Raw genomic sequence first — 115343 nt, forward strand, 5'->3', positions numbered from 1 at the left:
GTATCTTTCTTGTTTTTAACTGGGTGTTCTTATTTAAAGCGTTTGAGGTTATGTCGATTACAATCGCTATCTCTGTATATCATCTTGCTCCCATTATTGTATTAATAATGGGAAGTCTCGTATTTAAGGAGAAATTAACGATATTCGCGATTATTTCCATTGTTATGTGTTTTGTTGGAACTGTATTTGTTGCGGGAGTAGACGGGAGTATTTCGATGGAGAAACTCATGTCATCCGGAATGGTCTGGGCTCTTCTAGCAGCTTTATTTTACGCATTTACAACCCTTTTAGGAAAGGGAATTTCACAGACGAGTGCATACGCAATGACATTTCTGCAAACCTTTTTAGGAATCTTTCTTTTGTTACCATTTGTCGATTTTCATGCATTTCAAGGACTGACAGAAAAGAATTGGTTGTATATAACAGCAACAGGCCTTATACATACAGGGTTTGTATATTATCTGTTTTTTGATAGTTTAAGAGACTTGCCAACAAGACTCATTTCTGTATTAGTATTTTTAGATCCAGGTGTGGCGATTTTATTAGATACGGTACTTACAGGCTTTAGACCAACAATGATGCAAGTAATCGGGATTATTTTCATTTTTGCTGGAATGGCATTTACGTTTCGAAAATCAGAAGTAGAAACAGCGCTTGAGGAAGAGCATGCGTATTCAAAGTGATAAAAAGTTAGAAATAGAAAGAAGTCTGTCCAAAACGTATAAGTTTCGGACGGGCTTTTTTATCCCGCTATTTGAGGGCAGTAAGACTCCCACCTCAAGATGCAGAGAGAAGCAAGGAAGATAGGTGGGAGTAGGGCTGCCCGTAACAGCCCGATTGGTGAAGGCTAATAATCAGTGGGGGATGAAGAAAACCCCCACTGATTAAAGTTTCACTTTATTTTTTCATAGCGGTAAAGTGCGGGATTTGTCGTTTGATCGATATCGTATAATTTTGCGTTTTTTGTCTATATCATGAACTTTTCATAAGAGAAGGATAGGGATGAAATGGTGTAGAATATATATTATATAACATCCTTGTAAGAGGTTTCATTAGTCCTTTTTAAAAAGAAGGAGGAATAAAAATAGAAGCAAAAAAGCAAGGATGACGATTCTTCAAAACAATTTGTACCCGATTTACATTTTTAATATGAATTGCTCCTCTTATAATCGTAAAATCCACAATAATGGATATTAAAGCATGTTTGATTTGTTCATATGATTTGTCAATGAAGCATATGTAGTTATGAATAATCGAATGCAATCTATTCTTTTCTTATTGTGTATCAATAGAGATAAAGGAGAGAGGAAAATGAAGAAAAAAGTATGCCGTGTGATGACTACAGCAGCTATTGTTGGTGGGTTATTGATAAGTGCCGGTACGGCTCCAATTAGAGCGGAAGAGTACCCTGAGATGATCGTGTTTGCGGATGTTCCAGTAGGGCATTGGGCATATGATGATATTATGGATTTAGTTTATCATAAATTTCTTGAAGGGTATGGAAATGGGAAATTTGGTGTAGGAGATTATGTAACACGTGAACAAGTGGCAGCAGTTATATATCGTACACTTCAACTTGAACATAAAGGACCGTTAAAAAACCCCTATCATGATATTTCCGAACGATCTACAATGTTTCCAAAAGAGATTTTAGCCTTGACAGAGCGCGGTATTTTTAAGGGGAATGAAAATGGAAACTTTAGACCGACAGCACCGTTAACACGTGCGGAAATGGCACAGATTCTTACAAGAACATTCGAATTTGAAGTAAAGCGTCAACATACGTTTCACGATGTGCCCGATAATCATTGGGCAAAAGATGCAATAAGTGCTTTACAATCAAACAAAGTTGTAATTGGAACTGGAAATGGAAAATTCGAACCAAGCGCATTTGTAACACGTGAGCAATATGCGAAGTTTTTAAATCAAGCTATTATTCGTTATCATATAAAAGATGAAGTAGATGCATAATGAACTCTTGCATGATTAGGAAAAAGTGCAATGATTTTTTAATTGCACTTTTTGTTGTATGTATTTATTATGCATAATGTAATAAATACAAATATGGATATTAAAGATGATAGAAAGAAATATAGTAAAGAACCCTTGATATAAAAGTATTTTCACTTAAAATCATGATATTGTATTAGATTGATTATCAAGTTGATAAATAAAAAATCATATGTAATATAGTTCATAAATTTGTCACGAAGGTGGCAGTTTTGTGTCTTGTCTCTCCTGTATCAATTATTTATATTAAAACAAAATACATATATACAGGAGAGACTGTAGTGAATAAGAAATTTTTGAAAGTAGTCGCATCATTAACGATCATGGGAAGCGCTTTATTTAGTGCAGAGAGTTTGACTGTAAAAGCTGAAAGTACGCCGGTTGTATTTCATGATGTACCACAAGATCATTGGGCTTTTGATGCAATCTATGATTTAGGAAACGCGGGAATTATTGCGGGATATGGTCATGGTATTTTTGGACTAGGGGATCATGTAACACGTGAACAAGTCGCGGCATTAATTTATCGTAGTATGGAAGGTATGGAAGAGCAAGGGGAATATGAAAATCCATACGGTGATCTTGATGAGTATGGATCAACATTATTCTTGAAAGAAATTTTAGCTTTAACGGAAATGGGCATTTTCCAAGGGGATGAGCAAGGGAATTTTAGACCGAAAGATACGCTAACACGTGCAGAAATGGCCCAAGTTATTGCGACTGTTTTTGATTTAGAGGTGAAAGCTCCGCATAGTTTCAACGATGTTCCAGCAAATTCATGGGCAAAAGACGCAATTAGTGCTGTACAATCCAATCAGATTGCAGCAGGAATTGGACAAGGGAAATTTGCTCCAGAGATGAAGGTAACGCGTGAGCAGTATGCTCAATTTTTATACAATGCAATTATGAATGAACATGCTGAATAATAAATAAGGAATGGAGAGAAAAGAACCTGTGCCAAAAAGGTGTAAAAAACCTTTTTAGATGCAGGTTTTTTTCTTTTTATCCCGCACTGATTGGTGAGGGCTCATAATCAGTGCGGGATGAAGAAAACCCCACTGATTAAAGTTTCGCTATAAAAAAATTTAAATTTTTAAAAAATTACTTCCTTTTCTGGAGATTTGTTATATAATATAAAACATAAAAATAAATCTGTTATAAAACAGTTTTGAAAAAGGGGATGCTAATATGTCAACGCAAACTTCACGAGTGACACTCGCTGGAGAATTATTACCATCGTACAACGAAATTTTGACACCAGAAGCGCTTACTTTTTTGAAAGAGTTGCATGAGAATTTCAATGAACGCCGTATTCAGTTATTGAAAAAACGAGAAGAAAAACAGAAAAGAATCGATGCGGGAGAGTTTCCGAAATTTTTACCAGAAACAGCACATATACGTGCGAGCGATTGGACAATTGCGCCGCTTCCGCGCGATTTAGAAGATCGACGCGTAGAGATTACGGGACCAGTAGATCGAAAGATGATTATTAATGCTTTAAACTCTGGAGCACATCTTTTTATGGCAGATTTTGAAGACTCGAGCTCACCAACATGGAAAAACATAATAGAAGGTCAAATAAACTTAAGAGATGCGGCTAAAGGAACAATTTTCTATAAGAGCCCAAGCGGGAAAGAATACCGCCTTGGCGATCAAACAGCTGTACTTATTGTACGTCCGCGCGGTTGGCATTTAGAAGAAAAACATATGCAAGTTGACGGGAAACGTATGTCTGGAAGTCTTGTAGACTTTGGGCTGTACTTTTTCCATAATGCGAAAACTCTAATTGAAAAAGGAAGCGGTCCATATTTTTACTTACCAAAGATGGAGAGTTATTTAGAAGCTCGTTTGTGGAATGATGTATTTGTATTTGCGCAGAAGTATATCGGTATTCCAAATGGCACAATTAAAGCGACGGCACTGCTTGAGACGATCCATGCTGCATTTGAAATGGACGAAATTTTATATGAATTACGCGATCACTCCGCTGGATTAAATTGTGGGCGATGGGATTATATCTTTAGCTTTTTAAAATGTTTCCGCAATCATAAAGCATTTTTGCTTCCAGACAGAGCGCAAGTTACGATGACAGCACCGTTTATGCGCGCGTATTCTTTGAAAGTCATTCAAACATGTCATCGCCGAAATGCACCAGCGATGGGAGGGATGGCAGCCCAAATTCCAATTAAAAATAATCCGAAAGCAAATGAGACTGCCTTTGAAAAAGTGCGGGCCGATAAAGAGCGCGAAGCTTTAGATGGGCATGATGGAACTTGGGTTGCTCACCCAGGACTCGTACCGGTTGCGATGGAAGTATTCGATTATATTATGAAAACACCAAATCAAATATTTAGAAAACGGGAAGAACTGCATGTAACAGAAAAGGATTTATTAGAAGTACCTATGGGAACGATTACAGAAGAAGGGCTACGTATGAATATTAGTGTCGGCATTCAATATATTGCGTCATGGCTAAGTGGACGCGGGGCAGCGCCTATTTATAACTTAATGGAAGATGCGGCGACAGCGGAAATATCAAGAGCGCAAGTGTGGCAGTGGATTCGTCATGAGGAGGGGAAACTGAATGACGGTCGTAACGTTACGTTTGCTTTAGTAGAACAATTGAAGGCGGAAGAACTAGCAAAAATAGAGAAGGAGATTGGGAAAGAATCATTTGAGAAAGGTAGATTTGTAGAAGCGACAAAGTTATTTACTGATTTAGTGCGTAAGGATGAGTTTGAACCATTTTTAACATTACCTGGCTATGAAATTTTATAAAAGAAAAGGGGATGGAAGAAATGAAAAACGAAAGAATTCAGAAGCTGCAAGAGAATTGGGAGTTAGATGCACGCTGGAAGGGGATTACGCGTCCTTATTCTGCTGAAGATGTCATTCGTCTTCGCGGGTCAATTGATATTGAACATACATTAGCGCGCCGTGGTGCGGAGAAACTTTGGAACATGCTTCATACAGAAGATTACATTCATGCGCTTGGAGCGTTAACAGGTAACCAAGCGATGCAACAAGTAAAAGCGGGATTAAAAGCAATTTACTTAAGTGGTTGGCAAGTGGCAGCGGATGCGAATTTATCTGGTCATATGTATCCGGATCAAAGTTTATATCCGGCGAACAGTGTACCAGCTGTTGTCAAACGGATGAATCAAACGCTTCAGCGTGCAGATCAAATTCAGCATATGGAAGAGAGCGGGAATATCGACTACTTCGTGCCGATTGTTGCTGATGCGGAGGCTGGATTTGGCGGACAATTAAATGTATTTGAATTAATGAAAGGCATGATTGAAGCAGGAGCAGCAGGTGTTCACTTCGAAGATCAATTATCTTCGGAAAAGAAATGCGGACATTTAGGCGGAAAGGTGTTATTGCCAACACAAACAGCCGTGCGTAATTTAATTTCAGCACGGCTAGCGGCAGATGTAATGGGCGTACCGACAATCATTGTTGCAAGAACAGATGCGGATGCAGCAGATTTAATTACGAGTGATATCGATCCGGTTGATCGAAAGTTTATTACAGGAGAAAGAACGCCAGAAGGTTTTTACCGTACAAAAGCGGGGCTTGACCAAGCGATTGCGCGCGGCTTAGCATATGCACCATATGCAGACCTTGTTTGGTGTGAAACATCTGAGCCAAATATAGAAGATGCAAAGCGCTTTGCTGAAGCAATTCATGAGAAATATCCAGGGAAATTACTAGCGTATAACTGTTCGCCATCCTTTAACTGGAAACAAAAATTAGATGAAAAAACAATTGCCAACTTCCAAAAAGAAATTGCATCATACGGTTATAAATTCCAATTCGTAACGCTCGCTGGATTCCATTCTTTAAACTACGGCATGTTTGAATTAGCGCGCGGTTATAAAGAGCGCGGCATGGCAGCATATTCTGAATTGCAACAAGCAGAATTTGCTGCTGAACAATACGGCTACTCCGCAACGCGTCATCAGCGCGAAGTAGGAACAGGTTACTTTGATGAAGTCGCGCAAGTGATTACAGGTGGTACATCTTCGACAACGGCGCTGAAAGGTTCTACGGAAGAGGCGCAGTTTACAAAATAAGTGAAGGGACAGGTGTCGATACTAGGCACCTGTTTTCTATTGAAAAGATCCTTTTTGTATATCTGTTTTGTTTTTGAGGGCATAAAATTCTTACATGTAACGCTATTTTATAGGGCATACAAAAAATTGGAAGATTTATTTTTGAAAAAAAGTGTACATCTTATTTTTATTATGTTATACTAATCTCAGTTGAATAATTAAATTAAGCAATCCATATATTATCAAGTGCTGAAAACGAACGAGAAAAGGTATGTGAGAACTGTTTTATGTTTCGTATTTGATAATGTGTGGATTCTTTTTTTACATGAAAAACTAAAAAAATGTATTTTCTTAGGAGGAAATAAGAATGACAGTAACAGGACAAGTAAAATGGTTTAACAATGAAAAAGGATTTGGCTTCATCGAAGTTCCAGGTGGAAGCGATGTATTCGTACATTTCTCTGCAATCACAACTGAAGGTTTCAAATCTTTAGAAGAAGGCGAAAAAGTTAGCTTCGAAATCGAAGATGGTAACCGTGGACCTCAAGCGAAAAACGTTGTAAAACTATAATTTTATAGTGTGTGATAAAAAGGATGGCTTTGGCCATCTTTTTTGTTATACATTTTTAACGATATACATATGGTGTAAGGATTCCTTTTTTAAGCATGGAAAATCGATTTTAATTTGAAATCATATCTCTATTTGAACGAACGATATCCATTTTTAACACGGGGTATTTTTATGGAAAGAAATAATATCATTTTAAAGTTTGATAAAAGAATGTAAAATAATTGAAAATTTTAATTATTTTGTAAGGGACATGATACAATTATTTGTGCAGCTGCTAATATAAATGAAATTTATAGAAGGAGTGAACACAACATGGATGGTAGAGCTGAGCGCTATGTTGAAAACTATATAGTAAATAAAAAAACGATGGCTTTACTGCCCGTTATTTTAGGGGAAAAAAGTGTAATAACGAGAGTAATTGAAGTGGAAGACTCTTTTTTCATGTTCCAAAAGCCGCTTGATATTGTAGAACGAAGCTGTCGTAAGCATGGATCAAGTTTTTTAGGGAGGAAAGAAGGGACAAAAGAGTTAACACGTATTACTCATAAAGCTCCCATCGCAATCAGTCCCACAGATCAACTCTATTTCTTTCCCACCTATTCCTATTCAAGAAAGGAATGTGCATGGCTCTCTCATTTTCATATTGCAAGCAATAAAGAGTTAACAGACGGCAATCTTATTATTCGATTTATTAATGGGTTTGCAGTGAAATTAGAGATGTCAAAGAGTAGTTTTGAGAATCAACAAAACCGTACAGCAAAGCTGAGAACAGAATATGAAGATCGGAAAGATAAACAAGGAAACTTGCAGTTTAAGCCAGTTGCAAAAGAAGCGATATCAACGTTAAGACCAGCGTATGAAAAAGTGTACCTTGTAAAGGAAGAAGATATAGAAGGAGAATGACTAATAGATCAGGCAAGATGTTCATATAATAAAATGAAAAGAAACCAGATATGATGAAGTACCTGGTTTCTTTTTGTTACATGGAAACGTGAAAGGTGTAACATCCTGTCAAATCATAATAGATAATCATATGACAATCAGGAAGGAGTTTTACATCGTCGTATGGAACTTTAATACATACATCTCCATATGTCATATCTACCATTTCCTCTTTATACGAAGCAATGATAAAGTAGGGATAGTGAATATAATAAAGGGGTAAATTGTAGAATGGATTTTCAAACAATCAAAGAATACTTTTCAGCAGAAAATATGGACCAACTTGTCGAGAGTTACCGGGCGTTTGGTCCGCTCCTTGGCATTGGCTTGCCGATGGCAGAAGCGCTTATTCCTGTACTTCCACTGATCGTATTTGTTATGGCAAATGCGGTTGCTTTTGGTCTATGGCTTGGATTTTTCTATTCTTGGCTCGGTTCGGTGCTAGGTGCATTTCTTGTTTTTCTTGTCATTCGTAAGTTTGGGCGAAGTCGCTTTTTTTCTTATATCAATAAACATCCGAAAGTGCGAAGTGCAATGGGATGGATTGAACGAAAAGGATTCGCACCTATTTTTGTATTGTATTGTTTTCCATTTACGCCATCTGCATTGATTAATGTAGTCGCGGGATTATCGCGCATTAGTGTAAGGCAGTTTGGATTAGCTTTAATACTTGGAAAACTTGTTATGATTTTCATGTTAAGCTATATCGGTCATGATTTAACTTCTTTTATTCATAATCCTTTAAAAACAATTATTGTGATAGGGGTTATTTTTATTCTTTGGTATGTTGGTAAGAAAATTGAAGTGAAATTAGAACTGCATTGAGAAGAGAAGTCCGCACTGTGCATACAGCGTCATTGTAGAAAAGGGTGAGGGGAGAGGCTGATGAAGCAAACTTTGAAAAAAGAAAGCGTAGAGTGGATGAGAACGATTCTTATCGGGATACTGCTAGCTCTTTTTTTTCGAACGTTTTTCTTCTCGACTTATGTTGTAGAGGGAAAGTCGATGATGCCAACGCTTCAAGATGGTAATATGCTTGTTGTGAATAAAGTGAGTTATCAAGTTGGAGAGTTACATCGATTTGATGTTGTTGTGTTCCATGCGAATAAAAAAGAGGACTATGTAAAACGAATCATTGGTTTACCTGGAGATCATATTGAATATAAGCAGGATCAATTATATATTAATGGTCAATTTGTTAAGGAACCGTATTTAGAAACATATAAGGAACAAGTGAAAGGACGCCAGTTGACAGGAGATTTTAAGTTGGAAGAGTTAACGAAAAAAAAGGTTGTGCCAAAAGGGTATATTTTTGTGCTTGGCGATAACCGTCTTGGGAGCTGGGATAGCCGACATTTTGGCTTTATAAAAGCAGATGCGGTTGTTGGAAAAGTCGATTTACGTTATTGGCCGATTAACGAAATGCAAATGAACTTTTCAAAAGGTGAATAGAATGTTTTATAATATAGAAAAGAGGAAAAAAGGCAAGCAGTCTCTGTTTGTCTTTTTTCGTGTCCTATCATACAATGATGACAGAAACGAATGTTCGTTATATAGGTGAAAGGTGGGGTTACATGACACTTCGATTTGTGATTGGAAGAGCAGGAAGTGGGAAAAGTACACTTTGTTTACGAGAAGTGCAAGAAGAGTTAAAAGAGCGCCCAAGAGGGAAAACGATTTTATACCTTGTTCCTGAACAAATGACATTTCAGACGCAGCAGGCGTTAATAGGAAGTGAAGAAGTAAGGGCTTCTATTCGTGCACAAGTGTTTAGTTTTTCACGGTTAGCTTGGAAAGTGTTGCAAGAAGTAGGAGGGGCAAGTCGTCTTCATATTGATGAAGCGGGTGTGCATATGTTACTTCGCAAAATTATTGAATCGCGCAAAGAAGGATTATATGTGTTCCAAAAAGCCGCTGAACAAAATGGGTTCTTTGAACATCTTGGCGGTATGATTGCAGAGTTTAAACGTTACAATATAACGCCATCTCATGTATATGAAATGTGGCAACAGTTAGACGCGCATAGCAGTAGCGCCGAACAAAAGTTGCTGGCAAATAAAATATATGATTTGCAGCTATTATATGATGATTTTGAACGAGCTTTAATTGGAAAGTATTTAGATTCGGAAGATTATTTACAGCTTCTTATTGAGAAACTGCCGTTTTCCGAGTATGTAAAGGATGCCGAAATTTATATCGATGGATTTCATTCGTTCTCTCCGCAAGAACTTGAAATTATAAGGCAGTTAATGAGATGCGGAGCAAGGATGACAATTACATTAACGGTGGATGAAAAGTCGTTAGCCCAGCCAGTCAATGAACTGGATTTGTTTTATGAAACAGTGCTGACGTATGAAAAAGTAAAACAAGTAGCACGGGAAGAAAAAGTTGTAATGGAAAAAACGATACCGCTTGTAGAACAGCCGCGGTTTCATTCTCCAGCGTTAGCGCATTTAGAAGCTTACTATGAATCGCGTCCGAACGAAAAATTTTACGGAGGGGCGAGCATTGCCATCCATACAGCTGCGAATTTACGGGCAGAAGTAGAAGGAGTAGCGCGAGAAATTCGTAGACTTGTCGCAGAAGAGAAGTATCGTTACCGCGATATTGCCGTACTTCTTCGAAACGGAGAAAGCTATTATGATGTGTTAAGAACATTATTTGCAGATTATGATATTCCGCATTTCATTGATGAAAAGCGCCCGATGTCTCATCATCCGCTAGTAGAATGCATTCGTTCTGCTTTAGAAATGATTAGTGGGAATTGGCGTTATGATGCTGTTTTTCGCTGCGTGAAAACAGAACTTTTATATCCGCTAGATGTAAAAAAAGAAGTGATGCGTGAAGAAATGGATGAATTTGAAAACTACTGTTTGGCATACGGTGTCCAAGGTAAGAAATGGACCGCTGATGAGCCGTGGACGTATCGTCGTTATCGCTCTCTTGATGGAGTGAAAGAAGTGATAACAGATAGTGAACGCCAAATGGAAGAGAAAATGAACCGTCTTCGCGAGATTGTAAGAACGCCGGTCATTCGCCTGCAAAAAAGATTGAAACGTGCAAGTACCGTTATGCAAATGTGCGAAGCTGTATATTTATTTTTAGAGGAGCTAGATGTTCCGAAGAAATTAGAACAATTACGCGTACGTGCTGAAGAAAGCGGAGATTTCTTATTTGCGACAGACCATGATCAAGTGTGGGAAGAAGTGATGAATCTTCTTGATACATTTGTTGAGATGCTTGGAGAAGAAAGTATGTCTCTATCGGTGTTTATTGATGTGATGACGACAGGGCTTGAGGCACTTCAATTTGCCAATATCCCGCCATCGTTAGACCAAGTATTAATTGCAAATATCGATCGCTCTCGACTTTCAAATATTCGGGCAACATTTGTCATTGGTGCAAATGAAGGCGTGATGCCAGCTACGCCGACAGATGAAGGGATGCTTTCTGATGAAGAAAGAGACGTTCTTGCAGCAGCGGGCGTGGAATTAGCACCAACGACAAGACAAACGTTATTAGAAGAACAGTTTGTGATGTATCAAATGGTGACAAGAGCATCTGAGAAACTATATATTTCTTGTCCGCTTGCAGATGAAGAAGGAAAGACATTACTCGCTTCTAGTTTTATGAAGAAAATAAAGAGAATGTTTCCTGATGTGAAAGAGACGTTTATAACAAATGATGTAAACGACTTAGCGCGCGCAGCACAAATTTCATATGTAACGACGCCAGAAGTAACATTGTCATATGTGATGCAACAACTGCAAACGTGGAAACGATACGGGTTTGAAGGCGATTTAGATTTTTGGTGGGATGTATATAATTTCTACGTTACTTCCGATGAATGGAAGCAAAAAAGCAATCGCGTCTTATCCAGTTTGTTTTATCGAAATCGTGCGAAGAAACTAAGTGCAGCTGTAAGTCGAATTTTATACGGAGAGAAAATAAAAGGAAGTGTCTCTCGTATGGAATTATTTAATCGCTGTGCGTACGCTCATTTTGCGCAGCACGGTTTATCATTGAGAGAGCGCGATATATTTAAATTAGATGCACCAGATATTGGAGAGTTATTCCATGCAGCGCTAAAGAAAATTGCGGACAAGCTCTTGCGTGAAAACCGGACTTGGGCGGATTTATCCGTAAAAGAATGTGAGCATCTTTCCATATTAGTAATAGAAGAAATTGCTCCATTATTACAAAGACAAATTTTATTAAGCTCAAATCGCCATGCTTACTTGAAACAAAAATTACAGCAAATCATTTTTAGAACATCGCTTGTGCTAAGGGAACATGCCAAGGCGAGCGGATTTGTTCCAGTTGATTTAGAAGTTCCGTTTGGCATGGGAGGCAATGGTTCATTACCACCGATGGAATTTACATTATCAAACGGTGTGAAAATGGAAGTTGTCGGCCGCATTGATCGGGTTGATAAAGCGGAAGATGAGAGCGGTACGTTCCTTCGCATTATTGATTATAAATCGAGCTCGAAAGCGCTGGATTTAACAGAAGTATATTACGGATTAGCATTGCAAATGTTGACGTATTTGGATGTCGTCATTTCTAATGCTGGTACGTGGATGAAACAGGGCGAAGTCGCATCACCAGCAGGCGTGTTATACTTCCATATTCATAATCCACTTGTTGAGGTGAAAGGTGACGCTTCTGAAGACGAGATTGAGAAAGAAATTTTAAAGAAATTTAAAATGAAAGGACTCGTACTTGGAGATGCTGATGTTGTTCGTTTAATGGATAACAAACTAGCAACAGGAAGCTCTGATATTATTTCAGCCGGGTTGAAAAAAGACGGAAGCTTCAGCGCACGCTCTAGCATTGCAAGTGAACAAGAATTTTCTGTGCTGCAAAAATATGTACACCATACGTTTGAAACAATCGGAAATGACATTACAGAAGGTGTCATTGATATTGCTCCCTATAAAATGGGGAATAAAGCAGCGTGTACATTTTGTAACTTCCGCTCTGTCTGCCAGTTCGATGAATCGCTGGAAGACAATCAGTTCCGTACATTAAAAGATATGAAAGATAGTGAAGCAATGGAGAAAATTCGAGAGGAGGTTGGCGAATGATGGCAGAAAATTGGCCAGCAAAACCAGAAGGTAGTCAATGGACAGATGATCAATGGAAAGCTGTTGTGGCGCATGGACGCGATATTTTAGTTGCAGCAGCAGCAGGGTCCGGGAAAACAGCAGTACTCGTTGAACGTATCATTAAAAAGATTATTAATGAGGAGAATCCAGTCGATGTCGATCGCTTACTCGTCGTAACATTTACGAACGCAGCCGCGCAAGAGATGAAAAATCGAATTGGAGAAGCGTTAGAGAAAGTGTTAATGGATGAACCGAGTTCACAGCATATACGGAAGCAGCTGAGCTTATTAAATAAAGCTTCCATTTCAACAATTCACTCTTTTTGCTTACAAGTCATTCGTTCCTATTATTACATGCTTGATATCGATCCTCGTTTTCGCATCGCGAATCAAACGGAAAATGAGTTATTAAAAGAAGAAGTGTTAGATGACATATTAGAAGAAGAGTATGGAATAGAAGAGAATCAACTATTCTTTGAACTTGTCGATCGCTATACGAGCGACCGTAATGATGATGATTTACAGCGAATGATTTTGGCACTTCATACAGCAGCAGGAGCGCATCCAAATCCAGAAAAGTGGCTTGATACATTAGTAGGAGCGTATGACGTGGAAGGAAAAACAATTGAAGATTTAATGTATGCTTCTTATTTATTAGAAGATGTGAAATTCCAGCTTGAAACAGCAGAGGAACATATTCGAAAAGCGATGGAATTAGCGATGCTTCCTGATGGTCCTGCTCCGCGTCTGGAGACATTACAAGCGGATCTCGTTTTACTAGAAACGCTATCTCATGCGGCGCAGAAGTCGTGGACAAGTGTATATGAAGCAATGCAACACGTATCGTGGCAAACGTTAAAGCGTATTAAGAAAAGCGATTATAACGAAGATATTGTGAAACAGGTCGATTCGCTTCGCAATCAAGCAAAAGATGAAGTGAAGAAATTACAAGAAGAACTGTTTAGTCGTAAACCAGAAAGCTTTTTACATGATTTTCAAGAGATGCATCCTGTATTAGGAAAACTCGTGCAGCTTGTTAAAGAGTTCTCGAGTCGATTCCAAGCGGTAAAACGTGATAAAGGAATGGTTGATTTTACAGATTTAGAACATTTTTGTTTGCAAATTTTAAGCGAGCAAGGTGAAGATGGGGAACTGCGCCCATCGCCAGTTGCACTTCAATACCGCAATACATTTGCGGAAGTTCTCGTCGATGAATATCAAGATACAAACTTCGTTCAAGAATCCATTATTAAACTCGTAACGAAAGATTCGGAACAAGAAGGTAATTTGTTTATGGTCGGTGACGTAAAGCAGTCTATCGTGCGCCCATAAGGGTGTTGCATATTTCACCAGTAGGCGGTGAATTAACTACAGAAACGGTTAAAATACCAACCGACTTATCTCTGCGGGAAACCAAAGGGGGAGTGTAGCATGTCGGGAAAGCCATAAGTTAACCTAAACGGAAAGGTTACGACTGAGTGGCGAGGTATAAAAGATGAGTATGAGGAAGAAGGCTAAACTGCTTGAAGAACAGTCTGAGCGGGGCAATGTTTCCCGTCTAGGAAACCGTTTGAAACCTAGAATCTATCCTGCTTTACGTCATAAATGGAGACGTTAAAGCATGGGGAAGCGTACTAGATCGATGCGCTGACCTAGTTTCTGAATGAATAGGATGGACGCACCCATAGATATGGGAAAAGGATGAACGTTCCTTCCGACAACTGATCGAGCCTGTATGCAACATACTAAATGGGGATTACCTAAGTTGGAACGCCACTACAGGCTATGTACAAAGGTACTGAATATCCAATATGGTAACGGAGTTCTCGTAGTAGTCCGAGATGGGGAAAGCCCATTACATGGCGAAGGGGGACAGCTTACAAAGTATAAACAATGATGAAAGGAGCGAAATGCTCTATGCAAAATTCGGAAGTTGTATTATACAATCTATCCAAGCAAGCTAGTAAAGAAAATTATCGTTATGACAGGTTGTACAGAAACATGTACAACAAAGAGTTCTATATTAAAGCCTATACAAAGATATACAAAAATAAAGGTAGCGCAACAAAAGGAATAGAGGAAGAAACGGCAGATGGTTTTGGAGATGAAAAGATAGAATCTATTATCTCTTCATTAAAGGATGAAACGTACCAACCAAAACCAGTAAGAAGAGTAAATATCCCAAAGAGTAATGGGGAAACAAGACCACTTGGTATCCCAACTTTCACCGACAGAATCGTTCAAGAAGTATGCAGGATGATACTAGAGGCAATATACGAACCAACATTTTCAGAGTTCTCTCATGGCTTCAGAGAAAAACATAGTTGTCACTCGGCTCTCATGCAAATCAAAAATACGTTTACTGCGGTTAACTGGTTTATCGAAGGGGACATAAAAGGGTTCTTCGATAACATAAACCATCATGTACTCATCCATATACTTCGCAAGAGGATAAGCGATGAACGCTTTATCCGGCTCATATGGAAATTCCTAAGAGCGGGGTATCTCGAAGATTGGAGATACAACAACACATATAGCGGAACGCCGCAGGGTGGAATTGTGAGTCCGATCTTAGCAAACATATATTTGAATGAGCTTGATTATTTTGTGATAACTGAACTAAAACAAAAGTTTGATCAAGGAAAGCCAAAGAGTCGTAAACGAAATACGGAATATCGTAAATATGATATGAGAAATCAAAGGCTTAAGAAAAAAATTGATATGATACGTGATCAAGCAATGAGAGAAACGATGATACAGGAATATAAGGAGAACAAGAAGAAGCTTCTAAACCTGCCCTACTATGAACCGAATCATGAGGAGTATAAAAGTCTTAAATATGTAAGATATGCAGATGACTTCCTCATAGGGGTAAATGGGAGCAAGGAAGATTGCCAACACATAAAAAGCGTGATTAGCAAGTTCCTAAGTGAGAAACTTGAACTAGAAATGTCGGAAGAAAAGACTCTTATTACACATAGTACAAAATCCGCAAAATTTTTAGGATACGACATTCGTATAAGTCGTGATGTAGCGGTAGCAAAAGATAAGAACAATGTGGCAAAAAGAAAATACCGTGGTTACGTACAACTACGAATACCAAAAGGAACGATAGAAAGAGTCATTGTGGATAGAAAGATGGTCAAAGATATCGATGCGAAGCAATGGGATATGCTTCACAGACCGAGACTTCTAGGTCTATCAGATTTAGAAATAGTGGAAACATACAATGCCGAGTTAAGAGGTTTATATCATTACTATTCCTTAGCTGAAAATGTATCAAAGAAAATGTGGCAGTTGAAATACGTCATGGAATATAGCTGTTTGAAAACACTTGCTAATAAATACAAATCCACAGTCACCAAGATGAAAACAAAATACAAACAAGGCAAGTACTGGGGGATAAAGTATCAAACGAAACATGGAGAAAGAATAGCTTATTTCTATAAAGACGGTTTTACTAAACGAAAAGTTAGCCACAAAAAAGATATTGATACAAAACCTAACCTTTATGTATATCAAGGGAAAACAGATTGAGAACAAAGATTGAATGCAAAAGAATGTGAACGCTGTGGAGACAATCACCCTGATACGAAATTTGAAGTTCATCATGTCAATAAGGTGAAAAATTTAAAAGGTAAAACGTATTGGGAAATGATGATGATCGCAAAGCAGAGAAAAACATTCGTTGTATGTAAAAAATGTCATAACGAAATTCATAAAACGAGAGGATAGATATTTGTAAGTGGAGAGCCGTATACTCTGAGAGGAGTACGTACGGTTCGGGGGGGAGTGTCTGGAAACCTACTGTAGAGATACAGCAAGGCGTTGGATGCTTACCCTACTATCGATTTCGATTAGCAGAACCCGGCTTGTTTTTAGGAAAATATAAACGCTTTACACAAGAAGGATTAGAAGGCGGAATGAAAATTGATTTGGCGAGAAACTTCCGCAGCCGTCATGAAGTATTATCTGGTACAAACTTTATCTTCAAACAAATTATGGGCGAAGAAGTTGGTGAAATTGAGTATGATGCGGATGCTGAATTAAAGTTAGGTGCGAGTTATCCAGACGGAGAAGATGTAGCGGCAGAGCTATTATGCATTCACCAATCTGAAGAAGAAGTGCTAGATGGAGAAGAGGGAGAAGAAGTAGAAAAAGCGCAGCTGGAAGCGCGTCTCATTGCGCAGCGCATAAAAGCGATGGTTGACTCAGGATATACAGTATATGACCGGAAAACGAATGAAATGCGCAATGTCCAATATCGTGATTTTGTTATTTTACTGCGCTCGATGCCGTGGGCGCCGCAAATTATGGAAGAGTTAAAACTGCAAGGAATTCCAGTATACGCAGAACTTGCAACGGGCTATTTTGAAGCGACAGAAGTAAATATTATGATGAATGTTTTCCGCGTTATTGATAATCCAGTGCAAGATATTCCGCTAGCAGCTGTACTTCGTTCGCCAATTGTTGGGCTAAATGATGAGGAACTTGCGATGCTGCGTGCACATGCAAAGAAAGGCTCTTTTTATGAAGTGATGCGCTCGTTCTTACGAGGAGCACCGCTTGAAGAAGAGAAGGAGCTGCATGAAAAGCTAGAATGGTTTTATCACTTACTGCAAGAATGGCGTGAGTTCGCGCGTCAACAACCTCTTTCCGACTTAATTTGGAAAGTGTACCGCGAAACGGGATATTATGACTTTGTCGGTGGATTACCTGGCGGAAAACAACGCCAAGCAAACTTGCGTGTTTTATACGATCGCGCAAGGCAGTATGAGGCGACATCATTTAGAGGATTATTCCGCTTTTTACGCTTTATTGAGCGCATTTTAGAACGCGGTGATGATATGGGAACTGCAAGAGCTCTTGGAGAACAAGAAGATGTCGTTCGTATTATGACCATTCATAAAAGTAAAGGATTAGAATTCCCGGTTGTGTTTGTGGCAGGGCTTGGCCGTCGTTTTAATACGCAAGATTTAATGCAGCGTTTCTTATTGCATAAAGATTTCGGATTTGGTTCACAATTCATTGACCCGCGCAAGCGAATTAAATATACAACATTATCGCAACTAGCGATTAAACGAAAAATGAAACGCGAGTTAATCGCGGAAGAAATGCGTGTATTATATGTTGCGTTAACGCGTGCAAAAGAGAAGTTAATTTTAATTGGAACGGTGAAAGATAAGGAAAAAGAAATGGAAAAATGGCTTGATACGCGGGAGCATACAGAATGGTTACTACCAGATTATGTGCGCGCGAGTGCATCATGTTATTTAGATTGGATTGCTCCTTCCTTATACCGACATCGAGATAGTGAAATGCTCCTTGAATTAGGACAAGGTAATATTCCAAATGAAATTTATGAATATGATACAAGCTGGAAAGTAGAATTCGTTGATGGCAAAACGTTACTTGCACCAGAGCCAGCTCAAGAAGAAAAGCAAGAGTTGTTAGAAGCGCTGCGTGAGAAAAAGGCTGTTCCGTTAGAGAGTGAACGAAAAGATGAAGTATATGACCGATTAATGTGGAAATACGAATACGAGGATGCAACGCTTCAACGTGCGAAGCAATCTGTTACGGAAATTAAAAGAAATTATCAATCGGAAGATGGAAGTGATACGGCCTTTATTCAAAAGTTGCGCGCGCCAATTCGAACACGACCGCATTTTATGGAGAAAAAAGGCTTAACATATGCAGAGCGCGGAACAGCCGTTCATGCCGTTATGCAGCATGTTGATTTGAAGAAGCCTGTTACAATTGAATCTATTCAAGAACAAATCGCAAAAATGGTGAATAAAGAGATTTTAACGCTTGAACAAGCAGAAGAAATCAGTGTCGAAAGAATAGTGGCATTTTTTGAGAGTCATATTGGAAAACGAGTATTAGAAGCGAAAAGTGTTGAGCGAGAAGTACCGTTTACGATGATGCTTTCAGCAGAAGAAGCATATCAAAATTGGCAAGGTAAGAGCGAAGAGGCGATACTCGTACAAGGGGTAATCGACTGTATGATCGAAGAAGATGATGGTATTACGTTAATCGACTTCAAAACAGATACGATTGAAGGGAAATTTCCAGGCGGATTCGATCAGGCGAAACCAATTTTAGAAGAGCGCTATAAAGTACAGCTTTCCTTATATGCAAAAGCACTAGAAAAAACGTTACAACACCCTATAAAAGAAAAATGTTTATACTTCTTTGATGGAAATCATGTAATTACGATTGAGGAATAGAAATGGCGTGAGAAAAAAGCGGTGTAACATGACGGCTTGGAAATAAAGAATGGCATGTGAAAAAGTAGGAGAATCGTCTCCTACTTTTTTTATCCCGCTATTTTAGGGCAGTAAGACTCCCACTTCAAGATTCAGAGAGAAGCAAGGAAGATAGGTGGGAGTAGGGCTGCCCGTAACAGCCCGGTTGGTGAGGGCTAATAATCCGTGGGGGATGAAGAAAACCCCCACGGATTAAAGTTTCACTTTATGCTGTCACGATTTGGTCTTGGTCTGCTACATCAGGGTCAAATGTATTTGTTGCGCTTACACCGTTAAATGTGTTGATAACAAAAGCGACATTTGAAGCACCTGAGCCATTGTAGGCTTTCGTATTTTCTTTTGGAGAAACATTATAAAAATCACCTAAGTTAAAAGAGCCATTACTGTTTTGCACGATAAGGTTTCCGACAACAGATGGCATAAGATTCCCCCACTTCATTCGTCTTCTTCTCAACATTATATGGGTGATGTTTCAAAAGGTTCATTCATATATTGACGGATTTGCATAATCCGAGAGTTGCTAAATACATAGTCAACAGAGCCGATTTGAAAACAAGCTGAGTTTAATAGTGTGAGTAAGTTGACATCGTTTACTTCGATAAAAGGACATTCGTTTGTAATATTCAGTTTGACATCAGTTGAACGTTTTGGGATTGTAATATATTTATCAGTAAACAGTTTAAAAGCATCAAGTCGACCTTCACCTTTTAAATAAAAAGGGATTTCTCGATGCACCGCAAGTGCTCTACTTTTTAATGCCATTTGATTTGCATCTCCGACTTGGAAGACGGCACTAATCCCCATCGATACGACGGAAGCATTTTGTACTACCGAGACATGTCGAAACATAGGAGTTCTTCTCCTTAACCTGGAGTAGAAGGAACATCTGTAACAAGTGGTACAAACGGTCCTTCTGTCACAGATTCAAACGGCGTATCAAGAATAGAGGAGAGAATAAGGAGATTTGCGTCTCCAATTAAAAAAAGGGAGGAAGAAGATACCCCATTTGTTTTAATTTGCCCTACTTTCATTTCACGGTTGATCACATGTAAGTTCATATACTTACTCCTTTCGGAAGTTACCTGGTATATGTTGAATAAACGAAAGAAAAGCTTTATCAATATCCTGCTTCATCGCTTGAATGATGACAGCATGCAACTGTTCTGGATTCGAGGTGATATCGTCATATGGCTGCACTTGGGATAAGTAGTAAGGAAGGCGATGTTCCATTTGTTTTTTTATATCATCTATCATCATTTGACGATGCATTTCATCAAGAGGTGTTCCTTCCTCTCTTTCGAAATGAAGAATTCTATTATATGCTTCTTCATCTAAATAACGATGCATTTCTTGAATAATCCCTTGATAAAAGTCTGGATGAATATCTTGTTCTGTTTCAGGGTTTACTTTCAATGTTTCTGTATCTACTTGAAAGTCTTCAATTTGTTGTCCGGTCTTAGCAAAAGGATTTAAGCCGATATTTAATGTCCCATTTAAATTTTCTACTTTTAACTGATCGAATTTGTATTCCACTTTTCCTATGGAAGAGGAGGGACGACTTTTTAATTCTTCAAGTTCTTCTTGTAGTGCATACACTTGTTGTTCTAAGGCATGAATGGTGTTTTGTTGTTGTTGAAGAATTTGTTGAAATTGCTGTAAATAAATATATACATCTTGATTCATGAAATATAATCTCCTTTTCAATAGGGAGGGTGTATGCTATATATTTATGATGCAACTCGTTTAAGAAGAACTAGTTGTTGGGTTAATCGAAATAATTTGTCCTTTTGCTTTGAGCGGACGGACGGGTGCTGTAAAACCTCCTGTATTTGAAAATTTGGAGAGGGATTTAATACTTCCAGCTGTCCCAATTTGAAAAATAGAAGACGTTGTAATGCTATCTATTTGAATTTTGTTAATGATAATACTCTGCTGCACATAGAAGTTCAATTTGTTATCGCCTCCTTTTAATTCGTCCCTACAATCGCTTGGTCAACGACATCGGTATCATTAACAGTCGTTGTATTTTGATAGTTATATACAGACACGTTATCTCCAACATTAAAAGAACCAGCTCCTGCGAAGGCACGAGAGTAACTAATAGGCCGAATTGCAAATACATCTCCGATATGAAAAATTCCGCTTGATCCAATATTGACAATGCGAATCTGTCCAACCATTGCTGGCATAGCAAACACCTTTCATCAATAAAATTTTTAGTTTGTTATTATGTATGACTCAAAAAGTATATATATGTTTCAGAAAACGGCAGTCTTTCTTTTCTTTCTACTTAGGAAAAATAAAAGACATACATCTTAATGAGTATGTCTATTTATCGTATGAATGGCGGGAGTGTTTGTTTGTATAAGAGAAATAATATTTAAGAGCCTGTCCAATTCTTGACTACAATTTACTGTTTTTTGAGAGGTAATTCCATAACGTTCAGCAAAATAGATCAGTTTTTTCCGCTTTTTTTCAATTACTTGCTCAAACATACAATCGGCTCCACTCTATATAGATTTTTAGATATATATGTAGTACATATTATACAAAATTTCCATAAAAAAGAAATAACTTCGATAAAAAAAGTAAAAATTCTACATTTTATTCGAAAAAGCAAGTAAGAACCAATTGTAAAATAAAGAATATTGTAAAAAATAAGGGAGGATAGAAGGGTTTTTTCTAAGGAATGCGAATACAATTATAGTGTATGAGTTTTAGGATGGAGAGTGGAAATCTTGCGCTTTGTGACGGTGAAGAAAGATGAGAAAGTGTTTATTGGTGTTGTAGACGAAGAGGAAAAGAAAGTACTGCATTTAAGAGAAGCACAAAAACAAAAGGGTGAAAAGGTTACGCTTCCAATTACCATGTTAGAATATATTGAAAGAGGAAGCGAATGTATGGAAAAGGTGCGTGAAATTGTAAATTGGGCAAACGAAAATAAACTAGCAGCTTACTATTCCTTACAAGAAGTGAAACTATTAGCTCCTATACCGAGACCGCGGAAAAATATTCTTTGCGTTGGGAAAAATTATCGTGAACATGCGATCGAAATGGGAGGAGAGGAATCTATCCCAAACAATATAATGATTTTTACGAAGGCACCTACGACTGTAATAGGGAATGGTGAAAAAATTAATAGCCATTCGCACGCGACGAGTGAATTGGATTATGAAGGTGAACTCGCGATTGTCATTGGAAAGCGAGGCAAACAAATTCCAAAAGATAAAGCAATGGAATATATATTTGGTTATACGATTGTCAATGATATAACAGCGCGGGATATTCAAAGAAAGCATAAACAATTTTTCTTAGGGAAAAGTTTTGATACATTTTGTCCGATGGGACCGTATTTAGTGCATAAATCAGGGATTCAGTCTCCCAGTCAATTACACATTGAAACAAAGGTAAACGGGGAAGTTAGACAAAGTTCTAATACGGAAAATATGATATTTCCGATAGAAGAAATTGTGTCCACTGTGAGTAAAGGAATGACGCTTGAGCCTGGAGATATTATTGCAACCGGGACACCCGCGGGCGTTGGAAAAGGCTTTAATCCGCCAAAATTTTTGCGTCCTGGTGATGAAGTGATCGTAACAGTTGAGGGCATTGGAACATTAAAAAATATCGTAAAATAAAAGACTACCTTTTTGGAAAGAGGTAGTCTTTCTTTCGATCTTTTAGTTCAAATTTCATTTCAAATCGTAAGAGAGGCTGTCCGAAAAAAGAGGATAGCCTCTTTTATATTAAGATAATACAGCCTTAATTTTTTGGAAAGCCCACTCTAAATCGTCTTCAGAAATAACAAGAGGTGGCGCGATGCGAATGACATTCTCATGAGTTTCTTTACATAGTAAGCCTTCTTTTTTTAATTTCTCGCAATATGGACGAGCAGGCTCATTTAATTCGATTCCGATAAATAATCCTTTACCACGAACTTCTTTAATCATAGGATTCTTAATTTCTTTTAATTGGTCGATTAATTTTTCTCCTAGTTGAAGAGAGCGCTCTGTTAATCTTTCATCTTGTAATACATCGAGAGCAGCGATCGAAACGGCACATGCAAGTGGGTTACCACCGAATGTAGAACCGTGAGAACCTGGTTCAAATACGCCTAGAATATCGCGATTTGCTGCAACGCAAGAAATTGGGAATACGCCGCCGCCTAGTGCTTTACCAAGGATATACATATCAGGAATGACCTCGTCCCAATCGCATGCAAATAGCTTACCAGTACGGCCTAGTCCTGTTTGAATTTCATCTGCAACAAATAGGACATTCTCTTTCTTACATACATCATATGCTTCTTTTAAGAATCCAGCTGGTGGAATGTTGATGCCAGCTTCACCTTGAATTGGTTCTAAAATAAATGCTGCTGTATTTGGTGTAATAGCCGCTTTTAATGCTTCTAAATCGCCGTAAGGGATTACGATAATACCAGGAAGCATTGGGCCAAATCCGCGTTTATATTCATCGTTAGACGACATAGAAACGGCACCCATTGTACGTCCATGGAAGTTATCTTCACAAACGATAATTTCAGCTCTATTTTCTTCTACTTTTTTCACATCATATGCCCAGCGGCGTGCTGTTTTGATTGCGGTTTCAACAGCTTCCGCGCCTGTATTCATTGGAAGAATCATATCTTTATGAGTGAGTTGCGCTACTTTTTCATACCAAGGGCCTAATTGGTCGCTATGGAAAGCACGTGAAGTAAGCGTAACGCGATTTGCTTGTTCAATTAAAGCGTTGATAATCTTTGGGTGACGATGTCCTTGGTTTACCGCAGAATATGCACTAAGTAGGTCCATATAGCGATTTCCTTCAGGATCTTCTACCCAGACACCTTCTGCTTTTGCGATTACGATTGGAAGTGGGTGGTAGTTGTTAGCTCCGTATGTGTCTGTAAGTTCAATAATATCCTTTGTTTGAATCATGATTGTTCCCCCTTTTGTTATTACAAGAAGTTTGTAAATACTCTAAATATTATATCATTTAAATGTAAAAAAGCGAAACATTTCCTAAAAAAGAAATAGACATGTTATCATATAGGGTGAATAAGTGTGAAAAAGAGGAGGTTGGGGATTGTGACAACACATTTGCATATTACAGCATGGGTATTAGGGCTTCTTTTATTCTTTGTGGCGTATTCTATGTATACGGCAGGAAGAAAAGGAAAAGGTGTACATATGGGATTGCGTCTTATGTATATTATTATTATTGTAACGGGCTTTCTGTTATATCAAAGCATTATGAAAACAGCTACAGGAAACATGCATATGTGGTATGGCATCAAAATGCTAGTAGGCATTTGGGTTATTGCTGCAATGGAAATGATTCTTGTGAAAACAAGTAAACAAAAACAAGCAGGAGCATTTTGGGTTCAATTTATTATTGCGTTTGTTGTTGTACTATACATTGGATTACGATTGCCAATGGGATTTGCGCCATTTGCGTAAAACAAAACCATCTTATTTTTCCGTATGGAAGTATAAGATGGTTTTTTATTATATCTCGTTTATTGTGCATCTATATGCAATACGTCTCCATTTGCCTTTGTAAATTGAAACAGATCTTTCGCACATGAGGAATAGCGGACATAATGATGATGAAGAGCACATATCATGTCTTCGTTATCAAATAAAAGAATATTGACGCCTTCACACGGTTGTTCTTTCGGCTGCAAGGATAAGAAGTTATGACAATACATACAATCGTATAAAGAATAATGAAGTGTTTGCAAAGTATCGGTTAATAGAGAGAATGCATTGTCAGATAGTTCCTCTATCCATTCGTTGTAACTGAAAAGCAATTTTTTTCGAATTCGTATCATTTCACCATTTTGCAAAGGGTGATGTTCATCGGCAATTTGCAATATATTTTTTTCGTAAAAGCGAGCTGGCAACCAATTGTTGTTATATAAAACTTCAAATCCATCTTCAATGATATCTTCTAATAAAAAAGCTTCCTCATTCTCATCATCAAAAAAAATCCATTCATCATTTATATATTCCACGTTCCCAATTGTATGAGCGCGCGGTTGATTATACAAAATATGTTTACGTCGTTTCATTTGTTATATCTCCTTTTATAAAACTTGTTATTTCTGTTATGGACAGTTCAAGAACGCTTTATAAGTATGGAACACCTAAATTGTATTGGGCATAGAATAAACACACGCTTTAAGTAAGAAATGCTTCATCATGAGAACCAATCAGGCTTTTTGGTTCTATTCGGCTTTTGAACGGAGTAAAGTTATACGGATATAGGATAGGAAGGATGATTTGTATGTGCGGGATTACGGGATGGATTGACTATAAGCGGTCGTTAGAAGGAGAAAGAGAGACCGTTATGAAAATGACAGAAACGCTTGCAAAACGCGGGCCAGATGATACGAATATTTGGATAAACAAACATATTGCTTTTGGGCATAAACGATTAATTGTAGTAGATCCAGAAGGCGGAAAACAGCCGATGACTTGTCGAAAGGAAGAAGAAAACTATACAATTTGTTACAATGGCGAGCTATATAATACAGAAGATATTCGAAAAGAATTATTACGAAGAGGTTACACATTTACAGGACATTCCGATACCGAGGTGCTGTTAGCCTCTTATATAGAGTGGAAAGAAGAGTGCGTCAATCATTTAAACGGTATATATGCTTTTGCAGTATGGGATGAGAAAAAAGAGCATATTTTTATTGCGAGAGATCGTTTAGGGGTAAAGCCGTTATTTTATAAATATGATAGCGGAAGATTACTGTTCGGTTCAGAACTGAAAGTTATATTAGCGCATCCTAATGTCAAGACGGAGGTAACGACAGAAGGGTTGGCGGAAATATTTGGGCTTGGCCCGTCCAGAACGCCTGGGCATGGTATATACGCTAGTATTCAAGAATTGCGGCCAGGGCACGCACTTACATTTTCAAAAGATGGTTTATGTGTATGGAGATATTGGAATGTAGAGAGTAAGAGACATGAAGATTCATTTGAAGAAACGGTCGAGAAAACAAAGTTTTTATTACAAGATGCGATTACGAGACAATTGGTTTCAGATGTACCGCTATGCACATTTTTGTCGGGCGGAGTCGACTCAAGTGCAATAACGGCAATTGCGGCAAAAGAATATGAGCGATCTGGAAAAGGACCGTTACACACATATTCTATCGATTATGAAGATAACGAAAAATATTTTAAAGCAAACATCTTTCAACCAAATTCAGATGCACCATTCATTGACCTCATGACGGAAACGTTCCGCACGATCCATCATCGCTGCGTCATTTCCAATGAAAGGTTAGCAGAATATTTAACAGAGGCTGTCCTTGTTCGTGATTTACCAGGTATGGCAGATATTGATTCCTCTTTATTATGGTTTTGCCGAGAAATAAAACAAAAGTTTGTCGTGGGGTTATCAGGGGAGTGTGCAGATGAGATATTTGGTGGTTATCCATGGTTTTATAGGGAAGATGATGTACAATCTAGCGCATTTCCGTGGATGAGATCAACAAAGGCGCGGGAACAACTTTTAAAGGAGGAATGGCGCCGAAAATTAAAGTTGCAAGAGTATGTGCAGCAGCGTTATGAGGAGTCAGTACAAGAAGTACCCGTTTTAGACGGGGAAAGCACAGTGGAAGCGAAACGACGACAATTATTTTATTTCAATATGATTTGGTTTATGACAACATTATTAGACAGGAAAGATCGCATGAGTATGGGAGCGAGCTTAGAAGTGCGCGTGCCATTTGCAGATCATCGCCTTGTCGAATATGCATGGAATATTCCTTGGGAAATGAAAATGTATAAAAACCGCGAAAAAGGTCTACTGCGAAAAGCGTTAGAAGGTATATTGCCCCATGATATTTTATATAGAAAGAAAAGCCCATATCCAAAGACGCATAATCCCCATTATACGAAAGTGGTAACAGGGTGGTTACAAGAGCTATTAGAAGATAAAGGATCGATTTTACATGAACTATTTGATAGAAATCAACTACAAGGATTAATTGAGTCAGGGGGAAGCGCGTTTCAAACGCCGTGGTTTGGTCAATTAATGACCGGGCCACAACTTTTGGCACATTTAGCGCAAATTCATGTTTGGTTTACAGAATACGGAGTAAATATTAAAGAATAGCAAAAAATGGCTCACGCGTGTCGTGAGCCGTTTTTATTTTCAACAATTGGGCCGTTCATGTAGGAGAAAATGTCAAATAAAATTCATAATTATATTATAAAAAATATTTATTTAGAATTATTATTTTGACATATTTATTATTGATTGATACACTTAGAAACAGATGTTCTTGAAAAAGATTCTCATTTATGAAATTGGGGTGTAAACAGATGATGAAAAAGAAAATAGGTTTACTTGTAATGGCATATGGAACACCGGAATCATTGGAGGATGTAGAAGCGTATTATACGCATATTCGGCACGGGCGTAAACCATCTGCGGAAGCGCTTGAAGATTTAATGATGCGCTATAAAGCAATTGGTGGTATTTCACCGCTTGCAAAAATTACAAACGAACAAGCTCGGCAGTTAACTGCTTCATTGAATGAAAAATTTACAGATTATGAATTTGTTTGTTACTTAGGATTGAAGCACGTTGCTCCTTTTATTGAAGATGCAGTAGCAGATATGAAGCGTGAGGGGATCGAAAAGGCAATTAGTATCGTATTAGCACCCCATTATTCAACATTTAGCATTCAAGCATATAATGACCGTGCAATTCGCGCTTCAAGAGAAATAGACGGTCCTGTCATTGAGCCGATTGAACAGTGGTATGACGAGCCGAAGTTTATTGCATATTGGGCAAAGCAAATAAAAGAAACATTTACGAAAATTGAACATAAAGAAAAAGCGGTTGTCATTTTTTCAGCGCATAGTTTACCAGAAAAAATTATTGCTGCTGGTGACCCTTACGTAGAACAGCTCCAACATACTGCCGATTTAATTGCAGCAGAAGTTGGTATTCCGCATTATACAATTGGCTGGCAAAGTGCGGGGAATACAGGGGAGCCGTGGATTGGACCAGATGTGCAAGATTTAACGAGAGATTTGTATAAACAGCATGGTTATGAATCTTTTATATATTGTCCAGTAGGGTTTGTGGCAGAGCATTTAGAGGTTCTATATGACAATGATTATGAATGTAAAGTTGTGACGGATGAATTACGTGTTGCATACTTTAGACCAGCTATGCCAAACACGCAAGATGTATTTATTGATTGCTTAACTGAAATTGTTTCCAAAAAGGTAAACAAAATGATTGACAAAGAATTAATTTTGAATAATAATTAAATTATAATCATTTTAAATAAATAATTGTTCTTAAGAAGAAAGAGGAGGCTCTCTTGATGAATTCAAATAATCGCTTAACAACAAACCAAGGTGCTCCAGTTGGAGATAACCAAAATTCTCGTACAGCAGGTCGTCGTGGTCCGGTCGTATTAGAGGACTATCATTTAATAGAAAAACTTGCTCATTTTGATCGTGAACGTATTCCAGAGCGTGTTGTTCATGCGCGTGGTGCAGGTGCTCACGGTGTATTCGTAACGAAGCATAGTATGAAAGAATATACAAAAGCAGCATTTTTACAAAAAGAAGGAACAGAAACGCCTGTATTCGTTCGTTTCTCAACAGTTATTCACGGCCAAGGTTCTCCAGAAACAGCACGTGATCCACGCGGTTTCGCTGTTAAATTTTACACAGAAGAAGGAAACTATGATCTCGTAGGGAACCATATACCTGTTTTCTTCATTCGTGATGCGATTAAATTCCCTGATATGATTCATGCTTTAAAACCAGCACCTGATACAAATATTCAGTCACCAGATCGCTATTGGGACTTTATGACATTATCTCCAGAGTCCACTCATATGATGACATGGGTATTCTCTGATTACGGAACACCTGCAAACTATCGTCACATGGAAGGTTTCGGGGTGCATGCATTTAAATGGATTAACGCAGAGGGTAAAATTGTATATATTAAATATCATTGGAAACCACAGCAAGGTGTGCGTAACTTAAATGCGAAGGAAGCTGTAGAAGTACAAGGAAAAGATTTCAACCATGCAACTCGTGATTTATTTCATGCGATTGAAAGCGGAAATTATCCAAAATGGGATCTTTACGTACAAGTGATGCAAATAGATGAGATGGATTCTTTAAGCTTTGATCCATTAGATACAACAAAAGTATGGCCGGAAGATCGTTTCCCTCTAATCGAAGTAGGAACAATGACATTAAATCGCAATCCACAAAACTTCTTTGCTGAAGTAGAGCAAGCGGCGTTCTCTCCAAGTGCAACTGTGCCTGGTATTGAACCTTCTGAAGATAAAATGTTACAAGGACGATTATTCTCTTATCCAGATACACAACGTTATCGCCTTGGTGCGAACTACTTACAAATTCCAGTCAATTGTCCATATGCAGCAGTTCGTAACCAACAGCGTGATGGTGCAATGCAAGTGAATCAAAATCCATCAACGATTAACTATGAACCAAGTCGCCATGCAGAAAATCCAGTTGAAGATCCACATTACCGGGACTCAACTATGAAACTTGAAGGTTATGTATCTCGTGAAAAAATTGAAAAACCAAATGATTTCGAGCAAGCTGGTGAACGTTATCGTTCATTTACAAAAGAAGAACAAGATAACTTAATCGCAAACTTAACAAATGATTTAAAAGATGTGCATGAACAAACAAAATTACTTGCGATTTGTAACTTCTTCCGTGCCGATCGTGAATATGGAATGCGTTTGGCAAAAGCTTTAAATGTTGATATCTCAGCTTATGTAGGAAATCTTACAAAATAAGTAGTTTACATTCTCTTTTATTCTCCAATATAAAGTAGTGGTTAAACTTAGAAAAAAGACGACTGAGGGATAAGGGCCCCAGTCGTCTTTTTGTTACTTCTTGCGTTTCTTATGACAATGACATTTGTAGTAATAGTAGTCATGGTGCTTATCATAGTAGAGATGATCGTGCTTATCTTCATATTTGTCATAGTATTTATCATATTTGTCATAGTATTTATCATGTTTGTCGTAGTATCTATCTTCGCATTTGTCCTCATAATGATCTTCGTATTTATCGTAGTATTTTTTATAACATTTACATTCCAAGTCGTAATGATGATCACATTTGTCGTCGCGTTTCTTATAATAGTATCCCATATTTCTATCCCTCCTTTTCATTTGTTACTATCACTTTATGAAATAAAAGAGAAAAAGTAAGTGTGCTTGTCCATTGTGATCAAAAAATCCGCAACTTGTTAAAACCACAATATCTTTATATAGGTAAAAAGAAAAAATGTCTCGTGTAAGAGGAATTGTGCAATATGTGATATGCGTTTTTGTAAGAAAATTGATATACTATTCTTACAATTAAGATAAGGTTGGGGGATTCGTGTGAAAAGAATATGGAGAGGTACATGCACTTTTATCTGTATAACGATCTGTCTCATCATGCCTATACAACAAAGTTCGGCGAAAGAAAAAAGAGGATGGAAAGATGAAGTAGTATATTCTATTATGATTGACCGCTTTAATAATGGAGATGCAAAAAACGATATCGATCTGAATACGGAGAATTTAGAGGAGTATCAAGGCGGGGACATATCGGGAATTAGAAAGAGGCTTGATTACATAAAAGATATGGGGTTTACTGCGATTATGCTTTCACCTCTTTTTGAAAGTAAAAAATATGATGGAACAGGTGGGGGGAATCAGCAACAGGTAAATGAACATTTTGGTTCATTGCAAGATGTAAGGCAACTTGTTAAGGAAGCTCATAAAAAGGATATGAAAGTGATCTTTCAATTTATTGCTAGAGAAGAAAATTCGCGACAAATGGTAGATGTAGTCAAGTGGTGGATACAAGAAGTAAATATAGATGGAAGTTATTTTATACATAGTGAAAAGTTGTCCAATGATTCGCTACATGACATGAAGAAACAACTAAAAGATATAAAAAAAGATTTTGTTGTTTTAACAGATGAAAAGGAAAGTGTACAGAACGATTACTATAAAGCAATAACGAATGCATTTTCAAAAACGGATCGCTCCATTCAGCCATTATATGATGCAAGTTTAATAGAGGCGGATCAAGTTATGAATACATATATTGATCATCAAAATACGAAAAGATTTGTGCGTCTTGTAAAAGAAAATGGCTATTATCCGCCGGCTCGTTTAAAGTTAGCACTTGCTTATTTATATACATCTCCAGGGCTACCAATTGTCTATTATGGTACTGAAATTGCGCTAGATGGCGGAAGCGTTCCGGATAATCGCCGGTTAATGGATTTTAAAACGGATGAAAAGTTTTTGCGATATATAACAACACTAGGAGAATTAAGGAAAGAACTGCCATCGTTACGCCGCGGCACATTTGAACGATTACATGATGAAGAGGGAATGAGTGTACTAAAAAGAACATATAAAGATGAAGTTACTATTATTGCTTTAAATAATACGAAAGTAACAAAAAAAGTTGCGTTGCCGGCAAATATAGTAGGAGAAAAACAACAATTAAGAGGGCTGTTAGAAGATGAAATCATCAGAGAAGAAGGTGGGAAGTATTATCTTGTATTGAAGCGGGAAGAAGCAAATATATATAAAGCTGGTGAACAAACAAGTATCAATTGGGTATTTGTATCTATGATTGTGCTTGTAAATCTTATATTTATCGCGTTTTTGATCGCAGTCAAAAAGCGCAGGAAACAGGTATGAATAAGAAAACATCCTCCGCGCGCGGAGGATGTTTTCTTACTTAACGATAGTTAATGAATTGTACATCAATTGGTAAATCAGCGCTGCGAATTGCTGCGATTACTGCTTGTAAGTCATCGCGACTTTTACCAGTGACACGTACTTGATCATCTTGTACTTGTGTTTTTACTTTTAGTTTTAAATCTTTAATAATGCTGTTAATTTTTTTCGCATTATCTTTATCGATACCTTGTTGTAAAGTTGCACGTTGACGTACTGTGTTGCCAGCAGCACTTTCTACTTTTCCGTAGTTTAAGTTTTTAATGGGTACGTTACGTTTAATAAGTTTTGAAATAAGAACGTCTTTTACTTGTTCTAATTTAAATTCGTCATCAGAAATTAAAACAAGTTCTTCTTTTTCTAATTTAATGTCACTTTTACTTCCTTTAAAGTCATATCGATTTTGAATTTCTTTTAACGCGATGTTAATAGCATTTGTTACTTCAGGTAATTCTATTTTTGAAACGATATCAAAAGAACTTTCTTTTGCCATAGGGGGCACCTCCAAATTAAATTCCACCTCCTATTATAGTTAATTTTGGGCAGTTGGACAAATAAAGGAAAAATCGTGTTATAATGTACTTTTGTTTGGAATGATAAAAATATCACTTTATATATAGAAGGGAATTAAAAAGTATGTATTTTAAACCAGGATCGATCGAACAGGTAACGGTTTTACGTCAAACGGAAATCGGATATATGGTCGGACACGATGAAGAAGAAGTGTTCCTACATAAAAATGAAGTTGTAGGGGAAATTGAAGAAGGTGATACAATTGAAGTGTTTTTCTATCTTGATCACCAAGAGCGTATTGCTGCAACAATGAAAACACCACTTATTACAACAAATGATTGGAATTGGGTAAAAGTTGTTGAAGTGAAAGAGCGCTTAGGAGTATTCGTTGATATTGGCGTTTCGAAAGATATTTTAATACCAGCGGATGAGTTTCCTATTTATACACCAGTTTGGCCTGAAGAAGGAGACGAATTATACTGCACGCTAAAATTAACGAATCGTGGCCGCCTAATTGCGTTACCAGCAAGAGATGCAGACATGCAAGAAATTGTAGTGGAAGCAACTCCATCTATGCGTAATAAAAATGTAAATGGACGTGTATATCGCTCACTTCAAGTTGGATCATTTGTATTAACAGATGAACATTTCCGTGCTTTTTTACATCATACAGAACGAAAAGAGCAAGTTCGGATTGGACAGCGTGTAACAGGTCGTATTATTGACGTGAAAGAGGATGGGACAATTAATATTTCACTTCTGCCTCGTAAAGAAGAAGGAATGGAAGATGATGCGGCGGTCATTTATGAATATATGGAAAACCGCGGGGGCGCAATGCCATTTTGGGATAAGAGTTATCCAGAAGATATTAAAGAACGATTCAATATGAGTAAAGCAGCGTTTAAACGTGCACTTGGTAAATTAATGAAAGAAGGAAAAGTGTATCAAGAAGAGGGCTGGACATACTTTAAAAAATAAGAAAACGAACAAGCAAAGTGCTTGTTCGTTTTTGTTAGGAAAGCTTGTCATGATTTGTCGACAGGTCGATATTCCTTGTCGAATCGCCGATAAAAGTGTGACTTACGCCGATATAATTTCATATGCCGAGATGAACCATCTGCCATATTTATTGTTGCTGCTCTACTAAACTAGAGAATGTATCTTTTAAATCGCTATCTTTTACGTTAATATCAGCTTTTTTGAATTCGTTTAATAATATTTTCTGACTAGTAGCTTGATCTGCTATTCGTTCTTTTTCGAGATTTTTACGGATGGAATCTTTTACTTCATCGTATGGTTTTAACTCTTTTTTGTCAGTTAATTTAATAATGTGATACCCATGTGATGATTTGATCGGTTTACTAATTTCTCCAATCTTTAATTTATAAGCTGCTTCTTCAAATTCAGGTGCCATTTTCCCTGGACCGAAGTAACCAAGGTCGCCGCCTTTCTCTTTGGAACCGGGATCTTCCGATTCTTGTTTTGCTAATTCTTCAAAAGAAGCGCCTTCATCAAGTTTTTTCTTAATCTCATTTGCTTTTGCTTCATTGTTTACTAAAATGTGGCTTGTTTTAATTTCAGGTTTATAATTCGCTTTTACATCTTTTTCAGTGATGCTCTCTTTAATTGCCTGTTCCATTGCTAATTTAAAGCGAATTTGATTTTTAAAGTCGTCTTCATCTTTTAACCGATTGCTTTCTAATACTGTTTTAAATTGATCACCGAACTGCTCTTTTGCCTTTTTGAATTCTTTATTGACCGCTTCATTAGATACTTTATATTTTTTAATCATGATATCTTGCGCCATCATTTCGTATAGTACATCTTTTCCGTAGCGATTTTTTAATTGCTTCTCAAAATCACCTTTTGTAATAGTTGAAACTTTCGATGTCGCAATTGCATCTGAACCGCCTTGTGCACCACAAGCGGATAATGTGAATGTTCCGATCGCTAAAGTTGCGATGAGTAATGTTTTTCTCTTCATATTAGCACCTCATCAGAAAATGTTATTGTTATTGTAAAATAGAGAAGTGAAAACGAAGTGAATTTGAGATGTTTTTTAGCAGAACGTAAAAGTACATCAACCATTTAGTTGATGTACGAAGAATATTACAGGTGATCAGTTTTTTTTGAGTATGCGCGTTTTCCTTGCTGAATATTTTTTTGCTCTTGTTCATTTTTTAGAGCACGTTTTGCATTATTATCACGTGCTTTTTTATCGTTATCACTTGTATGTGGCATATGTATCAGCTCCATTTCTAAACAGTTATATGTTTATCATTTCCGTTTTCGTAAAGACTATGTATACTGATAGTGAGGAACCTATGACTGAGGTGAATGACATATGGATTTGAAACTCAATTATGTAGAATTGATAAAAAAATTAATTATTGTAATCATTGCAGGTTTATTAAATGCCATTGGAATGAATTTATTTTTAACACCGGCAAAGGTATATGCAAGTGGTTTTGCAGGTCTGTCTCAATTACTTTCTCAAATATTAAACGATTTTGCATCGATACATGTATCGACAGGTGTGCTTTTCGCACTATTTAATATTCCAGTTGTTATATTAGCTTGGAAAAAGGTTGGAAAAGCATTTACTTTATTTAGTTTCTTATGTGTTGTCTTTATGACGTTATTTTTAGAAATTATTCCAGTGCGAGCTGTTTCGCATGATATTATTTTAAATGCAATTTTTGGTGGGCTCATTTCAGCGATTGGAGTAGGAATTGCATTAAAGTGGGGGGCGTCTACAGGTGGCTTAGATATTATTGCCATGATTATATCGAAGGTAAAAGATAAGCCTGTCGGAACATACTTCTTTTTCTTTAATGCGATTATTATTTTGGCAGCTGGATATGTATATGGCTGGGAAAAAGCACTTTATACGTTAGTCACTTTATATGTATCATCGCGTATTATTGATGCGATTCATACACGCCATGTGAAAATTACAGCCTTTATCGTGACGAAAAATGGTACGGATGTACGAAAAGCAATTCAAGCACGTTTAGTGCGAGGAATTACGACCGTACCGGCGACAGGGGCATATACAAATGAAAATAAAGAAATGTTAATGATTGTAATTACACGTTATGAGTTATACGAGTTAGAAAGAATTATTAAACAGGTCGATCCAGGGGCATTTACAAATATTGTGCAAACAGTTGGGGTATTTGGCTTATTTAGAAAAGATTAAAGAGGACCATTTCGGTCCTCTTTTTTAATGTACATTTGTAATACTTTGCAATTGCTCTTGCATTTCACGAAGCTGTATTTTTTCAGCTGTACTTGAATGAGTATAAGCGGACTGCAAAGCGTTTTTTGCTCGGTATACGAGTTCTTGCTGCTCAGTACCACTTGAACAAGAAATGGCTTTCGAAACAGCGTCTCGTGCTTGTTGAAATAGTAAGTTCCCCATTTAAACCCCTCCAAGAGAAGAGTTGTTTCGTTCTTTCTCTGCCTCAGCTAATGTACCGCGGTACGGGAATCTTGCATCATGCTTCATAATAGCATCTCGTCCTTGCTGGATAAAACGTTTTGATTTGTTCTTTTTACCCATTCGTCATTCCCCCTTTTGTTAGCTGAAAACAATTGACGCGAGTTGCGTCTACTTATAGTATGAGCGATTTAAGGGAAACTATAAGTAGGGAATTTTTAGATTACAACCCAAGAGCCTCTTCTAAATAAAGGGCAATGCCGTCTTCCTCATTTGTTAATGTTGTATAGTTTGCAAGCGACTTTAATTCAGGAATCGCATTTCCCATCGCGATGCCGTGACCTGCATACTCAATCATTTCGAAGTCGTTATCTTCATCACCAAAAGCGATAATGCGCTCTTTTGGAATGTTATAATGGCTTGAAATCTTTTGCAATCCAATCGCTTTATTCAAACCGCTTTTTACGATTTCAATAATCGGCCAAGGAGCGCCCCATTTGCGGTGATCAATGACTTCAGCATGCATATCTGTTAAGTGCTGACGAATTTTATTTGCTTGCTCATCAAGGGTATCGATTAATAAGCATGTTGGATGGTCTTGTAGAATATTTAATAAATCTCCTGTGAAAATATTTGGAGAACCAAATTCGAAAATATGCTTTTTATCCTCATCAATTTCGCGAACATATACATCATCCATCACTTCAGCATAAATATTTTTTACACCAAAATCGAAGCAAGCTCGTACAATTTCTTGTGCAGTGGAAAGTTCGAGAGGTGAATGATGTGTTCCCCAATTTGCATCAAGTGGGTGATGTACATATGCACCGTTAAAATTTACAATCGGTGTGTTTAAACTAAGTTCTTGATAATACGTGTGACTGGCGCGAAATGGACGACCTGTTGAAATGACAACGATATGTCCTTGTTCTTTCGCTTTTTCGATTGTCTGTTTTGTTCGCGCTGAAATCACTTTATCATCTGTTAATAAAGTACCATCTAAATCTAATGCAATTAAATGCTGTTTTTTCATGTTTTCACCTCTTATAAAATTTTTTATTTCGATCTGTATTTCCATTTATTTTATGCAGAAATAAGAGGTTGGAAAAAGGGAGACCTCCATAGATGAAAGTTTCACTATATATTCATCTTACGTCGCGAAGTGCTAGAATGTCCACTATTTAGCGCTTAAAACAAGAAAAGTCAATATGTTTTTAGAAAGTTCAAATAATGTTTCTTTCATTTTGTACAATTTGTGAAAAGGGTTACATGAACTGGATTATACAGACTATAATGAAAACGTAATCTTCTCGTATATGTTTGACTCTCCTTTGAAACTGATCTCGTATAGGTCAGTTTCTTTTTTTCAACATACTTGCTTTGTTTTCCTGCTTCATTAAAGAAATACATATGTGTAGGATCGAAAAATATGATTTGTTTCCTAAACATAACAGAAAAGCTTTTTGGAAAATGGATATACTAATGTTGTAAAGATGTTATGGAAGGAGAATGAAGATGGGACAAAGTCATAGATTTCGTGCTGGGCAAAAAGCTCCAAACAATGGGCTCTACGTCGAGATTGGTGAAACTGGCAGTATGGTAAAAGATCCGCAAATGGTAAAATTATCAGCTGGTGAAAGATTTCCGGAAAATTCAAACCATAACCGTCAGTGGACATATAAAAGAAAACCGTAAAAAGACCCGCAGCTTATTGCTGCGGTTTTTTATGTAACTTCTGAAATATGCAATCAAATTGATTGTATAAAAAAGGAGATAAGAGTATAATAAATTACAAAAGGTCAAAGAAAGTCAAAAAATCAAAAAAGGTCAAAAAAGAGGAGGGACTGTAAAGATGGACTTCAATCAAATGACGACAAAAACACAAGAAGCGATTATGAGTGCCCAATCTTTAGCGGTATCTCATCATCATCAAGAAGTAGATACTGTTCATCTATTGCTTGCCTTGCTAAAGCAGCAAGATGGATTAGCGGTACGTATTTTTCAAAAAATGAATGTAAATATAGAACAAGTAACGAAAGAAGTGGAAACGCTCATTCAGAAAAAGCCATCTGTAACGGGAAGTGGGGTAGAAGCTGGCAAACTGTATATTACAGGCGCTTTGCAACAATTGCTCGTTCAGGCAGAAGCAGAAGCGAAAAAACTGCAAGATGAATACATTTCAATAGAACATGTATTATTAGCTTTTTGTGAAGAAACAGGGGATGTAAATCGTCTATTTTCTCATTTCCGTATTACAAAAGATACATTACTACAGTCTTTAATGGCAGTTCGGGGGAATCAAAGAGTGACAAGTCAAAATCCAGAAGTAACATATGAAGCGTTAAAGAAATATGGCCGTGATTTGGTCGCAGAAGTGAAACAAGGAAAAATTGACCCTGTAATTGGACGCGATAGTGAGATTCGCCGTGTCATTCGCATTCTTTCGCGTAAAACAAAAAATAACCCTGTCTTAATTGGTGAACCTGGTGTCGGGAAAACAGCCATTGTGGAAGGATTAGCGCAGCGAATTGTAAAAAAAGATGTACCGGAAGGATTAAAAGATCGCACCATCTTTGCGTTAGATATGAGCGCACTTGTAGCTGGGGCAAAATTCCGCGGGGAGTTTGAAGAGCGTTTGCAAGCTGTATTAAATGAAATTAAAAAGAGTGAAGGACGTATTCTATTATTCATTGATGAACTGCATACAATTGTAGGAGCTGGAAAAACAGAAGGAGCAATGGATGCTGGGAATATGTTGAAACCGATGCTTGCACGTGGGGAGCTTCATTGTATCGGTGCGACAACTTTAGATGAGTACCGAAAATATATTGAAAAAGATCCGGCGCTAGAACGTCGTTTTCAACAAGTATTAGCGGAAGAGCCAACAGTGGAAGACACGATTTCTATTTTACGCGGCTTAAAAGAACGTTTTGAAATTTATCATGGTGTAAATATTCATGATCGCGCGATTGTAGCGGCTTCCGTATTATCTGATCGCTATATTTCGGATCGTTTCTTACCGGATAAAGCAATTGACCTTGTTGATGAGGCGTGTGCTACCATTCGTACAGAAATTGATTCTATGCCAACAGAATTAGATGAAGTAACGCGCCGCATTATGCAGTTAGAAATTGAAGAAGCAGCGCTTGGGAAAGAAACGGACCGCGGTAGTCAAGAAAGATTGAAAACATTGCAGCGCGAGTTATCTGATTTAAAAGAAGTGGCAAGCGGCATGCGCGCGCAATGGGAAAAAGAAAAAGAAGAAATTCATAAAGTACGCAATTTGCGCGAGAAATTAGAGCGTTTGCGCCGTGAACTGGAAGAAGCAGAAGGAGACTATGATTTAAATAAAGCGGCTGAACTTCGTCACGGTAAAATTCCAGAGGTAGAAAAAGAATTAAAAGAAGCGGAAGAAGCCGGAATGCATAATGAAAATGAGAGCCGTTTGCTTCGGGAAGAAGTAAGTGAAGAAGAAATCGCAAATATTGTTTCGCGCTGGACAGGGATTCCGGTAGCGAAATTAGTAGAAGGAGAGCGCGAAAAATTACTTCGTTTAGAGCAAATTTTATCAGAACGCGTTATTGGTCAAGAAGAAGCAGTAAGTCTTGTGGCAGATGCAGTTCTCCGTGCAAGAGCAGGAATTAAAGACCCACATCGTCCGATTGGTTCTTTCATTTTCTTAGGGCCAACAGGTGTGGGAAAAACAGAACTGGCGAAAACATTAGCGCAGTCGTTATTTGATAGCGAAGAACAAATGATCCGAATTGATATGTCTGAGTATATGGAAAAACATGCGGTATCCCGTTTAATTGGAGCGCCTCCAGGATATGTAGGATATGAAGAAGGTGGACAATTAACAGAAGCGGTTCGTCGCAAACCATATTCCGTTATTTTATTAGATGAAATTGAAAAAGCCCATCCAGAAGTATTCAACATTTTATTACAAATGTTAGATGATGGCCGCATTACTGATTCACAAGGACGAACAGTCGACTTTAAAAATACAGTAATCATTATGACATCAAATATTGGGTCAGCATATTTATTAGAAGGATTACAAGAAAATGGCGCTATAAAAGAAGAAGCAAGAGACCTTGTAATGGGAGACCTTAGAGGACATTTCCGTCCTGAGTTTTTAAACCGCGTGGATGAAATTATTTTATTTAAACCACTCACAACTCGTGAAATAAAAGGAATTGTTGATAAGATTGTAAAAGAATTACAAGGACGGTTAGCGGAGCGTCATATTACAGTTGCATTAACAGAATCCGCAAAAGAATTTATTGTAGAATCTGGGTTTGACCCTATGTATGGCGCACGTCCGTTAAAAAGATATGTGCAGCGCCAAATTGAAACAAAACTTGCAAGAGAATTAATTGCAGGAACAATAACAGATAATAGCCATGTAGTGGTAGATGTAGAAAATAATGAATTTGCCGTGCATGTGAAATAAAAAATGTCCGGACATTTGTCCGGACATTTTTTAATGTTGTTCTGCTGGTTCGTTTGGAATTGCAGCTGCAATTGCCATGACAAGAATTGCAAGAACAACTGAGAAAATAGACGCTTGTTTAAAATCGTATATACCGCCAGTCATAGAGCTAATTACATAACTCATCATATGTACAAGCAGGAACGACCAAATAAAGGCCCAAATTACACGCATCTTTTCACACCCCTATTCGTTCAATCTGCCTTTATTGTAACACAATTGAAAAAAGAATATAGAAAAATATTTGTAGAATTTTCAAAGCAAATTTGTATTCCATTCATACATTATAAAGAGAAGTTTTTTATGTTTAGAAAATAAGGCGGGAGACAAATGAGTATTACGGAACGTTTTTTCTACTTGGAAGAAGAACCATGTGTGATTTACTTACCAGAAAAACCAAATGGATTTTGTGTTATGCTTCTTGGCGATTACAACTACTTTATTGAGAATGGTACAAGTTTATGGATGCAACACACAGGGAGAGCGTATTTTCTAAATGGACTTATAAAGAAAGGATATACTGTTTTTTCATCCAATCTATACGGGAGACATTGGGGAAATGATCAGGCCGTTCGTTTAGCAAAGCGTTTATATCATGTTGTGATGAAGAAAGAGACTTTAAATGAAAGAATTCATATATTGGCAGATGGAATGGGAGCGCTTGTGGCGCTTGAGATGATGCATCGTAATCCGGAATGCATACGTTCTGTTGCTATGTTAAGTCCATGTTTAGATTTACCAGCATATGTGGAATTTGAGAAAGAACATAAATTTTTCTATAAAAGATTAGTGAAAGAGTTATTGCAGGCATATGAGGTGAAGGAAGTAGAGTTAGCGACGAAAATTGATAAAAAATCATTCCGACATTTACCTTCTTGCGTGCCAGTTAAAATGTTTGTCTCGACACAAGAAAAGAAGGAACGTAAACGGCTGCTTCGGGAATACGAGAAACAGCGATTGGATCAGAAATGTGACACATCTTTATCGTTTCACTTACAAGATGTGAAATATAAAACGATTCATCAAGTATGTCGTTTTTTCGAAAAATACGAGGAAGAATTATGAAGCTCCAATATACATAAAGAAGGAGCTATTTGTTTAAGGGAAAGAAAGGATTGGTGACATGAATCGCGTGCTCATTATAGGTGCTCTTACGTTTGTTGGATATCATCTTGTAAATAAAATGCTCGCTGAAGACATCGAAGTGTACGGAATGGACTTTGCAGATTTTGAGAATATCTCAAAAATAGAGGAAGAAAAATTAATGTTAATTGGACGGAATGCTTTATTTACTTATTCCGACATTAGAGATGAACAGGAATGGAATGAAATAGAGAACCATCCATTTGATGCGGCATATTTTTGTTTATGTGAACCGAACCAAAATGCGGGATTTCGAAAAGAACGGGTCATTTTACAATATTTAAAACGTGTAACACATATGTGTGAAGCAAATGAAGTGAAGTTAAATGTCGTTTCATCTATTGAAGTCGGAAACCGTAACGAGTCGGAAAATAAGCAAATGTTTATGAAGATTGAAGAAGAAGTAAAAAAAGGGGATCTTTCCTACAGTATATTTCGCGTCCCTACATTGTATGGGCCGTGGCAACCAACATTTATGATCTATCATCAACTGATGCTATCGGAATTAAATGAACAGAAATGTCAGTTCACTTCTATTGAAAATGAGTGTGACCTTTTATATGTAGAAGATGTATGTGAATATTTATTGGAAAAGGGAACGGATATAGAGAATATAGGAGTGTATAACTTAATGAGCGGGAAGAGAAAACTTTGGGAAAAAGGAATGCATCTTTTAAATGCGAATGATAAAATGAAGGGGCGTGTGGAAGAAAGAGAAGAAACATTTGCTAACATTTGTATGGAAAAACATACCCCGTTAGAATTCGGTTTAAACAAACAATTTGCGCACGTAAAAAAATATAAGCAGTTATATGAAGAGTGAGGCGCTATATATTTACAATTCGTAAATAAGGGTAGCGAGATGAGAAAGGATGAAATGATATGAACGAAAAAAATATGCAGTTTTTACAAATCGCAATGAAACACTTACCAGAGGCAAAAGCAATTTTAGATGATCATGGAATTGCACTTGATATGGAGAAAGCCCAGCCAGTATTAGAATTGTTAATGAAAGTGATGAATGAAGCATATGAACTAGGAAAGACAGAAAAATAATTTGTTTATGAGTAAGGAAAGCCGACAATTGTTGGCTTCTTTTTTTTATGGGGAAAATATAAGGAAGGAATGAAGAGAATGTCTTTGCGTAAAGTTTCACGTTCCGATGAAATATATTCTAGACAAATAAACATTTATGTTTTAGAATTAGTACCAAGTCATAATATTTGATATAAAACGGAGGGCTGCAATGTGAATGTAGGCATTTTAGGGATCGGAAGATATGTGCCAGAAAAAGTGGTCACAAATCATGATTTAGAGAAGATCATGGACACATCCGATGAATGGATTCGTACAAGAACGGGAATATCGGAGAGACGAATTGCCGATGATACAATAGATACATCATATATGGCTGTTGAAGCCTCTAAAAAAGCAATAGAAGACGCGGGAATTACTGGCGAGGACATAGATTTAATTTTAGTTGCAACTGTAACGCCAGATCATTCTTTTCCTGCTGTAGCATGTATGGTTCAGGAGCAAATTGGTGCAACACATGCAGCTGCAATGGATTTAAGTGCAGCATGCGCTGGCTTTATGTACGGAATGATTACAGCTCAGCAATTTATTCAAACAGGTACGTATAAACATATATTAGTGGTCGGAAGCGATAAATTATCTAAGATTGTCGACTGGGACGATCGCAATACAGCAGTTTTATTCGGAGATGGAGCAGGAGCTGTTGTGATGGGAGCTGTTTCAGACGGTAAAGGAATTCTTTCATTTGAATTAGGAGCGGATGGAAGAGGTGGAAAGCACCTTTATCAAGACGAATATGTTATGATGAACGGCAGAGAGGTCTTTAAATTCGCTGTTCGCCAACTTGGTGATTCTTGTCTCCATGTTTTAGATAAAGCAGGTCTTACAAAAGCTGATGTTGACTTCTTAGTTCCGCATCAAGCCAATATTCGCATTATGGAATCGGCAAGAGAGAGATTAGATTTACCACAAGAAAAAATGAGTAAGACGATTGAAAAGTTTGGAAACACATCTGCTTCTTCTATTCCAATTGCTCTAGTAGAAGAATTGGAAAAGGGACGAATTCAAGATGGGGATCTTATTATACTCGTTGGCTTTGGTGGTGGATTAACATGGGGGGCAGTTGCTCTTCGTTGGGGTAAATAAGGACTGAGAGAGAAAAGGAGTGTATTTTGTATGGAAAAAAAGAGGGTCGTAATTACTGGATTAGGAGCTGTAACGCCAGTCGGAATAGATGTTGAAACAGCTTGGGAAAATATTAAAAATGGTGTATCTGGAATCGGACGACTAACACGATTAGATGCAGATCAATTTCCAGCAAAAGTAGCAGCAGAAATTAACGACTTTGAAGTCGAAAAATATATTGAGAAAAAAGAAGCGCGTCGCATGGATCGGTTTACACAATATGCAGTAGCGGCAGCAAAAATGGCAGTTGCTGATGCGAAGTTAGAAATTACAGAAGAAAATGCACCACGTATTGGTGTATGGATTGGTTCTGGAATTGGTGGTATGGAAACATACGAAGAGCAATTTAAAGTTTTCACGGAAAAAGGCGCACGCCGCGTAAGTCCGTTCTTCGTACCGATGATGATTCCTGATATGGCAGCTGGTCAAGTATCGATTGCGACAGGTGCAAAAGGAATTAACACTTGCTCCGTAACAGCTTGTGCATCAGGAGCAAACTCAATTGGAGATGCCTTTAAAGTCATTCAGCGCGGGGATGCTGATGCGATGATTGCAGGGGGAGCAGAAGCGCCTCTTACACATATGGCATTTGCAGGATTTAGTTCAGCGAAAGCATTAACATTTCATGAAGATCCAGCGACTGCATGCCGTCCATTTGATAAAAATCGCAGCGGTTTTGTCATGGGAGAAGGTGCAGGTATTCTTATTCTGGAAGAATTAGAACATGCATTAGCACGCGGTGCTCACATTTATGCAGAAGTTGCTGGTTATGGTGCAACAGGAGATGCATTCCATATTACACTACCTGCTCCTGGTGGTGAAGGCGGCGTTCGCGCAATGCGTCAAGCTTTAGCTGATGCAGGTCTTACACCAGAAGATATTGACTACATTAATGCGCATGGTACAAGTACAGATGCCAATGAAAAATATGAAACAATGGCGATTAAAGAAGCGTTTGGTGAACATGCATATAAAGTAGCAATTAGTTCCACGAAATCAATGACAGGTCACTTATTAGGAGCAGCTGGTGCTGTTGAGGCAATTTTCTCTATTAAGTCCATTACAGATGGAGTCATTCCTCCAACAATCAACTATGAAACACCAGATCCAGAATGTGATTTAGATTATGTACCAAATAAAGCAAGACATCAAGAAGTCCGCGCTGTATTAAGTAACTCATTAGGATTCGGCGGACATAACGCTGCGTTAGTATTTAAAGCGTATAAATAATAGGAATGAAAGAGGCTGTCCAAAGAATCATTTTTGGACAGCCTCTATTTTTTTATCCTTCATGTGCCCTTTTCCTTTTCTGCATATATATAAGAAAAGGAGGTAGACAGATGGGGATTATTCAAACTGCTGATTGGATGAAATTATATTATGGATGCCCAGAACAGCTGTGTGAGAAGTTTACAAAGTATATTCCATTGCCAAAAGAGCAGCTATATCGATTTCTCATTTCAAAAGGTATGTATCGTCCTGTGCGAAAAGGTGAAACTGAAATTCGGCAATTAGAAGAAAAACAAATTTGGACAAAATTGTCCGCAGAATATGAAGCGTTAAAAAAATGGTTAGGAGGTCCGGATGTTCCGGTCTTTCTTTTACTATCAGATCCATATAATCGCACCGTACAAGAGGAATACAATGGAAAAGCTGGTTTAACAATGCGTCATGTTATCTTTTTATTTGTATGCGGGAGAAATTCCATTCAAGAATTAAAAGCGTTGCTGACTCATGAATATCACCACATATGCCGACTGCATCAAATCGTCAAAAGAGAACAGGAGTATACGTTATTAGATACAATGATTATGGAAGGATTAGCAGAACAAGCTGTTATGGAACGACATACAGAGCAGGCGTGCGCTCCGTGGACGTTATATTTTTCAAAAGAAGAAGCGTTGTATTATTGGAAGAAAGTAATAAAAGAGAAACGAGATATAAGGAGAGGTACAAGAGAGTATGACGCTATTTTAAATGGAATCGGACCGTATCCGAAAATGATAGGATATGGGGTAGGGTTTCATATTGTAAAAGAATGCGTGGAAGTAACAAAAGAAAATACGCTTTCTTTCCTGTCTATCGATGCTAGGCATATATTAAAAAAAGCGACTACATTTGCTGAATCGTTACGTTAAGAACTTGGCGCTGTCAAGTTCTTTTTCGTCATCAAAATAATAAATAGAATATATTTCCTTACATGGAATAAATTTTACCGAAACTGAACATAATGATTGGTACAAACAGTAGTGAAGTGAGGGGTAGAGAAATGTTATATCTGCATGATGTATGGGTAAATTGGTTTGAAGGTGAAGAAAATGGGTATAACGTTTGTCATTTTTACGAATGGCGGAAAGATGATACGATTGAATTGTTAGATCAAGTGCCATTATTAAAAGTAGATGCCACATTATATCATTACATCGAGAACGAATTATTAGAACTTCCACAAAAATTATTGGAAGACGTACATCATAAAGCTTATATTCGTAAAAATCATGAACGTTTACAACAAGAGTATTGCTTCGTTGTTACAGATGGTAGAGGAATTATCGCTATAGATACAATTGGGTACAATGTGCCAATTCGAAAGAGTAGACTGATTCCTCGTCAAGAGCAAATGGTGTATGAGATGGTGGAGAATGTACAAGCAGAGAAGTACAAGTTTCAAATGGAAGAAACGGAAAAAGAACATCATATTTTATCACCATCACCTCATATTATGAACGGATTAACCCGTAAAGAAAGACAGTTAAAGCAATTATTATTTATGGCGTTAGATCAATTACATACAACGAAAAATCCAGCTGAAATTCGCTATTGGTACACAGAGTGGGATCCATCTGCTTATGGAGCAGTTCAACATATGGAATTTGAAGATGTTTGGGAACGGCTCTATGAAGAAGCGAAAAACGGCTGGTCAGAAAAGCATGAACAGTTATGTGAACGCCTTGTAAAAGGACAACCATTCTTTGAAAAGTTATGGGAAATGGAGAATGAACAGAAAGTCAACTAAAAAAAAACCGCCACAATGGGCGGTTTTTTTAGTTGATTTTAGACTAGCTAAGCAGTCGCCTGCGCTTTTTGATGGAATCTAGCTTCAGCGGCAAGAATGTTCGGTGGCTTCGCGCCTTCCTGCGAGGCAAAGAGCGCCACTACGTCAGGAGCTCCATCCCCCTCACATTCTAAGCGAGCCGCTTCCGCTTTTTGTGGAATCCAGCTTCAGCGGCAAGAATGTTCGGTGGCTTCGCGCCTTCCTGCGAGGCAAAGAGCGCCACTACGTCAGGAGCTCCATCCCCCTCACATTCTAAACGAGCCGCCTGCGCTTTTGATGGAATCCAGCTCCAGCGGCAAGCTCTTCGTGTCTAAGAACCTTCCGCATAAGAAGGCAAAGAACGCCTTCTATGCGAAAGAACCTTAGCCAGTCAGAGCTGAGCGAGCCGCTTCCGCTTTTTATGAATCCAGCTCCGGCTCCTAGCCCTTCGCGTCTAAGAACCTTCCCCACGAGAAGGTAAAAGGCACCTTCTGTGGGGAAGAACCTTATCCGTCAGGGCTAAGCAGTCGCCTGCGCTTTTTATGTTACCTACGTTTTCTGCTTAGTCCCATTGCGTTTTCTACTTTGCGTAGTTGTTTTGTTGCGACGCGGTTTGCTTTTTCGGCACCTTTGTCTAGTATTTCGTCTAGTTCTGGAGAGTTGATTAGTTCGTTATATTTTTCTTGGATTGGTCGGATTGCTTCTGCGACTACTTGTGCTAGGTCGCCTTTGAAGTCACCGTATCCTTTTCCTTCGTATTGTGCTTCTAGTTCTTCAATTGTTTTTCCAGAGAATGAAGAGTAGATTGTTAATAAGTTTGAGATACCAGGTTTGTTTTCTTTATCGAATTTTACGATACCGTCAGAGTCTGTTACGGCGCTTTTAATTTTCTTTTCAATTGTTTTCGGCTCATCAAGCATGCGAATCGTTGCCTTTGGATTTGAATCCGATTTACTCATTTTTTTCGTAGGTTCTGTTAATGACATAATGCGTGCACCTACTTTTGGCATGCGAATTTCAGGAATTGTGAAGACTTCGCGATAACGTTTATTAAAGCGTTCTGCTAAATCACGTGTTAGTTCCATATGCTGTTTTTGATCGTCACCAACTGGTACGATTTCAGTGTTGTAAAGTAAAATATCAGCTACCATTAATGGTGGATACGTAAGTAGTGCAGCTGGAACAGATTCGCGGCCAGCTGCTTTATCTTTATATTGCGTCATGCGCTCTAATTCTCCAACAGATGCGATGGATTGCATAATCCATCCTAATTGAGCGTGCGCTGGAACTTCGGATTGGACAAATAAAGTTGCTTTTTCCGGGTCAATGCCGCATGCAATATATAATGCTGCAAGACTACGAATATTTTTGCGAAGTTGTACAGGGTCTTGAGGGACTGTAATCGCATGTTGGTTTACAATACAGAAATAGCAGTCATGTTCATTTTGAAGTTCTGTAAATTGTTTCATTGCTCCTAAATAGTTTCCAAGCGTAATTGTTCCACTTGGTTGAATACCAGAAAAAATAACTGACATACATCATTCCTCCTTAAATTTTCAATAATGCATGATTGAAGAGTAGACGACTATGAGTTGGTTGTCTGGGCGGAAGGGGAGCTAAGCAGTGTGTTGGAATGCAAGAATGTTCGGTGGCTTCGCGCCTTCCTGCGAGGCAAAGAACGTCTCTACGTCAGGAGCTCCATCCCCCTCACATTCTGAGCGAGCCGCTTGCGCTTTTTAAATAAAAAAAAGTCCATTCATCCCATATGACAATAGGGACGAATGGACCGCGGTACCACCCTAATTATTTCACAGTTGTGAAATCTCTTTGATCCATTTAACGTTTGGATTACGCCAAAGCCTACTTCTTTCGGTTCGGTTTGGTGCTCAAAAGCCCATTCCATATTGTGTAATTACTTGTTTGCACCGACCACAAGCTCTCTGAAATTACCGCAATATGTACTCTTCTTTATCATTGCATCGTATTAGATTTATTCTTTGATAACGATCGTTCATCCTTATTCCGAACGATTGTTATTATGATAACAAAATGTTTGCAAATCATTATATCATTACGAAAGATGGTTTGCAAACTACATCAAAATTGTGACACTAATGATTGTTGAAAGGGCTGCTAGTAGAATACCTGCAAGACAAATTGGATAGGTCCATTTGAATGAATATGTTTTATAGATACGCTCTTTTTTATCTTCAGGTGCTTCCGGTTCCTCAATAAGAGATTCAACTTTTTTGTTCGTTCCAAATACTTTTTGGAAGGCGTACATCGTTACATTGAAAAAGCCATTTTGAAATAAGAATAAAAAGCCGCCAACAATCATAAAAACTAGTGCAATATAAAAAGATAAATTGACAAAATTTAATAAAAAATGAGATAAAGAGAGCAAAGCACCGATACTAGAAACAGTGATTGCTATGAAAATTAGTATACAAGTATGAAAAAAAAGTTGTTTCAAAATGTTCCCCTCCGTAAAAATTACTGGAATTATTATACTATGAAAGTTATAATGAGTAATATAATTAATTATTTGAAAATTATACGCAATTATAAGTTATATTTCAATATGATGGAATCAATGTTAAGTTATCCCTTTACAAAAAAGTAAAAAAATAAACATTTTATTTAAAATTTTAACAAAAAAACAAAAAATTATATTCACAATCGTTATATTATATGTATAATGAAAATTGTAGAAACTTGGAGATTATTCTTTCAATTTTCAACAAATTGGGTACAGGACGTGCAATTAGGGGAGGCAGTGCAGCTATGAAGAGAAAGATACCATTATTACTTGCGTCAACGTTGACTGCAAGCATGTTACTTGGGGCTTGTAGCTACCAAAAAGATGATGGGAAAGCAAAAGGAAAAGAAGCGGCATCTAGTAGTAGTAAGGGGAAGCCAGTTCTAAATTTGACAGAATCATCTGAAATTCCATCAATGGATGCATCATTAGCATCAGATTCAGCCTCATCAACAGTGTTAAACAATACGATGGAAGGATTATATCGTATTGGTGAAAAACAAAAAAGGATGCCTGGTGTTGCAGAATCATTCGAAAAGTTGGATGACGGTAAGAAGTACCTATTCAAGTTGAGAAAAGATGCGAAATGGTCAAATGGTGATCCTGTCACAGCGAAAGATTTTGTATATGCATGGAAACGAGCGGTAAATCCAGATACAAAAGCAACATATTCTTATATTATGTTTGATATTAAAAATGCAGAGAAAATTCATAAAAGAGAATTGTCACCTGATCAATTAGGGGTCAAAGCAATTGATGACTATACATTAGAAGTGGAATTAGACAACCCAATTCCTTATTTTGTTGATTTAACAGTGTATCCTGTATTTTATCCGCTGAACGAAAATTTTGTGACGTCACAAGGAGATAAATTTGGTTTAGAAGCCAATACAACTTTGTATAATGGACCATTTGTGATGAGTGAATGGAAGCATGAACGTAGTTTCCAATTTAAGAAAAATCCATCATATTGGGATAACAAAACTGTTAAAATCGAAGAGATTAACTTTAATATTGTAAAAGATATAGCAACGAATGTGAACTTATATGAAACAAATGCGATTGACCGTACAGGATTAAGCTCGGAATTTGTAGATAAGTTTAGACAAAGTTCAGAGTTTAAAACGAGAGAAGAAAATGGGGTTGCCTATTTAAGGTTTAATCAGAAAAATCAGTTCTTACATAATAAAAATTTACGAAAAGCAATCTCCATGTCTTTTGACCGTGAAAATATCGCGAAAGTTATTTTAAATAATGGAGCGGTTGGTGCTTATGGATTTGTTGCAAAAGATTTTGCTGAAGGTCCAAATAAAAAAGATTTTCGCACTGAAAATGGTAAGTTAGTTAAAACGGATACAAAAGAAGCAAAAAAACTTTGGGAAGTCGCGAAAAAAGAGCTTGGAACTGATCAAATTGAACTATCAGTTTTAAACTTTGATGATGACGATTCCAAAAAAGTTGGTGAGTTCTTAAAAGGCGAAATTGAGAAGAATTTACCAGGTGTAACCATTCATATAAAACAACAACCGTTTGCGCAAAAAATGAAATTGGAAGACTCAGGGGAATATGATATTTCACTTGCTGTTTGGAGTCCTGATTATCCAGATCCAATTTCATATTTAGATATGTTTGTGACAAATGGTACGCAAAACAAAACAGGATACTCAAATCCAAAATATGACGAATTCATTCAAAAAGCAAAAACAGACACAAAAGATTTACAAGCTCGCTGGAATAATCTTCTAGAGGTTGAAAAAATGTTAATAAAAGAAGATGCTGTTATCGCACCAATATTCCAAAAAGGATCTGCCTATGTTATAAAAGATGGTGTGAAAGATATTATTCCAATTTCTTATGGTGGTAAACTAACATATAAATGGGCATCCGTTGAAAAATAGTAGTTTTTATCCTGCTATTTTAGGGCAGTCCGATTGGTGAGGGCTCATAATCAGTGGGGAGGAAGAACCCCCCGCTGATTAAAGTTTCACTTTATTCCATCGTTTATAAAGGGGATATGTTCATGAGGGGCATATGCTCTTATTTTAAAAATATAAAAGTAAGAATATTTAAAACTATCTTATTGCTTTTGAAAAAATGGGGAGGTGCTTGACTATGGGACGTTATGTATTAAAGCGTTTCGTGTATATGTTTTTGACATTATTTTTAATTACATCATTAACATTCTTCTTAATGAAATTATTGCCGGGTTCTCCACTCAAAAATCAGGAGAAATTATCTCCGCAACAAAAAGAAATTATCTTGGAGAAATATGGCTTAAACGATCCGGTACCAGTGCAGTACGCACGCTATTTAGGAAACTTAGCAAAAGGCGATTTAGGAGTATCGTTCCAATATGATAATCGTCCGGTAACGGATATGATTGTAGAACGTATTGGACCATCCGCGCAACTTGGTTTTCAGGCGATTCTTTTAGGATCATTTATCGGGCTAATTTTAGGGATTATTGCAGCTCTTCGAAATAATACATGGGTCGATTACGGGGCGACGATTATTTCTGTACTCGGAATGTCGGTACCATCCTTTGTATTTGCGGCACTATTACAATATTTCGTAGGGGTAAAACTCGGCTGGTTCCCAGTTGCATTTTGGAAAGGACCTGAGTTTACCGTTATGCCGACAATCGCTTTATCGATGGCAGTTATTGCAACAATCGCACGTTTTGCGCGCGCTGAATTAATTGAAGTGATGCAAGCTGATTATATTTTAACGGCGAAGGCAAAAGGGATTAGTCAAGGCGTCATTATTGTGAAACATGCTCTTCGTAATTCACTGATTCCAGTTGTTACAATTTTAGGACCGATGGTTGCAGGTTTGATTACAGGAACACTTGTTATTGAGCAAATTTATGCTGTTCCTGGACTTGGGGAACAATTCGTTAAATCGATTACATTAAATGATTATACAGTTATTATGGGGACAACAATTTTCTATAGTGCCGTCTTTATTTTCGTTATTTTCATCGTAGATATTTTATACGGAATTATTGATCCTCGTATTCGTTTAGCGGGAGGGAAAAAATGATGAAAGATGTACAAAAATTATCTCCAGATTTATTTCAACCAGCAAATCAAAGTAATGTTGATAATGAAGTCATTGCCCGTCCAAGCTTAACGTTTTGGCAAGATGTAAGAAGACGTTTATTTCAGCATAAAGGTGCAATGTTCGGTCTTGTATTATTAGTTATCATTACATTACTTGCAATTTTAGGACCGATGGTAAGTAAGTATTCTTATAAAGATCAAGACTTAGGTCGCGCGAAATTGCCGCCAAAAATTCCAGTGATTGAAAATATTCATTGGTTACCATTTGATGGAACAGACCAATATGGTGTGGATCAATATAAAAAACGTGATATTAAAGAGTCTTTCTGGTTCGGTACAGACGATCTTGGTCGCGATTTATGGACGAGAACATGGGAAGGGACACGTGTATCATTATATATCGCGCTTTTAGCAGCTGCGATTGACTTAATTATCGGGGTTGCATACGGAGGGATTTCAGCGTTCTATGGTGGACGAGTAGATAATATTATGCAGCGTGTTATGGAAATTATTAACGGAATTCCGTATTTAATTATCGTTATTTTAATGGTAATTATTATGGGATCTGGTATTTGGTCCATTACACTTGCGATGGCGATTACAGGTTGGATTGGGATGTCACGTATCGTTCGTGGACAAGTATTAAAATTAAAAAACCAAGAATATGTATTAGCATCACGTACACTAGGTGCCACAAACACACAATTAATTATTAAACATTTAATTCCGAACGTAATGGGGCCAATTATCGTTATGACAATGTTCACAATTCCGACTGCGGTATTTGGTGAAGCGTTCTTAAGTTTCATTGGCCTTGGTATTCAGCCGCCATTTGCATCACTTGGCTCACTTGTAAATGATGGTTATAAATCCATTCAAACGTATCCACATATGATGTTCATCCCTGCGGTTGTCATCAGTATGTTAATTTTAGCATTTAACTTAATGGCGGATGGATTACGCGACGCGCTAGATCCAAAAATGCGTAAGTAAAAGAGGGGAGAGGTAAAGAATGAAAAAATTGCTAGAGGTAAAAGATTTACAAGTCTCCTTTGATACGCATGCAGGTGAAGTACAAGCTGTACGCGGCGTTACTTTTGATTTGAAAAAAGGAGAAACATTAGCGATTGTAGGGGAGTCTGGTTCCGGAAAATCAGTGACTTCAAAGGCATTAATGGGATTAATCCCAAATCCGCCAGGACGTATTAAAAACGGTGAAATTTTATTTGAAGGTCGTGACTTAACAAAACTAACAGAAAAAGAAATGCAGGCTGTGCGTGGAAAAGAGATTGCGATGATTTTCCAAGATCCAATGACGTCGCTTAATCCGACGATGACAATTGGGAATCAAATTATGGAAGGTCTTATTAAGCATCAAGGAATGAGCAAAGCGGATGCTCGTAAAGTGGCATTAGAACTTCTTGACCTTGTTGGGATTCCAAATCCAGATGCTCGTTTAAAACAATATCCACACCAGTTCTCAGGCGGTATGAGACAGCGTGTTGTGATTGCGATGGCACTCGCTTGTAATCCGAAATTATTAATTGCCGATGAGCCGACAACGGCACTTGACGTTACGATCCAAGCACAAATTTTGGAATTAATGAAAGATATTCAGCAAAAGACAGAAGCAGCCATTATTTTTATTACGCATGATTTAGGTGTAGTGGCAAATGTAGCGGATCGCGTTGCTGTTATGTATGCGGGGAAAGTTGTTGAAATCGGAACAGTTGATGAAATTTTCTATAACCCGAAACATCCATATACGTGGGGACTTATCGCTTCTATGCCAAGTTTAGATGGTTCTGAAGAAGAACTATATGCAATTCCGGGAACGCCACCAGATTTATTAAAGCCGCCAAAAGGTGATGCGTTCGCACCGCGAAATCCACAGGCTTTAAAAATTGATTTTGAAATGGAACCACCTTTATTTAAAGTGAGTGATACACATTATGCGGCAACGTGGTTACTTCATGAACAAGCGCCAGAAGTAAAACCACCGGCAGTTGTTGAAAAACGTATTCTTCAAATGAAAGCAGGTGAACAACATGACTAAACAACGTGAAAAATTAATTGAAGTAAAAAATGTAAGTCAACACTTCAACGTAAGTGGTGGTGTTGTTAAGGCGGTTAATAATATTTCATTTGATATTTACCGCGGAGAGACATTTGGTCTTGTAGGTGAATCTGGTTGTGGAAAATCGACAACAGGAAGAACGATTATTCGTTTATATGAGGCAACGGCTGGAGAAGTGTTATTTGATGGCGAAAATGTACATGGTAAAAAATCTCGAGCAGAACTAAAAAAATTCAACCGTAAAATGCAAATGATTTTCCAAGATCCGTATGCATCGTTGAACCCTCGTATGACAGTAGGAGATATTATTGCAGAAGGCATTGATATTCACGGATTAGCAAAAAATAAAAAAGAACGTATGGATCGCGTGCATGAGCTATTAAAAACAGTTGGTTTAAATAAAGAGCATGCCAATCGTTTTCCACATGAATTTTCAGGTGGACAACGTCAGCGTATCGGTATTGCCCGTGCTTTAGCGGTAGAGCCTGAATTTATTATTGCTGATGAACCAATTTCAGCACTTGACGTATCCATTCAGGCGCAAGTTGTCAACTTAATGAAAAAACTGCAAAGAGAAAAAGGGTTAACCTACTTATTTATTGCCCATGATCTATCGATGGTAAAATATATTAGTGATCGCATTGGTGTGATGTATCGTGGCCAAATTGTAGAATTGGCGAGCAGCGATGAATTATATGAAAATCCCATTCATCCGTATACAAAATCGTTACTTTCAGCGATTCCACTTCCAGATCCAGATTATGAGCGAAATCGTAAACGTATTATATACGATCCATCTCAGCATCAATACGGAAATGAAGTACCAACAATGCGAGAAATTCGCCCGGGACATTTTGTTTTATGTTCTGAAGCGGAGTATAAGAAATATAAAGAAATTTATCAATAAAAAAAGCGGCTCTCATTGCCGCTTTTTTTATGCTTGCATAGGCACTGTTTCTTCTTGTCCTTCAGGTTTAACAAGCGCATAATTTTCCCACAGTCGACTTCTCCAGCGGAAGAACATAATAATCGCACGTGTCCATTCATCAATTGCGATTGCTAGCCAAATTCCAGGAAGTCCCATGTGTAAATAAAATACAAAGAAGTATCCGAGTGGTAAACTCATTAACACCATAGAAAAAGCCCCGATAAGAACAGGGTATTTGGCGTCACCTGCTGCGCGCAGTGAATTGATAATAACGATGTTCATCGTGCGTCCCGTTTCTAATAGAATGCTGAGTAAAAGAACGGTCGCCCCTAACGCGATTACATCAGGATTATGTGTAAATAATTGCATTAATTGTATGCGGAATGTAATGACGAGAATGACCATACATAAAGTGACAAATATAGCCCATTTCACACTTTTCCATACGCGTACATAAGCTTCATCCTGCTTACTTCCACCAACTAAACGTCCAACGATAATCGCTGTTCCCATTCCAATCGCGATAGCAAATAAGTATGTGAACATGGAAATATTGGTTGCGTATTGTCTAGCGGCTAATGAATCAGCCCCTAAATACGTTGCGTAGTATAGGAAGACAATCTGACAAGCTTGGTACATGACTTGTTCAAAGGCAGAAGGAATCCCAATTTTTAAGATTTTTCCTACATATTCTTTCGATAGAGTAAAGTAATAGGTCAATTTGACGCGGTATTCCATCACGCGATAAAGCAACCAGAAGAAGACAATCAATGCGATCAGTCGGCTGAATGCAGAAGATATCGCCGCTCCTTGTACGCCAAGTTCAGGCATGCCGAACTTTCCGAAAATCAGCATATAGTTTCCAGCAATATGAAGAATATTCATTCCGAATGAAATAAACATGGCTTGTTTTGTAAATCCATGTACACGAATAATAGCAGCAAGTGAATTAATAATTGCTTGAAGAAAAATTGCTCCCCCAACAATGGATAAATAATTTTGAGCGTAAATTAATACATCACCTTGTAAATTCATCGCTGCCATCATATGTTTTGCAAACAAAAGAAAACCGGCGCTTATTACAAGCCCGACTGCTAAGTTTAACGTGACTGCTAGTGCTGATATTTTAGATGCTTCCATATATCGTTTCGATCCGAGGTATTGAGATACAACAATCGCAGCACCGTTTCCGATTACTTCCAGTACTAATATTGCAATGTGGAGATATTGATTGGCTGCACCAACACCTGATACAGCATCATCAGATAATGCACTTAACATAAACGTATCGGCGATCCCCATTAACATAAACAGAAAAACTTCTAAAAAAATAGGCCAAGTTAAGAAAAATAAATTTAACTTCTCCTCTTTTATATCTTTTGCATGAAGAGCTGTCATTACGTCCCCCTCTTTACAAACATTGTTTTTTAGCAAAGTGTATCTTATCATACTTTATTAACACTTGCATGCATTTTGTTGCGTAATTTATAAAGTTTTTAAACGCGATTTTTTCGACTAGAATGATTATACAAGTATATCTATTTTTATAAGAAGTGGTTATATTCTGATAATTTTAAGTTACGAAAGCGAAAGAAGTTTTCCTGTATTATAAATAGAAAAAACAGTAATATAAAACGTTTACAAAGAAGTTTATAATAACAGAAAATTTTAATAAAATAGAAAAAAGTATACCCAAAAGTTATATTTATGTGTATAATACGAATTGTTAGAATATATATATATTTCTTTTTGTTCGAAAATGAAAGGGCTAACATTTGTAGGAGGATGGAAGTATGAGGAAAAAACTACCGATTTTCGTAGCATCTACGATGGCAGTAAGCATGGTATTAGGGGCATGTAGTTATCAAAAAGATGAACCGAAGGCAAAAGGGACTAGCAGTAAAAGCGGTGCAAAGCAAGTCTTAAATTTAATTGAAACACAAGAAATTCCAACGATGGACCCAGCTTTATCAGCCGATTCGCTTTCTGCCGAAGTAATGAATAATACAATGGAAGGATTGTATCGCCTCGGAAAAGGAGATAAATTAGTGCCAGGAATCGCGACAGAATTTAAAAAATCAGATGACGGTAAGAAATATACATTTACGTTGCGTAAAGATGCAAAATGGTCTAATGGAGATCCTGTAACAGCGAAAGATTTCGAATATGCATGGAAGCGAGCAATTCATCCTGATATAGCTGCAAAATCTGCATACATAATGTACGATATAAAAAATGCTGAAAAGATTAATAAAAAAGAAATGGCTCCGGATCAATTAGGGGTAAAAGCCATCAATGAGTATACATTGGAAGTAGAATTAGAGCATGCTGTACCATATTTTGTGGACTTATTAATATATCCTTTATTTTATCCTGTAAATGAAAAGTATGTAACAGAGCAAGGGGATAAATTTGGATTAGAAGCGAACACAACGCTTTACAACGGTCCATTTGTACTGAGTGAGTGGAAACATGAGAGAAGCTTCCAAATGAAAAAGAATCCATCTTATTGGGAGCATAAAGAAGTAAAATTAGAAGAAGTGAATTTTAATATTGTAAAAGACACAGCTACACCGATTAATTTATATGAAACAAAAGCGGTAGATCGTGCTATATTATTAGCAGAATTTATCGATAAATATAAAGGAAAACCAGACTTTAAAACGTTTGAAGAAACAACAGTATTCTTCCTTCGTTTAAATCAAAAAGATCCAGCATTAGCGAATAAAAATATTCGTAAGGCCATTTCCCTTGCTTTTGATAGAAAACCATTTGTGGAGACAATCTTAAACAATGGATCTACAGCAGCAACAGGATTAATTCCAGGAAACTTTATGTTTGGGCCGAATAAAAAAGATTTCCGAATGGAAAATGGAGACATTGTGAAACCGAATATAAAAGAAGCTCAAAAATATTGGGAAGCTGGTAAGAAAGAGCTTAGTAAAAATGAAATTGAATTAGAATTATTAAATGAAGATGTGGAATTGTCGAAAAAAACAGGTGAGTATTTAAAAGGGGAATTAGAAAAGAACTTACCAGGTTTAACGTTGAAAATAAAGCAACAACCATTTGCACAAAAATTAAAATTAGAAGATGCTGGCGACTATGTCATGTCATTCACTGGTTGGAGTGCTGATTTTCCAGATCCAATTTCATACCTTGATATGTTTGTAACAGGTGGCGCGCAAAATAAAATGGGGTACTCGAACCCAAAATATGATGAAATAATTAGGAAGGCAAAGAAAGATGGAAACGATATAAATGCTCGCTGGAAAAGCTTACTTACAGCAGAGAAGATGCTGTTAGAAGATGCAACGATTGTACCAGTGTACCAGCGTGGAAGAGCGTATTTACAAAGAGAAAACGTTAAGAATCTATACTTCCATAAATATGGAGGAGATTTTAGCCTTAAGTGGACATCTGTTAAATAATCAAATCGTTTCGTTAAAAAGGAAGAAACAGGAGTCATATGGCTCCTGTTTTTTAATACACACGTTTTTTATAAATATCGTTTCCACCTACTTGTTTCCAACCAGACTGTATGTCAGAGCTTCGATTCACAAATTTCAATTTTTCTTTCCTACCGAAAAGCTTTTCGCCTATTCCATTTGTGATAACACCAATGAATGCTGTAATTCCGATGACGAGGGCCGCAACAATTGCAAAATCTATAAAAAAAGCAATCATGTAAAAATTCCCCCTTTCGCTCTTTATCATTTATTGTATGAAAAAAAAGATATAAAAGAAAGAAATATCAGAAAAAAATCACGAATGAGCTAGACAGTGCATAATAGATTTGATAAAATAAAAAAGAACAAACGTTCTTTTTGTAAGTATTACATTTTTATGTTGTTTTACTAAGAAAATGTAAGAAATCCTGTTTTTTATTTACATTTACTTATGGTGAAACTGGAAAGTATATGTGAAAAAAGCTTTAACAGTGCGTGATTCCTATATGTAACAGAGGATTGAATTCGTTAGCAAAATGTATTGTCACAATGTTTTATATGGAAGTGAAGAAGGATTTGGATTTTCTTGTTAGAAAGGAAATTTACTGTATATTTCTTACTGATTCTATTGTATAATGATTATAGAAGTTACTTATTAAAAGTAATTATTATGTATTTAAAAAATACTTCTTAAGCTGTTGCTTACACTGAAAGCCATTTTTTATTTTCTTGTAAGACAAGTTATAGTAAAGAATTGCTGAAGGTAGAAATTTAAACTGTAATTAGTACAGAAATTGTACTCTTTAAGGAGAGTGAGTCTTGTATGGTAACATTATATAGTTCTCCAAGCTGTACGTCTTGTAGAAAGGCAAAATTATGGCTAGAGGAAAATCATATTCCCTATACAGAACGTAATATTTTCTCAGATCCATTAACGATTGAGGAAATTAAAGAAATTTTACGTATGACAGAAAGCGGGACGGATGAGATTATTTCAACTCGCTCGAAAGTTTTCCAAGAATTAAATGTTAACTTAGAATCTTTACCACTTCAAGATTTATATAAGATGATTCGTGATTATCCAGGTATTTTACGTCGTCCCATTATGATCGATGAAAAACGCCTGCAAGTAGGTTATAATGAAGACGAAATTCGTCGTTTCTTACCACGTACAGTAAGAACATTTCAATTACGCGAAGCACAACGTCTTGTAAATTAATAATAAAGTTATGTATATGAAAACCTTCTACTTATTATAATGAGTAGAAGGTTTTTGCATAAGAAAATATACTAAGTATGTGTTATTCATTCGTGTTACGCAGTTTTACGTGTTGAACAATGATTCCGATAGCGAGAACTGTCAAAACGAAAAGGAACGGAATGCCAGCTGTAAAAGTAGGATTTTGATAAAAGAATGTTGCGAGTCGTGCCTCGTGTGTAATCATTTTTCCGGCTGTGTAAGCAAGAACCGCTCCGCCGCAATAAATAAGAAGAGGAAAGCGTTCCATCAATAATAAAATAAGTTTGCTGCCCCAAATAATGATTGGAATAGAAATGAATAGACCGATTATGACGAGAAGAATATTTCCATGGGCCGCTCCAGCGATGGCAAGGACATTATCAAATCCCATAACGAGATCAGCAAATACAATTGTGCGAACAGCTTGAAAGAGAGTTGTTTTTGCTTGAATAGAAGAAAGATCATTGCTATTATCAGTAAGTAAATTGACAGCGATTAGTGTCAGCAAGATGCCCCCAATCAATTGTAAGAAGGGAATATCAAGTAAATAGACAGCGAGTATTGTGAGCAAAATTCGTAGTACAATGGCTAAGCTAGTCCCTATAAAGATGGCTTTGTTACGTTTAGATTCAGGTAAGTTCCGGCTAGCTAGTGCGATGACAATCGCGTTATCGCCACCTAATACAACATCGATACCGACAATCATAAGTATAGATGTTAAAAAATCTAACCCCATTGTTTTGCCTCCATTATTCTGTTTTAATGAGTGGTTATGTATGGAATACAAAAGTTTCATAAGTTTGATTTCCGTGTTTCGAAATCTCACTAAGAAATGAACTGTAGTACATTGTACGGTGTAATTCGTAAATGTATGTCCAATTTTTTTATAAAGGTCATGAAGGTTTTTATAGAGCTAGGCGGATAACTGTTTTTGCAAAATAAAATAATTTTATTTCCATTCTGGAGAATCTTATCATAAAATGAAAGTACAAGAATCTATTGATTTGTCATATGAGTGGGGAATCCCTTCATAACAATTCCAAATAGGAAGGGAGAGTTGTATTTTGGATATTGAAAGAATTAATGATCATACGATGAAATTTTTCATTACGTACGTTGATATAGAGGATAGAGGATTTAATCGCGAAGAAATTTGGTATAATCGCGAGCGAAGTGAACAATTATTTTGGGAAATGATGGATGAAGCGCGTGATTACGATGACTTCTTTATCGATGGACCATTGTGGATTCAAGTACAAGCGTTAGACAAAGGAATTGAAGTGCTCGTAACGAAGGCGCAGCTTTCAAAAGATGGACAAAAATTAGAGTTGCCGATAGGTCTCGATAAAATTATCGATATTCCTCTAGATGAGAGCATTGAATCGTTATTTCAACAAGAATTAGAGGAAGAAGGAACGGTTACGAATTTTAATGAAGATGGAACACTTGGCTTTTTAATTAAGTTTGATGATTTCGAAGATGTCATTTCATTAAGTCATCGCCTCATTTTTGAAGATATAAAAGACCAATTATATTCATTTGAAAATCGTTATTATGTATATGTTGAATTCGATGAAGTGCTACACGATGAAGAAGAAATTGACCGTATTTTAAGTATTGTTTTAGAGTACGGAGAAGAATCTACTTTAACGATTCACCGTGTGAGTGAGTATGGGAAAGAGATTATGAACGAACATGCACTTGAGACAATTCGTAAGCATTTTCCTTCTAAAACGTAGGCCGATTTCAATTAGATGAAATCGGCTTTTTATATGATGGGTATAATAGGGACAGTATACTTTCTCAAGTAGAAAACTTTTGTAAGTAAGGGGGGTAGAAATGAAAAATATATTAAAACTACTTTTCTTTTTTGTAGGATTATTTATAGCGTTTGTTTCGTTACGTATGGTTATTGATGTAGCTTTTTATTCAGATGTAATAGGCATAAGAAATATTTCATTTTTAGGTATTACAAGTATTTTATTTACTATTTCAGCATTTTTAATTGGTTGTGTGATTTTCTTAGAAAATAGACATCCTTCTAAAACATTAACATGGCTCATTGTATTAGGCATTTTCCCTGTCGTTGGCTTTTTTGCTTATTTATTATTTGGACAAAATTTTCGAAGAAAGCGTATGTTCCAAAAGAAGGCACTTTTGGATGAACAAGCTTTCTTACAATACAAGGGACATGAAGATTATAGAGAGCGTATTTTACAAAATCATAAACATCAGGAGTTATTATTTCGTTTAGCTGATCGCCTCGGGGCGCTGAATATTTCTTTTCAGACGGAAACAAAGGTATTAACGAATGGGGAAGAAACGTTTCAAGCTATTTTGCAAGGTTTACAAAAGGCGAAGCATCATATTCATATGGAATACTATATTGTGCGCGATGACAAACTTGGGAGAAAGATTAAAGACATTTTAATCCAAAAGGTGAAAGAAGGAGTTGTTGTTCGCTTTTTATATGATGCGGTAGGGAGTTTTAAACTTTCAAATGCCTATATTGAGGAATTGAATAAGGCGGGAGTGGAGATGATCCCGTTCTTCCCGGTTCGTTTTCCCATTTTAAATGATAAAATTAATTATCGAAATCACCGAAAAATCGTGGTGATTGATGGAAATGAAGGGTTTGTAGGGGGACTCAATATTGGCGATGAATATTTAGGAGAAAATAAATATTTTGGATTTTGGCGAGATACGCATTTATATTTACGAGGCGAAGCTGTTCAAAGTTTGCAATTAATTTTCTTGCAAGATTGGTTTTATATGACGGGAGAAGCTGTACTAGCTCCTGAATATTTACAAGCACAATCGGTAGAAGGAGATCATTGGGGGGGCGTACAGCTTGTAGCAGGCGGCCCAGATAATAAATGGGAAACGATTAAACATCTGTATTTTGCGATGATTGCCTCTGCGAGAAAATCGATTTGGATTGCTACACCGTACTTTATTCCTGATGATGATATTTTATCGGCGCTGAAAGTTGCTGCGCTTGCAGGCATTGATGTGCGTTTATTAATGCCAAGCAAACCGGATAAGCGCACAGTCTTTTACGCATCGAGATCATACTTCCCGGAGTTATTAGATGCAGGTGTGAAAATATATGAATATGAAAAAGGATTTCTGCATAGTAAAGTTGTAATTGTTGATTCTGACTTAGCTTCCATTGGGACAGCGAATATGGATATGAGAAGTTTTCATTTGAATTTTGAAGTAAATGCCTTTTTATATGATACAGGGAGTATTCGAAAACTTGTACAAGATTTTGAAGAGGACTTACAAGTGTCAAGCGAAATTCATGGCGACCACTTTCATAAACGACGCCTGCATAAACGGATTGTTGAATCAACATATCGCTTACTATCGCCATTATTATAAACAGGTGTTCTGAAAAGAACATCTTTTTTCTTTCAGATAGACAGGAATTAGGACGCATGTTGCAGAATGTACGAAATGTAGAAAGGATGTGACGCGATTGTTTGTGGCGAAGCGAGAAAACGGTGAAACAATCCACCTTCTCTATCATCAAGATAAGAAAACATTGCTTATATTACGAGAAAGGGAACGCTTTTTTTGTCCAGCTTGCGGAAAAGAAGTACAACTAAAATTAGGAAATCAAAAAGTTTGGCACTTCGCTCATAAAAATATCGAGCAGTGCATAGGCTCAGCAGAACCTGAATCAAATTATCATATGCGCGGGAAAGAACAGTTATATAGATGGATTCTATCGCAAAAAATCCACGCTGAAATTGAGAAGTATCTCCCGGAGATTCGTCAAAGACCAGATATTTTAATAGAGAGGGGCGGGAGAAGACTTGCGCTTGAATATCAGTGCACGTCCATTTCGGCAAATCAATTACAAAAGCGAACGTATGCGTATCAGAAAGCAGGCATACAAATCATTTGGATATTAGGCGGTAACCAATTGAAAAGAAATGCTACGTATTGGACTTCTCTATCTTCTTTTCATGCTTTTTGTATGCAATCTTATCCTCAACCATATCTTTTATTTTTTTGCCCCGATAAAAAAATATTCCAGAAGTGTATATTTTTGACCCCATTCTCTACAAATATTCATTTTGCACATATCATTCCTTTTTCTATACGAACAAGTACATTTGAACATATTTTTCAGCAAATTCCTTTTCGAAAAGGCGCGTTAGAAAGAGTATGGAAAGATAAAAAGAACCTCTTTCGTATGCACGCTCTACCCATTTGGAATGATCATCAAAAGGCATTGCTTCGCATGTTCTATCAACTGAAAATTTCTCCATCTATTTTTCCCTCTGAAATTGGAGTTCCGCTCCCATCTGCTTTTTCATTTCAAACATCGCCCTTTATATGGCAAGCGTTTCTTTATCTAGACTTTATGGAGAATTTTAAGCGTGGAGACTATTTTTCCCTACATGCTGTATTTTCTTATGTAAGTAACAAGCGTAACTGGAAAAGGCGAATCTTACCGTATTTTCCGCAACATATATGGAAATTAGCCATTATAGAGTATATGGATTTTTTATGTAGCACTGGGATGATTGAAAAAGTAGGTAGGTATAAGTATCGAAAAGTAAAAGGAATAACGCTATTAAAAACAGAGAAGGAGATAAAAAAATATGATGCGATCTGTCTAGCTCATGCCATATCGCTATTTGAAGCAAAGTATAACATGTGAAATGGAAAAAAGGATATAATAAAAGGGGATCAGAAGGAATTACATAAGAATTATCGAAATTAAGTAAAGAGTTTAAAAGGAGGGTCTATTCATGTCGGAACAAAATACAGTAAAAGTATTGCCAGGTCGCAGTGAAATGGAAGAAAAAAATACGTGGCGTTTAGAAGATATCTTTCAAACGGATGAAGAGTGGGAAAAAGAATTTCAAGCTATAAAAGAGTTATTACCGAAGTTAAATGAGTTTAAAGGTAAGCTTGGTGATTCCGCCGATTCCTTATTAGCAGCATTACAATATGAAGATGAAATTTCTATGCGATTAGGAAAATTATATACATATGCACATATGCGTTACGATCAAGATACAACAAATTCTACTTATCAAGCACTCAACGATCGTGCGATGAACTTATACTCACAAGTTTCCAGTAGCACAGCATACATCGTGCCTGAAATTTTAAAGATTTCAGAAGAGCAGTTACAGTCGTTCTTACAGGAAAATAAAGAATTACGTGTTTATGAACATGCATTAGAAGAGATTACACGTCAGCGTCCTCACGTATTATCTGAGGCTGAAGAATCATTGCTGGCAGAAGCGGCTGAAGTCATGAGTTCTTCAAGTAATACATTTGGTATGTTGAATAATGCGGATTTAAAATTCCCTTCGATTAAAGATGAGAATGGAGAGGAAGTAGAAGTTACGCATGGTCGCTATATTCAATTTTTAGAGAGTGATGATCGTCGTGTGCGCCATGATGCCTTTCATGCTGTGTATGAAACGTATGGAAAATTTAAAAATACATTTGCAAGTACGTTAAGCGGTGCGGTAAAACGCAATAACTTCAATGCACGCGTGCGCAAATATGATTCTGCGCGTCAAGCAGCATTAAGTAATAATAATATTCCGGAAACGGTATATGATCAACTTGTCGAAACCGTACACGATCATTTACATTTATTGCACCGTTACATTGATATTCGCAAACGTGCATTACAACTTGATGAATTACATATGTACGACTTATACGCTCCTCTTGTACCAGAAGTGAAAATGAATGTGAAATATGAAGAAGCACAAGAGATTTTATTAAAATCGTTACACGTTCTTGGTGACGAATATGTGGACATTTTAAAAGAAGCATATGAAAATCGCTGGGTGGATGTATACGAAAATAAAGGGAAGCGTAGCGGAGCTTATTCATCTGGAGCATATGGAACAAACCCATACATCTTAATGAACTGGCATGATAATGTAAATAACTTATTTACATTAGCGCATGAGTTTGGTCATTCTGTGCATAGTTACTATACAAGAAAGACACAACCGCACGTGTATGGAGATTATTCTATCTTTGTGGCTGAAGTTGCTTCTACATGTAATGAAGCGCTTCTGAATGATTATCTGTTAAAAACAACAGAAGATAAAAAAGAGCGTTTATATTTATTAAATCATTATTTAGAAGGATTCCGCGGAACAGTATTCCGTCAAACGATGTTTGCAGAATTTGAACATATCATTCATCAAAAAGTACAAGAAGGTCATGCAGTAACACCAGATATGTTAACGGAAATTTACTATGACTTAAATAAAACATACTTTGGAGATGACGTAGTAATTGATAAAGAAATTGGTTTAGAATGGTCTCGTATCCCGCATTTTTATTACAATTACTACGTATACCAATATGCAACAGGATTTAGTGCAGCGACTGCTTTATCGAAACAGATTTTAGAAGAAGGAAAGCCAGCAGTAGAGCGCTATATTAATGAATTCTTAAAAGCTGGAAGCTCCGATTATCCAATCGAAGTATTGAAAAAAGCAGGGGTAGATATGACATCATCAGAGCCTGTTAAAGAAGCATTACAAGTGTTTGAAGAGAAATTGAATGAATTAGAAGCTTTATTATTTGAAGAGAAATAATAGCGAATGAGCTAAGGCGAGAGTGAGAACTCTCGCCTTTTTTGCATTAGAGACCTTTAAATCGCTTCCTATAATTGAAATAAGAAAGGCTCATGAGAATGACTCCGAATAAAAGGGGGAGGGCAATGATTTTAGGGAAAGCCTCTAATAAAGAAAGAATGTATAAGAAAAAGGAAATGATCATTCCGAAAAAAAGTAGGAAAATATGGATTTTTTTCATAAAAACACCTCCTAAATTGCTTTTTCTATAGCTTATTCAGTAATGAAAACGTTTAGAATGTGACAAAAGTGTGAATTTCGACAAAAAAGCTTGTCATCTGACGTCGAATCTTGTAATATAATAGACGTGAACGAATTCACATACAAACATATACCCCTTTGTTTGAACGTGAAAATTTCTCCCATCCCCTTTAATATTTTTATAAGCCGTAAAGAAAAAGACCTGGTGTTTACACCAGGTCTTTTTCTTTTTCAATCCATTTCCAATAACGCACACATTTCATTTCAATCATTCGTACTTTTCTTTTGAGAGATAATTTCTTTAGCTCCCGTTCTATTTCTTGCTGCGAGCATTCATAAATAAAGGCAAGTTCTTTAGAAGATATGAATTGCACCATTTCTAGAAATCGTTCTAGCGGTGGTAATGGGGCTGGTTCCATTTCACATTTTACAAGTTCTTTTAAGAGCTGAACATATACATCATAAGAATAAATACCTGCAATTTTAATGCCTTCTTCATCTGAATTCGCATGAAAGAATACGAGAGAAGGAATCTCGGTAATATGCATTTCATTTGTGAATTTTAAATCGCATTGAAAAGCTTTTTTTGCACTAATAGAATGTAAGTCTTTTTGAAATTCTTCTGCATCAATCTCGCTTTGCTTCGCACATGTTAGCAATACGTTTGCATCGGGTTTTAATACATTTTCAAGAAAAATGTATTCCTGGAGTTTTCGCAAAAACCTCGAACCTGCTTTTCGACCTTGCAACTCCGCTGCCTTAATGGCAAGCGAGGTTAAATATGGCGTAGATGTGGCCTCCTGCATATGAACTTTTCCATCACACGAAAACCCATGCAAGCTCGTTGTTTTTTCCCACACAAATCGAATATTAGCAGGTTTATTCCATTTGTGTGAGGACGGAGTTGTTCCGTCCACTTTTCCAGTTAATATATGTCGTATCGAAAAGTACTCTCCATATTCAAGAAATAGTTTCATGACAATTGACTCGATTTCCCAGCAATCTTTGCAAAGTGGATCAACAAACAAATAAGCTTCTACAGATTTATGTTCACAAGTGGAAGAAGAAGGCATACGCATATGCTTTGCTTCCTGTTTATCCATTACGCTTCACCTGTTTCATCTGGAGTGTTGACCATATGTTGTGCAGTTAATGTTAAACGTTCAAAAACAAACTCTCGAATCGGTCCTTGTATGCCCGTATCGTCCATTGCTTGCTTCATACATGATAACCAGGCCCTCGCTCGCTTTGGTGTAATCTCAAAAGGGAGATGACGCGCTCGTAACATCGGATGCCCATGTTCTTCTGTGTATAAGTTTGGACCACCTAAATATTGTGTTAAAAATTGTTTCTGTTTTCTTGCCGTTTCTGTTAAATCATCTGGGAAGATGGGAGACAAGTCAGGGTGTTTGCTAACATAGGAATAAAATGTATCGACTAATGTTGCAATGCCTTGCTCACTACCAATCGCTTCGAATGGTGTCATCGGTTGCTTGCTCATCCTTTATAAGCTCCTTTTTCCATCAAGTGTATATTTATTGTAGCAATGGATTGTTACGAAGAGCAACTAAACAGCTTTCATCCAATCGCTTGCTTATTGTATGTTTCTTGAATAGATGTATAAATTTGAACGCCAGTAATTACGAATCACTCTTTTAGAATCTAGTTAATGGGATTTCCAGCAGCATAGCTATTCGCTGCTGGAAATTTCAATTTAGCGTGCATCGCTTTGTTTTGCAAGAAAAAAGCGTTGTACTTTATTTTTTGTATGCCGAACAGGGATGTTGTATTGATTTAATAAGTGAAGAAAATCAATCTTTCCAGTTGGCTCGTCTTGTACTTCGTATTCAAGTTCATAATCATCGTGATTGTAATAGAAACTATGATCAAATACAAGTATCCCACCTTTAAAAGAGGTTTCTGCTCTTTCTGTTGTTAAACTTCCCATATAAGTTAAAGAAGAAACAGGGATTTGTAAGTCTTGCAGTTGTTTTAATACCGATCCTGGCATGAGGCGGTTTGTTTCGAGCATTGTTTTTGCTTCTTCTTCTGTTAAAGATTGATGAGTTTCAAGCAATCCTGTTTTAGCTGGTTGTTTTAAAGTAAATGTATAAGTGCCATTTTTATAACGAATACGAAGAGCGGAGCCCGCTTGTTTTAAAGCAAAGTCATGGGTTTCAAAATAATGATTGACTTGTTTTGTAAATGTGTGAATAGAAAAGGCATCACATAATACTTGAAATTCTTCTTTTGTTACCATGTTTTTAAATTCAATTTCAATTTCTTGTGTCATTTCATAAGCTCCTTTATAAAAGTCATCCTTTAGACATTATCGCTTTTTCATAAAATTGGTTCAATGTTTTATTTGTTTGCGTCCATGTTATGATACAATAATAGTGTTGAGTAAGACAGGATGTTGATATGGAGGAGTTAAAGCATGCAAAATAAAATTCAAGTTAAGAGCGTAAAAGAAAGAGAGAATGCTCTTATTTTTTGTGCAGAAAATACAGAAATAGAGGTAAAGGAGTTAACAGCACGTAACCATGTACTTGTAGACTCAGATAACTTATCATTTTTATATATTTTAGAAAATGAATCATCTTTCGTATATGTAAGCATTCCGCATACATGCTGGGAAGCGATGCATGAAGCAATGCAGCAAGATAAGAAAATGTTCGTTCATGTAAATGATAGGGAGATTGAATTAGAACAATTAAAGGAAGAATTGGATTATTTAATTCGTAATATTGAAGGTAATGCAAATTATGGTGAAGAACTTGTGTCAGCAGTAGAGAAAGTATTTCTATAAGGAAATGGATTGACTTTGGTGGTGGTTGAAATGAATCGTAATTGGGAAGAATTTTTAGCCCCTTACCATCAAGCGGTGGCGGAGCTAAAAGTAAAGTTAAAAGGAATGCGAACCCAGTTTACTATGCTAACGGAGCACTCCCCGATTGAATTTGTAACAGGAAGGGTAAAATCGGTAGCAAGTATTATTGATAAAGCAGCAAAGAGAGGGATTCCGTTAAATCGACTGGGAGAAGAGATGCAAGATATTGCGGGACTTCGCATGATGTGTCAATTTGTTGATGAAATCAAACCAGTTGTGGAATATCTCCGCAAACGCAATGACTTTGAAATTGTGGAAGAGCGAGATTACGTCACGCAGAAGAAAGAAAGCGGTTATCGCTCTTATCATGTTGTCATTAGTTATCCTGTTCAAACTATTTGTGGAGAGAAGAAAGTGTTGGTTGAAATTCAAATTCGTACGTTAGCCATGAATTTTTGGGCAACCATTGAGCATTCTTTAAATTACAAATATAGCGGGCGTTTCCCAGAAGATATAAAGGTACGTTTGCAGCGTGCAGCAGAAGCTGCGTTTTTGTTAGATGAGGAAATGTCTTCGATTCGCTTTGAAATTCAAGAAGCACAAAAGATTTTTTCAAGGAAACAAGAAGCAAAAGAATCTGAATCATAAATTAAAGGGTGTTGGGCAATGAAATTTACAATTATGTCAAAGGGAGATCAATCATCAAATGCACTTGCGAGTACGATGAAAGAGTATTTGCTTGATTTTGGATTTACAATGGATGAAAAGGAACCCGATATTGTAATTTCTGTTGGGGGAGATGGAACGCTTTTATATGCATTTCATCGCTATTGTCATCGTTTAGGTGAGACAGCATTCGTCGGTGTACATACTGGGCATTTAGGATTCTATGCGGATTGGCTACCGACAGAGGTAGAGAAATTAGTAATTGCGATTGCAAAAACACCATTTCAAGTAGTGGAATATCCGCTTTTAGAAGTGATTATTCGCTATGTGAATGGAGGGAAAGAATCGCAGTATTTAGCTCTAAATGAGGCGACTGTAAAAAGGGCAGAAGGTACATTAGTTACGGAAGTAGAAATACGCGGAGAATATTTCGAAACATTTAGAGGAGACGGGCTTTGTATCTCTACTCCTTCAGGAAGCACAGCTTACAATAAAGCACTGGGCGGGGCAATTATTCATCCGTCTATTGAAGCGATTCAAATTGCGGAAATGGCATCGATTAATAATCGCGTCTTTCGTACAGTGGGTTCTCCGCTTGTTTTACCGAAGCATCATACATGTGTCTTAAAGCCGACTGCAGGAATGAATTTACAAATTACAATCGATCATTTAACAATGGTTCACCAAGATGTGAAATCAATCCAATATCGCGTAGCAAATGAGAAAGTACGATTTGTTCGTTTCCGTCCGTTCCCATTTTGGAAACGAGTTCGTGATTCATTTGTTACAGATGAATAGAAAGGGTTATCTATTTGAAGAGATTTACATTAACATGGGATATAACGGAAACGGAAGAAGGGGCCCTCATTCGAGAGTTTGTTAAAACGAAAGGGATTTCGAAAGCCGCTTTAACTGACATAAAGTTTCATGGCGGAGCGATTGAAGTAAATGGTGAAGAGGCAACGGTTCGCCACATATTAAAAGCAGGGGAAATATTGCAAATCTTTTTTCCAGTAGAGGAAAGAAGTGAAGGTATGGTAGCTGAAAATATTCCACTGTCGATTGTATATGAAGATGACGCGGTTCTTGTTATCAATAAAGAACCGTACATGTCAACCATTCCGTCAAGGGAACATCCAACAGGTAGTATCGCTAATGCGCTCCTTTATCATTATGATACGCAGCAACTTGCGAGTACGGTGCATATTGTAACAAGGCTCGACCGTGATACTTCAGGATTGATGTTAATTGCGAAGAATCGATTTGTCCATCACCTCTTATCGAAACAGCATCAACAAAAACAAGTAAAACGGACATATGAAGCAATTGTCCATGGAAGAGTGCTGAAAGAATCAGGTACGATTGATGCGCCAATTGGAAGAAAGAGCGATAGCATTATTGAACGGATTGTACGTGAAGATGGGCAAAAGGCTGTCACACATTTTCAAGTGCGAAAACGCTATTCTGATAAAACACATGTTGCATTGCAATTAGATACCGGTAGAACGCACCAAATTCGGGTACATATGGCACATATTGGACATCCATTATTAGGGGATGATTTATACGGTGGGCAATTGGATGTAATGAAGCGTCAAGCGCTTCATAGTAAATCGTTGACTTTTTATCACCCTATTTTGGAGAAGGAAATGTCATTTTCAGTAGATATACCAACAGATATGCTTGCTGTTTTAGCGAGAGGATAGTAAAAACAATATGTAATGGCAAAAGCTGTCCTCATGGAAGAGGACAGCTTTTTAGCGAAATAATATTAAAATTTGGTTTGGACCTGTACGTTTCATAACAAAATATCCGCTCGTTGATGCTGTAGCGATACCGTTATCATTTGGGCGGCAATATCCGTGTGTTTGGCAAGTACCATCATCACGTACTAATATTTGTCCCATTAATCCGACAGGTACCCACTCTGGTCTCTCTCTTCTCGGTGTGTACTTTATACTTGGGTTCCACTCTGCATGAATCATAGGTTCTTTCTCTTCTCCTATATATTTTCGTTGTCCCCATTCATCTGTTACATAGCGGTTATGCCAGCTTAACGGAGCGCTATTACCAATAATAAGAGGAGTGGCGCTAGAGATACCTAATATAAATGAATCTGCACTGTTTGCTTTACGGATTTTTTCTTCTGTATCGAATGTCACGAAATATCCGACATCAATTGTCTTTTGATTTGCTGTTTCAAACATTTGTGCATAGTCTGTTCCACTCGCGTTATAAGAGGCACCTTCAATGTACATTTCGCCGTTATGAGCGAGCCATTTTGCCCCTAAACCAGGCATAGAATGGTGAGTACCGTTGGCGATGAACCATGAGTATGGTTGTTCTGCGGAGCCGAATTTCCCCATAATATGAGCACCTGCAAAATGAGCTGTTGATGTATAGAGCCCCTCGGCATGTGAAGAAAATCCAGCTGCTATAGTTGCTGTCCCTTCGGCATGGGCAGCATCTCCTAAAGCAATCGTATATTTTCCTTCCGCGTGCGCGTAATTTCCGCTAGCTGTCGTTTCACTTCCCTCACTATGTGAACTATGTCCAGTTGCTTTTGTTTTGGAACCTTCAGCATGTGCAAAGGCATTGCTTGCATGCGTAAGAAGCCCTTCCGCATGTGAGGCAATTCCGTCTGCTTTCGTATGTCGCCCTTCTTCATGGGCATATTTTTGTGTGGCTGCTTTTTTTTCCGAATCTTGTTTCTCCGCAGAAAGGGCTGGAGTTGGCTTTAACAAATTTTTTATCTTTTTTACTTGATTGGTAATATATTCTAGATTTTCTGGCTGTGGTAATTTAGGGGGCTTTCGTCTTTTTTCTTTTCTGTTTGTACATTGAACATAGTTATGAGATGAATTGTTTTTAGAAAGACGCTCTTTTTTTCTTTGGAATTTTTCTGCTTTTCGATTTGCGATATGTTGGATGATCGGATCTAGCGTTGTATCATTTTCTTCCTCCGTTTGATTCCCTTCAAGAACTTCTAAAGCAGCAGCGCGAATGCTACACCAATTATTCATACCGTAGTTAGGGTGATACATGGGGAAGAAAGATTGTTTTTGTCTGGAAGATTTTTTCTTCATTTTGGCACCTCCTGCGACAGTATATGCCACATAAATGAAAAAAGATGCAAAATAAAACGCATCTTTTCAATTCCTTTCTCGCTTCTTCTTGCAAGGTATTTGATTGCCCCCTTTTAGTAAGACTCCCACCTCAAAAAGTGTCGAAAGAAAGTAAGGTGGGAGTAGAGCTATTCATAAAAGAAAATTCATAACGAGTCGGATGCAGATATCACGTGGATTAAAGTTTCGCTTTATGAAATGGGGCGGAATTTTTCAGGAACAAATGGCAAGGAAGACGGAACCGAAATCGTTTCCATTTCAGGATAGCGAAGTCCAGTGAGTTTTCCACCAAAGACTGCCCCCGTATCAATATTGACTGTATGATTGACAAAACGAGGTTCTTTAACAGGCGTATGTCCATATACAATCCAAGCATTTCCTTTATAATTTTGGGCCCAATCTCGACGAACGGGAGAACCGTCAGGGTGTTTTTTACCTGTAATATCACCATACAAAACAAAAGTTTGCACCTTTTTATCTGTTCTCCCTATGTAATCTTGCCTTATACCAGCGTGACATACAATCAATTGATTGTTATCAAGTATGTGATAGAGTGGAGAGTGTTCATACAGGTCGATAAATTTCTGTTTTATGATTGCCTGCTCATTAGAGGGCAGAGCCTGATATTCAGCAACAGTTGTTTCTAAGCCGTGGGCAATAGTTACATTACGTCCAAGAAAGAAGCGATATAATTTATTGCAATGATTTCCTGGTGCATAATAAGCTTGTTTTTGGTTGATAACAAGCTCCCATACAATTTCAATCATCTGTAATGATGCTGGACCGCGGTCGGTAATATCCCCAACAAAGGCGAGTTGTCGCTTTTCAGGATGAATTGGGAGCCCGCTATCCCAATTGTATCCAAGTTTCGTTGTTAATATTTTGAATTCTTGAAAACAGCCATGAATGTCTCCCATAATATCATATTTCATGCGATAACCTCTCATTCTTCTTTTTTCATTAGTATACCTAAAGAAAAGTAAGAAAAACCATATCTACAATAGATATGGCTTAATCAAACATAAATATTTTTGTTCGCGATCGTACATTCAAGATAAATCCAATTGCAATCATATAGGTGAGCAAAGAACTACCACCATAACTCATAAGAGGAAGGGTAATCCCAGTAATGGGAAGTAGTCCAATTGTCATTCCGATGTTTTGGAATACTTGAAATGTAAACATTCCAATTGTTCCTGCACATAGATAACTGCCGAATGGATCATTGCTTTCTAATGCGATATGTATCATTCGATAGATGAGCAAGAAAAAAAGTGAAATAACGAGGCTTGCTCCTAAAAATCCAAATTGCTCTGTAATATTCGTGAAAATAAAATCGGTATGCGGCTCTGGAAAATATACTTGATTATTGGCCCATCCTTTTCCGTAAAGTTCACCAGATCCGGTAGCTAACAGTGCCTGGCGCAATTGATATCCTTGCGTTTCATATTCATAAGGAGCTAACCAACCATAGAAGCGATCTAATTGGTATTCTTTTAAAATATGTGCTTTAAAAAAGGCTGTATGCTCAAAATAAATATATGTTAAAGTAGCTGCCGCGGTAGTAGCGAGTGCTACTAGACCGATAATAAAGCGCCAGCGTATACCAGAAACTAAAATCATCGCTGCAAGCATTGCTGAAATGACCATTGTATTGCCTAAGTCAGGTTCTTTCGCGATCAGTAGTAGAGGTGGTAAACTTGCGGCGAAAATTTTCCCAAGCAAAATCATGTCTTCACGCGGTGAGTGGAACGGATATTTTTCATTATGATTGGAAATAATTCGTCCCACAACAATAATAAGAAATAACTTCATAATTTCCGAAGGCTGAAAATTTCCGAGGCCAGGTAATCTGTACCAAGCAGTAGCTCCCTTAATCGTAACAGCGCCGGGAATTTTGAGCTCAAGTCCGATCAGGAGTATCATTGCGAATCCATATAAATACCAAGCAATTTGTTTATAACGATCAAAATCAATAATCATAATCGCGATAATAGCTATAATCCCAATGATATACCACTGAATTTGTTTCAATACAAAATCCACATTTTGTAACAGCGGTGGTAAAGACGGTTGAGCGCTTGCGATGGCAAAACAACTTACAGTCCCAATTGCAAATAAAATAAGTAGTAATACATAATCAATTCGATATTGAGCATTCTTATCTTTCACCGTATGTAGTCCTTTCTATTGCATGTAATGTAATACAAAAAGACGTTATCCTTGCGATTTTGAGGTAGCCACCTCAAAATTAGCAAAGAAGATAGATAGAAGTTAGAGCTATTTGAAAGGTCTAAATCAATAGGGCTCAAAGAAAAGCCCTATTGATTTAAGTTGCACTTTATAATCATATTAGCGAATTTTACATAATTTGCAAATGAATTATTTTGGATAGGCTACACTGAACTAGACAAAAAAATTAAGGTCAAGTAGACTACAACTAATATATTTGAGGAGAATCTACTATGACGAAAAATAAAAGAGAAAGAAGAACCTTTACAGCGGAATTTAAACACCAAATGGTTCAACTGTATCAAAATGGTAAACCAAGGAAAGACATCATTAAGGAATACGAACTAACACCATCATCATTGGATCGGTGGATCAACCAAAATCATACGTCTGGCTCATTTAAAGAGAAAGATAATAAGACGGCTGAACAACTAGAATTAGAAGCGTTGAGAAAACAAAACAAACAGCTTCTTATGGAAAATGATATTTTAAAGCAAGCGGCGCTGATACTAGGACGAAAGTAAAAGTAGTGAAGAATAACCTACATAAATACTCGATATCAGCAATGTGCAATGTCCTACAATTATCAAGAGCAACCTATTATTATGAGGTAAAACAAGCACAAGATATAAGAGATGAATTGTCGCCACTCGTGAAAGAAATCTTCCGAGAGAGCCGTCAGAACTATGGAACACGAAAGATAAAAGTAGAACTAAAAAAGTTAGGGTATGTGGTTTCGCGCCGCCGTATTGGACGGATTATGAAGAATCAAGGTTTAGTATCTAACTATACGATTGCACAATTTAAGCCGAAGAAAGCGAACTGTAACGAAGAAAAAATTTCAAACGTGCTCGATCGTCAGTTTAATCAGAAAGAAGAGTTGGCTGTAGTCGTAAGTGATTTAACATACGTCCGTGTAAACAAAAAGTGGAATTACGTATGTTTATTAGTTGATCTCTTTAATCGAGAAATCATAGGACATAGCGCGGGTCAAAAGAAAGATGCCGAGCTTGTTTCGCAAGCTTTCGCAGCGGTGAAAACAAACTTAAATCGGATTACCTTATTTCATACAGATCGAGGAAATGAGTTTAAAAATAAGCTGATTCATGACACGTTAGAGACCTTCAAAATCAAGCGTTCATTAAGTACAAAAGGTTGTCCATACGATAATGCCGTAGCGGAAGCAACCTACAAAATCTTTAAAACAGAGTTCGTTCGCGGTCGTCATTTCGCAAATTTAGAAGAATTGACCTTAGAATTGAACGACTACGTAAACTGGTTTAATAATGTTAGAATCCATGGAACGCTAGGCTATTTGAGCCCTGTTCAGTACAGACAGGAACACCTTAAAAAAATTGTCTAGTTTCGTGTTGACATACCATTTCATTTATAAATATATAAAGAAGGATTTCCCCCGATCTCAAGAGAAGGAAAAGGAGGGTATCCTGTAACAGCTCGATTGGTGAGAGTTCACAATGAGTGGAAATGGAGAAAAATGCTACTCAATAAAAAAGAAATGAGTTTTTGAATCATTTTTATTTTGTCTTCTTGTAATTTTGTGTTATGATATAAATATATTACCAGGTACTAATAACAGATTATATTAAATAGATTTAGGGGGATAAATAAATGAATCTTCTCAACTTACAAGGGAAAAATATTATTGTAATGGGTGTTGCGAACCAACGAAGTATTGCGTGGGGCATTGCTCGTTCCTTGCATAACGCTGGAGCAAACTTAATTTTTACATACGCTGGTGAGCGTTTAGAGAAAAACGTGCGTGACTTAGCGGAATCATTAGAAGGTCAAAAGTCGCTAGTTTTACCATGTGATATAACAAATGATGAAGATATCGCACGCTGCTTTGCTACAATTAAAGAAGAAGTTGGTGTCGTGCACGGATTAGCACACTGCATCGCATTTGCGAACCGCGATGATCTAAAAGGAGAATTTGTTGACACATCTCGCGATGGATTCTTACTTGCACAAAATATTAGTTCATTCTCTTTAACAGCAGTTGCAAAAGCTGTGAAACCACTTATGACAGAAGGCGGTAGCATTGTCACATTAACATACCTTGGCGGAGAACGCGTTGTCTCTAACTATAACGTAATGGGTGTTGCAAAAGCTTCATTAGATGCAAGTGTAAGATACTTAGCAAATGACTTAGGCCAACACAACATTCGTGTAAACTCCGTATCAGCAGGCCCAATTCGTACACTATCTGCAAAAGGTGTCGGAGACTTTAACAGCATCTTAAAACAAATTGAAGAGCGCGCGCCACTTCGCCGTAATGTCACACAAGAAGAAGTTGGAAACACAGCACTATTCTTATTTAGTGACTTAGCAAGCGGTGTAACAGGTGAGAATATTCACGTCGATTCTGGATATCATATTTTAGGATAATAAGATAACGAATGATACGATAAAAAGGCACACATTTTTGTGCCTTTTTATTTTTTGTTTTTTAGCAACTCCTCTAGTTTTGTTAAGGATTGAAGAGCTTGTTTTGGTAAAAGGGAATTGGCAGAAGATTTTTCTTGGTTTGCAGTATTTTTCGTGAGTAGATTTTTTAAAGCATGTATTTGTTTTTCGGCAAGTGAAGTAGGACTCGTTGCATTTTCCTGCGGAGAAGGATCTACCGGTGTAAGTTGCGTTATGGCTGTTAAGGCTCTAGTAATATTTTGCAACGGTAATATGGTAGTAAACATTGTGAGTAAGTTTGTAGAGACATTTGGAGCAGTAGTCCGCCCTAAAAGTGATGATACATGTGCCGAAAGTATATTTTGTATTCTTGCAGAAAACGTATTTAATAATTTTGGAGTTTTAGTTTTGGCTGTTTGTTCAGATGATTGAGAAGAAGGTGTGTCCCTTCTTTTAGCAAGAAGTTCTTTTATTTTTTCAACTGTTATTTCTTCTTTAGACAAATCCATTCCACCTAGTTTCGCTACTTGAACTAAAGCATCTAGCCCTTCCGGTTTATCTAAAATAGAAAGTAATAATTCGTCTGGTGATTGCTTTTGAATGTTTTTAAGTTGTTCTGTATTGAGATGTTTCCTTGAAGTATCGACACCCATTATATTTGCTAAATTTAATAATGCTTCTAGCCCTCCTGGTTTACTTAATATCGATAACATTAATTCGTTGGAAGTTCGATCTTTTTTTGACATTATGCCACCTCCTATCTTATTTCTCTTCTTCTGGTGCAAGTTGCTTGAAAAGGTGAAGCGCTTCTTGTAGTTGTGTTACTTGCTCTAGCGCAGCGTCTTTATCAATGCCAAGCATTTGAGTAAGCTGGAACAAATTTTGCAAAGCGGACGGATTTTCTAAAATGGTTTGGAGCACTTGTTCTTTTGTTAATTGTGAAGAAGAAAGATTAGGATCAATAGGTGAATGGAAAAGCCCTAAACCGGTAGAACGAATAAAATGTATTATTTTTTCTTCTAAAGCAGGATTGTTCAAAACGAGCTCTCTTAATGCGTCTATATCCATTGCCGCGAATTCTTTCAATTGATTTTCATCAAAGTTATCTGCATTAGGGTCCGCTCCAGCTAATTTCATTGCTTCTAATATAATGTTTTTACCATCCGTAGAATTAAGTAGTGAGAGAATGAATTCATTTTGATTCAATGGATTTGAATTTTGTTCATTTGTCATATTGAAATCCTCCTAACGGAATATTAAAAATGTAATCAATGAAGTGTAAATCATACATAGTTACTATAGTAGTAAATGCATTTCATTTCGAAATGGTAATGGTTGTTCGTTTAGATTTTGGAAGAAAATGAAAAAGGGCGTTCGTATATAAAAGTATAAGCGTGATGAAACATAGAAAAACTATGATGTTTGAAAAATAGGTACATATAATGGGACGCTTGTCCCTTACAAAAATACAAGCATTGACATTTAATATAGTAGATGTTAATGAGAGGAGGAAGAAGGAATGGTTGCAGATATCATCAATAGCTTAATAGGAATAGTAACATCCCTTTTAGGGCTTCTAACTAGCGCACTACAAGGATTGGTAAACTTTATTTTAGAGTTATTCACACCAACACAACCAGCACCACCAACTGCTTAATATAACAAATATAGGAAAAAAGTAAAAAAGCTGTTCTCAGATTGTTTGAATTGAGGACAGTCTTTTTTTACGGCTAGTCAAATCGTATTAAAAAATTTTATAAGAAACACCGAAATTGGGGGGAGGAGTGATCTTCCTCCAATTTCTTTTTATGGATTATATTATGTAAGCGAGTAGGAATAAAAAAGAAAAAGCAATATCTAGAAATCTTTCTGGATATTGCTTTATATTTTCATCATACATTTTATATTTAAGGATGATTAGTCACAGCATAATTTAGAAACAGATAGAGAAAGCGCGATTTCGATAGAGATTACACCAGTTGTACGGAAGTATACGCGATCGCCTGGTTCTAGGCAAATTGTATCTTGGAATTTGTCTAATAGAGTGATACCTAAGATTAAGCCTGTTTCGTGAATAACTGAAGAACCATCGCATCTTTCAACTACTAATTGTAGACCGATTGGACTTAAGATTTCGATACCGATGCCAACGAATGAGCCAATTAAATATTTGCCACATTCTTCAACACGGATTACACCTCTACTTGGAACAGAAATACCACTTCCGGATTTTGCAACTGTATCTAGTGGTACGATTGAACCACCGCTAAGGTTTAAGCTTGCAGAGATTAAGCTTGCAAGATGAGCTGCTGCTCCATCGCAGCATTTGTTTTTTGGTAAGCAATCGTCACAACAACGTTTACAATTACTTTTGCAGTTACCAGAGCAAGTGTCATGATGAGTAGGTTTTGTGTAAGTTGGAGTATAAGTTGGACATGGACACGCATAATTGTTTTGATATGACATTTTCTTTCACCCCCTAATTTGTATCTAATATAGTAAATGCACTTGGGATACTATTGGAAATAGGACGAATGTGTATTTTTAAGAGAAAACGAGCAATTGTGATAGTTACCTATTAAAAGGGAGTTTTTCTATGAACGATGGGTTCGTTTACTAGAAATTTTGAGTGTGTGCTAGGTCTTTATCAGATTTTTGTTTCGTTGATTGGATGTGTTAGGTAAATTCATCAAATTTCTATGCAAGTTCTATCTTATTGCGAATATACATGTCACAAGAGATGTTTTTTATGTAGGAGGGATTGGTGGTGAGCAAAAGAAAGAAGGAGCGTACACCGTATCCGACATTATATATAACGCAGCCGGATTTTTCGGAGGCAAAATGGAATTTACAAAAAACATTTGTAATAAAGAAAGAAGATGAGAATCTTCGAATGGAAAAGATTCGAAGGGAAATCGCTGAGGCGAAGAGAGCAAGTGAAGAAAAAGCTATGCAAGTATCAAATGAAAAAAATACAGCCCGAAATGAGGAGAACAAAAATGCAAATTTAATTGTTGCAAGTGAGGAACTAGCGGAAGTAGCTTCTATGGAAACGGAACGAGAAGAAACAAAGACAAAAGAAGCTTTAGAAGGGCAAGAAAATATAGTAACCAAAGTAGCAGAAGAGGAGAATACAAAAACATCTAAGCGTAATGAACAGGAAGAGGGAGATCCATCAGAGTCGTTGAAACAGAGTGATCCAGATTATGAAGGAAAAGCAGCGGAAGAAGCTTCAAGTCTGTATGAACAGGAAGGAGATTCCCCAGAGTTGTTGAAACAGAGTGAGTTAGATCATGAAGGGAAAGCAGCGGAAGAAGTTTTAAGTCATTATGAACAGAAAGAGAGCAAACAAAAAGAATTGCCTCAATCAATGGAGATAAAAAATGAAGGGAAAGAATACGAAGCTTCTAAAAAGCTTATAAAGCGAGAAGAGGCAGAGAAAGAGGATACATTTCATCAAATGGAGAAAAAGCGAGAGGTAAATATGTATGGTGGTCCGCCTCAAGTTGAGGAGCAGGTGCGAAAGGAAAGAGAGGCAGAAAGAGAAGTAGAACAATCGGAGGGAATAGATAGAAGGCAAAAAAGAGAACGTAGTAAGTCGTTTAAGGATATGGATAATGAAGAAAAAATATTATTCTTACTTGATCGGCCTCATTATATTGCTTCTATTCGTTGTCAAATTAAAACGAAACAAGATTTGTTTACGGGCTATGTACGCGCATATGAAGGTGGTGAAGTACTGCTGGAAGTAAGGCGCGCACAAGAGACTTTTAATCGTTTAATGCCAAGGGAATTCAAAATTCCAATTGATGAGATCATCTCCATACGGATGATGGCGTTTTAAATACGTGAAAAGGTGGTAGACGAAGCTACCACCTTCATAGTTTGTTTGTTTTACGAAATTAGCAACCGCGAACGTGAGTGTCGCGTAGACATTGGATTGCACAGAAGCAACCTAAATCAACAGTAATACAGAATTGAGAAGCTTTTAAACCGAATTGTAGGACGGACTGATAATCTGGTTTCGTGATGCCATTTGAGTATTGACAAATTAAAAAGCGCGCCGCTAAATTTGTAAAGTCGCTTTTATCAATTGTGTGTAGTAAGCTACCTGCTAATAAATCGCAATCGTCTCCACCTAAAGATTCAACGTCTGGGATTAGCACGCGTAATACAGCACATCCATCTTCGTCAACGCTTTCTACTCGTAGAAATGGAGATGGAAGAGGAACGCTTAATGGTACATCTTTTGTTGGGATGGAGAAGCAGCTTGCTGGAATAAAGAGATCACCGCATTTATCAAATAGCACGAACGGACGAGTATTTGCGAATGGTGAGTTACAATTTGCACCAAGGAAAGGTGTGTCGCAACCGGTTGGACAATTTTCGCTGATGGAATCTTGCAGTTCATCAATAAATCTTACGACGTCAATGACGCAGTTAGATGGAAAATGATGTTGGTTGTCGTTACAGCTCATGAATTTCACTCCTTATCAAATATGTTTTAGATACATTAATAAGATATTGAGTGCGAGACAATTCGGTTACTGCTATAGAGAGGATTTTTATAAATAGGCAGCTATAAGGAAGTGATATAAGTTGATTGTAAATACTTGGTTACTATTTATTATATTTGCATTTGCAGCTTTTCGGCTCACGCGGCTTATTGTATATGATAAAATTACCGCTTTTTTGCGAGCTCCATTTATTGAAGAGTTAGAAATTACTGAGCCAGATGGATCTGTCTCTACATATACGAAAGTAAGAGGAAAAGGACTACAAAAGTGGATAGGAGAATTATTAAGTTGTCACTGGTGTACTGGAATATGGGTGAGCGCTTTTTTAATTTGTTTGTATGTTTTGTTTCCGCACGTTGCGGAATTTGTATTATGTATATTAGGGATTGCAGGTCTTGCAGCATGTATTGAAACAATGGTAAGTCGTATGATAGGGGAATAGGGAGAAGCAGCTTACATAAAAAGAGACTATCATAGGAAGAAGCACGAGGAAAATGGGGGAACTGGATAAACAAGTTGTTCATATGATAAAAGGAATAATATTGCATAAAAGAGGAGAGGGTTATATGAGAAATCACTATCAACAAAATTCATATTCTGCTCAGCAATGGCATCAATATTCTGCACAACAGCAAATGCTACAGCAACAAGGGTTTGTAAAGAAAAAAGGATGTAATTGCGGGAAGAAAAATAATAAAAACAATCAACCGAAAGGAAGATACTAAGCACTCACAAATTCGTGAGTGTTTTTCATTCTATTTGATAACGAAGAGGTAGAATCCAAAGTTTATTTACTAGTATTTTGATTATTCGTAGACACGAGTACGATTTAATTCCTGCTGAATGATTTGAAGACAATGAGAGAGCCTGGCATGAGAATCCGGGATATGTTTTATCGTTTCATCTCGCAATGAAATAAATATCCATTGTAAGGCGCAGCGAAGACCTAAACGATATGTCTTTTTGCTTTTTAGAAAACTATAGCTACGTGCTGTCGTAATGAGATGCGTAAAGTCTTCCGTTCCTTCCAATAATTTATGGTGAATTTGTTGATCTGGATGGTAGCGAAATGAACTTAGTGCTTCTGCGATATAAACACCTTTTCCTTTTTGTAACAAATGAACCCATGAAGCCATATCGATACTACAATTATATTGCCGGCCACTTAAAGTTCCGAAAGGTTCTGTTAAAAAAGAGCGGCGAAAGAGAACGGTTGTCGGTTCTCCGATTATATTTAAACTTGTTTGTAGCATTAAGTCTCCTAATGCAGTGCCATCTAAAATCGTATCGTTAGGAAAAAGTTGATAAGTGGGCGGCGTATCTTCAATTTGATTTCCAACTGCATCGATTCTTTTGCGATACGAGGTCACTAGAGCAATTTCATTCTTTACATCTTGTGAAAAGTAATGCATCATACGCTGGATTTTATGAGGATGAAAGAGGTCGTCATCCATTAGGAAATTGATATAGCTGCCGCTAGCATGTTCTAGTAGCATAAGATCATTATGAAATTGTCCCAATGTAGATTGATTTCGAATATATATTATATTGTTATAGTTTGGTAAGTAATGTTGACGCATGAGAGACTCAGTGTCTGCATTTGTACTATCATCGCCTATAATAACTTCTATGTTGGAATATGTTTGTGCTAGAGCGCTATCTAATGCAAGGTTGAAGTAATAAGGTCGGTTATAAGTCGGTATTAATATGGATACGAGCGGATACTCTACTAACGTATTCATAACATAAATGGCCCCTTTCTCGTTATTTTTTCCGCATGACAAGAATATCTTGATAGCTCGTGAATGTTGTTCTTCCGCACCATGATCCATAATGGATGGGCTTTGTAACTTCGAAATGATATTGAGACAAAAGATTGAGTATCCATTCTTCTGGATAGGCAACTGCAAATTCTGGAATATCTTTATTTACAATATAGCAGTTATCTATTTTATGATAGAAGGGGAGTGTGCTAAGATGAGAAGTCAAGTAATAGGAAGAATCAGGGTTCAACAAGAAGAGTGTAAGCAAACAACGTCCATCTTGTTTTATAACACGCGAAATTTCAGATACATAATGTTCTAGTTCTTTTTCAAGTAAATGTGTAAAGACCGAAGTTAAATAGATAAAATCAAATGTATCATCCTCGTATGGAAATTGAAATTCACTTGCTTTTATAGTTCCATTTGGATTATAGAATTGGTTATATAGATTTGCGTGCTGGAAATGGAAGTTTTTATATGTAGGAGAAATGTGAGATTGACACCATGAAATACCGTCTTGAAAAATATCAAATCCATGATAAAGAGCTTTGTCATTTATATATTTTGTTAGTGGTACTGCCATACGTCCAACACCACAACCGACATCTAATATAGATTCATGGCGCTGTAAATTTCCAATCTCAATAAAGTATTTCAAAAACTCTTCGCCGACTTTTTGGAAATCTCCACCAACATAATGAATGAGTTCGGGAGGAGGAAGAAGCTCCTCCTGCGAAAAATCGTTATTTTGTCCCATATGTACATCCCCCTTATTTCTAAAATTACTTGTTATCAGTAGGGGGAGCAAGCCCCTGCTGATGAAAACTTCTCTTTCCTTTATTCTTTTCGCCAATAAGCGCCAAATTGATCAATTTCTGTGAGAGAGAATTTGATTTTGCGCTGCTTTTGAAAATCTGCTACAGCTTCTGCGCAAGCTGGTAGACCATAATCGTCAATAATAATAAATCCACCAGTTGAAACTTTATCGTATAAATTGACTAAACTATCCATTGTGGATTCGTACATATCGCCATCGAGGCGAGCGATTGCAATTTTTTCAATAGGAGCTGTTGGTAACGTATCTTTAAACCAACCTTTTAAAAATTTGACCTGGTCATCTAATAGATCATATTTTTTAAAGTTTTCTTGTACTTGTTCGAGTGAAACGCGTAAATAATCGAATGTATGTAAATAATCAGGAGAATCTTGTGGGTATGCTTGAACATTTGGGGCAGGGAGTCCTTGGAAGGAGTCAGCGACCCATACAGTACGATTTGTAATTCCATGCGCCTTTAAAAACCCCCGCATGAAAATGCAAGCTCCTCCTCGCCATACACCGGTTTCAATAAAGTCTCCCTCAATATGTTCGCGTATAACGGTTTCCATTGCGTGTTGTAATTGGTTCATTCGTGTGCGCCCAATCATACTGTGAGCTGCTCGTGGCCAATCGTTACCAATTTGTCTTTCCTCTTTTGAAACGACAGGATTTACAATTTTTAGTTGATGAGCTTCTATGTATTTTTTAATAAATAGAGGCAATGGGACAGTAACGGGCTCATAAGGAAGCTCTTGTGTAATATGTAAGGATGCTGGTAAGTGCGGCTCGTATTCTAACCAAATTTCAAATAAAATTGTTTTTTTTAGTAATTCAAGATATAGCTGAACGGCTATTTCGTTTTGCATACGTATTCCTCCTGGAAAATGTCATACAATACTATGATTATGTAGCGGAAATGAAATTCATGAGTGAATGGATAATAAAAAAGACAGTAAAACATATAAATGTCTTACCGTCTATCGGAGAAGGATTAAGCAATTTTTTCAATAATAATTGTAGCACTTGTTCCAAGAGCTAGAGATAGACCTAAACCGGTAACAACAACTTCAACTAAAGAAGGAGTAGTAGTAATTTCTGTAATCGCTTGGAGTACAATAGGTGCGCCTAGTGAAATTAAAGTAGTTCCAGATCCTGGAATAGGTACGCCATTTACTTCAATTGTGAGGCCACCTAATAGACTTACAAGTGCGGTATAGGCAATAACAGTAATTTTATAAAATCCAGTTTCATTAATCATAAAGGTATCGGGATCTAGTTGAGAAATAGCTGTACCAAATTGTGCTCCGACTGTATTAAATGGGATTGGATCATCTAATCCAAGACCTATACTAATTGTGGAAGAGTTAAAGGCATATAAACCTGCTGGAAGACCTGCACTAGTCGGTCCAGTCGGCCCAGTAATACCAGTTTCTCCGGTCGGTCCAGCCCGCCCAGTAATACCAGTTTCACCGGTCGGTCCAGTCGGACCAGTAATACCAGTTTCTCCGGTCGGTCCAGTCGGCCCAGTAATACCAGTTTCCCCGGTCGGTCCAGTTGGCCCAGTAATACCAGTTTCCCCGGTCGGCCCAGTCGGCCCAGTAATACCAGTATCTCCGGTCGGCCCAGTCGGCCCAGTAATACCAGTTTCCCCGGTCGGCCCAGTCGGTCCAGTAACACCAGTCCCTCCAGTCGGTCCTGATGGAAGAGTAAATGGTGGAATAGGTGGTAATGTAGGTCCGATAAAGTCAGGATCTAGTGCACTAGCTGCCAAATATTCTTCATCGTTTGAATAATTTTCCTTTGACATAAATTCACCTCCAAAAAGCATTCATTATATAGTAGATGTACAGCATGAACAAAATGACACTGACACATGAATTATTTCTTTTTGGGAAAGTTTTCACTTCTTTCAACATAAACTTGAGTGGGAGAGGGTGAGGATTTTGAGAGATAAGGAAATTACAATTAGCTTATGTATGATTGTGAGAGATGAAGAACAAACAATAGGAAGATGCTTAGATTCTATTCAATCTCTTGTTGATGAAATAATTGTCGTAGATACAGGATCTATTGATCGAACGCAAGAAATTGTTCGGGAATACACACCTCATATATACGAATTTCCTTGGGTGGATGATTTTTCAGCGGCTCGTAATTTTTCTTTTTCAAAAGCGACGCAAGATTATATATTGTGGCTCGATGCAGATGATGTCTTATTAGAAGACGCCCAAGAATTGCTAAGAAAATTAAAATGGGAGTTAGATGATAAAATAGATGCCGTTTCTATGCCATACCACCTCGTAATGGACTCGAATGGAAAACCGTTATATTGTACGAGAAGGTATCGGCTCGTTAAGCGAGAGTGTGGATTTGAATGGTTTGGAAAAGTGCATGAATATTTAGCGGTACATGGTGAACTTCTTCAAAGTGAAGTCGCCATTACACATAAAAAAGAAAAAAAGCCAACAAATCGTAATTTGAAGATTTTCCAAAATATCGTAGCAAATGGAGAGGAATTAACTGCTAGAGATATTTTTTATTATGCCAATGAATGTGCAGATCACCAGCACTATGAAGATGCGGTTTCATTATATGAGGTATTTCTAGAGAGGGAAGAAGGATGGGATGAAGAAAAAATTTACGCGTGTGGGAAGTTGGGGGATTGTTATTTACAGCTAGAAAAATGGAAAGAGGCTATATTAGCTTGTACAAGGTCGTTTCAATATTCTATTCCGAGAGGTGAGAATTGTACAAGATTAGGGAATATATATATGAAACAAGAGAGATATGAAGAGGCTATATTTTGGTATAAGTTAGCAACTGAAGTGCCTGCTCCTCAAGCGAGCCCGTTTTATAGTCCAGCTAGCTATACATGGCTTCCTTATTTGCAAATGTGTATTTGTTATAGCCGTCTCGGGGATCAGGAAAAAGCTCTTTATTATAACGAATTGGCAGCAACTTACGTCCCCAATAATGCGGCTATTGAATATAACAGAACTTACTTTAGAAAGGTATTTAGGCAGGAATATGAGGGATAACATGTAGCGTGAGTGCGTAGAGTATGATAAAGAACTTACAATAAGAAGTAAGGTTGTCATTTATTCATAAGGAGGGAAAATAACATGAATAAAGGAGAGTCTTCCTTATATAATGAAAAACCAGATTTTTATTATACAGGAGCAAATCCACATTTACTCAAACATATAAAAAGCGAATGGAAAGAAGTATTAGATATCGGATGTTCTGAAGGTGGATTGGGAGCTGTCATAAAAGAAAAGGGAGTACGTGTGTCAGGGATTGAAGCATTTTCTGATGCATTTGAAAAAGCAAAACAGAAATTGGATCATGTTTTGCATGGTGATATTGAAACGATGGAATTACCATATGAGCATGAACAATTTGATTGTATTATTTTTGGGGATGTGTTAGAACATTTATTTGATCCTTGGGCAGTGATTGAAAAAGTAAAACCATATGTAAAAAAAGGTGGCGTCATTTTAGCGAGTATTCCAAATGTAGCTCATATTTCAGTGATTCAGTCATTATTAGCTGGGAATTGGACTTATACAGAATTGGGACTTATGGATAAAACGCATATTCGCTTTTTTACCTTTAATGAAATGCTACGATTATTTTTGAAGGCTGGTTTTTCTATACAAGAAGTTGATCGTGTATATGTGCCATATGATCAAGATGTGCCGCTCATTGAGGATTTGCAGAAAATATGTAGCAAATATCGGTTAGGGAGTGGTTTTTTAGCAGAAGCAGTTGTTTATCAGTATGTAATCTTGGCGGAGAAATAAGAATGAATCAGGCGGAGAAAACCATTTTATTTGTTACATGTGTTAACAATCAACAAATGTATGCAAAATGCGTCAAGCATATTATGAATTTAGAAGTACCCGATTCATACCGCGTTGAGTTTCTACCGATTCGAAATGCCAAGAGTATGACAAGCGGATATAATACAGCGATTTCTCATCCGGCAAAATATAAAGTGTATTTACATCAAGATGTGTTTATTATTAATCGAGCATTTTTATGCGGAATAATTGAATTATTCACAAAACATGAGAATCTCGGGATGATTGGGATGGTTGGTGCGCAATATGTACCGCAAAATGGTTTATGGAATATTGGAAAAGGGGTTGTAGGGAAGGTAATCGGTTATATGAATGATATTTTCTATATGGCAACATTAGAGAAACCGTTTCATGAATCAAAAACATTTATGCCTGTAGAAGCAATTGACGGATTGTTAATGGCGACGCAGTATGATATTCCGTGGCGAGAGGATTTGTTTGACGGCTTTCATTTTTATGACGTATCGCAATCATTTGAGTTTCGAAAAGCAGGATATACAGTAGGAGTTCCTGTGCAGCGTGATGCATGGTGCATTCACTATCACATTGATATAAATTTGGATCATTATGAGAAGTACCGTGAAATTTTTGTAGAACATTATATGGGGGAAAAGTCGTAAGAGAGAAAGGATTGTAGATATGCAAGAAAAGACAATATTATTTGTCATTTGTACAAATAATGAGGAACTTTTTGCGCAATGTCAAAGACAGATTCATAATCTATTTGTACCTCCGGGATATCAAATTCAAATTTTACCAATATACGGAGCAAAAAGTATGACAAGTGCATATAACGAAGCAATTTCGCATCCTGCAAAGTATAAGGTGTATTTGCATCAAGATACTTTTATTATTGATCGAAATGTTGCTACTTATTTGATTGACCTTTTTACAAAGAATGAAAAGCTTGGATTAATTGGTGTTGCTGGTTGTCAAAGTCTGCCCGCTAGTGGGATTTGGTGGGAAGGTAAAAATTTAGTCGCACAAGTGATTGAATACCGAGGACAAAACTATCAATTGTTGAATTTGGAGCAACCATTTTATGAATCAAAGACATTTCTATCTGTGGAAGCAATTGATGGACTATTTATGGCGACGCAATATGATATTCCATGGCGCGAAGATGTATTTGATGGTTTTCACTTTTATGATATTTCCCAATCGATGGAATTTCGAAAAGCGGGATATTTAATTGGAATTTCTACTCAAAAAGCACCGTGGTGTATTCATTATAATGGTGATGAATTTGATGCTGTAGCGTATGAGAAATATAGACAAAAATTTGTAGAACACTATATGAAACCACTATTTTCATTATAAGATAGTGGTTTCATAGTTAAGTATAGAGAGGAGTAAAGGGGGGGGATTTTAGATGAAAGGGATTATTTTAGCTGGAGGAACGGGATCGCGGCTATACCCCATTACGAAAGTAACGAATAAGCATTTGCTTCCAGTTGGTCGTTATCCGATGATTTATCATGCTGTTTATAAGATGAAACAATGCGGCATTACCGATATTATGGTTGTTACGGGAAAAGAACATATGGGGGATGTCGTTAATTTTTTAGGAAGCGGTCATGATTTTCATGTTTCATTCACGTATCGCGTGCAGGATAGCGCCGGGGGAATAGCTGAGGCGCTCGGACTTTGTGAACAATTTGTTGGAAAAGATCGGATGCTTGTTATACTAGGGGATAATATTTTCTCAGATAATATTTATCCATACGTTCAGGAATATGTAAAGCAAGAAAAAGGAGCAAAGGTATTATTGCAGGAAGTGGAAGATCCAGAGAGATTTGGAGTCCCGGTTATACAAGATGGTAAAATTATTGAAATTGAAGAAAAGCCAAAGAAGCCGAAAAGTTCATATGCAGTGACAGGAATTTATATGTATGACGCTGAGGTATTTTCATATATTAAACAATTAACACCTTCAGAAAGAGGAGAGCTTGAGATTACAGATTTAAATAATCGGTATTTGAAACGCGGTTTATTATCTTATAATATTATGTCTGGTTGGTGGACAGACGCAGGGACACATACATCATTGCAGAGGGCAAATGCATTAGCGTGTCATTTAGATTTTGGTCAACAATTTAATGGGGAATAGGTGGGTATATGGAAATAGTTGAAACACATTTTCAGCATGCTTTATTATTACAACCTCGTTTATTTGAAGATCATCGTGGTTTTTTTACAGAAAGTTATAATTGGAAACAGCTTCAAAAATTAGGCGTTTCTTATTCGTTCATTCAAGATAATCTTTCATTTTCAGCGAAGGCTGGCACAGTGCGCGGTTTGCATTTTCAGAAAGCGCCGAAAGCGCAAACGAAATTAATCCAAGTATTAAAAGGGGCAATCTATGATGTTATTGTGGATTTACGCGTTTCATCTCCAACATATAAAGAGTGGAAAGGCTTTATATTAAACGAAGAAAATCATAGGCAGCTTCTTGTGCCAAAAGGATTTGCTCATGGATTTTGTACGCTCGTGCCAAATACACTCGTTATGTATAAAGTAGATGAATATTATAGTGCAGATCATGATGATGGATTATATTGGAATGATGAAAGCTTGGCGATTACATGGCCGGTCCGTGAACCGGTTCTTTCAGAAAAAGATAAAGCGTTGCCTACATTTGACCAATATCATGATTGTTTTAAGTAGGAGTGTTGGATATGAATATATTAGTAACCGGTGGAGCAGGTTTTATTGGAAGTAACTTTATTCATTATATATTACGAACGCATCAGACATATCGTATCATTAACTACGATCTTTTAACATATAGTGGGAATCTTGACAATTTGCAATCTGTTCATCAAGATTCTCGTTATTTTTTTGTACAAGGGGATATTCAAAATCGAGAACTTGTCCAAAAAGTAATTTTGCAACACCGTATCGATTGTATTATGAATTTTGCAGCAGAATCACATGTAGATCGAAGTATTGCAAACTCAACTCCTTTTTTCAATACAAACGTAATGGGAACAGTTGCATTGTTAGAAGTAGTGAAAGAGTATCCGAATATAAAAATGTTTCAAGTTTCAACAGATGAAGTGTATGGTTCATTAGGAAATGAGGGGCTTTTCACAGAAACGACACCACTAGCGCCAAGTAGCCCCTATTCTTCAAGTAAAGCAAGTGCAGATATGATTGCTCTTTCTTATTTCAAAACGTATGGAACGCACGTCTCAATTACACGTTGTTCAAACAATTATGGCCCGTATCAATACCCTGAAAAATTAATTCCGCTTATGATTATTCAAGCATTAAAAGGGAAAAAGTTGCCTGTATATGGAGATGGGAAAAACGTTCGTGATTGGCTTCATGTAGAAGATCATTGCCGAGCTCTTGATGCCGTTATGCATAGAGGAAAAGCAGGCGAGATATACAATATTGGAGGGAATCAGGAAAGAACAAATATAGAAGTGGTGCAAAGTATACTGCAGCAACTTGGAAAGTCAGAAACAGCTATTGAATTTGTAGCAGACCGCCTTGGCCATGATAGGCGTTATGCAATTGATGCAAGCAAAATAAAGAAGGAACTAGGATGGAGTCCGACTTATACATTTGAAGAAGGTTTGAGGGAAACGATTGAGTGGTATTGTGAGAATGAATTATGGTGGAGCCGACTACAACAAAAATAAGGGGCGACTGTATGAAGAAGGTTAAAGTCTGTATTACGGGAGCGAACGGTCAGTTAGGGAAAGAATTGCAAGAAGTATTTATGCTCGAGAAATATGAAGTGCATCCCTTAGGAAAAGATGTTTTAGATGTAACGAAAATGGAAGATGTGATGAGGCTGATGCAACAATTACAGCCAGATATTATTATTCATGCTGCTGCTTATACAAAAGTAGATAAAGCGGAAGAAGAGCAAGCATTGGCTTTTTTAGTCAATGCGATCGGCACAAGGAATATCGCAGTTGTTGCACAAGAGTGCAATGCAAAGCTTGTTTATATTAGTACAGATTATGTCTTTTCAGGTGATCAAAAAGAAGGATATCATGAATTTCACGCTACAGCACCTATTAATATATATGGTCATTCAAAGTTAGCCGGGGAACAATTTGTCCAAAGTCTACATCACAGGTATTTTATTGTTCGGACTTCCTGGCTATATGGAAAACATGGGCATAATTTTGTGAAGACGATTCTTCGCTTAGCGGATGAGAAAGAAGAAATATCAATCGTTTCCGACCAAATTGGTTCACCGACATATGCAGGGGATTTAGCTCATATGATTGAAAGATTAGTAGAAACGAATTTATATGGTATCTACCATGTATGTAATAGCGGATCATGTTCTTGGTATGAATTTGCGAAGAAAGCATTACAAATGATGCGCAAAGATGTGAAAGTTCATCCGATAACGACAAAAGACTATGGAGCAAAAGCAAAGAGACCTCATTACTCTATTTTGAAAAATCATATGATAGAATTAAATGGTTTTCCCATTTTGAGAGGGTGGAATGAAGCGTTAGCGCAATGTATAGAGAGAATAAAGTAAAAAGAAAAAGCGGTTTTCGAAAAATCTTTTCGAAAGCCGCTTTTTGATTAACCAATTTGTGCCACAGTTAATGCGGCAGCACGAACATCAACGCTTCCAATCACTTCAACAGGAACAATTTGAATAAGGTTACCGGGGTTCAAATTAATAAGAATTACACCGCTAGAAACATCAACTTCACCAGTACCTACGATATTAGAACGAACTGCAGTTCCTGAACCAGGAATAATATTATCCAGTGTATTTAAAGTTAAAAAGAATCGAGCAGCTTCTGGAGAAACGGGAACATTATCAAGACTAATCGTCAATGTATAACTAATTTGATAAATACCTGCTCTTTCAATTCGAATGCCAGCTCCTGTGCTAACAGTCTCATTCAATACAGGTACACTAATATTTGGATTTGGATTTGTGCTAGGTAATGCTAGAGGAATGCCTAATGTTGCAAATTGAGGTGCTGAGGCATTAAATGCAAAACCAAAAGCAGGTAGTGTATCGACTGGAGCGTTGGGGCAAATTTGAGTAGGTTTACAATCCCAAGAGGACATAGTTTTCACTCCTTTACTTGTTCTACTGTTATTTAATGAATCCAATCACGTTCCTGCTATAGACAGGTTCCTAATTTTCATAAAAAAATAGTTAAAAATAATGTGAATGATATCGAAAGTAGGAGGAAAAGATCTTGATTTTCATGCGGGATCAATAAATCAAGGTGGAGAAGGAGTCTTTTTTATGCAAGTTGCATTGTTAGGAGTCTCGCTTTTTGATGAATGATCATTACGGAAACAGTGATGGGGTGGCATCGTTCTACCACCCCAATCATTCGGTAACATATACGTCATTACATTAAATAGAGACATCTCGTAAGCATTGGATACCACAGAAACAATTTAAATCAACAGTAATACAAGAAGTTGTGGCGCGCAATGAAGCATTTGGAACATTTAAAAATGTACAAATTGGGTTATCGCTTGTATCAGGTTCTCCTCCTACAAATACGGCTAAAACGCGCAATACAGCACAGCAATCATCATCTACACTTTCAACACGGAATATAGGGGATAGGCAGCTTGTAACAGATCCTGATGGAGCGAATGCTTCAAACGGTGTGCCGGATTTTGTAAATAAAACAAAAGGTCTTGTATTGGCAACTCTTGCGTCATTATTTGGCCCTAAAAAGGGAACTTCGCAACCTGTTGAACATGTTGTAGTTGCACACTCTTGTAACTCATGTATAAAACGTACTACATTACATACACAATTAGAATCAAAATTAGGATCAAAATCGTGAGGATGCTCCTCGTGACAGTTGCAGCTCATTCTGTTCACTCCTTATCGTGTGTTCTGACATACACTATTACAATATGAATGGAATAGGATTGATATTACGCTAATTCGTACGATGAAAGCATGAATTTTTCATTTGAAATAAAGAGGTGTTAGGAAGAATGAGATGTACAAGAAGCAAAAAAAAGACACCTAGCGCATTTAAGAAGGTGTCTTTTTTGGTAAATCTTTTCGCGTGATATATAAAAAACGAGATATGTCTAATTTTTTTCCTCTAAAAAATTGTGGAGAGGAAATATACAATTCTTCTTTTGCGCGCGTAATGGCGACATACATCAGTCTTCGTTCTTCTTCTAACGCTTCGGAAGAATCTGTTAGGCGATCGTTTGCATCTTTTAAAGAGGATGAATGTGGCAATATACCATCGCTTGCACCGAGCAAAAAGACACAAGGGAACTCAAGGCCTTTTGCATTATGAATGGACATGAGTGATACGGCGTCTTTTTGCGGCTTTGTTTTTAATGCTTCCATTTCCTTTTGATTTTGAATCGCCGCATGAACAAATTCTAAATAAGCGGGAATATCGGTAAAACGATTGGCAGACTCGATGAGTTCTTCTAGCATTTCTTCCTGAATATCTTTATGCATCGTAAAGGAAGAACGGTCGTTGCTCTGCAAGTATTCTAAATATTTCCCTTTTCCTTTAATAATCTCTTTCAGTGCTTTTTTTGGTTCCAGCTCTTTTATAAATTTAATAAAATCGATTTTGTCATTCAGCTTTTTCACTTGAAATGATTTTAAATTCGGATTCAGCAGTAGGAAATGAAGAAGAGAAGGGAATCTTCCTTCACCATATTTCCACTTTTCACGTTCAATAAAAGAGAGGCAATCATCACGCCCGATATACATTGTTGGCAATATGCTTGCCAGTGCTTCCATCTGAAACGGTTCGTATGCTAAGCGCAAATGATCAAGCGCAGGCTTAATTAAAGAATGTTCATAGAATGATTGACTGGCGCCGTGCTTAATAAACGGTACTTTATGAATGGTAAGTTGATCAAGTAACGATCGACTGACAGAATGTGTGCGATACAATAAACAAAAGTCTTTATATGCACGTTCACCGCTTGATACTTTATCTTGAATCAATTGCAGAATTTGGTTTGCTTCATCAAGTGTCGTAGCAGGACGAGCATAAAATGGACGCATTCCTTCTTCATGCACAGAATACAATTCTTTATGAAAACGCTCTTGATTCAGCTTGATGACTTCATTTCCAAGTCCAACGATAAATGGATTGGAACGGTAATTTGTATTTAATGCAATGATTGTTGTATCATCAAATTCTTTTGGAAATGATAATATAATTTGATGACTAGCGCCGCGCCAACCATAAATTGCTTGATCATCATCACCTGCGATAAATAAATTATTTTGCGGTGCAGCTAATAATTTTACAATCTCATATTGTGCGTAAGATGTATCTTGAAATTCATCGACTTCAATATATTGGAAACGCTCTTGTAATTGTATGAGCAAAGGAGCGTTATTTTCAAGCATATAGAATGTTTCTAGTAGAATATCATCAAAATCAATATAGCCGTATTGTTGCTTCACTTCTTCATAGCGCTCATATACTTCGCGAAATTCTTGCTCAACAGGTGTTTTTGCTTGTACATCTTTCGGACGATTTAATTTATTTTTTTCAAGTGAAATCATGGCAAGCATCGTTTCGGCATCATAAGCATCTTTTAAGCGCAAGTCTTTTAAGATTTTCTTAATCATAATTTGTTTATGTTTTTCATTTGCTAAAATTTGCTGATTATATCCTTGACTGCGCAATAATTTTAAAAAGACAGAATGAAACGTTCCTGCCACAACATAGCTACTCGCAGCATGATTCATACCTGGTAAACTAGCAACGCGACTTCGAATTTCTTCCGCTGCTTTTTGTGTAAAGGTTAATAATAAAATATTGCGTGGATGAACTTTTTTTACATTTACTAAATAACCAACGCGCGTGGTTAAAACAGAGGTTTTTCCACTACCAGCGCCAGCTAAAGTTAGGACAGGACCTTCTGTTGCTCGCACTGCTTCTAATTGTTTCTCATTTAAATAAACGCCTTGTTGTTCTAAAGCACGAAAATAAGCGGCATCTGCATCATGCTCCATAATTAAATGGGAAGATGTCTTAGGAATATGATATGTCGCTTGGGGAACGTCGGCGTGTGTTAATAATTTTTGTGAAAATTTTTCCTGAGTCATACATTCACCTTCAAATTTATAGCATCAACTTTTAACTTTAGCGGAAGAAAAAGAAAATAGCAATGTAAAAAACAGGAGGAATGACCTCCTGTCTTTAAAAATTATAATTCTTTTATCATGATCACATGCGGTATATTTGCTTCTAAAAAAACATCAGAAACAGTTTGGTATCCTAATCTTTTATAGAAAGATTCCGCCTGTGTTTGCGCATGGAGTTTAAGCTTTCGTATCGCTTCTTCCTTGGCATATGTTTCGAGCGCATCCATAATGAGTTTTCCAATTCCTTTTTTGCGATAGGAAGGGAGAACGCATATGCGCTCTATTTTCCCGATGCCATCTACCATACGCATGCGCCCCGCTCCAACGGGAATGTCGATATCGTATATGACAACATGTTTGGCGATTTCTTCAAATTGATCATATTCTTCTTCGGCAGATACATGCTGTTCTTTCACAAAGACTTGTCTACGCACAGAGAATGCATCTTTCAGTTGTTGATCTGTTTGGACAAGTTGAGCCTTCAAATTATTTCTTCTCCTTTCCAAGGTGGAAGGTTTCGTGTACATTCCATGTTTCGTTTTCTAATTGATACAGGAGATGAAAACGATCGATTGTTTGTTCATAATAAAAATCTTTCATGCGCAAGCGTCCTAAAATGTCAGCATGCTCAGCATCAGATAACTTTTGGGCAATTGTTAAATGTGGTACGAAAGCATACTCGCGTTCTTGTGTAAGGAACCCTTTATGCATTTCTTCATTTAAGAATGTCAGTTCAGGTGTTTTTTCGACTTTAAAATAAATAACATTATTAACAGGGGCAAATGAGCCTACCTTTCCAACATGAAGGATGAAAGGATTCGTTTTATTTGCAATTGTACGCAATTCTTTCACAATCGTTTCTAATTGTTCTTCTGGTGCTTCAAAGGGTGCTTTTAATGTGATATGTGGCGGAACTAATGCATAATGCGGATCATAGCGCTTACGCAGTCCGTTCGCTTTATCTTGAATCATTTTTGACGGAAAAATTACAATGCCTAGTTTCATTTCTCAATTCCTCCCTTTGCAAGTCTAGTTAGATTTTTAAGAAAACAAATCTTTTTTATATTATATCAAATAATTCAGAATACTGCTGATTATTATTTCATTGATAGAATATGAGCAAAGGCTTTTGGTAAATCTATTTGCCAATATTTCCACGTATGATTCCCTTCAAACTCTTCGTAATGTGTGATGAAATTTCTTTCAGTCAGCAATGCATGTAGTTTTCGGTTCGGTTCGACGAAATCGGAAACTTGTCCATCTGTTCTTTCCACAGCTGTTTCCCCTGTCCCAATGACATGGTAAATATCCAATGCCTCGGGCTCTTTAAACTCTCGCACAAGGTTTAATACAGTTTCATCTACAAATGGAGATTGCATCACAACTTTACCAAATGTATGCGGATACATAAGTGCTGTCATAAAGGATACTGTACCGCCAAGTGAGTCTCCTATTAATACGCGACCTTTTCCCATTTGATATGTTGGATAATTTGCATCAATATACGGCGCTAATTCATGAGCAAGAAAGCGAATATATGCGTTGTTGTTCACTTCATTTGGAAAATATTTTTCTTTGCGGTCGTGTACATTTTTATATGGAATACCGACAATAATAGTACGGTCAATTTCTCCGTTTTCACGAAGGCGTTCAATCGCGCGATGTGCCTTCCCAAGTTGAAAATAATCTTTCCCATCTTGTGCAATAACGACAGTATGTTTGTGAAGAGGTGTGTAATTAGTTGGTAAGTAGACGAGCAATGTCATCTCTTCTTGAAGTGCTGTACTGAAAAATGAAATTTCTTCGATTCTCCCTATTGCCTGGTTCATGTAAATCCCCCTAAATAAAAATAGCGTATAGATATCCATTCCTTTTCCGACATATGAATCTAAGTAGCAGTGATAGCTGCATGCTCTTTTCCACTTAAAGATATATGTCATTTTATATTTTACCATAATAATAGAAAGAATCTAAAAAATTAGTATTTCAGTAAGAGAAGAAAAAAGCTATAATGAAGTTTGATTTTGATAGAAGAAGGGAGGCAATTTATATGAAAAAGGATAAATCAATCGCACTGCCATTAGCGGTTTCTATTATAGCGATCTCATTTGCAGCTATTTTCGTGAAGATGTCTTCAGCGCCATTTTCTATTTTAAGTATGTATCGCTTATGGATTATCACTTTCATTATGCTACCTATTGCGTGGAGGAAAAGGGAAGAATTTCGCAGAATTCAACAGAAAGACTGGTATTTTTTAATCGGATCAGGATTTTTTTTAGCGCTTCATTTTTTATTATGGTTTGCCTCTTTAAAGTTGACAACAGTTGCAAGCTCGACAATCATTTTAGCACTCCAGCCCATCGTATCCTTAGTAGGCGGTTTCTTTTTATTTAAGGAACGAACAACATATTCAGCAATCATCACGATGGGAATTGCTATTTTAGGTGTCATTTGTATTGGATGGGGCGATTTAGGCTTAAGTAAGCAAGCGATACTAGGAGATCTTTTATCCTTTTTAAGTGTCATCGCAGTCGTTGGTTACTTATTTATCGGTCAAACAACAGTGAAGAAAGTATCGCATTGGGTTTATAGCTTTACTGTTTTTACATTTGCAGGTCTTTTTATGGCCATTTATAACATAGTGATGAATGTGCCATTTACAGGATATTCAGCATGGGACTGGTGGATTTTTCTTTTACTTGCCATTGTACCAACAGCTTCGCATATGATAAATAACTGGCTGCTAAATTACGTGAATGCTACGACGATTTCAATGAGCATATTAGGAGAACCAGTTGGTGCATCGATCCTTGCCTTTTTCTTACTTGGAGAAAAGCTAAATAGTATGCAAATCATCGGCAGCGTCTTTGTCCTATTTGGTGTATTTCTTTTCTTATTACAAGAACAAAAGCGAAGATCAAACGGGTCAGTGAATGAAGCTGTATATACACAAGAATTGTAAGTGCTAGATTCATTATACTTTGATATGAGGTATGGTGAATCTTTTTAGATTGTAAAAAATATCATATAGTGGAATGACTCTTTTATTTAAAAAATGTTTTAGATTAGAAAAGATACTCTCTATGTGAAAGTATCTTTTTTTGTATAAGTATTTGGAAATAGTAGCGTTTTAGTAAAAGAAATAAAGGTGGTTTTTTTAGGAATTTAAAAAACTTTTTAATGGAGCATGTCGTCTAATCAATTGAAGGAGGAACTGATGTGGATGAATTAACAGCAGAGTTATTTGAAATAGAAGATAAGGAGGCTCTTATAGATGAGATAATGAACCAGTATGGACAGGAAATCTTACAACTTGTTTATTCATATGTAAATAATAAAGAAATTGCAGAAGATTTAACCCAAGATATATTTGTAAAATGTTATAAGTCTCTTCATACATACAAGGGGAAATCGAAGGTAAGAACATGGTTATGGAGAATTGCTATTAATCAGTGTAAGGACTATATAAAAAGTTGGTATAACAAGAAGGTAATCGTTACAGAAAACGAATCTACTTATATTGAGGTTCAAAAAGAAAGTGCTGAACAGACTGTTATTCAAAATGATGAGGATCGCAGGCTGGCTTCTGCCGTAATGAACTTACCAATAAAATATCGAGAAGTGATTTATCTCTTTTATTTTGAAGAATTGCCAATTAAAGATATTGCTATGGTACTAGAAGTGAAGGAGAATACGATTAAAACAAGGCTTAAAAGGGCTAAGGAACTTTTGAAGAAAGGATTGGAGGAATAATCAAATGGAAGAGCGATTAAAAGGGCTACGAAAATCAATGGAGAAAACAACCTTTAAACATTTGACTTTTTCTGATCAGCATCGTAAGCAGGTTTATGAAAAAATCAATAAACCATACGAAAATGAAGAAGATATCTTTTTAGCAGTGTTACAACTTCTCATCAATGAAAAAACAGGATATGAATTGGCAAGTCTATTACGAGGAAGAGGGATTCGAAAATTCGAAGAAAATGAAGGTTTTTTATACACTTTATTACATCGTCTAGAACAGAATCGCTTTATCCAATCAAGTTGGGATCATTCAGGAGCGAAATATTATCAATTAAATAATAAGGGAAGAAAGATACTACGAAAGGCAGAAAAAGATTTTGTAAAGACACGATTTATATGGAAAGAATTCATACAGGAGTGAGACAAAATTGAAGAAAAGAAGGGATCATTTTTTAAAAGAAGTCACCAATCATATTAAATCAAAAGAAGCAAAGAATCTTGTAGCAACTGAACTCGATTTTCACTTGAAGCAAGCTAAGAGCATGTGGATGAAGAAAGGATTAAGTGAGGCAGTTGCTGAAGACAAGGCAGTTGAACAAATGGGAAGTCCAATCAAACTTGGTCAAGAACTGAACAAACTTCATAAGCCAAAGGTTGATTGGTTGATTATTATGTTACTAGTAGCTGCTATGGGGATCGGTTTTTTGCCAATTGTAGCCTTTGGATATGCAAATGATTTACTAATAAATAAGGTGATATTTGTTATTCTCGGTGTTGCAACAGCTTTTGTGATGATGATGATTGATTATCGGAAATTAGAGAGACAGGGCTGGCTGTTTTACACAATTGGAGTACTCATCCTATTAGTGATCAGTTATTTTTCAAACGCTTCAATGAAAGGAGAACCGTTCATACAAATTGGTCCCATTACAATTGAATGTTTAATGGCAGTGCCGTTCTTTTTTCTAGCTTGGGCTTCTTTTTTTAATAATAATAGATTAAAGGTTATGCATCTTGTGATATTGTATTTGTTTTCTCTGTATCTATTCTTAACTACATCAATTCTTGCAACAATTTTTATTTATATCATAATGGTATTTGTTATGCTTTGGTGGAGTAAGTTAGGGAAGAAAAAGGCATGGATTATTACTATTGTACCAATTTGTTTATTGATTATCATTTCTTGGTCTACAGTAAAAGAATACCGGATAGCTAGAATTTTAGGCTACATAAACCCAGAAAAAGATGCAGGGGGCGCAGGGTTTATGTATTTACGTTTAAAAGAGGTAATGTCGTCAGCAGGTTGGTTTGGTACATATGGAAATATAAAGTCTATCCCTGCTGCACATACTGATTTTGTGTTTGCAAGCTTGACTTACTATTATGGATATTTGTTTGCACTTATCCTTGTCTTGATTTTTTCCTTTTTTGTAGTAAGGATAATGATCATATCTTATCAAATAAATAGTCATTATGGTAAATTGCTTCTTGTTGGTGGAATGACTCTTTTTGTAGTTCCGTTCATTTACAACATTGGAATGATCGTAGGCTTATTGCCAATCATTTCTATATCACTACCTTTTATTAGTTATGGATTAACGCCAACTTTATTTCATACTCTTTTAATAGGGATTGTGTTAAGTGTGTATCGACGTAAAAATTTGCTATCAAGCTGTTGTATGTAATATTTTTTATATTTATAAATTTCATATAGGGGAGGGGGAATTTATTGGAATTTCCATCGAAAAAAGATGTTTGGTTATATTTTCTTTTTATTCTCTTGATTGGTGCATGTTTTACTCCGATTGTTATAGGAAGAGAGCACTTTCTTTTATTTTTCACGATACCGCTTGCAGCACTTCTTATTTGGAGTTGGTTGACAACGAAGTATATTGTCGAGGAAGATCGAATCATGATTCAATCCGGATTTCTGAAAAAAAGTATTTCAATCAAAGATATTAAAACCATTTCGTATACAAAAAATCCTCAAGCAGCTTATGCCTTATCATTTCAGCGACTTGAAATTCTTTATGGAGCATATGAAACAGAACTTATTTCTCCTCAAAATGAGATGGAATTCATTTCTTTAGTAAAAAGTAAAAATCCTCAAATCCAAAATAAAAAAAGCGGTTTTTGAAAACCGCTTTTTTTATTTCGGATTTGTCATATACGGTTGTACGTGTACAATGCATAAATCACGAAACTTTCCTTCAGTCGATGTTACGATAATTACGGCTTTTCCAGCTGATTTTCCTGTAATGGTGACTGTATTTCCTTTTGGAAATAATGTGATGATGTTCGAGTTCATATTTGTCCATATTACCTCTTTATTGGTTGCGTTCTCTGGTAAAACAGAAGCCGATAATTCGATACTTTGTCCAGCTTTCATTTTTATTTTCTGTTTTTGTATGTGAACACCAATTACGGGAACAACAGAAGGAGCGATGGAAAGGTTTCGTTGAATGTTGAGACAGGAAGCGGAAGCAGAGGTGTTTGTGATAGGTGCAAGTTTCCTTATGTTTTGTGGCTGTAAAGATGCTAACATATTGTAGTCTCCTTTCTGCATGAGTATTGTTAGTAATACTATAAAGGAAGAGTGTTATGGTACATTTAACGAAACATAAAGAATTTGTTAAGTTAAAGAAGAAAATTGTCGAAGTACCCGCGAAGTGAAAAGAACCTCCACTTTTATAAGATGGAGGTTCGTATTTGTGTCTTATACAGTTTTCTCAAATTCTTCAAACTGTTTTTCGACTTCTTTTGAAGGGGTTGTGAATAAGCTGACAATTACAATGACAAGCAAGCTTATCGCGAACCCTGGAATCATTTCATATAAGAAGTCTTTTAAAAATTGAAATTGCGTCCACGTAATAACAGTTGCCGCTCCAGCAATCATACCAGCGAGCGCACCCCATTTTGTCATACGTTTCCAATATAAACTTAATAAAATAGCAGGACCAAATGAAGATCCAAAACCAGCCCACGCATATCCAACAAGTGCCAGAATTGTGTCGTTTTGTTTATATGCCAATCCGCATCCAATCAGTGCAATAACGAGAACCGCCATACGACCGACAAAAACAAGTTCTTTATCAGAAGCAGAACGTTTAAAGAATGTTCTATATAAGTCCTCTGTTACTGCGCTTGAAGTGACGAGAAGTTGAGATGAGATTGTACTCATAATTGCTGCTAAAATGGCGGCTAGTAAAAATCCAGTAATGAGTGGATGGAATAAAATCCGTCCTAATTCAAGGAAAATTGTTTCCGGATTAGCTAATGTTAAATTATGTTTTGAATAATAAGCAATACCAATAAGGCCGGTAAACATAGCTCCAATAACAGAGAAAACCATCCAGCTCATACCAATTCGGCGTGCGCTTTTAATTTCTTTAACAGAAGAAATGGCCATAAAGCGTACGATAATATGAGGTTGTCCAACATAACCAAGACCCCATGCAAATAAGGATATAATGCCTAATACAGAAGTGCCTTTAAAAATATCTAACAATGTTGGATCGATGGATTGAATGGTATGAAATGCAGAACCAAGTCCATTTACCTTCATGATTGTTACGGTTGGAACAAGAATAAGTGCTACTACCATAATGATACCTTGCACGAAGTCCGTCCAGCTTACTGCTAAGAAACCACCAAATAATGTGTAAGCGACAACAACACCTGCGACAATAAATAATCCAATATGATAGTTAATACCAAATGAATTTTGGAATAAGATAGCACCTGAAACCAATCCAGAAGCTACATAAAAAGTAAAGAAAATCATAATAACAAGTCCAGATACAAGTCGTAACATATGAGATTTGTCGTGGAAACGATGTTCTAAAAATTCTGGGATAGTAATAGAGTTATTTGCAATTTCAGAGTAGGTACGTAAGCGAGGAGCAACATAGATCCAGTTTGCGTATGCGCCAAGTGTCAGGCCAATCGCAATCCAGCTACTACTTAATCCAACGCTAAACATTGCACCGGGTAAGCCCATTAAAAGCCAACCGCTCATATCGGATGCTCCAGCACTTAAGGCTGTTACTGCGGGGCCTAGTGTACGCCCGCCAAGCATATAATCTGTTAAGTTGGATGTTCGTTTATAGGCGAAATAGCCAATTAGTAACATCCCGAGCATGTAGATAGAGATCGAAGTTAAAGTTAACATCTGCGTACTCATGTAGTTCCCCTTCCTTTTGTAATGTCTGTTGATGAATTTACATATTTATAATCTATCATGATTATGGTAGAAAATCCACACATAAATACGAATTTTCAGAAATGTAAGCGTTTTTTGATAAGGTTTTACTTTTAGAATATATAATTTTCTGACATAGAACCTTTATTTTAATAGAGTATTTATTATATTTACATAAAAATAGGTTGTTTTGTCAATATAATATTGAATGAATAAAAAAATAAAATTTTTTAAAAAGTATTGACTTATAAGAAAAATGAGAATTATAATAAGTGCAACTTAACAAAATATAAGCGTTGATGAAGAGGAGTACATATTATGAACATGTCAGAGAGCTGATGGATGGTGCAAATCAGTATGGAATTAATATGGAATGGACTTCGGAGCTTCCAAACCGAACCGAAAGAAGTAGGCTTTGGCGACATGATCTCATCGATATAAGAGACACGTATTATGTTTGATACGATTAAGTGCGTTACAATTGTAACGAATGAAGGTGGCACCACGGGAGTACCCGTCCTTTTTATAGGATGAGTACTCCCTTTTTGTATGGAAATAGTAAATAAGTGAAATCGTTGAGTAAGAAGAGTACGCATGATGGAGACGTTCCAGAGAGCTGGGGATAGGTGGGAGCCCAGTGCGGTGCCAGATGCGGAATGGGCTTACGAGAGGTTTGCTGAACAGAGATAAGTAGGCAACCCGGGTTCCGCCGTTACAAGGATAAGGTATAGATTTGTACCTGAATAAAGCGGGATGTTTCTTACATCCAAATGAGGTGGTACCGCGGTAAATTTATCGCCCTCTACATATTTCGATATGTAGAGGGCTTTTTTATTTTGAGACAGAGGTGAAAGGTATGATGACAAAAGAGGAGGAAAGAGTATGAATGATTATCTTCGTAAATTAGTAGAGGGAGTCAATTTAACAGAACAAGAAATGTATGAAGCGGGTCTATCGTTATTAAGTGAAGATAGATTAGAAAGTGAAATTGCCGCCTTTTTAGTGCTATTAAAAGCAAAGGGAGAAACGGCTGATGAAATATATGGATTTGTTCGAGCTTTAAGGGAAAAAGCATTGCCATTGACAAGTCATATAAAAGGAGTGATGGATAATTGCGGAACAGGTGGAGATGGAGCAGGGACGTTTAATATTAGTACAACATCGGCATTTGTGCTTGCCGGGGCTGGCGTGAAAGTGGCAAAGCATGGGAACCGAGCTATATCTAGCAAAACGGGAAGTGCCGACTTATTAGAAGAACTTGGTGTCAATCTTACATGCAAGCCAAAAGAAATTGATAATGTACTAGAAAAAGTAGGGATCGCTTTCTTATTTGCCCCAGTGATGCATCCGGCGCTTACACGAATGATGAAAATAAGAAAAGAACTGAATGTACCAACGATTTTTAATCTTATTGGACCTCTTACGAATCCGCTTGATTTAGAAACGCAATTCGTCGGTATATACAAGCGAGATATGCTGATCCCTGTAGCAGAAGTATTACAAAAACTCGGCCGGAAACAAGCGGTTGTTATAAATGGAGCTGGTTTTTTAGATGAGGCATCTTTGCAAGGGGAAAATCACGTTGTAATTTTAAAAGACCACAAAATTACGAAAGAGACAATTGTTCCAGAAACATATGGATTTTCACGAATAAAGAATGAAGAAATAAGAGGCGGTACCGCAAAAGAAAATGCTCATATTACAAGGGGCGTGCTCAGCGGAGAAAAGAACGTCTACCGCGATATTGTTTTGTTAAATGCAGGAATTGCTTTATTTGCAAGCGGAAAAGCAAAAACAATTGAAGAAGGAATTTCTTGTGCTACTTATAGCATTGATTCAGGCAGTGCATTAGCGAAATTGAATGCTTTAATTGTAGCTAGTAATCAGAAGTTAGAGAGGGTGAACTAAATGGAAACCATATTAGAAACAATTATGAAGCAGAAGAGAAAAGAAGTAGAGAAGCTGTATGAAACATATACCCCTATGAAAAAAAAGAGAAACATAGGCTCACTTGCCGAAGCGTTACAGCAATTTACAGTAATCGCAGAAGTAAAGCGGGCGTCTCCCTCTAAAGGAGATATTCACTTACATGTCGATGTCCAAAAGCAAGTACAAATGTATGAAAAGTGCGGCGCGGGAGCTATTTCAGTTTTAACAGACGAAACGTTCTTTAAAGGTTCTTTTCACGATTTAGAAACAGCAAGAATGCATAGTACAATCCCGCTTTTATGTAAAGATTTTATTATGGATCGTATTCAAATTGACCGCGCATATGAAGCAGGAGCGGATCTTATTTTACTCATTGTTGCAGCTTTACCATCAGAAAAGTTACGAGCGTTATATCAATATACAACTGAGCTTGGTTTAGAAGCTATTGTCGAGGTTCATAACGAAGCGGAGTTGGAAATCGCTCTAGAATTAAAACCACATGTGATTGGAGTTAATAATCGCAATTTGAACACATTTGAAGTCAACCTACGCACTACGGAAAGGCTAGGAAACCGATTGAATGAGGAAAAAGTACTTTGGATTAGTGAAAGCGGTATGTATACGAAAGAAGATGTAGCGCGCGTGAAAGAAGCTGGTGCGAAAGGAATTCTCGTTGGAGAAGCTCTTATGAAAGCCCCGTCTGTACACAAATTCTTTCATTCATTGCAGGTGATAGGATGAAAGTGAAAATTTGCGGCATTACGGATTTAGAAACAGCAAAGAAAGCTTATGAATATGGGGCAGATGCAGTTGGATTTGTATTTGCAAGCAGCAAGCGGAAAATACGTCCAGAGCAGGTGAAAGAAATCACTTCGGAATTACCAGCTGATGTGATGAAAATTGGTGTTTTTGTAAACGAATCAGTCGAAAGGATGGAGGGAATCGCCGCGTATTGTAAGTTAACGCACATACAATTACATGGAGATGAGAACGATCACCTCATAAAAAGATTGAATATTCCGTCTATAAAGGCGGTTGGCATCGGAAATAGACAAGATGTCGAACAAATAAACCGTTATGAAACAAATTACATTTTATTTGATAGTCCAAAAGAAACGTTTCGCGGCGGAAATGGAAAAACATTTTCTTGGGAGTTGCTTACGGAGTTACCGAAAAATTTACGGAAAAAGAGTATATTAGCTGGCGGTTTGCACGTTGACAATATAGAAGAAGCGATTCGCATCGTGCAGCCGTATATGGTCGATGTAAGTAGCGGTGTTGAGACGGATGGTAAGAAAGATCTTGAGAAAATAAAGCAATTTATAAGAAAAGTAAAGGAGTGTTCCATATGAAATACGCATATCCTGATGAAAAAGGTCATTACGGTATATATGGAGGACGATACGTTCCGGAAACGCTTATGCAATCTATTTTTGAATTGGAAGAAGCATATCAAGAAGCGATACAAGATAAATCCTTTCAGCAGAAATTAGCGAACTATTTACAAACATATGTAGGAAGGGAAACTCCGCTTTATTTTGCCGAAAATTTAACGAAACATTGCGGCGGGGCGAAGATTTATTTAAAGCGTGAAGATTTAAACCATACAGGTGCTCATAAAATTAACAATACAATTGGGCAAGCGCTTTTGGCAGTGAGAATGGGGAAAAAGAAAGTTGTGGCGGAAACAGGAGCTGGTCAACACGGGGTAGCAACAGCGACTGTATGTGCGTTGCTCGGATTAGAGTGCGTCATTTTTATGGGCGAAGAAGATGTAAAGCGGCAAAAATTAAATGTCTTCCGAATGGAACTGTTAGGGGCGAAAGTGGAAAGGGTGGCAGCAGGAAGTGGAACGTTAAAAGATGCTGTAAACGAAGCGCTTCGTTACTGGGTTGCGCATGTCCATGATACGCACTACGTCATGGGATCTGTGCTTGGACCGCACCCATTTCCGCAAATTGTCCGTGATTTTCAAAGTGTAATTGGGAAGGAAACAAAGAAACAATATAAGGCATTAGAAGGAAATGTACCAAAAGCAGTTGTTGCTTGCATTGGCGGCGGTAGTAATGCAATGGGCATGTTTTATCCGTTTGTCGAAGATGAAGAAGTTGCCCTATACGGCGTAGAGGCAGCAGGAAAGGGAATTGATACAGAGAAACATGCTGCGACCTTAACGAAAGGAAGCATAGGCGTTTTGCACGGCTCGATGATGTATCTCCTGCAAAATGAAGAAGGACAAATTAAAGAAGCGCATTCGATTTCAGCAGGGCTAGATTATCCGGGTGTTGGTCCAGAGCATAGTTTCTTAAAAGATATGGGGCGTGTTTCGTATCATTCTATTACAGATGCAGAAGCGTTAGAGGCTTTTCAATTATTAACGAAAAAAGAAGGGATTATTCCAGCATTAGAAAGTTCACATGCTGTCGCATATGCTCTCAAGCTCGCACCGACTATGAAACGAGAAGAGGGACTTGTCGTTTGTTTATCAGGACGCGGTGATAAAGATGTCGAAAGTATAAAACATTATATGAAAGAGGTGTAAGAAATGGGAGTAGAAAACATTCAATTCGCATTTGAACAGGGAAAGAAAGCATTTATTCCGTATATAATGGGCGGGGACGGCGGCTTAGACGTATTAAAAGAGCGACTTCGTTTTTTAGACAAAGCAGAAGCAAGCATGGTGGAAATCGGTATCCCGTTTTCCGATCCAGTCGCCGATGGACCGACAATACAACGAGCTGGAAAACGAGCATTAGATGGTGGTGTAACGCTTGAAGGCATTCTTCAAGCATTAGCGGAAGTAAGAGAACACGTAAAGATTCCATTTGTACTTATGACATATTTCAATCCCATATTGGCATTTGGAAAAGAACGCTTTATTAAAAAATGTCTGAAAGCTGGTATCGATGGAATCATCATTCCTGATTTACCGTATGAAGAACAATCAATCATTGCACCGCTCCTTCACGATGCGAATATCGCGCTCATTCCGCTTGTTACAGTAACGAGCTCAGCTGAGCGAATAAAAAAGATTACGCGGGAATCGCAAGGCTTCGTATATGCCGTAACAGTAGCAGGCGTGACAGGAGCTAGACGGGATTTCCAACAAGATATGTATCGTTACTTGGAAACAGTAAAGGCACATGTTCATCTCCCGGTAGTTGCGGGATTTGGAATTTCAACAACGAAGCATATTAAGGAAATGATGACTGTCTGTGATGGAGTTGTAGTAGGAAGTAAAATGATTGAACTATTAGAAATGGAACAGCACGATGAAATTAGCAAACTTATTGGTGCAGTTAAATCACCTAAATGAAAATAGTTATCGGTGATTGCGCACTATATATCGGCGCAACTTTAAAAATAACGGCGTTTCGACAAAGAATATCGACCAAACGATATATAATGACAAAAGAGGCTACCTGCTTAGGAGCCTCTTTAGAAAATTTACTGCTCGAAGAATTGAATATTCCGACATCTGTTATATAATAGTTACAATTGTATTTTATAAGAAATGAGATGATGGTATGGATGTATTACTAGCCCTTATTCCGATTCTGATGATTTTTATTTGTTTATTTCTGTTTAAACAAACATCATTAAAAGCATCGCTAATTTCTTATGCTATATGTACGGGCATCGTGTTATTAACACCGATGTTTCGTCTGCAAATCGGAGAAGTGGTGCATGCAACGATTAAGGGTGGATTAATTTGTTTTATCGTCGGATATGTTTTGTTTTTTGGTATTCTTTTATTTCACCTCATGAACAAAATGGGGTATATCGATCAAGCGGCAAAGTTTATGAAACAAGTGACAAAAGATCGTTTGTTACAAATGTTACTGATGTGCTTTGGAATTTGTCCGCTTATTGAATCAGTAAGTGGATTTGGTATCGGTTTTATGGTAGCGGCACCTATTTTTCTTTCGCTTGGTTATAAGCCGTTTCAAGCTGTTTTATTATCGTTTATCGGCTTACTAGCAAGTTCATGGGGAGCGATGGCAACGGGAACCATTATTGGAGCACAGCTTGTTCATATGCCGCTCGTTCAGTTTGGAACTAGCACAGCATTGTTAAGTATTCCTTTCTTTGCATACTTTATTATTCTTTCTTTATATGTCGTTGGCGGATGGCAAGCAGTGAAACAAAAATGGAAAGAAGGATTCGGCTTTTTTCTCTTGTTTTCTATTTCTATTTATCTTTCAAATGCATATGTAAGTGTCGAGTTAGCTGGTATTTTAAGTTCAATTGTAACGATTGCATTTAGTTTAGTTATAATAAAAATGACCGCGAAACAAGAGAGTGGAATGTTATCAGAACATGCAGCAACGATAGAGCGAGAGCCTTCCATTGTTAAGATTATGAGTCCGTATCTCTTTTTAACGGTTTGTATTTTACTATCTCGCCTCGTTCCTGCTTTCCATCATACATTACAATCTTACGCTGTTTTACATTTACCATCTTACTCTTATAAACTAGAACTACTATATTCCCCTGGATTTTGGCTTGGTGTTACTTGTTTATTTACTATTTTTGTCTTTCGTGTACCATTTACGATTATAAAAGAATCGTTATTTCAAACGGTAAAACAATGGATTCCGTTTGCGATTACAACGACAATGTTTATTGCCATTTCAGAACTAATGGGAGCAGCAGGAATGCATTCCTTGTTAGCGGACGTAGCAGGAAATACATTTGGAACGTTATTTGTCTTTATAGCACCTTTCATCGGTGGAATTGGCGGCTTTTTAACAGGAAGCAATGCTGGATCCAATGCGATGTTTATTAACCTGCAAATGCAAACAGCACAAAACGTGGGATTGCCGTGGCAATATGTTACAAGTCTACAAAATACGGCATCATCAGTAGCAACCATTGCCTGTCCATCGCGGATTACACTTGGAGCTTACTTATGTAATATTCCGTTTCGCGAAAATGAGTTATTGAAGAAAACAACACTCATGATTTTCGGCGCAGTGTTGATTGTAGGTATCGAGGTCCTTATTTGGTATATATTCTAATAAATTACTTAAAAAAATCCTCTGTCATAGGAGGATTTTTTTTTTACAATGAGTAATTTATAAAAGAACAAACGTTTCTATTAAACAAAGAGGAGAGGATCCCCGTGCCGCTAAAAAACTATGGTGTATGAAAAGGAAAAGCAATACAGTCTATGAGTGGAAAAGGGAAAACACCTCATTATCAAGTTCATCCAATCTATTTATAATAGTATTTATTATCATATCACTTTGTTTACAAATTGCTAGGGCATGTTTTGTCTTCCTTTACATATATTAATCTTATAGCAGCTTAGAACATGCATATAAAGGGGGAGATGGAATGACATGTCCAAATTGTCATATGGAGAATACCGCTCATGCAAAGTTTTGTGGGTATTGCGGGCATGCTTTAACCGAGCTCGCAGAAGAACAAGTGGGAAGAAATGACAATTCGGAAAAACGAACCAATGAAATGCTAGAGCAAGTAAAGGAATTTGTAAGCGGGTATTTTCATTTCTATAAAAATGCAATGAAAGCTCCTTCAGCTATTATGAAAAGTGGATCCATTGAAGGGAGAAATGGAATAACAAGTCTTATTTTCATTTGTTTTTTATTTACGCTTGTTTTCTATCGCATTATGAATGAGACGACATGGATGACAATGAGCCTTATGCCTGAAGCACCCCCTCCTTCATTGTTAGGAGAATCTATTAAAATCTTTTTCTTTCTTCTTGTTTTCTTCCTCTTTATTGGATTTATTATTTTTATAAGTGGTAAGTTGATGCAGTCATCTTTTTCTTTTTGGGAGACGTTAGGAGTATGGGGAACAGTATCAACACCAGTTGTTACGATGCTCATTCTTTCCTTTTTATTTAGCTTTTTAACCGTTTTTCTAACCATGTTATTTTTAGGAATGGCTGTAACACTTATGAATGTAGGGGTTATTGTTTCGATATTTAGACTAGATCGAGGTGGATTAGATCCGGTTTATACACTAATTATCGCAAATATTCTTATTTCCATTGCAGGATGGCTTGTATTTTGGTCTTATATAAAAATAGTCGTTCATCTGTTAACTGGTTGGTTTATGAATTTTTTCATGTGAAAGGTACAGTAGCGATGGTGCGCTTGTACCTTTTTTTAATGGAAAGAGCAGGACATTGGTGAAAAAAGAAAGCAAATATTATACTTTGTATAAGAAAAAGGTGTTATTTGTAGAAAATCTGGAAAATGTAAAGAGTAGAGTAAAAGGAAGGAGTGGTATGGTGAAGTATGTAATTATTGGTGGAGATGCTGCTGGTATGAGTGCGGCGATGCAAATTATTAGAAATGATAAAGATGCAAATGTGATTACGTTAGAAAAAGGAGAAATTTATTCTTATGCCCAGTGCGGACTCCCATATGTAATAAGCGGAGCAATTTCTTCTACAGAAAAATTAATTGCGCGCGATGTGAAAACATTTCGTGATAAATATGGGATTGATGCAAAAGTACACCATGAAGTAACAAAGATTGATCCGGAACGTAAAATAGTGCATGGAATACATACAGATACAAAAGAGGAATTTCAATACGAGTATGATCGCTTATTAATTGCAACAGGAGTTAGACCTGTTATGCCAGATTGGAAAGGAGCTCATTTACAAGGCATTCACCTTCTCAAAACGATTCCAGATGCTCATCACATATTAGAGACGTTACAAGAGAGAAATGTGGAACAAGTGACAATTATCGGTGGTGGAGCGATTGGTCTTGAAATGGCGGAAACATTTGTAGAACTTGGAAAAGCGGTGCGAATGATTGAAAGAAACAATCATGTCGGTACAATTTATGATGCGGATATGGCAAAGTATATACATGAGGAAGCAGAGAAGCATGGAATTGAAATTTTAACAAATGAAAATGTGAAAGCTTTTAAAGGGAACGAAAAAGTAGAAGAAATTGAAACAGATAAAGGGACATATAAAACGGATCTTGTCTTAGTATCAGTAGGAGTAAAGCCCAATACAGATTTTCTTGCAGGAACGAATATACGTGTAAATCATAAAGGAGCGATAGAAGTAAATGCTTATATGCAAACAAATGTGAAAGATGTGTTTGCAGCTGGAGATTGCGCGACTCATTATCATGTCATAAAAGAAATACAAGATCATATTCCAATCGGGACAACTGCAAATAAACAAGGACGACTTGCGGGATTAAATATGGTTGATAAACGAAGAGCATTTAAAGGAACGCTTGGTACAGGAATCATTCAATTTATGGGACTTACACTTGCAAGAACCGGTTTAAATGAAAAAGAAGCAACCGGATTGAATTTACCATATGAAACGGTAAAAGTAGATTCGACAAGCATCGCTGGTTATTATCCGAATGCGGCGCCGCTTCATGTGAAATTATTGTATCGCTCAGATACGAAACAGTTACTTGGGGGGCAAGTAATTGGAGCGGAAGGTGTAGATAAACGAATTGATGTAATCGCAATGGCACTTTTTCATAAGATGAGTATTCATGACTTAGAAGATGTGGATTTAAGCTATGCCCCGCCGTATAATAGCGTTTGGGATCCAATCCAACAAGCAGCTCGGCGCGTGAAATAATACTTCTTATCGAATGGCTATTTTTCAGATTCACTCTTGAAAAATATAGTGTTTATCGATTATATTTTCATATAGTATTCATTTTTACATAATGAAGAAGCGCTAGTGTTCATGCAGGAGGATTAAAAATGGCAATTAATTTAAAAACAGTAGAAGAGTGGATCGAAGAAGCAAACGAACGACATGAAGAAGACTTTGGAGAAGTGATTCAAGAATTAAAAGAATTATGTATTGGGATTGATCATGCTACATTAATTTATCCGAAGCACGTATTTTGCTTTGGGAAAAAAGTAGAAGTCTTCTTTTTCTTCCAAGATCATGTTGTAATTGGACAAGCAAAAGAAGAGTATATTGAAGTGGAAAAACTAAAGTATGATGATATGACAGACGTGAATTTAAAAACAAATGACAAAAATACAACATTACAGTTGAAATTTTCTAATGGAAAATCTATTTTGTTAGATAGCTTAAATGATAATTGTGGTTCAAAGAATTGGCTATTTGCAAGACAAATTAAGAGCATTTTTAAATTAATTTAACGAAAAAAGCAGACGAAACAACGTCTGCTTTTTTGATTGTCACTATTTGTCGAGCGGTCGATATTCTCTGTCAAATCGCCAATATTTTTAAAGTTGCGCCGATATATGGTGTACAATCGCTGATAAAAGTACCAGTTGCGCCGATATAATTTCATGTACCAAGGCTTTTATCATGTACATCGAACAGATTTTAGCTATGCAAATTGCCTTTTAACCAATTGCGTGGTCGATAAAAGCCAACTGGAATTTGGATGAGAGTTGTTTTTCGCGTTCCATCCA

The 115343-nt window shown here is 37.1% G+C and carries 114 protein-coding genes, 5 pseudogenes and 3 other annotated features (2 of these 122 cut by a window edge); of the genes and pseudogenes, 75 read left to right on the forward strand and 44 right to left on the reverse strand.

Translation table 11 applies throughout. From position 1 onward, the window contains the following. From MR058_RS01495 to addA, 13 genes and pseudogenes are all read left to right on the forward strand, one after another. A protein-coding gene (locus tag MR058_RS01495) for a DMT family transporter (protein WP_242142812.1) crosses the window boundary here: on the forward strand, nt 1-683 show its 3' portion. Its footprint begins 217 nt before the window's first position; the window shows 683 of its 900 coding nt (coding positions 218-900); the start codon falls outside the window, past its left edge; the stop codon is at nt 681-683. A gap of 628 nt (nt 684-1311) precedes the next feature. Then, the gene (locus MR058_RS01500; RefSeq protein ID WP_242142199.1) at nt 1312-1971 is read left to right on the forward strand and encodes an S-layer homology domain-containing protein; all 660 of its coding nucleotides are present in this window, start codon (nt 1312-1314) and stop codon (nt 1969-1971) included. 320 nt (nt 1972-2291) lie between these two features. Further along, nucleotides 2292-2936: an S-layer homology domain-containing protein gene (locus MR058_RS01505; protein WP_242142201.1), complete on the forward strand. Its 645-nt coding sequence runs from the start codon at nt 2292-2294 to the stop codon at nt 2934-2936. A gap of 262 nt (nt 2937-3198) precedes the next feature. Then, nucleotides 3199-4788 carry a malate synthase A gene (gene aceB, locus MR058_RS01510; protein ID WP_242142202.1) on the forward strand — a complete coding sequence of 530 codons (1590 nt, stop codon included), beginning with the start codon at nt 3199-3201 and terminating at the stop codon, nt 4786-4788. A 20-nt stretch (nt 4789-4808) separates the two neighbouring features. Then, complete coding sequence (gene aceA / locus MR058_RS01515; protein ID WP_242142204.1) at nt 4809-6086, forward strand: isocitrate lyase; 1278 nt, start codon at nt 4809-4811, stop codon at nt 6084-6086. Nucleotides 6087-6432: 346 nt separating this feature from the next. Next, entirely contained in the window at nt 6433-6636 is a 204-nt protein-coding gene (locus MR058_RS01520) for a cold-shock protein (protein ID WP_242142206.1), read from the forward strand. A 312-nt stretch (nt 6637-6948) separates the two neighbouring features. After that, nucleotides 6949-7539, forward strand: a complete 591-nt coding sequence (locus tag MR058_RS01525; protein WP_242142208.1) for a competence protein ComK — start codon at nt 6949-6951, stop codon at nt 7537-7539. Between the two features lie 270 nt (nt 7540-7809). Then, on the forward strand, nt 7810-8403 hold the full coding sequence (locus MR058_RS01530; RefSeq protein ID WP_242142210.1) for a TVP38/TMEM64 family protein: 594 nt from the start codon (nt 7810-7812) through the stop codon (nt 8401-8403). Between the two features lie 60 nt (nt 8404-8463). Further along, complete coding sequence (lepB, locus tag MR058_RS01535; RefSeq protein WP_242142212.1) at nt 8464-9030, forward strand: signal peptidase I; 567 nt, start codon at nt 8464-8466, stop codon at nt 9028-9030. Nucleotides 9031-9152: 122 nt separating this feature from the next. Beyond that, complete coding sequence (gene addB, locus MR058_RS01540; protein WP_242142813.1) at nt 9153-12665, forward strand: helicase-exonuclease AddAB subunit AddB; 3513 nt, start codon at nt 9153-9155, stop codon at nt 12663-12665. Continuing rightward, a pseudogene (locus tag MR058_RS01545) lies at nt 12665-14011 on the forward strand (UvrD-helicase domain-containing protein); the annotation flags it as partial. The gene addB and the pseudogene MR058_RS01545, both read left to right, overlap by 1 nt. A gap of 591 nt (nt 14012-14602) precedes the next feature. Then, a pseudogene (locus MR058_RS01550) lies at nt 14603-16420 on the forward strand (reverse transcriptase domain-containing protein). Nucleotides 16421-16530: 110 nt separating this feature from the next. Continuing rightward, nucleotides 16531-18915, forward strand: a pseudogene (addA, locus tag MR058_RS01555) (helicase-exonuclease AddAB subunit AddA); the annotation flags it as partial. 244 nt (nt 18916-19159) lie between these two features. Here the strand turns inward: addA and MR058_RS01560 are convergent. From MR058_RS01560 to MR058_RS01590, 7 genes are all read right to left on the reverse strand, one after another. Next, nucleotides 19160-19375 carry a spore germination protein gene (locus MR058_RS01560; protein ID WP_242142814.1) on the reverse strand — a complete coding sequence of 72 codons (216 nt, stop codon included), beginning with the start codon at nt 19373-19375 and terminating at the stop codon, nt 19160-19162. Between the two features lie 35 nt (nt 19376-19410). After that, on the reverse strand, nt 19411-19803 hold the full coding sequence (locus tag MR058_RS01565) for a spore germination protein GerPE (protein WP_242142213.1): 393 nt from the start codon (nt 19801-19803) through the stop codon (nt 19411-19413). Nucleotides 19804-19817: 14 nt separating this feature from the next. Further along, a complete protein-coding gene (locus tag MR058_RS01570) occupies nt 19818-20012 on the reverse strand; it encodes a spore gernimation protein GerPD (RefSeq protein ID WP_242142216.1) in 195 nt (64 codons plus the stop codon). Nucleotides 20013-20016: 4 nt separating this feature from the next. Further along, nucleotides 20017-20637: a spore germination protein GerPC gene (gene gerPC, locus MR058_RS01575; protein ID WP_242142218.1), complete on the reverse strand. Its 621-nt coding sequence runs from the start codon at nt 20635-20637 to the stop codon at nt 20017-20019. A 60-nt stretch (nt 20638-20697) separates the two neighbouring features. After that, entirely contained in the window at nt 20698-20904 is a 207-nt protein-coding gene (locus MR058_RS01580; protein WP_242142219.1) for a spore germination protein GerPB, read from the reverse strand. Between the two features lie 17 nt (nt 20905-20921). Further along, nucleotides 20922-21143: a spore germination protein gene (locus MR058_RS01585; RefSeq protein WP_011983955.1), complete on the reverse strand. Its 222-nt coding sequence runs from the start codon at nt 21141-21143 to the stop codon at nt 20922-20924. Between the two features lie 126 nt (nt 21144-21269). Further along, nucleotides 21270-21449 (reverse strand): aspartyl-phosphate phosphatase Spo0E family protein, encoded by a 180-nt coding sequence (locus MR058_RS01590; RefSeq protein ID WP_242142221.1) that lies wholly within the window; start codon nt 21447-21449, stop codon nt 21270-21272. A gap of 243 nt (nt 21450-21692) precedes the next feature. Between MR058_RS01590 and MR058_RS01595 the strand changes: the two genes are divergently transcribed. Beyond that, nucleotides 21693-22592 (forward strand): fumarylacetoacetate hydrolase family protein, encoded by a 900-nt coding sequence (locus tag MR058_RS01595; RefSeq protein WP_242142224.1) that lies wholly within the window; start codon nt 21693-21695, stop codon nt 22590-22592. A 108-nt stretch (nt 22593-22700) separates the two neighbouring features. On the opposite strand, the gene MR058_RS01600 is transcribed toward MR058_RS01595, so the two are convergent. Next, the gene (locus MR058_RS01600) at nt 22701-23891 is read right to left on the reverse strand and encodes an ornithine--oxo-acid transaminase (protein ID WP_242142226.1); all 1191 of its coding nucleotides are present in this window, start codon (nt 23889-23891) and stop codon (nt 22701-22703) included. Between the two features lie 216 nt (nt 23892-24107). Between MR058_RS01600 and MR058_RS01605 the strand changes: the two genes are divergently transcribed. Further along, a complete protein-coding gene (locus tag MR058_RS01605) occupies nt 24108-24413 on the forward strand; it encodes a YisL family protein (RefSeq protein ID WP_242142815.1) in 306 nt (101 codons plus the stop codon). A 59-nt stretch (nt 24414-24472) separates the two neighbouring features. Here MR058_RS01605 and MR058_RS01610 read toward each other — a convergent pair whose 3' ends face one another. Continuing rightward, nucleotides 24473-25027 (reverse strand): DUF2777 domain-containing protein, encoded by a 555-nt coding sequence (locus tag MR058_RS01610; RefSeq protein WP_242142228.1) that lies wholly within the window; start codon nt 25025-25027, stop codon nt 24473-24475. A 215-nt stretch (nt 25028-25242) separates the two neighbouring features. Here MR058_RS01610 and asnB point away from each other — a divergent pair, with 215 nt between their 5' ends. The 4 genes from asnB to MR058_RS01630 all read left to right on the forward strand — a co-directional run bounded on the left by asnB (nt 25243) and on the right by MR058_RS01630 (nt 31699). Further along, nucleotides 25243-27090, forward strand: coding sequence for an asparagine synthase (glutamine-hydrolyzing) (asnB, locus tag MR058_RS01615; protein ID WP_242142230.1), 1848 nt, complete (start codon nt 25243-25245; stop codon nt 27088-27090). A gap of 209 nt (nt 27091-27299) precedes the next feature. Then, nucleotides 27300-28259 (forward strand): ferrochelatase, encoded by a 960-nt coding sequence (hemH, locus tag MR058_RS01620; protein WP_242142232.1) that lies wholly within the window; start codon nt 27300-27302, stop codon nt 28257-28259. 56 nt (nt 28260-28315) lie between these two features. Next, nucleotides 28316-29782, forward strand: coding sequence for a catalase (locus MR058_RS01625; protein ID WP_242142234.1), 1467 nt, complete (start codon nt 28316-28318; stop codon nt 29780-29782). Nucleotides 29783-30433: 651 nt separating this feature from the next. Then, nucleotides 30434-31699 carry an alpha-amylase family glycosyl hydrolase gene (locus MR058_RS01630; protein ID WP_242142236.1) on the forward strand — a complete coding sequence of 422 codons (1266 nt, stop codon included), beginning with the start codon at nt 30434-30436 and terminating at the stop codon, nt 31697-31699. A gap of 40 nt (nt 31700-31739) precedes the next feature. Here MR058_RS01630 and MR058_RS01635 read toward each other — a convergent pair whose 3' ends face one another. Beyond that, on the reverse strand, nt 31740-32231 hold the full coding sequence (locus MR058_RS01635) for a YajQ family cyclic di-GMP-binding protein (protein WP_242142238.1): 492 nt from the start codon (nt 32229-32231) through the stop codon (nt 31740-31742). A 143-nt stretch (nt 32232-32374) separates the two neighbouring features. Here MR058_RS01635 and MR058_RS01640 point away from each other — a divergent pair, with 143 nt between their 5' ends. Then, nucleotides 32375-33229 carry a CvfB family protein gene (locus MR058_RS01640; protein ID WP_242142240.1) on the forward strand — a complete coding sequence of 285 codons (855 nt, stop codon included), beginning with the start codon at nt 32375-32377 and terminating at the stop codon, nt 33227-33229. A 148-nt stretch (nt 33230-33377) separates the two neighbouring features. Here MR058_RS01640 and prsA read toward each other — a convergent pair whose 3' ends face one another. Together prsA and MR058_RS01650 are read right to left on the reverse strand one after the other, a co-directional pair. Next, the gene (prsA, locus tag MR058_RS01645) at nt 33378-34235 is read right to left on the reverse strand and encodes a peptidylprolyl isomerase PrsA (protein ID WP_242142242.1); all 858 of its coding nucleotides are present in this window, start codon (nt 34233-34235) and stop codon (nt 33378-33380) included. 125 nt (nt 34236-34360) lie between these two features. Continuing rightward, nucleotides 34361-34492 (reverse strand): DUF3941 domain-containing protein, encoded by a 132-nt coding sequence (locus MR058_RS01650; protein WP_011983968.1) that lies wholly within the window; start codon nt 34490-34492, stop codon nt 34361-34363. A 103-nt stretch (nt 34493-34595) separates the two neighbouring features. On the opposite strand from MR058_RS01650, the gene MR058_RS01655 reads away from it, so the two are divergent. Then, nucleotides 34596-35453, forward strand: a complete 858-nt coding sequence (locus MR058_RS01655; protein WP_242142243.1) for a YitT family protein — start codon at nt 34596-34598, stop codon at nt 35451-35453. Nucleotides 35454-35477: 24 nt separating this feature from the next. Here MR058_RS01655 and MR058_RS01660 read toward each other — a convergent pair whose 3' ends face one another. The 3 genes from MR058_RS01660 to MR058_RS01670 all read right to left on the reverse strand — a co-directional run bounded on the left by MR058_RS01660 (nt 35478) and on the right by MR058_RS01670 (nt 36726). Next, nucleotides 35478-35675, reverse strand: a complete 198-nt coding sequence (locus MR058_RS01660) for a DUF3813 domain-containing protein (protein ID WP_242142245.1) — start codon at nt 35673-35675, stop codon at nt 35478-35480. Next, a complete protein-coding gene (locus MR058_RS01665; protein WP_242142247.1) occupies nt 35676-35816 on the reverse strand; it encodes a competence protein in 141 nt (46 codons plus the stop codon). It abuts the gene before it with no gap. A gap of 100 nt (nt 35817-35916) precedes the next feature. Next, nucleotides 35917-36726, reverse strand: a complete 810-nt coding sequence (locus tag MR058_RS01670; RefSeq protein ID WP_242142250.1) for a Cof-type HAD-IIB family hydrolase — start codon at nt 36724-36726, stop codon at nt 35917-35919. A gap of 482 nt (nt 36727-37208) precedes the next feature. Between MR058_RS01670 and MR058_RS01675 the strand changes: the two genes are divergently transcribed. After that, nucleotides 37209-37388, forward strand: a complete 180-nt coding sequence (locus tag MR058_RS01675) for a YjzC family protein (RefSeq protein ID WP_242142252.1) — start codon at nt 37209-37211, stop codon at nt 37386-37388. A 157-nt stretch (nt 37389-37545) separates the two neighbouring features. Beyond that, nucleotides 37546-40146, forward strand: coding sequence for an ATP-dependent chaperone ClpB (gene clpB, locus MR058_RS01680; protein ID WP_242142254.1), 2601 nt, complete (start codon nt 37546-37548; stop codon nt 40144-40146). A gap of 30 nt (nt 40147-40176) precedes the next feature. Here the strand turns inward: clpB and MR058_RS01685 are convergent, their stop codons facing one another. Beyond that, the gene (locus MR058_RS01685; RefSeq protein ID WP_011983975.1) at nt 40177-40359 is read right to left on the reverse strand and encodes a YjzD family protein; all 183 of its coding nucleotides are present in this window, start codon (nt 40357-40359) and stop codon (nt 40177-40179) included. Nucleotides 40360-40515: 156 nt separating this feature from the next. On the opposite strand from MR058_RS01685, the gene MR058_RS01690 reads away from it, so the two are divergent. From MR058_RS01690 to MR058_RS01720, 7 genes are all read left to right on the forward strand, one after another. Continuing rightward, nucleotides 40516-41250, forward strand: a complete 735-nt coding sequence (locus tag MR058_RS01690; protein WP_242142255.1) for an alpha/beta fold hydrolase — start codon at nt 40516-40518, stop codon at nt 41248-41250. A gap of 58 nt (nt 41251-41308) precedes the next feature. Further along, complete coding sequence (locus MR058_RS01695) at nt 41309-42151, forward strand: NAD-dependent epimerase/dehydratase family protein (RefSeq protein ID WP_242142257.1); 843 nt, start codon at nt 41309-41311, stop codon at nt 42149-42151. Between the two features lie 59 nt (nt 42152-42210). After that, complete coding sequence (locus MR058_RS01700; RefSeq protein WP_242142260.1) at nt 42211-42384, forward strand: ComZ family protein; 174 nt, start codon at nt 42211-42213, stop codon at nt 42382-42384. Nucleotides 42385-42576: 192 nt separating this feature from the next. After that, nucleotides 42577-43509: a beta-ketoacyl-ACP synthase III gene (locus MR058_RS01705; protein WP_242142262.1), complete on the forward strand. Its 933-nt coding sequence runs from the start codon at nt 42577-42579 to the stop codon at nt 43507-43509. Between the two features lie 30 nt (nt 43510-43539). Further along, nucleotides 43540-44778, forward strand: a complete 1239-nt coding sequence (fabF, locus tag MR058_RS01710; RefSeq protein ID WP_242142263.1) for a beta-ketoacyl-ACP synthase II — start codon at nt 43540-43542, stop codon at nt 44776-44778. A gap of 110 nt (nt 44779-44888) precedes the next feature. Beyond that, nucleotides 44889-45686: a DUF2268 domain-containing putative Zn-dependent protease gene (locus MR058_RS01715; RefSeq protein WP_242142265.1), complete on the forward strand. Its 798-nt coding sequence runs from the start codon at nt 44889-44891 to the stop codon at nt 45684-45686. Between the two features lie 131 nt (nt 45687-45817). After that, nucleotides 45818-46564: a YjbA family protein gene (locus MR058_RS01720; RefSeq protein WP_242142267.1), complete on the forward strand. Its 747-nt coding sequence runs from the start codon at nt 45818-45820 to the stop codon at nt 46562-46564. Nucleotides 46565-47127: 563 nt separating this feature from the next. On the opposite strand, the gene trpS is transcribed toward MR058_RS01720, so the two are convergent. Next, nucleotides 47128-48117: a tryptophan--tRNA ligase gene (trpS, locus tag MR058_RS01725; protein ID WP_242142269.1), complete on the reverse strand. Its 990-nt coding sequence runs from the start codon at nt 48115-48117 to the stop codon at nt 47128-47130. A 235-nt stretch (nt 48118-48352) separates the two neighbouring features. Then, nucleotides 48353-48566 (reverse strand) — a binding site (T-box leader). 108 nt (nt 48567-48674) lie between these two features. Beyond that, nucleotides 48675-49055 (reverse strand): DUF3899 domain-containing protein, encoded by a 381-nt coding sequence (locus MR058_RS01730; RefSeq protein ID WP_242142271.1) that lies wholly within the window; start codon nt 49053-49055, stop codon nt 48675-48677. A gap of 108 nt (nt 49056-49163) precedes the next feature. On the opposite strand from MR058_RS01730, the pseudogene MR058_RS23440 reads away from it, so the two are divergent. From MR058_RS23440 to MR058_RS01755, 6 genes and pseudogenes are all read left to right on the forward strand, one after another. Next, nucleotides 49164-49360 (forward strand): annotated as a pseudogene (locus MR058_RS23440) (hypothetical protein); the annotation flags it as partial. A 6-nt stretch (nt 49361-49366) separates the two neighbouring features. Continuing rightward, entirely contained in the window at nt 49367-51019 is a 1653-nt protein-coding gene (locus MR058_RS01735) for a peptide ABC transporter substrate-binding protein (protein WP_242142273.1), read from the forward strand. A 214-nt stretch (nt 51020-51233) separates the two neighbouring features. Then, nucleotides 51234-52163: an oligopeptide ABC transporter permease gene (gene opp3b, locus MR058_RS01740; protein ID WP_242142274.1), complete on the forward strand. Its 930-nt coding sequence runs from the start codon at nt 51234-51236 to the stop codon at nt 52161-52163. After that, on the forward strand, nt 52160-53176 hold the full coding sequence (gene opp3C / locus MR058_RS01745) for an oligopeptide ABC transporter permease (RefSeq protein WP_242142276.1): 1017 nt from the start codon (nt 52160-52162) through the stop codon (nt 53174-53176). Before opp3b ends, opp3C begins: the two co-directional genes overlap by 4 nt. A 19-nt stretch (nt 53177-53195) precedes the next feature. Then, nucleotides 53196-54239 (forward strand): ABC transporter ATP-binding protein, encoded by a 1044-nt coding sequence (locus MR058_RS01750; RefSeq protein WP_242142278.1) that lies wholly within the window; start codon nt 53196-53198, stop codon nt 54237-54239. Continuing rightward, nucleotides 54232-55167 carry an ABC transporter ATP-binding protein gene (locus MR058_RS01755; RefSeq protein WP_242142281.1) on the forward strand — a complete coding sequence of 312 codons (936 nt, stop codon included), beginning with the start codon at nt 54232-54234 and terminating at the stop codon, nt 55165-55167. Before MR058_RS01750 ends, MR058_RS01755 begins: the two co-directional genes overlap by 8 nt. A 27-nt stretch (nt 55168-55194) precedes the next feature. On the opposite strand, the gene MR058_RS01760 is transcribed toward MR058_RS01755, so the two are convergent. Continuing rightward, nucleotides 55195-56637 carry an MATE family efflux transporter gene (locus MR058_RS01760; RefSeq protein ID WP_242142283.1) on the reverse strand — a complete coding sequence of 481 codons (1443 nt, stop codon included), beginning with the start codon at nt 56635-56637 and terminating at the stop codon, nt 55195-55197. 344 nt (nt 56638-56981) lie between these two features. On the opposite strand from MR058_RS01760, the gene MR058_RS01765 reads away from it, so the two are divergent. After that, nucleotides 56982-58619 carry a peptide ABC transporter substrate-binding protein gene (locus MR058_RS01765; protein WP_242142285.1) on the forward strand — a complete coding sequence of 546 codons (1638 nt, stop codon included), beginning with the start codon at nt 56982-56984 and terminating at the stop codon, nt 58617-58619. Nucleotides 58620-58671: 52 nt separating this feature from the next. On the opposite strand, the gene MR058_RS01770 is transcribed toward MR058_RS01765, so the two are convergent. Beyond that, the gene (locus tag MR058_RS01770) at nt 58672-58875 is read right to left on the reverse strand and encodes a hypothetical protein (protein ID WP_242142287.1); all 204 of its coding nucleotides are present in this window, start codon (nt 58873-58875) and stop codon (nt 58672-58674) included. Between the two features lie 585 nt (nt 58876-59460). Here MR058_RS01770 and spx point away from each other — a divergent pair. Then, the gene (gene spx, locus MR058_RS01775; RefSeq protein ID WP_000258267.1) at nt 59461-59856 is read left to right on the forward strand and encodes a transcriptional regulator Spx; all 396 of its coding nucleotides are present in this window, start codon (nt 59461-59463) and stop codon (nt 59854-59856) included. A gap of 82 nt (nt 59857-59938) precedes the next feature. Here the strand turns inward: spx and MR058_RS01780 are convergent, their stop codons facing one another. Then, nucleotides 59939-60613: a TerC family protein gene (locus tag MR058_RS01780; RefSeq protein ID WP_242142289.1), complete on the reverse strand. Its 675-nt coding sequence runs from the start codon at nt 60611-60613 to the stop codon at nt 59939-59941. Between the two features lie 328 nt (nt 60614-60941). Here MR058_RS01780 and mecA point away from each other — a divergent pair, with 328 nt between their 5' ends. The 4 genes from mecA to pepF all read left to right on the forward strand — a co-directional run bounded on the left by mecA (nt 60942) and on the right by pepF (nt 66470). Beyond that, nucleotides 60942-61616, forward strand: a complete 675-nt coding sequence (gene mecA / locus MR058_RS01785) for an adaptor protein MecA (RefSeq protein ID WP_242142291.1) — start codon at nt 60942-60944, stop codon at nt 61614-61616. Nucleotides 61617-61716: 100 nt separating this feature from the next. Next, on the forward strand, nt 61717-63261 hold the full coding sequence (cls, locus tag MR058_RS01790; RefSeq protein ID WP_242142292.1) for a cardiolipin synthase: 1545 nt from the start codon (nt 61717-61719) through the stop codon (nt 63259-63261). An 88-nt stretch (nt 63262-63349) separates the two neighbouring features. Beyond that, nucleotides 63350-64552, forward strand: a complete 1203-nt coding sequence (locus MR058_RS01795) for a competence protein CoiA (RefSeq protein WP_242142294.1) — start codon at nt 63350-63352, stop codon at nt 64550-64552. 91 nt (nt 64553-64643) lie between these two features. After that, nucleotides 64644-66470 carry an oligoendopeptidase F gene (gene pepF, locus MR058_RS01800; protein ID WP_242142295.1) on the forward strand — a complete coding sequence of 609 codons (1827 nt, stop codon included), beginning with the start codon at nt 64644-64646 and terminating at the stop codon, nt 66468-66470. A 449-nt stretch (nt 66471-66919) separates the two neighbouring features. Here the strand turns inward: pepF and MR058_RS01805 are convergent, their stop codons facing one another. The 3 genes from MR058_RS01805 to MR058_RS01815 form a co-directional block, all read right to left on the reverse strand. Further along, entirely contained in the window at nt 66920-67813 is an 894-nt protein-coding gene (locus MR058_RS01805; protein ID WP_242142297.1) for a ClpXP adapter SpxH family protein, read from the reverse strand. Further along, the gene (locus MR058_RS01810) at nt 67813-68211 is read right to left on the reverse strand and encodes a globin domain-containing protein (RefSeq protein ID WP_242142299.1); all 399 of its coding nucleotides are present in this window, start codon (nt 68209-68211) and stop codon (nt 67813-67815) included. The genes MR058_RS01805 and MR058_RS01810 overlap by 1 nt, the downstream gene beginning before the upstream one ends. A gap of 213 nt (nt 68212-68424) precedes the next feature. Continuing rightward, nucleotides 68425-69003 carry a CYTH domain-containing protein gene (locus MR058_RS01815; RefSeq protein ID WP_242142301.1) on the reverse strand — a complete coding sequence of 193 codons (579 nt, stop codon included), beginning with the start codon at nt 69001-69003 and terminating at the stop codon, nt 68425-68427. A 144-nt stretch (nt 69004-69147) separates the two neighbouring features. Here MR058_RS01815 and MR058_RS01820 point away from each other — a divergent pair, with 144 nt between their 5' ends. From MR058_RS01820 to MR058_RS01835, 4 genes are read left to right on the forward strand one after another with little or no spacing between them, the layout of a single operon-like run. Further along, a complete protein-coding gene (locus MR058_RS01820; RefSeq protein WP_242142303.1) occupies nt 69148-69519 on the forward strand; it encodes a UPF0738 family protein in 372 nt (123 codons plus the stop codon). A 30-nt stretch (nt 69520-69549) separates the two neighbouring features. Continuing rightward, nucleotides 69550-70188, forward strand: a complete 639-nt coding sequence (gene yjbM, locus MR058_RS01825; RefSeq protein ID WP_242142305.1) for a GTP diphosphokinase — start codon at nt 69550-69552, stop codon at nt 70186-70188. An 18-nt stretch (nt 70189-70206) separates the two neighbouring features. Beyond that, on the forward strand, nt 70207-71004 hold the full coding sequence (locus MR058_RS01830; RefSeq protein ID WP_242142307.1) for an NAD kinase: 798 nt from the start codon (nt 70207-70209) through the stop codon (nt 71002-71004). Between the two features lie 14 nt (nt 71005-71018). Next, on the forward strand, nt 71019-71912 hold the full coding sequence (locus MR058_RS01835; protein ID WP_242142309.1) for an RluA family pseudouridine synthase: 894 nt from the start codon (nt 71019-71021) through the stop codon (nt 71910-71912). Nucleotides 71913-71963: 51 nt separating this feature from the next. Here MR058_RS01835 and MR058_RS01840 read toward each other — a convergent pair whose 3' ends face one another. The 3 genes from MR058_RS01840 to MR058_RS01850 all read right to left on the reverse strand — a co-directional run bounded on the left by MR058_RS01840 (nt 71964) and on the right by MR058_RS01850 (nt 75503). Then, nucleotides 71964-73292 carry a peptidase G2 autoproteolytic cleavage domain-containing protein gene (locus tag MR058_RS01840; protein ID WP_242142311.1) on the reverse strand — a complete coding sequence of 443 codons (1329 nt, stop codon included), beginning with the start codon at nt 73290-73292 and terminating at the stop codon, nt 71964-71966. Nucleotides 73293-73522: 230 nt separating this feature from the next. Further along, the gene (prpE, locus tag MR058_RS01845; protein ID WP_242142312.1) at nt 73523-74263 is read right to left on the reverse strand and encodes a bis(5'-nucleosyl)-tetraphosphatase PrpE; all 741 of its coding nucleotides are present in this window, start codon (nt 74261-74263) and stop codon (nt 73523-73525) included. Nucleotides 74264-74342: 79 nt separating this feature from the next. Next, a complete protein-coding gene (locus MR058_RS01850) occupies nt 74343-75503 on the reverse strand; it encodes an FtsW/RodA/SpoVE family cell cycle protein (RefSeq protein ID WP_242142314.1) in 1161 nt (386 codons plus the stop codon). Between the two features lie 293 nt (nt 75504-75796). On the opposite strand from MR058_RS01850, the gene MR058_RS01855 reads away from it, so the two are divergent. Both MR058_RS01855 and fabI read left to right on the forward strand, forming a co-directional pair. After that, nucleotides 75797-76926 (forward strand): IS3 family transposase gene (locus tag MR058_RS01855; protein WP_242142315.1). Its coding sequence is split into 2 segments (ribosomal slippage): nt 75797-76052 and nt 76052-76926, totalling 1131 coding nucleotides; the frame shifts between segments, so codons are not numbered across the junction. 266 nt (nt 76927-77192) lie between these two features. After that, entirely contained in the window at nt 77193-77969 is a 777-nt protein-coding gene (gene fabI, locus MR058_RS01860; protein WP_242142317.1) for an enoyl-ACP reductase FabI, read from the forward strand. A 47-nt stretch (nt 77970-78016) separates the two neighbouring features. Here fabI and MR058_RS01865 read toward each other — a convergent pair whose 3' ends face one another. Next, entirely contained in the window at nt 78017-78733 is a 717-nt protein-coding gene (locus MR058_RS01865; protein WP_242142319.1) for a hypothetical protein, read from the reverse strand. Between the two features lie 16 nt (nt 78734-78749). Continuing rightward, nucleotides 78750-79220: a hypothetical protein gene (locus MR058_RS01870; protein WP_242142320.1), complete on the reverse strand. Its 471-nt coding sequence runs from the start codon at nt 79218-79220 to the stop codon at nt 78750-78752. A gap of 286 nt (nt 79221-79506) precedes the next feature. Here MR058_RS01870 and MR058_RS01875 point away from each other — a divergent pair, with 286 nt between their 5' ends. Then, the gene (locus MR058_RS01875; protein WP_242142322.1) at nt 79507-79644 is read left to right on the forward strand and encodes a hypothetical protein; all 138 of its coding nucleotides are present in this window, start codon (nt 79507-79509) and stop codon (nt 79642-79644) included. A gap of 260 nt (nt 79645-79904) precedes the next feature. Here the strand turns inward: MR058_RS01875 and MR058_RS01880 are convergent, their stop codons facing one another. Further along, nucleotides 79905-80453 carry a hypothetical protein gene (locus MR058_RS01880; RefSeq protein ID WP_242142324.1) on the reverse strand — a complete coding sequence of 183 codons (549 nt, stop codon included), beginning with the start codon at nt 80451-80453 and terminating at the stop codon, nt 79905-79907. 301 nt (nt 80454-80754) lie between these two features. Between MR058_RS01880 and MR058_RS01885 the strand changes: the two genes are divergently transcribed. Then, nucleotides 80755-81831: a CotO family spore coat protein gene (locus tag MR058_RS01885; protein ID WP_242142326.1), complete on the forward strand. Its 1077-nt coding sequence runs from the start codon at nt 80755-80757 to the stop codon at nt 81829-81831. 58 nt (nt 81832-81889) lie between these two features. Here MR058_RS01885 and MR058_RS01890 read toward each other — a convergent pair whose 3' ends face one another. After that, nucleotides 81890-82465 (reverse strand): CotY/CotZ family spore coat protein, encoded by a 576-nt coding sequence (locus MR058_RS01890; RefSeq protein ID WP_242142327.1) that lies wholly within the window; start codon nt 82463-82465, stop codon nt 81890-81892. 121 nt (nt 82466-82586) lie between these two features. On the opposite strand from MR058_RS01890, the gene MR058_RS01895 reads away from it, so the two are divergent. Together MR058_RS01895 and MR058_RS01900 are read left to right on the forward strand one after the other, a co-directional pair. Next, nucleotides 82587-82946, forward strand: coding sequence for a DUF1360 domain-containing protein (locus tag MR058_RS01895; protein WP_242142329.1), 360 nt, complete (start codon nt 82587-82589; stop codon nt 82944-82946). Nucleotides 82947-83070: 124 nt separating this feature from the next. Beyond that, nucleotides 83071-83229 (forward strand): hypothetical protein, encoded by a 159-nt coding sequence (locus MR058_RS01900; protein WP_041810262.1) that lies wholly within the window; start codon nt 83071-83073, stop codon nt 83227-83229. Between the two features lie 81 nt (nt 83230-83310). On the opposite strand, the gene MR058_RS01905 is transcribed toward MR058_RS01900, so the two are convergent. From MR058_RS01905 to MR058_RS01920, 4 genes are all read right to left on the reverse strand, one after another. After that, nucleotides 83311-84246, reverse strand: a complete 936-nt coding sequence (locus MR058_RS01905) for a glycosyltransferase family 2 protein (protein WP_242142330.1) — start codon at nt 84244-84246, stop codon at nt 83311-83313. 22 nt (nt 84247-84268) lie between these two features. Next, complete coding sequence (locus tag MR058_RS01910; RefSeq protein WP_242142332.1) at nt 84269-85024, reverse strand: class I SAM-dependent methyltransferase; 756 nt, start codon at nt 85022-85024, stop codon at nt 84269-84271. Between the two features lie 80 nt (nt 85025-85104). Continuing rightward, the gene (locus MR058_RS01915; protein WP_242142334.1) at nt 85105-85950 is read right to left on the reverse strand and encodes a TylF/MycF family methyltransferase; all 846 of its coding nucleotides are present in this window, start codon (nt 85948-85950) and stop codon (nt 85105-85107) included. 125 nt (nt 85951-86075) lie between these two features. Next, on the reverse strand, nt 86076-86891 hold the full coding sequence (locus MR058_RS01920; RefSeq protein WP_242142336.1) for a BclA C-terminal domain-containing protein: 816 nt from the start codon (nt 86889-86891) through the stop codon (nt 86076-86078). A 169-nt stretch (nt 86892-87060) separates the two neighbouring features. On the opposite strand from MR058_RS01920, the gene MR058_RS01925 reads away from it, so the two are divergent. From MR058_RS01925 to rfbD, 8 genes are all read left to right on the forward strand, one after another. Continuing rightward, the gene (locus MR058_RS01925) at nt 87061-88122 is read left to right on the forward strand and encodes a glycosyltransferase (RefSeq protein ID WP_277926434.1); all 1062 of its coding nucleotides are present in this window, start codon (nt 87061-87063) and stop codon (nt 88120-88122) included. An 84-nt stretch (nt 88123-88206) separates the two neighbouring features. Then, nucleotides 88207-88887, forward strand: a complete 681-nt coding sequence (locus MR058_RS01930) for a class I SAM-dependent methyltransferase (RefSeq protein WP_242142337.1) — start codon at nt 88207-88209, stop codon at nt 88885-88887. Nucleotides 88888-88889: 2 nt separating this feature from the next. Continuing rightward, entirely contained in the window at nt 88890-89567 is a 678-nt protein-coding gene (locus MR058_RS01935) for a glycosyltransferase family protein (protein ID WP_242142339.1), read from the forward strand. Between the two features lie 19 nt (nt 89568-89586). Further along, nucleotides 89587-90267, forward strand: coding sequence for a glycosyltransferase family protein (locus tag MR058_RS01940; RefSeq protein ID WP_242142341.1), 681 nt, complete (start codon nt 89587-89589; stop codon nt 90265-90267). Nucleotides 90268-90319: 52 nt separating this feature from the next. Continuing rightward, complete coding sequence (locus MR058_RS01945; protein WP_242142344.1) at nt 90320-91057, forward strand: sugar phosphate nucleotidyltransferase; 738 nt, start codon at nt 90320-90322, stop codon at nt 91055-91057. Between the two features lie 8 nt (nt 91058-91065). Beyond that, the gene (gene rfbC, locus MR058_RS01950; RefSeq protein WP_242142345.1) at nt 91066-91614 is read left to right on the forward strand and encodes a dTDP-4-dehydrorhamnose 3,5-epimerase; all 549 of its coding nucleotides are present in this window, start codon (nt 91066-91068) and stop codon (nt 91612-91614) included. An 11-nt stretch (nt 91615-91625) separates the two neighbouring features. After that, nucleotides 91626-92597: a dTDP-glucose 4,6-dehydratase gene (rfbB, locus tag MR058_RS01955; protein WP_242142347.1), complete on the forward strand. Its 972-nt coding sequence runs from the start codon at nt 91626-91628 to the stop codon at nt 92595-92597. A gap of 11 nt (nt 92598-92608) precedes the next feature. After that, the gene (gene rfbD / locus MR058_RS01960) at nt 92609-93460 is read left to right on the forward strand and encodes a dTDP-4-dehydrorhamnose reductase (protein ID WP_242142349.1); all 852 of its coding nucleotides are present in this window, start codon (nt 92609-92611) and stop codon (nt 93458-93460) included. 47 nt (nt 93461-93507) lie between these two features. On the opposite strand, the gene exsF is transcribed toward rfbD, so the two are convergent. The 6 genes from exsF to MR058_RS01990 all read right to left on the reverse strand — a co-directional run bounded on the left by exsF (nt 93508) and on the right by MR058_RS01990 (nt 98880). Beyond that, entirely contained in the window at nt 93508-94008 is a 501-nt protein-coding gene (gene exsF, locus MR058_RS01965) for an exosporium protein ExsF (RefSeq protein ID WP_242142351.1), read from the reverse strand. Between the two features lie 298 nt (nt 94009-94306). After that, on the reverse strand, nt 94307-94780 hold the full coding sequence (locus MR058_RS01970) for a CotY/CotZ family spore coat protein (RefSeq protein WP_242142353.1): 474 nt from the start codon (nt 94778-94780) through the stop codon (nt 94307-94309). Between the two features lie 168 nt (nt 94781-94948). Further along, entirely contained in the window at nt 94949-97012 is a 2064-nt protein-coding gene (locus MR058_RS01975; RefSeq protein WP_242142354.1) for an ATP-dependent helicase, read from the reverse strand. 101 nt (nt 97013-97113) lie between these two features. Continuing rightward, nucleotides 97114-97536, reverse strand: a complete 423-nt coding sequence (locus MR058_RS01980) for a GNAT family N-acetyltransferase (protein ID WP_242142356.1) — start codon at nt 97534-97536, stop codon at nt 97114-97116. A 1-nt stretch (nt 97537) separates the two neighbouring features. Beyond that, nucleotides 97538-98056 (reverse strand): YjcG family protein, encoded by a 519-nt coding sequence (locus MR058_RS01985; RefSeq protein WP_242142358.1) that lies wholly within the window; start codon nt 98054-98056, stop codon nt 97538-97540. 92 nt (nt 98057-98148) lie between these two features. After that, nucleotides 98149-98880, reverse strand: a complete 732-nt coding sequence (locus MR058_RS01990) for an alpha/beta hydrolase (protein ID WP_242142360.1) — start codon at nt 98878-98880, stop codon at nt 98149-98151. A 221-nt stretch (nt 98881-99101) separates the two neighbouring features. On the opposite strand from MR058_RS01990, the gene MR058_RS01995 reads away from it, so the two are divergent. The 5 genes from MR058_RS01995 (at nt 99102) to MR058_RS02015 (ending at nt 102932) form a co-directional block, all read left to right on the forward strand. Beyond that, on the forward strand, nt 99102-100013 hold the full coding sequence (locus MR058_RS01995; RefSeq protein ID WP_242142361.1) for a DMT family transporter: 912 nt from the start codon (nt 99102-99104) through the stop codon (nt 100011-100013). Between the two features lie 257 nt (nt 100014-100270). Next, nucleotides 100271-100804 carry a sigma-70 family RNA polymerase sigma factor gene (locus tag MR058_RS02000; protein WP_242142363.1) on the forward strand — a complete coding sequence of 178 codons (534 nt, stop codon included), beginning with the start codon at nt 100271-100273 and terminating at the stop codon, nt 100802-100804. 4 nt (nt 100805-100808) lie between these two features. Next, entirely contained in the window at nt 100809-101216 is a 408-nt protein-coding gene (locus MR058_RS02005) for a PadR family transcriptional regulator (RefSeq protein WP_242142365.1), read from the forward strand. 7 nt (nt 101217-101223) lie between these two features. Then, entirely contained in the window at nt 101224-102480 is a 1257-nt protein-coding gene (locus MR058_RS02010; protein WP_242142367.1) for an FtsW/RodA/SpoVE family cell cycle protein, read from the forward strand. 44 nt (nt 102481-102524) lie between these two features. Next, nucleotides 102525-102932, forward strand: coding sequence for a PH domain-containing protein (locus tag MR058_RS02015; RefSeq protein ID WP_242142369.1), 408 nt, complete (start codon nt 102525-102527; stop codon nt 102930-102932). A 12-nt stretch (nt 102933-102944) separates the two neighbouring features. Here the strand turns inward: MR058_RS02015 and MR058_RS02020 are convergent, their stop codons facing one another. Continuing rightward, a complete protein-coding gene (locus MR058_RS02020; protein ID WP_242142371.1) occupies nt 102945-103340 on the reverse strand; it encodes an Ig-like domain-containing protein in 396 nt (131 codons plus the stop codon). A gap of 171 nt (nt 103341-103511) precedes the next feature. Then, a complete protein-coding gene (putP, locus tag MR058_RS02025) occupies nt 103512-104978 on the reverse strand; it encodes a sodium/proline symporter PutP (RefSeq protein WP_242142373.1) in 1467 nt (488 codons plus the stop codon). 305 nt (nt 104979-105283) lie between these two features. Further along, nucleotides 105284-105521: a binding site (T-box leader), on the forward strand. Nucleotides 105522-105562: 41 nt separating this feature from the next. Next, nucleotides 105563-105802, forward strand: a binding site (T-box leader). A gap of 76 nt (nt 105803-105878) precedes the next feature. On the opposite strand from putP, the gene trpD reads away from it, so the two are divergent. The 10 genes and pseudogenes from trpD to MR058_RS02075 all read left to right on the forward strand — a co-directional run bounded on the left by trpD (nt 105879) and on the right by MR058_RS02075 (nt 115064). Next, a complete protein-coding gene (gene trpD / locus MR058_RS02030) occupies nt 105879-106904 on the forward strand; it encodes an anthranilate phosphoribosyltransferase (RefSeq protein WP_242142375.1) in 1026 nt (341 codons plus the stop codon). Then, nucleotides 106905-107666, forward strand: a complete 762-nt coding sequence (gene trpC, locus MR058_RS02035) for an indole-3-glycerol phosphate synthase TrpC (RefSeq protein ID WP_242142377.1) — start codon at nt 106905-106907, stop codon at nt 107664-107666. It abuts the gene before it with no gap. Continuing rightward, nucleotides 107663-108277, forward strand: coding sequence for a phosphoribosylanthranilate isomerase (locus tag MR058_RS02040; RefSeq protein ID WP_242142379.1), 615 nt, complete (start codon nt 107663-107665; stop codon nt 108275-108277). The genes trpC and MR058_RS02040 overlap by 4 nt, the downstream gene beginning before the upstream one ends. Next, complete coding sequence (trpB, locus tag MR058_RS02045) at nt 108274-109467, forward strand: tryptophan synthase subunit beta (protein ID WP_242142381.1); 1194 nt, start codon at nt 108274-108276, stop codon at nt 109465-109467. Before MR058_RS02040 ends, trpB begins: the two co-directional genes overlap by 4 nt. A gap of 3 nt (nt 109468-109470) precedes the next feature. Then, nucleotides 109471-110241: a tryptophan synthase subunit alpha gene (gene trpA, locus MR058_RS02050; protein ID WP_242142384.1), complete on the forward strand. Its 771-nt coding sequence runs from the start codon at nt 109471-109473 to the stop codon at nt 110239-110241. Nucleotides 110242-110452: 211 nt separating this feature from the next. Next, nucleotides 110453-111946, forward strand: a complete 1494-nt coding sequence (locus MR058_RS02055) for an L-lactate permease (protein WP_242142386.1) — start codon at nt 110453-110455, stop codon at nt 111944-111946. Between the two features lie 104 nt (nt 111947-112050). After that, nucleotides 112051-112137: pseudogene (locus MR058_RS02060) on the forward strand (DUF2278 domain-containing protein); the annotation flags it as partial. Nucleotides 112138-112265: 128 nt separating this feature from the next. Next, nucleotides 112266-113030, forward strand: coding sequence for a zinc ribbon domain-containing protein (locus tag MR058_RS02065; protein ID WP_242142388.1), 765 nt, complete (start codon nt 112266-112268; stop codon nt 113028-113030). Between the two features lie 160 nt (nt 113031-113190). After that, complete coding sequence (locus tag MR058_RS02070; protein WP_242142389.1) at nt 113191-114525, forward strand: FAD-dependent oxidoreductase; 1335 nt, start codon at nt 113191-113193, stop codon at nt 114523-114525. Between the two features lie 128 nt (nt 114526-114653). Beyond that, a complete protein-coding gene (locus tag MR058_RS02075; RefSeq protein WP_242142391.1) occupies nt 114654-115064 on the forward strand; it encodes a DUF3908 family protein in 411 nt (136 codons plus the stop codon). A gap of 190 nt (nt 115065-115254) precedes the next feature. On the opposite strand, the gene MR058_RS02080 is transcribed toward MR058_RS02075, so the two are convergent. Beyond that, nucleotides 115255-115343, reverse strand: the 3' portion of a protein-coding gene (locus MR058_RS02080) for a SagB family peptide dehydrogenase (protein ID WP_242142393.1). 1456 nt of this gene lie beyond the right edge of the window; 89 of the gene's 1545 nt are visible here — the last part of the coding sequence; the start codon falls outside the window, past its right edge; the stop codon is at nt 115255-115257.

This window comes from Bacillus cereus group sp. BfR-BA-01430 (genome assembly GCF_022663115.1).
GTDB lineage: Bacteria > Bacillota > Bacilli > Bacillales > Bacillaceae_G > Bacillus_A > Bacillus_A cereus_BD.

Excerpts from the sequence above, each read along its gene's own strand:
- MR058_RS01500 (WP_242142199.1), top strand. The coding sequence starts at position 1,312 with ATGAAGAAAAAAGTATGCCGTGTGATGACTACAGCAGCTATTGTTGGT.
- aceB (WP_242142202.1), top strand. The coding sequence starts at position 3,199 with ATGTCAACGCAAACTTCACGAGTGACACTCGCTGGAGAATTATTACCA.
- aceA (WP_242142204.1), top strand. The coding sequence starts at position 4,809 with ATGAAAAACGAAAGAATTCAGAAGCTGCAAGAGAATTGGGAGTTAGAT.
- MR058_RS01520 (WP_242142206.1), top strand. The coding sequence starts at position 6,433 with ATGACAGTAACAGGACAAGTAAAATGGTTTAACAATGAAAAAGGATTT.
- MR058_RS01525 (WP_242142208.1), top strand. The coding sequence starts at position 6,949 with ATGGATGGTAGAGCTGAGCGCTATGTTGAAAACTATATAGTAAATAAA.
- MR058_RS01530 (WP_242142210.1), top strand. The coding sequence starts at position 7,810 with ATGGATTTTCAAACAATCAAAGAATACTTTTCAGCAGAAAATATGGAC.
- lepB (WP_242142212.1), top strand. The coding sequence starts at position 8,464 with ATGAAGCAAACTTTGAAAAAAGAAAGCGTAGAGTGGATGAGAACGATT.
- addB (WP_242142813.1), top strand. The coding sequence starts at position 9,153 with ATGACACTTCGATTTGTGATTGGAAGAGCAGGAAGTGGGAAAAGTACA.
- MR058_RS01560 (WP_242142814.1), bottom strand. The coding sequence starts at position 19,375 with ATGCCATCTGTTGTCGGAAACCTTATCGTGCAAAACAGTAATGGCTCT.
- MR058_RS01565 (WP_242142213.1), bottom strand. The coding sequence starts at position 19,803 with ATGTTTCGACATGTCTCGGTAGTACAAAATGCTTCCGTCGTATCGATG.
- MR058_RS01570 (WP_242142216.1), bottom strand. The coding sequence starts at position 20,012 with ATGAACTTACATGTGATCAACCGTGAAATGAAAGTAGGGCAAATTAAA.
- gerPC (WP_242142218.1), bottom strand. The coding sequence starts at position 20,637 with ATGAATCAAGATGTATATATTTATTTACAGCAATTTCAACAAATTCTT.
- MR058_RS01585 (WP_011983955.1), bottom strand. The coding sequence starts at position 21,143 with ATGCCAGCAATGGTTGGACAGATTCGCATTGTCAATATTGGATCAAGC.
- MR058_RS01590 (WP_242142221.1), bottom strand. The coding sequence starts at position 21,449 with ATGTTTGAGCAAGTAATTGAAAAAAAGCGGAAAAAACTGATCTATTTT.
- MR058_RS01600 (WP_242142226.1), bottom strand. The coding sequence starts at position 23,891 with ATGATTCAAACAAAGGATATTATTGAACTTACAGACACATACGGAGCT.
- MR058_RS01605 (WP_242142815.1), top strand. The coding sequence starts at position 24,108 with ATGTATACGGCAGGAAGAAAAGGAAAAGGTGTACATATGGGATTGCGT.
- MR058_RS01610 (WP_242142228.1), bottom strand. The coding sequence starts at position 25,027 with ATGAAACGACGTAAACATATTTTGTATAATCAACCGCGCGCTCATACA.
- asnB (WP_242142230.1), top strand. The coding sequence starts at position 25,243 with ATGTGCGGGATTACGGGATGGATTGACTATAAGCGGTCGTTAGAAGGA.
- hemH (WP_242142232.1), top strand. The coding sequence starts at position 27,300 with ATGATGAAAAAGAAAATAGGTTTACTTGTAATGGCATATGGAACACCG.
- MR058_RS01625 (WP_242142234.1), top strand. The coding sequence starts at position 28,316 with ATGAATTCAAATAATCGCTTAACAACAAACCAAGGTGCTCCAGTTGGA.
- MR058_RS01630 (WP_242142236.1), top strand. The coding sequence starts at position 30,434 with ATGCCTATACAACAAAGTTCGGCGAAAGAAAAAAGAGGATGGAAAGAT.
- MR058_RS01635 (WP_242142238.1), bottom strand. The coding sequence starts at position 32,231 with ATGGCAAAAGAAAGTTCTTTTGATATCGTTTCAAAAATAGAATTACCT.
- MR058_RS01640 (WP_242142240.1), top strand. The coding sequence starts at position 32,375 with ATGTATTTTAAACCAGGATCGATCGAACAGGTAACGGTTTTACGTCAA.
- prsA (WP_242142242.1), bottom strand. The coding sequence starts at position 34,235 with ATGAAGAGAAAAACATTACTCATCGCAACTTTAGCGATCGGAACATTC.
- MR058_RS01650 (WP_011983968.1), bottom strand. The coding sequence starts at position 34,492 with ATGCCACATACAAGTGATAACGATAAAAAAGCACGTGATAATAATGCA.
- MR058_RS01655 (WP_242142243.1), top strand. The coding sequence starts at position 34,596 with ATGGATTTGAAACTCAATTATGTAGAATTGATAAAAAAATTAATTATT.
- MR058_RS01660 (WP_242142245.1), bottom strand. The coding sequence starts at position 35,675 with ATGGGGAACTTACTATTTCAACAAGCACGAGACGCTGTTTCGAAAGCC.
- MR058_RS01665 (WP_242142247.1), bottom strand. The coding sequence starts at position 35,816 with ATGGGTAAAAAGAACAAATCAAAACGTTTTATCCAGCAAGGACGAGAT.
- MR058_RS01670 (WP_242142250.1), bottom strand. The coding sequence starts at position 36,726 with ATGAAAAAACAGCATTTAATTGCATTAGATTTAGATGGTACTTTATTA.
- MR058_RS01675 (WP_242142252.1), top strand. The coding sequence starts at position 37,209 with ATGGGACAAAGTCATAGATTTCGTGCTGGGCAAAAAGCTCCAAACAAT.
- clpB (WP_242142254.1), top strand. The coding sequence starts at position 37,546 with ATGGACTTCAATCAAATGACGACAAAAACACAAGAAGCGATTATGAGT.
- MR058_RS01685 (WP_011983975.1), bottom strand. The coding sequence starts at position 40,359 with ATGCGTGTAATTTGGGCCTTTATTTGGTCGTTCCTGCTTGTACATATG.
- MR058_RS01690 (WP_242142255.1), top strand. The coding sequence starts at position 40,516 with ATGAGTATTACGGAACGTTTTTTCTACTTGGAAGAAGAACCATGTGTG.
- MR058_RS01695 (WP_242142257.1), top strand. The coding sequence starts at position 41,309 with ATGAATCGCGTGCTCATTATAGGTGCTCTTACGTTTGTTGGATATCAT.
- MR058_RS01700 (WP_242142260.1), top strand. The coding sequence starts at position 42,211 with ATGAACGAAAAAAATATGCAGTTTTTACAAATCGCAATGAAACACTTA.
- fabF (WP_242142263.1), top strand. The coding sequence starts at position 43,540 with ATGGAAAAAAAGAGGGTCGTAATTACTGGATTAGGAGCTGTAACGCCA.
- MR058_RS01715 (WP_242142265.1), top strand. The coding sequence starts at position 44,889 with ATGGGGATTATTCAAACTGCTGATTGGATGAAATTATATTATGGATGC.
- MR058_RS01720 (WP_242142267.1), top strand. The coding sequence starts at position 45,818 with ATGTTATATCTGCATGATGTATGGGTAAATTGGTTTGAAGGTGAAGAA.
- trpS (WP_242142269.1), bottom strand. The coding sequence starts at position 48,117 with ATGTCAGTTATTTTTTCTGGTATTCAACCAAGTGGAACAATTACGCTT.
- MR058_RS01735 (WP_242142273.1), top strand. The coding sequence starts at position 49,367 with ATGAAGAGAAAGATACCATTATTACTTGCGTCAACGTTGACTGCAAGC.
- opp3b (WP_242142274.1), top strand. The coding sequence starts at position 51,234 with ATGGGACGTTATGTATTAAAGCGTTTCGTGTATATGTTTTTGACATTA.
- opp3C (WP_242142276.1), top strand. The coding sequence starts at position 52,160 with ATGATGAAAGATGTACAAAAATTATCTCCAGATTTATTTCAACCAGCA.
- MR058_RS01750 (WP_242142278.1), top strand. The coding sequence starts at position 53,196 with ATGAAAAAATTGCTAGAGGTAAAAGATTTACAAGTCTCCTTTGATACG.
- MR058_RS01755 (WP_242142281.1), top strand. The coding sequence starts at position 54,232 with ATGACTAAACAACGTGAAAAATTAATTGAAGTAAAAAATGTAAGTCAA.
- MR058_RS01760 (WP_242142283.1), bottom strand. The coding sequence starts at position 56,637 with ATGATAAGATACACTTTGCTAAAAAACAATGTTTGTAAAGAGGGGGAC.
- MR058_RS01765 (WP_242142285.1), top strand. The coding sequence starts at position 56,982 with ATGAGGAAAAAACTACCGATTTTCGTAGCATCTACGATGGCAGTAAGC.
- MR058_RS01770 (WP_242142287.1), bottom strand. The coding sequence starts at position 58,875 with ATGATTGCTTTTTTTATAGATTTTGCAATTGTTGCGGCCCTCGTCATC.
- spx (WP_000258267.1), top strand. The coding sequence starts at position 59,461 with ATGGTAACATTATATAGTTCTCCAAGCTGTACGTCTTGTAGAAAGGCA.
- MR058_RS01780 (WP_242142289.1), bottom strand. The coding sequence starts at position 60,613 with ATGGGGTTAGATTTTTTAACATCTATACTTATGATTGTCGGTATCGAT.
- cls (WP_242142292.1), top strand. The coding sequence starts at position 61,717 with ATGAAAAATATATTAAAACTACTTTTCTTTTTTGTAGGATTATTTATA.
- pepF (WP_242142295.1), top strand. The coding sequence starts at position 64,644 with ATGTCGGAACAAAATACAGTAAAAGTATTGCCAGGTCGCAGTGAAATG.
- MR058_RS01805 (WP_242142297.1), bottom strand. The coding sequence starts at position 67,813 with ATGGATAAACAGGAAGCAAAGCATATGCGTATGCCTTCTTCTTCCACT.
- MR058_RS01810 (WP_242142299.1), bottom strand. The coding sequence starts at position 68,211 with ATGAGCAAGCAACCGATGACACCATTCGAAGCGATTGGTAGTGAGCAA.
- MR058_RS01815 (WP_242142301.1), bottom strand. The coding sequence starts at position 69,003 with ATGACACAAGAAATTGAAATTGAATTTAAAAACATGGTAACAAAAGAA.
- MR058_RS01820 (WP_242142303.1), top strand. The coding sequence starts at position 69,148 with ATGCAAAATAAAATTCAAGTTAAGAGCGTAAAAGAAAGAGAGAATGCT.
- yjbM (WP_242142305.1), top strand. The coding sequence starts at position 69,550 with ATGAATCGTAATTGGGAAGAATTTTTAGCCCCTTACCATCAAGCGGTG.
- MR058_RS01830 (WP_242142307.1), top strand. The coding sequence starts at position 70,207 with ATGAAATTTACAATTATGTCAAAGGGAGATCAATCATCAAATGCACTT.
- MR058_RS01840 (WP_242142311.1), bottom strand. The coding sequence starts at position 73,292 with ATGAAGAAAAAATCTTCCAGACAAAAACAATCTTTCTTCCCCATGTAT.
- prpE (WP_242142312.1), bottom strand. The coding sequence starts at position 74,263 with ATGAAATATGATATTATGGGAGACATTCATGGCTGTTTTCAAGAATTC.
- fabI (WP_242142317.1), top strand. The coding sequence starts at position 77,193 with ATGAATCTTCTCAACTTACAAGGGAAAAATATTATTGTAATGGGTGTT.
- MR058_RS01865 (WP_242142319.1), bottom strand. The coding sequence starts at position 78,733 with ATGTCAAAAAAAGATCGAACTTCCAACGAATTAATGTTATCGATATTA.
- MR058_RS01870 (WP_242142320.1), bottom strand. The coding sequence starts at position 79,220 with ATGACAAATGAACAAAATTCAAATCCATTGAATCAAAATGAATTCATT.
- MR058_RS01875 (WP_242142322.1), top strand. The coding sequence starts at position 79,507 with ATGGTTGCAGATATCATCAATAGCTTAATAGGAATAGTAACATCCCTT.
- MR058_RS01880 (WP_242142324.1), bottom strand. The coding sequence starts at position 80,453 with ATGTCATATCAAAACAATTATGCGTGTCCATGTCCAACTTATACTCCA.
- MR058_RS01890 (WP_242142327.1), bottom strand. The coding sequence starts at position 82,465 with ATGAGCTGTAACGACAACCAACATCATTTTCCATCTAACTGCGTCATT.
- MR058_RS01900 (WP_041810262.1), top strand. The coding sequence starts at position 83,071 with ATGAGAAATCACTATCAACAAAATTCATATTCTGCTCAGCAATGGCAT.
- MR058_RS01905 (WP_242142330.1), bottom strand. The coding sequence starts at position 84,246 with ATGAATACGTTAGTAGAGTATCCGCTCGTATCCATATTAATACCGACT.
- MR058_RS01910 (WP_242142332.1), bottom strand. The coding sequence starts at position 85,024 with ATGGGACAAAATAACGATTTTTCGCAGGAGGAGCTTCTTCCTCCTCCC.
- MR058_RS01915 (WP_242142334.1), bottom strand. The coding sequence starts at position 85,950 with ATGCAAAACGAAATAGCCGTTCAGCTATATCTTGAATTACTAAAAAAA.
- MR058_RS01920 (WP_242142336.1), bottom strand. The coding sequence starts at position 86,891 with ATGTCAAAGGAAAATTATTCAAACGATGAAGAATATTTGGCAGCTAGT.
- MR058_RS01925 (WP_277926434.1), top strand. The coding sequence starts at position 87,061 with ATGATTGTGAGAGATGAAGAACAAACAATAGGAAGATGCTTAGATTCT.
- MR058_RS01930 (WP_242142337.1), top strand. The coding sequence starts at position 88,207 with ATGAATAAAGGAGAGTCTTCCTTATATAATGAAAAACCAGATTTTTAT.
- MR058_RS01935 (WP_242142339.1), top strand. The coding sequence starts at position 88,890 with ATGAATCAGGCGGAGAAAACCATTTTATTTGTTACATGTGTTAACAAT.
- MR058_RS01940 (WP_242142341.1), top strand. The coding sequence starts at position 89,587 with ATGCAAGAAAAGACAATATTATTTGTCATTTGTACAAATAATGAGGAA.
- MR058_RS01945 (WP_242142344.1), top strand. The coding sequence starts at position 90,320 with ATGAAAGGGATTATTTTAGCTGGAGGAACGGGATCGCGGCTATACCCC.
- rfbC (WP_242142345.1), top strand. The coding sequence starts at position 91,066 with ATGGAAATAGTTGAAACACATTTTCAGCATGCTTTATTATTACAACCT.
- rfbB (WP_242142347.1), top strand. The coding sequence starts at position 91,626 with ATGAATATATTAGTAACCGGTGGAGCAGGTTTTATTGGAAGTAACTTT.
- rfbD (WP_242142349.1), top strand. The coding sequence starts at position 92,609 with ATGAAGAAGGTTAAAGTCTGTATTACGGGAGCGAACGGTCAGTTAGGG.
- exsF (WP_242142351.1), bottom strand. The coding sequence starts at position 94,008 with ATGTCCTCTTGGGATTGTAAACCTACTCAAATTTGCCCCAACGCTCCA.
- MR058_RS01970 (WP_242142353.1), bottom strand. The coding sequence starts at position 94,780 with ATGAGCTGCAACTGTCACGAGGAGCATCCTCACGATTTTGATCCTAAT.
- MR058_RS01975 (WP_242142354.1), bottom strand. The coding sequence starts at position 97,012 with ATGACTCAGGAAAAATTTTCACAAAAATTATTAACACACGCCGACGTT.
- MR058_RS01985 (WP_242142358.1), bottom strand. The coding sequence starts at position 98,056 with ATGAAACTAGGCATTGTAATTTTTCCGTCAAAAATGATTCAAGATAAA.
- MR058_RS01990 (WP_242142360.1), bottom strand. The coding sequence starts at position 98,880 with ATGAACCAGGCAATAGGGAGAATCGAAGAAATTTCATTTTTCAGTACA.
- MR058_RS01995 (WP_242142361.1), top strand. The coding sequence starts at position 99,102 with ATGAAAAAGGATAAATCAATCGCACTGCCATTAGCGGTTTCTATTATA.
- MR058_RS02005 (WP_242142365.1), top strand. The coding sequence starts at position 100,809 with ATGGAAGAGCGATTAAAAGGGCTACGAAAATCAATGGAGAAAACAACC.
- MR058_RS02020 (WP_242142371.1), bottom strand. The coding sequence starts at position 103,340 with ATGTTAGCATCTTTACAGCCACAAAACATAAGGAAACTTGCACCTATC.
- putP (WP_242142373.1), bottom strand. The coding sequence starts at position 104,978 with ATGAGTACGCAGATGTTAACTTTAACTTCGATCTCTATCTACATGCTC.
- trpD (WP_242142375.1), top strand. The coding sequence starts at position 105,879 with ATGAATGATTATCTTCGTAAATTAGTAGAGGGAGTCAATTTAACAGAA.
- trpC (WP_242142377.1), top strand. The coding sequence starts at position 106,905 with ATGGAAACCATATTAGAAACAATTATGAAGCAGAAGAGAAAAGAAGTA.
- MR058_RS02040 (WP_242142379.1), top strand. The coding sequence starts at position 107,663 with ATGAAAGTGAAAATTTGCGGCATTACGGATTTAGAAACAGCAAAGAAA.
- trpB (WP_242142381.1), top strand. The coding sequence starts at position 108,274 with ATGAAATACGCATATCCTGATGAAAAAGGTCATTACGGTATATATGGA.
- trpA (WP_242142384.1), top strand. The coding sequence starts at position 109,471 with ATGGGAGTAGAAAACATTCAATTCGCATTTGAACAGGGAAAGAAAGCA.
- MR058_RS02055 (WP_242142386.1), top strand. The coding sequence starts at position 110,453 with ATGGATGTATTACTAGCCCTTATTCCGATTCTGATGATTTTTATTTGT.
- MR058_RS02065 (WP_242142388.1), top strand. The coding sequence starts at position 112,266 with ATGACATGTCCAAATTGTCATATGGAGAATACCGCTCATGCAAAGTTT.
- MR058_RS02075 (WP_242142391.1), top strand. The coding sequence starts at position 114,654 with ATGGCAATTAATTTAAAAACAGTAGAAGAGTGGATCGAAGAAGCAAAC.